The following is a 115,343-nucleotide window of genomic DNA, read 5'->3' as shown; positions in this document are numbered from 1 at the left end:
TTACGGGAAGTGTGTTTTTTACATTCTTTCTGCAAAAATGGATTTGTCCAAATAATTAAATGCTTGATATTCATTAGAGGATATCAGTCAATTTATAATGACTACCAAAAGAGGATTATATGAATATTGCACTTGAAGAAACGAGATACCCAATACCTAACTTTACTGAAGAAGAAGCGATTGAGAAGGTACGTAAAGCAGAAAATGCATGGAATACCAAGGATCCAGAAGTGGTTGCTACAGCTTATACACTAAATAGTAAGTGGCGTAATCGAAATGAATTTATAACGGGAAGACAAGAAATTATTACGCTTTTAACCCAAAAATGGGAAAAAGAGCAACACTATAAATTAATTAAAGAATTATGGGCTGTAAAAAACAACAGAATTGCCGTTAGATTTGCATATGAATGGCAAGATAAATCAGGGCAATGGTTTAGGTCGTATGGCAACGAGAATTGGCAATTTAGTGAGAAAGGACTAATGGAAGAACGTTATGCCAGCATTAACGACCTTAAAATAGACGAGTCTGAACGAAAACTATTATGGAAAGATGGAGTGCGTCCTTTAGATTACCCAAGCTTATCGGATTTAGGCTTGTAAAACCTATAAACTTCCATTGATTAGACGACTCTTAGTGACATAAATTAAGAGTCGATGTGATTCGGTAAGAACAATGCGCAACAATTAATTTAATTAATTGAGAAAGGTGAGAGTAGCTAAGTATGACGTATCTTTTGACCTTTCTCAGATAAAGATTTTTTATTACAGTCTCCATTAGAATTAAGTAAGAGTTAAGTAAGCATTGGTCATCTTATTTATCTTATTTATCACATTTAGAGTTTCAACACTTTTAAATTAACAAAGCTAGTCCTCAACGATCTTTCTGCTTAATTAACACAGTATTCTTGCGAAGAAGTTAGTGTTGCGGAGTAAAAATATATCAGCTAACAACAAAGCCAATTAATAAATATAAAGCTTTAACTAGTGATAAATTGAAACTATTTTCAGCTTTTGAATATTACAAAGCGTCCTCCCAAACAAGGCTTTGCCTTTTGAGATCGTTATCAAGTTGTTGTGGTTCGGGCATTTTGGCCATAAATTCATAGCTTCTAAGTCGGAAAGGGGCACAAAGCGATAGAATTTATGTGCGCTTTTGAAATATCTAATGTCAGCTGCTTCGACATAGAAGACATTAGAATTAATAATTTTTTGGTCTATTTACAGCGTTTCAGAAGATACAGATCTTCTTTATCCTGAGAGACAACTAAGCCACACAGGTGACCTTATTAATTTTTAGTTCTATCTTGGAAAGGGGCATAGCGAGTTAGTTATATTATTAAGTTTCTTATTTCTAAGGTTCTAATGCCTTTAAATAATATTGTTAACATAGCAATTACTCTCCACTTACTTTATTTTCTATCAATCATTAAATCTGATAGCGGACTTCTTACACAATTTGCACCCGCATGTAATACATGAGTGTAGATTTGTGTGGTACGGATATCTGTATGGCCTAATTGCTCTTGTACAGTTCGAATGTCTGCTCCCCTTTGTAATAAATGAGTTGCAAATGAATGGCGTAATGTATGAGGGGTAACTTGCTTACTAAAGTTCAATTTTTGTGCCGTCTTTTTTATTGTTTTTTGAATATTTGTTTCATGTATATGGTGACGTCTTAGGTTTTTAGTTCCTGGTTCAATCGATAGCAGGGACGAAGGAAATAGGTAATGCCACTTGAATTCTTTAGCCGCATTCGGGTATTTACCTGCTAATGCATAAGGTAAATAAACTCCTTTATAATCAGCCCGTTGTATATCTTCCTGATAATACAAATGAACTTTAGCTATTTGATCTTGTAAAACACCCTTAAGTTCAGGAGCAAGTGTTACTCTGCGATGTTTACCTCCTTTAGCATGCCAAATATTAATTGAGAGGTAATCAAAGTCAATATCTTGTATTCGTAATTTAACAGCCTCCATTAGCCTCAACCCACTCCCGTATAATAAATAACAAGGGAGTGAGATTGATACCGGAATCTCTGCTAGCAAAACCGAAACTTCTTCGGGTGTCAGCACAATCGGTAGTTTGGGTTGTGTATTCGTTTTTTTAAACTTAAGCGTCAAAGTTAATGGTTTATCTAAAAAATCTCGATATAAATAAACTAATGCATTAAGTGCCAATGCTTGAGTTTTTGGGGCTACTTTCTTGATATTAGCGAGGTAAGAAAGGAAAGACTCTACTTCTTTATCATGGCAATCAAATGGGTGTTTTTTATTATTAAAGTAAATATAAGACTTTATCCAATATACATAAGCTTTAATTGTTTTTTCTGCATAAAACTTCATGCGCATATTTTCAGTAACTGCTGACAAAAATGGAGATTTCATATTTGCTCCTTACTTAATTCATATGTTCTTATATACAGTATAGGCGTTGTTCCGTATTTTTGTTGTTAATACGGACTTTTTCTATCTATCCACATGATTAAGGTTTTATTTTTGTTTTTAACACATTGTTTAATTGATATAATTTGTTACTCTTGTATCAAATTTAAATAAAATATACTGTTCTATCTATCCACGGAAAATGCGGATAAGTTCCGTATAATAAGCTGTTATACCTAAGGAGTCAGAGTGAGCGAGTATTTTGAAATTGCATATGCCGCTGTATCAAATAGATTATGTTTATTTACTGGTACTGGTTTTTCTAAAGCAGTTAGCTTGAATGAAGCTCCAAGTTGGCAAGGATTACTCGAAGAAATCTGTTTGTTAACACCTAGAGGTAAAGACTTAAAATTAGCTCTATTTCCCGAAAATGGAAAAAACCCACTGAGTTTAGAGGAAGTTGCACAAGTTTTATCTATAGAACTGTTAAGCAATCATAAAAATCTTCACGATGAAGTGTCTAAGATAATTTCAAAAGTTGAAATTAAAGGGAATAATTCTGCAATTTCTCAATTTTTGTCTACAAAATCTGTCCGTGTTGTTACTACAAATTATGATAAATTAGCTGAAAAATTGGCTGGGTCAGAGAGGTGTCAGTCTATAACTCCTGGGTTGCCAATTCCACGCTCTTCAACACAAGTGAAAGTCTACCATGTACATGGATCTATAGAGTCTCCTGAAAACATGGTCGTAACTTCAGACGATTATTTTAAATTTATGAATACAAACTCTTATTTTTCAAAGAAACTTAGTACTGTATTACATGAAAATACGGTTGTAATTCTTGGGTATTCATTAGGTGATGCCAATCTAAAATCAATTATTAACGACTATAAAGGTTTTTCTAGAGACCATGTAATTGGTGCAAATATTTTCTTAGTTTCGAGAAATGCTGTCGATCAATCAGTAAAAGACTATTATGCGCATTGTTACGGTATTCGCGTTATGGATTCGCTGGAAGTAAATGATTTTTTTGTTAATTTGAATATGTACCTTCCTGAGGCTGAAAAATGCACTGAATCCTCAATCGAAAATATTAGAAAAGTAGTTTTCCAAAGCGCTTATTTCACTCCATCGTTTCTAAAAATGGAAAATGCATTTTACGAAATTATATCTTCTATCGGAGCTATTGGTAAAAGCATAGAGCATCCTGAAGTCGTTCGGGCATTGGGGCAAATTATCGAATCTAAACGTAAACTAACTAGTGAAAATAATGCTTGGGAACAATATGAGCACCTTGCTAGGTGGTTGATATATTTATCTAGTATTTTAGAAATTAAGGGGACATCGATTGAGAAAGTATATTTAGATGCAACATTAAGATCTATGACCTCGATGTGTCGAGAACATCGTGTTGGCTATTCATGGCACGCTTACAACTCATGGAACATCCGTTGGTCAAGTATAATTTCTAAGAATAGGGTAATGATAAAAGAGTTTATTAAAGAAAAAACATACAATATAGATGCCCTCGCAGTGGTGAACCAAATTTAGGTATAACAAATAAGGATAGGTGTCGCGCAGCCGACACCTTATCTGAGTGTTGGACAAGCCCGTATGAGACTCTTTGCTTTATATAGTAAATAGTGGAATGGGTTTTGGGCTGGCTCAATAATTCAACTTTCTTTAAGGCGAGTCTCGCTAATATAAAATTGATACCTCAATTATATCAGTATGTTATATTTTATATGTTGAATGCCATATCACCTCTCTGGCTTGTTAATCTTTTATTTGTGTCAATGATCTGTTTAAGACCGTACGTTTTCACGCATTAGTTTCTCAGTCGACTTAAGCCCATAAAATGCATTTCATGGTGACAGCATGGGCAAATACAGATAGCACGCTTGCGTTTTACTGGTGTCGCCATTGTGCTTATGTCGCTCCCCAATATCAGCAATATTTGTAGTCGCAGTTGTTTGGCATTACCTCTTAAAAACCCATAATCCCTCACCCGCTGCAGACCTTTTGGTAACACGTGTTGTAAGATTAACCATAAGAATTCGAGCACAGGTAAAGTACGTTCTTTAGTCATATTAGTGCTGCTTTCTTTATACTTAAATGTGACCATTTCCTCGGAGAGGTTAATAATGTCTTTATCGGGTAACACGCCACGATACAGATAACGTGATAAGTATTTAAAAGCAGAGGCACCAAATCCGACCTTACGGCAATCGACCATCCATTTTTTAGGCGTGTCAGTGGGCATGGTTAACTCAGCGCTGTGATTAATCGCATCAATGACTCTTGCCCGCCATACTTTAGCGAGTGCAAATTCATTAAACAGATATTTTGCATCACTTTTGTGCCATTGTTTCTTTGTCGTATCGTAACGTCCGCAGGGCACAATGATATGCACATGAGGATGACATTCACGTCGCCGATTATGCGTGTGTAATACGCTAGTAAACCCTAAACTGCCTTTATTCTCTCGCTTGGCAAAGTCTTTTAATATGCCCGCCGTCACTTGTAACATCAATTGATACAGTGCTTTGGGGTGTTGACGAGCCAGTACTCTCAATTGATAGGGTAGCGTAAAGGTGACCATAAAATAGTGTACGGGTAATAGTTTATCGGTCTGTTTAGCTAACCAATTTGAAGTTGTTTGATGCAAACATTGTGGACAACTTCGATTCCCACAAGATGCTGGGAGTTGTTGGTCATGCTGACAATGGCCACAATGCCATTGGGTCGTTCGATTTACATCGTTTTTACAGTGCAGCATATCAGTGATAGCGCGACGAATATCTTGATTCAACAATCCACCATATTGTTGCTCCAGTTGTGCTTGATAGCGCTCAAGTAGTGCAATAAATTGGCTCATGATGCCTCCCATTGAATTGATAACCTTTCGGTTAACTGGTTCAAGGCGGTGACATTATCTTTTTGTTTGAGTGGAGTGAGTTGTGTGTATTTCGCTGTCGTATTCAGGCTGTGATGTCCCAATAGTATTTGCAGGGAGCGTAGGTCAATACCTTGCTCTAAGAGATGAGTTGCAAAGCAATGTCGTAATGAATGTGGACTGATAGATTTATTAATACCCAATTCAGTCATCACTTTTTTCAACGCTTTCTGCACACTGCCTTTATCCATCGGCACTTGTGTGTTTTTACCAATACTTGGAAATAACAACTGCGGATGACGATGCGTTGACCAATAGCAACGTAATGCAGAAAGTGTTCGTTTGGGTAAAGGGAGTAAACGGTCTTTACCTCCTTTACCTTCGCGAATATGCACTTGCATGGTATGGCTATCAATGTCGTTCACCGTCAAATCAAGGGCCTCACTTAAGCGTAATCCCATGCTGTACAAAACAAGAAAAAACACCTGATAACGCAATGCACGAGTGTGGCTAATTATCAGTCCAATTTGTTGTGGCGTGAGGATGTCGGGAATGCGTTTTACTTGTGGTGGTTTGACAATATTGAGCCATTCCCACTGTCTATCGAGAGTATGTTTATAAAAAAACTGTAATCCATTTCGGTCTAATTTAATGGTACTCCACGAGTGAGTTTGAATGAGTTGTGCAAAGTAACACTTTAAATCTGCTTTGGTTAATGTGTCAGGTGTGCGGTCAAAAAAGGTAGTTATCCTACGTACTGCACGAGAGTAGGCATCAATCGTGGCAGGTCTCATGCCTTGCAGTGTTAGGTTGGTCAAATGCTGTTGATATAAAAGATTAAAGTGTTGTTGCTCTGAGGTGTTCATCGCTTATACTCCTATTAGATATCACCGAAAAGTGATATAAATATAAGTATGAACGTTATTGGTATTTTGTTTTTCTGCCGCACAGCGGCTTCGTTCAACAAGACACTTAAACGGAACTAAAACAGTGGGTTACGTTTCGCTTCGCTACACATTTTAACCCACTATTTTAGTCCGCTTAGTGCGGCGTTAGGTTTTCAATGAAGTATCGAGTCACCATCATAGCTTTAAATTCCTGCGGGTGTGACGCCGAAGGTGAAGTTGTTGCTGAGTTAGAAGATAAGACTATTATTCACTTTTACTATCAAGGTTCAGACTCTCAGGCTAAACAAATATTTGTGGTTGGTAAATCCATTGAGGTAGAGTTAAAAGGTGAAAACTGTAAAGTTGAAATGCCTCATGGAAACAACACATCACAGATTACTTTTCCAAATAAAAATTGCTACTTCATTGCCACTGGAGAATTGCTGTCAATTGATGTACTAGATGATGAAGTGCTATTTCTACTTAAATCTTCTTTTCAGCTGCAATTTGATAATGAGTTTGATAACTCTGAAATACCTTTATGCTCTAACATTAAGGTTACTGGTGAGTTATGGGCTGACAATTGGTGGCCGTGAAAACCTAACAAGAAATTAAACAAGGACAAAAAACAGTTGGTTTTTGCTCCTTCGTCGCTAATTGTAACCAACTATTTTTTGCCTGTTAATTAGGCGTTAGCAATATAATATGAAATCACCAGATCGCGATAAAATTTCGAAAATGTCAGATTTACCAAATATCGGTAAAGCAATATCGGCTGATTTAGAAAAAATTGGATTAACTCATCCAAAGCAACTCATTGGCAAAAATGCATATGAATTGTATGGACTACATTGTTCAAGACTTGGTTGCAAACAAGATCACTGTATTATAGATGTTTTCTTATCGGCAATATCTTATATGGAAGGTGGTGATTCGCTTCCTTGGTGGCACTTCACGAAAGAAAGAAAACTTAGCATGGAGTAGTATATTGCTAACAAATAAGGATAGGTGTCGCGCAGCCGACACCTTATCTGAGTGTTGGACAAGCCCGTATGAGACTCTTTGCTTTATATAGTAAATAGTGGAATGGGTTTTGGGCTGGCTCAATAATTCAACTTTCTTTAAGGCGAGTCTCGCTAATATAAAATTGATACCTCAATTATATCAGTATGTTATATTTTATATGTTGAATGCCATATCACCTCTCTGGCTTGTTAATCTTTTATTTGTGTCAATGATCTGTTTAAGACCGTACGTTTTCACGCATTAGTTTCTCAGTCGACTTAAGCCCATAAAATGCATTTCATGGTGACAGCATGGGCAAATACAGATAGCACGCTTGCGTTTTACTGGTGTCGCCATTGTGCTTATGTCGCTCCCCAATATCAGCAATATTTGTAGTCGCAGTTGTTTGGCATTACCTCTTAAAAACCCATAATCCCTCACCCGCTGCAGACCTTTTGGTAACACGTGTTGTAAGATTAACCATAAGAATTCGAGCACAGGTAAAGTACGTTCTTTAGTCATATTAGTGCTGCTTTCTTTATACTTAAATGTGACCATTTCCTCGGAGAGGTTAATAATGTCTTTATCGGGTAACACGCCACGATACAGATAACGTGATAAGTATTTAAAAGCAGAGGCACCAAATCCGACCTTACGGCAATCGACCATCCATTTTTTAGGCGTGTCAGTGGGCATGGTTAACTCAGCGCTGTGATTAATCGCATCAATGACTCTTGCCCGCCATACTTTAGCGAGTGCAAATTCATTAAACAGATATTTTGCATCACTTTTGTGCCATTGTTTCTTTGTCGTATCGTAACGTCCGCAGGGCACAATGATATGCACATGAGGATGACATTCACGTCGCCGATTATGCGTGTGTAATACGCTAGTAAACCCTAAACTGCCTTTATTCTCTCGCTTGGCAAAGTCTTTTAATATGCCCGCCGTCACTTGTAACATCAATTGATACAGTGCTTTGGGGTGTTGACGAGCCAGTACTCTCAATTGATAGGGTAGCGTAAAGGTGACCATAAAATAGTGTACGGGTAATAGTTTATCGGTCTGTTTAGCTAACCAATTTGAAGTTGTTTGATGCAAACATTGTGGACAACTTCGATTCCCACAAGATGCTGGGAGTTGTTGGTCATGCTGACAATGGCCACAATGCCATTGGGTCGTTCGATTTACATCGTTTTTACAGTGCAGCATATCAGTGATAGCGCGACGAATATCTTGATTCAACAATCCACCATATTGTTGCTCCAGTTGTGCTTGATAGCGCTCAAGTAGTGCAATAAATTGGCTCATGATGCCTCCCATTGAATTGATAACCTTTCGGTTAACTGGTTCAAGGCGGTGACATTATCTTTTTGTTTGAGTGGAGTGAGTTGTGTGTATTTCGCTGTCGTATTCAGGCTGTGATGTCCCAATAGTATTTGCAGGGAGCGTAGGTCAATACCTTGCTCTAAGAGATGAGTTGCAAAGCAATGTCGTAATGAATGTGGACTGATAGATTTATTAATACCCAATTCAGTCATCACTTTTTTCAACGCTTTCTGCACACTGCCTTTATCCATCGGCACTTGTGTGTTTTTACCAATACTTGGAAATAACAACTGCGGATGACGATGCGTTGACCAATAGCAACGTAATGCAGAAAGTGTTCGTTTGGGTAAAGGGAGTAAACGGTCTTTACCTCCTTTACCTTCGCGAATATGCACTTGCATGGTATGGCTATCAATGTCGTTCACCGTCAAATCAAGGGCCTCACTTAAGCGTAATCCCATGCTGTACAAAACAAGAAAAAACACCTGATAACGCAATGCACGAGTGTGGCTAATTATCAGTCCAATTTGTTGTGGCGTGAGGATGTCGGGAATGCGTTTTACTTGTGGTGGTTTGACAATATTGAGCCATTCCCACTGTCTATCGAGAGTATGTTTATAAAAAAACTGTAATCCATTTCGGTCTAATTTAATGGTACTCCACGAGTGAGTTTGAATGAGTTGTGCAAAGTAACACTTTAAATCTGCTTTGGTTAATGTGTCAGGTGTGCGGTCAAAAAAGGTAGTTATCCTACGTACTGCACGAGAGTAGGCATCAATCGTGGCAGGTCTCATGCCTTGCAGTGTTAGGTTGGTCAAATGCTGTTGATATAAAAGATTAAAGTGTTGTTGCTCTGAGGTGTTCATCGCTTATACTCCTATTAGATATCACCGAAAAGTGATATAAATATAAGTATGAACGTTATTGGTATTTTGTTTTTCTGCCGCACAGCGGCTTCGTTCAACAAGGCGTTTAAACGGAACTAAAACAGTGGGTTACGTTCCGCTTCGCTCCACAGTATAACCCACAATTTTAGTCCGCTTAACGCGGCGTTAAATGCCACTAGAAAGTTGAGCACATATTTTGAATACTGAGTTAAATTCTAAATCCATTCCTAAGATCAAAAAATCAGCTACCTTAATCGCTAAAAAGCAAATTAGCGGCTATGAAGACGATTTGATTTCTGCTCTTGAATTTTTGATGAAAACGTATAAATTGTGGACACCCAAACGTTGAACTCAGTAATATCAATTAGTTAATGATCAAATCAAAACTCAGCGCGGCTGCAAAAATACCACCGTTGAGCTTTCCCAATCAATGAACTCATTTTAGTAAAGCCAAACAGGATGTTTGTATTAGTTTCGGCTAGTGCATGGATGCACGTCCGAAACGGTACGTTTAAAATGGCGGAATTGGTTGGTTCAGAAAGCGACTCGGTGCCAGTCTCTTTGCTTACTTTCTCTGCTGGCAGAGAGAAAGTAAAGTCGTCGAAAGGGCGAAATTCAAAGCTAAAAACATCAGCCCACCTCGACGAGCGAAGACGAGATGATTCTGTCCGATTAAAACGAGAATTAGATGAGCTAAGGTGCTTCGGGGGCGATTGCGCCTTCTCTTTCTAGGGCGCAAAGGAGCACAAACCGACTTAGTGAATACCACTCATTATTATATAAATGTATGCTAGGTTTAACGAGTGACTATACTTGAAAATAAAGGGTAATATAATTATTAACCCTCTCTTAATCATTAGTGATGATGTTGTATTTAATAGTACTCCCTTGAAAGCCTACTGTTTATTATCAGATTTTATTTATTTACTTATTTAAAATACCGCTGACATGCCAACTGGTTGAGATTTTAATAATATACCCCCCATTAATACTAATAAAATGCCACCCGTTAATTTAATTAAAGTATTGATAGTTTTTCTTCTTTTACTTTTAAAGTGAATATTGTTTTTATCCCCGTTGCTTAAGTAACCTTGTACTAGCTTTGTTCCTATTGTTGTCATAATAGCAATGCTAGAGGTTGTTAATGCGGTACCAACCGACATAAACAATGCACTAATAATTCCTAGCCAATACAGCCCCAAGGTATTAGAAAAGAGTAATACCATGATTGCACCTGTACAAGGGCGGGAGTAAAATTCTTTGAAAAGTGTCTTCATATTACGCCAGATGACGATTGAGCCTAATATCACAACGGAATAAAAACTTAAACTGATGAAGTGGTTTGCTTCATTATTGACTTCGCGCATGGTTGAATTAAATAGCAGCAATAATATTGAGACAACAACAATGGCCACTATTGCTTGTAGCAAAGCAGACAAAACGGTGAGTATTAAACTTATTTTGACCTTAGTCGGGTGAGTTGAAAGATACGTTGTAACAATTAACTTACCATGGTCTGGGCCAAGGGAATGCAATACACCATATATAAAAGCCGCAGAGATAAGTGAAAAACCAGAGGCCAAGAGTTGAGTTTGAGTTGAATATAATAACTCAATTATTTGTTCATTTATTTCTTTTTGCCAGTGCATACTGGCCATCATTAATGAAGGTCAGTTGGCCAGATAGCATATCCAACACTTAAAAAGATAACGTTTGTAAAATATAACCTGGTTTTATTAAACGTTGTTGTGTTGAAAATTATTTTATTTTTCATGCTAACTCCTTATTTAATATGTTAAAAACAGTATTGGGCAATCATCATACTAAGATAAAATAGTTGCTACTAATACCAAAAGAATTAATAAGGTGATCATTCTTGCTGGTTAAACTCCCCCCTAACTGCGTTGTGAGTTTTGAAGTGAAAACAACTATCTCCTACAACTCACGCCTTATTAATTAGTGTTAATTTTTCCTGCGCAATCTCTGATCACTTATTTAATTCCATTGGTATAAATTGAAATTAGCTCAAAAGAAAGCTGTCGAAAGTCAAAAATAAGTTCTGAGGAATAATAATTGAAGTTCATTTTTAAAATGTAATTCATCACGTCTAAAGCAGTCAATTTGAAGATATTTTAAACGTGCATTAACACCTTGTAAAAATGATTTTTACTTGTCGGTTGTAATGTTAACTGGATCTTTTTCTAAGGCGGATATGAAGACGAAAACGATTTAGAGTATTTTAACGCTTAGGGTAAGTGGTAGTAAAAAGTGTGAGTTACCTGTGTTGAAAACATACATACTGAATCATTTAGAATTACAATTCTTGCGCTTGTAATTATCAGTGTTTTTATAACTCGAATGTTCAATTTAAGAAAATTAATTTGTCATAAAGACGGCTTTATAAATGATACGCCCATTTTTATGATAGAAGGGTAGGTTGTGGGTACCGAAGCGTTAAAATAAGTAATATCAAGTTATTGAGCAAGTCGATCTGTAACGGGACTAGAACAACACCACTCTTTGAGCTTTGCAAGTTATGCGAGAGTATCGTTTTACGAGCGAATTTAGCTCTGTGTATCCTGTTTATTTTTTGCGTGTTGTGATTAGGTATTTTTCTGATAATAACAAGGAGAGTCGCCGATAGAGTGAAGGCTGTAAAATTAATCCCCCTAATGACGTGACGAGTGCAGTTGAGCTGATTCTGATTTTCTATTCGATGACAATGCGTGACTGAGTTATTTGAATAAGTAAATAACTCAGTTGTTTCGATTTACTGTAATAATAGTCAATCAATTAAAACGCATGTTCACCCATCATTGGGGTCGTTTGGTTACTGCTAAATAAACTCGCGTGCAATCTCAACGCATGATTGTCGGTTAAGCTTGAAATGTAATCTGCAATGACTCTTTGTTCGCGTGATTCATCGCCATTTTGTGCTTTCCATAACTGTTTCGCACTCTCAGGCAAAAAGCGTAAGGGTCCCGCTTTAAAGGTTTCAAACAACTCCATGACAATTTGTTGTCCTCGGTATTCTAAAATTTGTAAATCAGGGCTTTTGATAACATAGTTTAAAACAAAGCTTTTTAGAATTTCTAAAGCTTGGTACATAGCGGGATCTAAGTATGCGTTATAAGCCAATAATGGCTCTATAAACTGTTTATTAACACGTTGAATGCTGATAGATGTAATTAATGCATTCACTAATGAGCCAATCGCATCTTTACGCTTAAAGTGTTGCAATGAAAATAAATTGTCTGTTATTTCTTGTAGCTGGTCATGTAAACAAAAGTCTTTAATGTCATATAACTGCGTCAGTACTTTTTCTTGCCATAAGGCTTTATTAATAATGCCCATCGCGATCGCATCTTCAAGGTCATGCACGCCATAGGCAATGTCATCCGCGATTTCCATCACCGAACAATCAAAAGATTTATATTTAGATTTTAAATGTTGTTTCGAGTCGTTTATCGGTGTTCTTTTACTGCCGAATAAACGTCGATCACTTTCACACAACGGCGCTAAAACAGAATCTAATAATGCTTTGTCATGATCATAAATACCTTTTGCAGGCATCCATTCTTCAGTTTTTAATTGACGAAAATTACGACTGTTATCAATAGGGTAGGAATTACTGAGTTCACTCAAACAGATTGGGTATTTTAATAGCCCCAATAAACTACGGCGGGTTAAGTTCATGCCGTTATGTTCTGTATATTGCTCAAGCTGCGTTAGAATTCGAAAGGTTTGTCCATTACCTTCAAAGCCACCGTGTTCTATCATCATATAATTAAGAGCCGTTTCACCACCGTGACCAAAAGGAGGGTGGCCAATATCATGGCTTAAGCAAATTGTCTCAATTAAATTGTTACCGGGTAACAAAGCATGAAATTCTGGCTGAATCATTTGTAAGTTAGCAATAATACCCGTACCGATTTGTGCCACTTCTAAAGAATGTGTTAAGCGAGTACGGTAAAAATCACTGAGGCCATTATTATGAATTTGAGTCTTAGATTGTAAACGTCGAAATGCTGCCGAGTGTAATACACGTGCTTTATCACGTTGAAAGGGGGTACGTTGGTCTAATCGTCTTTTTTTATTAGGCTCTTCTATCAGACGTTCTAGCCAAGCATTGTTAATAGAAAGATCGACGTCATTTGTTTTTATTGTTGCACCAAGTTGAATACTTTTATTATGTTCTTCAACCGTTGTCGTGTTCTTTTCTAAACGCATATTTTCACCGTTGTTTGCTAAGTACATAAAAAGTGTAACGTGTTTTTAGGCTGAAAAATACAGTTAAGTTGTTGTCATTACTGTTTATTAGAGTAATAACCGAATTGGATTATTAGGAGAACGGATTTGGTAACGAGTTATTAGCGTAGCGAAGTTAGGGTAAATTAAATAAGCGTTTTGTCGTAATAAGGTTGCTCTAAAAAAGCAGCAACAGAAAAACTCACTGTTGCTGTCATCATTATATCGTTGAATCTATTTTAGATTACTGACGAATACCTTCTAATACGATATCCAAATCAACGTAAGTTGATGCACCTTTAACATTCATGCCAAATTCAGCTAATTCTAATCGTGCTGTAGCCTCTAAACCTGTACGGTAATTGCCCCATGGATCATCACCTTGACCAATGATTTTAGCATCAACAACAAGTGGTTTAGTGACACCATGGAAGGTCATATCACCTGTAATAGCTAAACCGCCATCGGCTTTTTCTGCAACACTCGTACTAACAAATTTGGCTGTAGAAAATTTACCTGCATTAATGTAATCATCGCTTTTAAGATGCTTATCTCGCTCTGCATGGTTTGAATCTAAGCTGGTTGTGTTAACGTTTATTGTCACTTTAGACGCCGCTACATTTTTTTCATCATAGCTAAACTGTCCTTCAAATTTATTAAAACGCCCTTGAATAAAGCTGTAACCTAAGTGACTAACTTTAAAGTTAACAAAAGCATGCGTTGTATCTATCTTATAATCTGCTGCGATTGCGCTCATTGGTAAAGCCATTATTGCGCTTAAAGCTGACGCGATTAGTACTTTTTTCATGGTATTTTCCTTAGTTGAGTAAATATAACGTAGAACATGGTTTAAAATAGTTTAAAGCATTTTTTTAAGCGTATTATCTTTATTCATAAAATGATGTTTCAAAGCGGCAAGGGCATGTAAGCTTGATAAGCCGATTAAAATATAAGCTGCATATTCATGTACTTGTCCTGCGAGATCTTCTTGATTTTCAATAAAGGACCCTAAACCAGGTACTTCAAACCAATTAAAAACGTCAATACCGCGACCATCTGCCGTTGATATTAAGTAACCGGATAAAAACATGGTAAATAGCAAAATATAGATAAGGTAATGTGCAAAAGTAGCCGCTTTCTTTTCGAAAGCTGAGCCTTCTATCGTTGGTGCGGTTGATACAAGTTTCCAGATCAATCTCGCTATCGTGATCGCGACAAAACATAGACCAACAGACTTATGCCAGTAAGGGGCTGTTTGATACCATTCACTATAATAGCTAAGGTCAACCATCCAATATCCAGCTGCAAATAAACCAATAACTAAAATGGCTGATAACCAATGAAACGATTTTGCTAACTTATTGTATTTTGTCATTGCTTCTTCCATGCTTCAAATCTTAATAAGAATAATTGTTTTTTACTATCATTAAATGACTATAAATAAATAATAGTTAATGAAAGGTTAAGGAAATGAAATTTCTTCACCTGATTCTAACCAGGTAGGATATTTTTTCATACAAGATATAAATAAGTCGCTGTTAATTAATTTAATTAACCATTGTTGGACTAATAAATAGGGACTTTGTTCAAACCAGTTTTTATCTACACTAGCAAATTGTCGAATGAAAGGGAAAATCGCCATATCCGCTAAGGTGATATGGTCGGCAAATAAATAGGTTTGTTTATGTAAACGAGACTCTAATTCCATTAAAAAATCTTCTGCTTGGTCCCGGTAATATACTTGCTCATATTCAGGAAAACGATCTGCATACTTATATTTATCTAACCAAGATTTAAATTCATAATCGTTGTTGTCGATCAGTGACAACATCTCTTGTAACGAATCATTTATCCATTGTTGTGGATCGTTTTTGCTTAAGGCCCATACCATTATTTCTAAACTTTCGTCTAATACTTCTTGTTCATTTATCTTTAATACAGGAATGGTTTTATTTGGCGATATAGCCAATAACTCTGTTGGCTTGTGCTTTAATACTATTTCTCTTAATCGTACATCTTGTTCGCTAATCGCAATGGCTAAGCGAGCTCGCATTGCATAAGGACAACGTCGAAATGAATATAAAATAGGTGACATATATAAGCCTTTCAAAAGAAGATAATTGATTGTGGCAAATTAAGATAATAAGTGCATGTTAATTCTTTGTAAACTTATGTTTTAATTACCTGTTTCAATTAAGTGATCCAGGCATAAGTTCATATATAAAGAGGGGGCTCTATTCAAAAGACAGTCGCTGAATAGAGCATTGAACTAAGGTGTTTTTATGAAAGAAAGCTTAATAACTTAGTAACTTAGTAAAAAACATACTTAGAGTTAATAAGCTTAACTAGAGTTGAACTAATGTTTATGTTCATGTTGATGGTTATGTGTCTGGTCTTCTGCCTTTAGACTACAATGGTCATTAGATTGCTTCTGTTCATGCTCATTAGTACTTAATCGTTGTAATCTTTTTTCTTGGTTTGCTTGTTGAATGATCTGTTTTGCAGAGCTTAAGAAAAGAGTTGCTAAAAAGGCCGCTACAATTAAATCAGGTAAAGCACTGTCGGTAACCCATACACCTGAAGCGGCAATTAAAACTACTAAGTTTCCGATTGCATCATTACGGCTACATAACCAAACTGAGCGCACATTGGCATCGCCATCTTTATATTTCATTAGTAGTAATACACTGACTACATTGGCTACAAAGGCAAGTATCGCAATACTCCCCATAATGCCTGCATCAGGCGTTTGTATAAACCAGAATTTATATAAGGTCGAAGATAATACATAAATGGCCATTAACAATAAGCTAACACCCTTTAATAGGGCGATATTACTGCGCAATGACAAGGATTTTCCGATAACCCATAAGCTGATACCGTAAGTTAGCGTATCGCCTAAAAAGTCTAAAGCATCGGCTTGTAGCGATTGTGAGTTTGATTGTACGCCGGCGAACATTTCAACAAAAAACATAATGCCGTTGATTAAAATGATGGCGATTAATATACGCTTATAAACAGGATCAATACCGGTGAAATCTGCTTGGTGGTTACAACATCCAGCCATAAAATACCTCTTTTTGTGTTGTTGGATTGCTTTATAATGAAACTATACAAGCTCTAGTAACTAGAGGTTCAAGTCTTTTTTGAAAATAATTAAGGATAAATAAGAAATGGTTTATTCGATTGGTCAACTTAGTAAAGAAACACAATGTAAGGTACCTACGATTCGTTATTACGAAGAAATTGGTTTGCTGGATAAAGCACAACGTAGTGCAGGTAATCAACGTCGTTATACCAGCCAACAATGCCAACGTTTACACTTTATACGTCATAGCCGCGCATTAGGGTTTAGTCTTGATGAAATTAAGCAGTTGATTCATTTACAAGACTGTCAACATCACGATGCACATCAAGCACACGATGTAGCTCAACATCATTTAGCCGATGTTAGAAGTAAAATTGAACAGCTAAAGAAGCTAGAACAACAATTATTAACAATGATAGATAATTGTGATGTTGATGGATCTGATGATTGCTTGGTATTAAAAAGTTTGAATGAAGTAAGTGAAAAAGATAATTAACATTAAATCAATAAAAGGCGTATTTCTAAATTTTAAGACGCCTAGTTTTGAATGAACTCTTTTATAAATTAAGCTTAAATAACCTCAGCTCTGAATAAGCAAAGCGATACAACACCTCTATTTCCGCGGATTTATGCGTTAAATTATTTCTCAATAACCCGTTATTGTTTCAATAATTCGCTTTGAACTACGTAAAACTAACGGCACTGACTAGTAAAAAAATTTAACCTTATGATTTTAAATATAATTCCGCTTTCATTAATCAGAATTGAGGTTAAACCCCTTTTAAATCGCTCTCAATCCACATTACTAAATTATCCATTATTAAATAATGCATATGATTGCTTGGTCAATTATTAACCTGTAGACTACCACTTTATGGTTGCTTTTGAGGTTTGTGTCTCAACGCTACCACTCAAAAATGTGCAAAATAGATTTTGTTTAAAGGATAAAACTTAATCTATTAAAGAAGTATTTAGTGAATCTGTCATCAGACTCACACTACCGATTTTACTTATCTCTATACCGCTCTATATTTTAAGTCTTATATTAAGAATTATTCATCATAAGGAAGTGCATGAATTACTACCAATGGTTAGTTATATCGTTAACTTGGATCTCATTTTATGGCCATGCTCATACTAGCGAACAAGATCTTACAGATATTGAATTTGATGAGCTAATGAAAATTGAAGTTACTTCAGTCAGTAAAAAAAATGAAAAACTGTCAGAAGCGGCAGCTGCAATTTATGTGGTAACGGAAGAAGAAATTCGTCGTACTGGTGCTACTAGCATCCCTGAAGCATTATTTTTAGTGCCTGGTGTTGATGCTGCAAAAATAGATTCAAATAAGTGGGCGGTGAGTATTAGGGGATTTAATGGACGATTTTCTAATAAACTTTTGGTGATGGTCGATGGCCGTAGTATTTATACGCCTACTTCGTCAGGTGTTTATTGGGAGAGTTTGAACTATTTAATGTCTGATATTAAACGCATTGAAGTCATTCGCGGACCTGGTGCTACTTTATGGGGAACCAATGCCGTTAATGGTGTTATTAATATCATTACTAAAGAAGCCACTGGAAAAGAAGGTGGCGCTCTTTCACTCACTATGGGAACCGAGTCTCAGGGAGTAGGTGCCAGTCAAGGGGCTGAAATTAATGAAAATACTAAATTCCGAGCATATGTGAATGGCAGAAAGTTGGAAGAATCAAAAGATCTTTCTGGCCATGATCAAGGTAATGAAGGGCAATATCTACAAACGGGATTACGGTTTGATTTAGAACTAGATGATGATCAATGGTTAACCTTACAAGGCGATATCTATAAACACGATCTGCGACAACAATTCTCTTTATCCAATTTTGAAGACCCTTATATAGCAGAAATTCAGAGTGGAGACGTCGATCTTATAGGCGGTAATATCGGTGCTCGTTGGGGAATGAAAACCAGTATTGATTCAGAGTTAAATATTCGTACCAGTTATGATGTCTATGAGCACAATGATCTTCAATTTAAAGAAACGCGCAATACTTTAAATATTGAAATAGAACACCAATTTACTCCCTTTAAAAATCATCAGTTAATTTGGGGTGGAGGGTATCGTTGGAGTCAGAGTGATATAGAAAGTTCTGCTTATTTCTCAACCTCATCTTCTGTAGAGAATCTTGATATATGGAATTTGTTTATTCAAGATACTATGGAGTTACCTGAGCAAAATCTATCACTAACATTTGGTACTAAAATCGAAGGTAATACAAATAGCAGTACAGAAATTCAACCTAACATTAGGTTAAGCTGGTTACCATCGGATAGAGTTACGTTGTGGGGAGCTATTTCACGTGCCGTTAGAATACCTTCTCAAGTAGAAAGTGATTCAACAATCAACATACAAGTTCTTCAACCTAGCCAATTTGATCCCACTGCGACACCTGGTTTGTTACAGATTGTTGGTAATAATGGTTTTCAATCTGAAGAATTAAATGCCTATGAACTTGGATTTCGTTGGCTTCCTACCTCTACTTTATCCTTTGATGTAGCTACTTTTTACAACGTTTATAATGACTTACTAAGTTATGATATTGGCGATGCAGAAATAAAAAATGTTAATGGTAGTACCTTTTATGTGATTCCAATTAATCTTGATAATAATTTAGAAGGTTATAGCTACGGCACTGAATGGCTAGCCACTTGGCAAGTAACTCGTCAATCTCGTTTACGTTTTTCATATAGTTTTATAGACATTAAATTAAAAGATAAAGCTGAAAATTCATTTAGTAGTGAAGTTATCTCTTTGGTCGCAGATCGCTCTATTGAACACCAGGCTTCTTTTTGGGGAAGTTTTGATTTAAGTGATTCAGTAGAATTAGATTTACGCCTTTATTATGCATCTGAGCGTAAATGGGATAGTTCTGGTGGTGATTACTCAATTTCCGATGGTTTTGATAGTGATTTGCGCATTGGGTGGCAGGCAACTAAAGCATTAAACTTCTCTATTATTGGCCGTAATCTATTACATGCAGAAAAACAGCAGTTTATTACGGAATCATCAAGTACTGACTCTCTTATTGAACGCAGTATTGCGATTAATGCTCTTTACCATTGGTAATCGCCTTTAGAAGTATTTGAATATGATAAATAATTTGTCTATTAAATATTACTCGATCTTTGCTCTTCTTATGATGAATATCATAAGGCCAGTGTTTTCTGAAGAGAATAGTCCTAGTGCAGTAAAGGTGGCTTATATTTACAATATAGCTAAATTTACACGTTGGCCTGCAACGACTTGGAAAGATGCCAACGCCCCATTTATCTTATGTTCTTATGGTGAAGACATCGTTAGTAAAGAGCTAATAATATTAGAAAATAAAAAGATTGATGAGCATTCAATTAAGGTTGTTAACGTCAAAAAAGATCAAGATTTTCAATACTGCCATGCTCTGTATATTAGTACCGATGATAGTCGACTGTATCGTTATTTGCTCTCTCAAATAGACCAACAAAAAGTACTCACTATTACAGATGAAAGTCCATTTTTTGATTCAGGCGGATTGGTTAACTTAGTACGAAAAAATAAACGTTTACGCTTCCAAATATCTAATCAACAACTTTCTGACACTAAATTAATACTAAGTTCAAAATTACTTAAACTTTCAATCTTAGTCGACTAACTTAAGGTAAATTTGTGAATAAAATTAAACATTTTTCTTTACGCACTCAATTAATCGCAATTGGCTTTTTACCTGGTGTATTAGCCTCTATTGTTATTATTGTTTTTATGAGCTTTGTACAGCATCACTATAGTCACCTTGATTCTGAAAATGAACTTAAAACCTTAGCGGTATTAATGGCATCTTTAAATACAGCAACAGCCTTATTCAAAGACCAAGAAGCTGCTAAAGAGAGTCTAGATAGCCTTAATGCAAAAAAACAAATTGTATTGGCGAGAATTTATGATCAAGACAAACAAATTTTGGCTGAATATATTCAACCTTCTTTTCAACAATCAGCATCAACCTCCTCTTTGAAAATGACCTTAACGGAATTACAAAAAGAGGGCATGGATGGCCTGCTCCTTCAGCTTGAACCTATAAACTATGAGGGTAAAACATTAGGTTATGTACTTTTGGTTGATGATAGTAGTTTACTAAAACAACGTTTATTGCATACATTGGCTATTGCTCCTTTCATTTTTGCTTTAGGGACTCTTTTAGCTTTAATCATCGCAATTCGTATGCAAAGAATTATTTCTCGTCCGCTATTAGAAATAACAAAAGTGATTGATGCGGTTTCTGAACATAAAAATTACCAATTACGCATACTTGGTGAACGTACGGATGAAATTGGTGCGTTAATGAGTGGTTTTAACTTAATGCTTGAGCAAGTTGAAAAAAGAGATAAATCACTTCAAGAGCATCAAGATACATTAGAAGATAAAATTACGTCACGAACCATTGAGCTTGTTGCTGCTAAGGAAAATGCAGAAGCGGCGAGTAAAGCGAAAAGTGAATTTTTAGCTACAATGAGCCATGAAATTCGAACGCCGATGAATGGTATATTGGGCATGACTGAATTATTGCAGACAACGAACCTTGATGACCGACAGAAACGTTTCACGGAAACTGCTCATCAATCTGGCATTAATTTACTTGCCATTATTAATGATATTTTAGACTTTTCTAAAATTGAATCAGGGAAAATGCAGCTTGAACTTATAGAATTTAATTTACGTTCTCTTATTGAAGAGTTTGGAACTTTGTACGGAGAAACAGCATACAAAAAAAATATTGAATTAATACTTTCTATCCCAGCAAATTTTAATAATTTTTATATTGGCGATCCGCTTAAAATTCGACAAATATTGGCTAATTTATTAAGTAACGCTTTAAAATTTACTGAGCATGGACAAGTTATCTTACGTGTTATCGACAAAGATAGTGGCCAATTAAACTTTACTGTGACAGATACGGGTATTGGTATTGAACACAATAAAATGGACTATATTTTCGAATCATTTTCACAGGAAGATAGTTCAACAACAAGAAAATATGGTGGCTCAGGTTTAGGTTTACCCATTGCCAAACAGTTAGTTAACTTAATGGACGGTAAGTTATCGGTTAAATCTGAAAAATCACGGGGTAGTATTTTTTCTTTTGATATTACATTGAAGCCTGTGATCAATAATGCAATCGGATTAAACACAATGTCCGTAACAACGCATCCAGAATTTTCAGTTTTACAAAATAAACGTCTAATGGTTGTTGATGATAACCCGACTAATAGAGTCATTATTAAAGAACAATTAAATGAAATTAATGTTGACTGTGATTTAGCTGATGGTGGGCATGTTGCACTCCATTTATTGCAGGCCGCTCACGAAAATAACCATCCTTATGACTTATTAATTTTAGATATGCATATGCCTGAAATGGATGGTATTGAATTAGCAAAAAAAATCCGTCAAAACACGGACTGGCAACAACCCGTTATTATCATGCTTAGTTCTGTGACTGCAGATAGTGAATTATTAAAAGAAAACCAAATTACTTGTTTCCTTAACAAACCTGTTTTACAAAAAGAACTTTATCAATCTCTGACAAAAGCGATAACGGGTTCAACGGTTAATGCACAACGCTCAGTGAATAATACACAAAGTAATACACAAAATTACCAGTTTAATTATCCATATCGCATTCTTGTTGCGGAAGATAATCCTGTCAATCAAGAGGTGGCTGTTATTATTCTGGAGTCATTTGGTTTACATGTTGATATTGCTGATAACGGCTTAATCGCGGTCGAAGCGATCAAAAAAAATAATTATGATGTGGTGCTAATGGACATGCAAATGCCTGAAATGGATGGTTTAGAAGCGACACGGACTATTCGTAGTTTGGAATTGAAAAACGTTATTCCTAAAGGCAATACTATTATTGCTTTAACAGCTAATGCCATCGATGGTGATATGCAACGTTGTTTGCAGTCAGGCATGGATGGTTATTTAAGCAAACCTTTCTCAATGACTCAACTTTATGACCAATTATCCCCTTGGTTGAGTATTCCTCGTCACAACGAGACCAACAGTAAAAATGACGTTATTAATACGATGACAGCTCAGATGAATGAAAAATTAGCTTCCGTCGACCCTGATGCATTAAATAAAATTGCCTCATTGCAACCAGGTCATTCTGATGCACTAGTTAATAAAGTCGTCTCGCTTTATATCAACACGTTAACCGAAAGTTTATCTACTTTTAAAGAAGCAACGTTAAATGATGAAAGTATTAGAAAAGCAGCACATACCTTAAAATCTAGCAGTGCAAATGTCGGGGCTTTTCAATTAGCTAAATTATCAAATAATTTAGAGCAAGCGATTATTGCTCAAGCCGATTCATCAATAGCCACGCTGATTGATGAGATTGAAATTGAATCTCAACGTGTCATTTCATATTTTAACGAAAAAAATAATGAGTCATAATTTAATGGTTGATAGCGGTATATTACTCTCGATATTGAGGTCTTTATGAATAAGAAATTAATATTAGTGATAGATGACGATGAAATGACTCGACTATTAATTAATCAAGTCTTATCACCGGACCTTTTTGATGTCGTTGAGGCTAAAGATGGGGCTGAAGGTATTATTTTATTTAATCAGCATACGCCAGACTTGGTTTTATTAGATGTTGATCTACCTAAATTAAATGGCTTTGAAGTATGCCAGTTAATTCGTGAATCAGAAGAGGGGCAAAGAGTGCCAATCATTATGATTACTGGTATGGATGATACAAAATCTATCGAATATGCTTATCGTTTAGGGGCTACTGACTTCATTATTAAACCCATTAATTGGTCTTTGTTTGGACACCACTTGCGTTATATTTTACGTAATAGTCATTATTTTAAATCATTAAAGAAAAGTGAATCTCGACTTGAGCATGCTCAAAAGATTGCACGATTAGGCTACTGGGAACTAGAAGGTAATAAAGGGCATTTATTGTTGTCTAAACAGCTTTCTAAAATGCTTTCTTTATCATCTTATAAGTTTGAGAACGGCAAAGAGTTTTTACTTGATTTGATTCATCCTTCTGAAAAGTTTCATATCAAAAATGTATTATTACAGGCCTTTAATGATGGTTTAGCATTTAATTTAGATATAAGAATTAAGTTGCCAACGGATGCGTATTTACATTTAAAACTGCAAGGTAAGTTGTTAGAAGATAATAAAGCTGCAATACCGATTATTTCAGGCATTATGCAAGACATTAGTGAACTTAAAGAATCCCAGAAAAAGCTGGTACATATTGCCCATCACGATGCGTTAACTAACCTTCCTAATAGGGTGTTATTTAATAAAAGATTAGAGGGTGCAATACAAAGAGCTGATCGACTCAAGCGTAAAGTCGCACTATTGTTTATTGATTTAAACCGTTTTAAACAGGTCAATGACTCGCTTGGTCATGAAGTTGGGGACCTATTATTACAAGAAGTGGCATTACGTTTCAGTACCGTTATACGTAAATTCGATATCGTGGCGCGTTTTGGTGGAGATGAGTTTGCGATACTGCTCGACTCAATCGATGATTTAGAACAAATACCGCCATTTATTAAACGTTTTCAAAAACTATTTGAAGATCCATTTTTCATTAATGATGAATATCTTCATATTGGTTCGAGTGTTGGGATCAGTATTTATCCTGATAATGGCAGAGAAATAAGTGAATTATTAAGAAATGCTGATGCAGCAATGTACCAGGCTAAAAAACTAGAACAAGATAATGTCTATTTTTACTCTAATGATTTAACAGAAAGTACTGCTAAACGTTGGTCTATAGAAAATCAATTACGAGAGGCTATTGAGAAGGATGATTTCATTCTTTTATATCAACCAAAGGTATGCAGTAATACTGAGTTAATATCAGGTGTAGAAGCTCTTATTCGTTTACCAGTAAAAAACGATTCGCCAGTTTATCCTTCTGAATTTATACCCATTGCAGAAGAATCTGGCCTTATTATTGCGTTAGGGAAATGGGTCATTGAAGAAGCTATTCGTCAATTAAAAGCATGGCAGAATACGGCTTGTGGGCATTTATCCATTGCGGTTAACGTCTCTAGCCGACAGCTATACAGCAAAGGGTTTACCAAGTTCGTTGTCGAAGCTTTACAAAATGCTGATGTGGACGCTAGTCAATTAGAAATGGAAATTACTGAAGAACATTTAATACCAACAAACCAAGAAAATACAATTAAAGAAACCCTGACAGATTTAACTGATATCGGCATCAGATTATCGATTGATGATTTTGGTACTGGTTATTCTTCATTATCACAATTAAAAAGTATGCCAATATCAATATTAAAGATTGATAAATCTTTCATTGATCATATTCCAAATAACAAACAAGATACCGCAATGATTAAATCCATTATCAGTTTAGCTAAAAATCTTGAATTACAAGTGGTTGCTGAAGGGGTTGAAACCATTGAGCAGCTGATTTATTTGCGTGATAATGATTGTGACATTATACAAGGATATTATTATTCTAAACCAGTGACATATACTGAAATAGAACATTTAATAGAAAATAAAAAGTGGTAGTTTAAGCGGAAATAGACGGTTGTAGATATATTTTTATTGAATATCTATATGATAAACCCATTGATTAATATCGGATTTTTAAACAAGTCTAATCGTAAATTGTTTTATTATTGTTTGTTTTCTATCCATTATTAACTGTTAAATTTGTTTAGATTACTCTACCTATGAGCTTAGTGATTGCTTTTGACTCTATTAACTTGAGCTTATAATTCGACATTATCTGTTGTCATATATTACTAATTCCCCTTTAACGAAATAAATAATTATTTGCTAACTCACTGTTAAGCAGATAAATTTACTAACCATACTGAATTTAGAGAACTAATATGAAAAAACCGCAACGTGATATAACCCTGAGATTTTTAGCTGAAACTCAAGATGTAAATTTTGGCGGGAAAGTTCACGGCGGCGCTGTGATGAAATGGATAGATCTTGCAGCCTATGCTTGTGCAGCTGGTTGGAGTGGTCGTTATTGTGTAACCGCTTATGCTGGTGGTATACGTTTTGTTGCACCTATTCATGTGGGCAGCTTGGTAGAAGTACTCGCAAAAGTTATTTATACCGGAAAATCATCAATGCATATTGCTTTAGAGGTAAATGCTTGTGACCCTAAGTCGCTTAATAAACGCACCACAACACATTGTATCGTTATCATGGTTGCAGTCGATCAAAATGGTCAATCAGAGTTAGTGCCACAATGGATCCCTGAATCAGAAGCTGATATTAAACAACATGATACAGCAATGAAACTAATGGAAATGCGTAAGAAAATTGGTGAAGAAATGGAAATCTTTGTAGATTAACTTTTTCTTAAACTTACTTTTTCACCATTAGTTTTTGAAGATTAAGAGCAATTAATAACTTGATGGTTTATACATCATCAAGTTAAGCATTTCTTTATCGTTAAAAGTTAACACTGAGATATTAAATTTTTGTTCATTTTTAAAGCATCATTTTTATTAATGTCACCTTATTATCTGAATCGAAGCCAAAAACCGAAATTAAAAAAATAGTTAGAAAGTAGTTAGAACATAGTTAAAACATAGTTCAGAGTATCGCCTAAATAATATGTGCAGATATAAAGTGTTGGGCTGTTATACCGATTACATTAAATATGTTATCTACATTTTGCGCTGGAAAAATAGTTCAACTCAAGGCGAAAATTGAGCCTTTCGAAGATTAACTTCGTTAATCATCTATCGGAGAATTCACCAAAAAATGTTAATGCTTTAATGGCTACTCCCTTTACGAAATTTACAACGAAGAAGAGGGCTGTTTTAACCAGTAAAATAGATATGCTATTTATTGTGATTGGTATTAATCAATAAATAATCGGAAGGTAATGATGAAACTAGTTTATACACATGAAAATCATTTTATTGTCGGGAACATAAAGAATCTAATTGAAGCACAAAACATCAAAGTGTTTATTAAAAATGAGTTTTCGCAAGGTGCGATGGGTGAAATGTCTGCTTTTGATTGTTGGCCTGAGGTTTGGGTTTTTGATGATAATGATTTAGAAGCGGCTACTGCCATTGTAAAACAATCTCAACAATCAAAAAATATAGCTGATTGGGTTTGTGCTAACTGCAATGAGAAAAATGATCCTGCTTTTGAAGTCTGCTGGAATTGTAATAATGAAGCGCCGTAATTTCTTAATCTAGTCGTTGTAATGAATGCTAAATAATCAGAAACATTATACTAAAATAGCAGAATAGGTTTATTTTGAAAGTAGTAGCAATTAAATGGCAAGACACCATCTCGGTTCGTCATCAAGTGTTATGGCCACATAAGCCCCCTGAATTCTGTAGGGTGGAAGGCGACGAACAAGCTTTACATTTTGCAGTGATGGGTAGTCAACAGATAGTTTGTGTTGCCTCTCTTTATATTGACAATAATACTGCAAGATTAAGAAAATTCGCGACTCTTAGTGCATTTCAAAGCAAAGGAGTTGGATCTTTTATGATTAATTATCTTATTGATAACTTAAAGCAGCAGGGCATTAACTACTTATGGTTTGATGCAAGAGAATCAGCTTTAGGTTTCTATCAACGCTTTGGTTTTGATAAAATGGGGGAGTTATTTTATAAAAGTGATATTGCCTATTATAGAATGTCTAAAAGCTTATAAACCTTCCATGGCTTTGTATTTAACGCTTGTAGCTTATTCACATAACTAAATAACTATAATGAGTATAAAACAACTGACTATATAGTAACTGACTATATAACAACTTATTATATAAATGGTTATGTGATAATTATCGATACTTTAATATGGTTTAATCACTAAAGCTTTTGTGGATAAATTGATGTCTTAATTGTACAAAGTCTTCTTCTGTACAGGCCAAAAACTTCATCGCAAACTCGTAACCTTCTTCTTTAAACTTATCTAGTTTAGCTAACTCATATTCATTCATAATAATATGCATTGCTTCTTGGACGAGCTCTTCTTCATCTTCTCCAATTAATGTTTCAGGTGGATCAAAGTGTGTCACCATCCAATCTTGTAATTGTGCGTTATCAATTTTCTTTTGATGCCAAAGTGTCAGGGTATCAACAACTTGTTTTTTAGTGATAATAGGTTGAGTCATGGTTTCTCTCATTTAGTTACTTTAATTAGGATCATAACTGATCGAGATATCTATAACTACCCGAAGATCTTACTAATTAGATTGTGAGCAAACTACCATTATGTGTTGCTTATTTTTTAGCTGCATTTCGATAATCAAATGACTGATTTGTTTGAAATCATAAAATGGTTATGGTTAGTTTGAAAGAGCCACTATATTGGGGATTGGGGTTATTGAAAAGTATTCACTCTAATGGGGATTAGATCAACGTTATTCAACTGTTTAATCAAGTAATCGATGCAAATAGTTGTATCGTACCGGCATTTTATTCTGTGTTAATCTTAATAACCTTTTCCTGTAATGAAATAATCATAAATACAATCTCCACTTTTTATACTATATTAAGAGCTTATTAAATGTTTAGTTATGCTGTATTAAGTAATTGCCTATCTATTCACTAGGTTATTTAGTTTCAAGTACATATGTGTATTTTATAACGGTTAAATTATTAGAACTTATCTTATTTAAGCCATATCATTTTATTAATAAGTCATCGTATATCACTGGCGTATAAAGAGAAGTTGGAGAGATGGAAGTGTCAAAGATAGATAATCGAGAGCTTACTCGTTTAAATCAAGTCAATTGCGGTGAAATCATACATTTACAAATTATTACCGCGACTAAGCCAATTCGTCTGAAAACACGTTTAATTGGTGTTGATCCTAATATGTCAGTGATTTTAGCTTTTGGAAATGATGCAAATTGGATCAAAGCATTACCGCATATTAAAGAAACTAATGATGTCATTGTGCGTTTTATGAATAATGATCAACAACAAGCAAGCGTTGTTGCTTTTCGATCTTCAATACAAAAAATTATGACGATCATGGGACGTTGGTTAGTTTTAGATTATCCGAAAACGATTGAATCAGCTGCATTACGACAACATCGACGAGTTGATGTGAGTGTTGAAGCTTCAATGGTTGATTCAGAAACGAAGGCTGTTCTAGCGCATGGTGTGCTGATTGATTTATCTATTCAAGGGTGTGCTTTTGTCAGTAAAAAAGAAAAGAGTTTAAGCGTAGGCACTATCTATGAACTGTGTATTGATCTTGAAGAAGAAAATAAAAAGATTTGTCTTTCAGTGGCGTTGAAAAATATAAATAACTTAGGCGTTAATGATGAAGTGCAATGTGGTCTTGTGTTTATGACCCCTGAAACGGAAGCTAAAGCGAGTATTCAAGAGTTGTTGTTACATCATTTACAAAAATAAGGTTTACCTGTCGCTTAAGAAAGCATTAATCAACAGGTAACCTTATTTCATTAATATACTCATTTAAAAGCTGTTTAATGCTCTTTCGTTAATGTTCCTAGTAACCAGCACTTAATGAAGATGGAGTACGTGGATCAGAGGCGCCATATAAGCCAACATCGGACTTCATAATCGTTTGTGTGCTACCCATCGTTGACTGTACTTTTAATTGGTGCCCTTTTTCTTCCAATAGTTTGATCGTATCTGCACTTAAACCAGATTCAATACGAATATAGTCAGGTAACCACTGATGATGAATACGTGGTGCTGATGTTGCTTCAGCAATATTCATATCATAATCAATCACATTAGAAATCACTTGCAGCGTTGTCGTGATAATACGAGAGCCTCCAGGAGTCCCTGTCACCATAAACAATGCATTGTCTTTTAAGATAACAGTTGGGCTCATCGAACTAAGAGGGCGTTTACCTGGTGCAATTGAATTAGCTTCTCCACCAATTAATCCGTAACCGTTTGCATGGCCAGGCTTAGATGAAAAGTCATCCATTTCATTGTTTAGCAGAACACCCGTTCCTTTCGCAACAATCCCTGAGCCATAACTGTAATTCAATGTATAAGTGTTGGTTGCGGCATTGCCCCATTTATCAACGACACTAAAGTGTGTTGTTTGGTCACTTTCATAAGGCAAGTCAGCATCAGGTTGAATATCTTTACTTGAAGTCGCTTTATTAGGGTCAATGGTTGCCACTAGTTGCTTTGCATATTTTTTACTGGTGAGTGTTTTTACAGGGACGCTTACAAAGTCACTATCACCTAAATGTAAGCTACGATCTGCATAAGCTCGGCGCATACTCTCAACCATAGTATGGATATGTTGTGCGCTATTATGACCCATTGCAGCTAAATCATAGTTTTCAAGCATATTCAGTATTTGCACTATGTGTACACCTCCTGAAGACGGTGGTGGCATAGAAAATACTTCATAACCTCGGTAAGTTCCTTGAATCGCTTCACGTTCAACTACGTTATAATTTTCAAGGTCTTTTTCAGAAACCACACCATTTGCTTCTTGGATACTAGTTGCAATTGCTTTGGCAATCTCACCTTGGTAAAAGCCTTTTTCACCTTCTTTACTGATGATTGATAATGTCTTCGCCAAATCCTTTTGTTTAAGAATATCGCCAGGTTGATAGTTGGAACCATCTTCTTTATAGAAAATTTCACGTGTATTAGGCCACTTACTTAAACGCTCTTTTAGCGCATTTAGTGAGTTAGATAAATCCGCTGTGACCACAATACCTTCTTTTGCTAATTTAATAGAAGGCGCTATTAACTGTTCTCTAGACATCGTACCGAATGTTTTTCGTGCATGTTCTAGACCCATTACCGTGCCGGGGGTACCGATAGCTAAACCATGAAAAGTTGATAAATTAGGAACTACTTCGCCGTTTTCATCAAGGTACATATCACGAGAAGCTTGAGCAGGTGCTTTTTCTCTATAATCAATGGCAACTACTTGTTTTTTGTCTGCAAGGTACACCAACATAAAACCACCACCACCTAGATTACCGGCTCTTGGCAGTGTTACGGCTAATGCATATCCAACGGCTACTGCTGCATCAATAGCATTACCGCCTTGCTTTAAAATATCTAACCCAATTTTAGTTGCAATAGCTTCCTGTGAAGCAACCATGCCACTTTTCGCCCATACAGGATGATGTATCGCCATTTGACTATAGATTGCTGTCTGTGGTGCTGTTGGGGTGGTTGCCGCAAATGTAGTTGGGGTAATGGATAATAGCGAAAAGGATAAAACAGCGAGCTTGAGTGGATGAGACATTCGATTTTTAATGAGAGCTAACATAGTGATGTTCCTTATTTAAAAGTAAAGTTTCCATTTATTGTTATTCTTATGATGATTATTATCATTTTTAAGTCAGGTATAACAGTGTTGTTCCTTTATGTAAGTGCAAACAGATTGCGGGGTTAAAAAGTTAATACTTCGCTTTGCTGCTAATAAATCGCGAATGTGGGAAGATGAAATAGCTAATTGACTGGTACTTTGAAAATAGATATGCCCTGCTAAAGCGCTATGTAATAGCGCAGGGTTTTGTATTTGATGTTTAGTTAAAAGCGCACTCACAACTTCATTAAACGTTGGATCCCAACCAGGTCTGTGGCTAACGACTATATGACAATAATCTAATATCTCTTGATATTGATACCAACTATCAAAATTAATTAATGAATCCATGCCCATAATAAAGCAGATTGGCGTCTCTGGATATTGCTGTCGTAATAACTTTAATGTATCAATAGTATAACTGGGAGTAGATCGGAGTAATTCTTGAGTATTGAGTTGTAACTCTGGTGTTTCTTGAATAGCGAGCTTAACCATATCAATGCGTTGCTGCGTATTAGCTAAGCTTTTTTCTTTATGCGGCGCGATATAATTTGGCAGTAAATATAATGACTGTAAATTCAGTGCTTGTTGAATCTCTAATGCAGGGCGTAAGTGGCCAAAATGGATCGGATCAAATGTCCCACCTAAAAAACCTATTGCAGTACAGTCATTAATTTTCATCTACTTCCTTTATTTTAAAAATTGATAACAAATAGCATTTAATTGTAGCCAAGTATCTGTTTTATTTTCAACTTTAACCGACACCTCTAATTGAGCGCATTCAATAAGCATTTTCTCTAATTGTAACGTGCTTAAACGGTTTAATGCCTTAGTTAATAAAGCTTGTTTAGCTGGCCATAACTTAGGTTTCTGTTGTGCAAATAACGATGGTAATGATTGTGTTTTCATCTGATACGAATATGAAAGCAGTTTTTGAATCTCACTGGCTAATGTTGCGCTCATTAACAATAACTCTGTACCTTCAGCTTGTAATTGCTTAATAATACGTGCATTTCGTATTTTTTCACCACCTAACAAACTATCTACCCATTGGAACAAACTAAAATGATTATGTGTCGTAATACTTTGTTCTACTTGGGGTAAATGTAAATGTTGTTTTGGAAAAAGGATAGATAATTTTTCAATTTCTTGTTTGGCTGCCAACAAGTTACCTTCAAAATGCAACGTTAAAAAGTCAATAACTTCATTGTCAGCCGTTAAACCGACAACACGAAGACGTTGAAATAACCATTGAGGGAAACGTTGCGGCATTAGCGCATTAGTGGCAACAAACAATCCCTGCTGCTCTAGCTTATTGAACCAAACACTTTTTAATTGCTGAGCATTGAGTTTTGGCCCTTTAATGACCAATAAAATATCTGGATTTAAAAGGGGAGTGATTTCTCTAATGAAGTCAGTATTTTCTTTGGTGGTTTTACTGAGTGTTAATTCAATAATTTGTCTTTCAGAGAACAATGATAGGGTATTGAATTGACTAAATATTTGGTCTTTATCAAAGCTACCATCCAAGCTATAACTAAAACGTTCTAAAAAACCTAATGCTTTAGCCTTAACTTGAATTTGTTCAAAGGCTTCAATGCTTAATAGTGCTTCATCACCAAATATCAAGCAGCAGCTAGGCAGTTTTTGTTGGATCTGTTGTGCTAGCTGTTCAGGATAAATTCGCATAAAAGGTTACTCTGCCGCTTGGTTTTCTATGCTCAGCATAGTGGCAATAATATGATCGGCTGCAACTACTCTTAACTCTTTGATTAGTAGCTCTTGTTCACGAGATTTTGCTAATGCTTGCGAAGAGTCGTAAAGGAAATCTCGGTATAAATTAACGTCAAAATCTTTAGTCGTATAATTAGGCATTTTTAAAGAGTATTTCATCACATAACCAATCTCTTTTTCTGCATTTTGTGCGGTTGCATATAACGAGATAGTACGTTCACTTTGACTTTCTGATTTCAGCCTTAATACAGCTGCATCAGGGTTAGGTTCAGTTAATATTTTAATATTAGCACCACGTAAACGCAGTTTAACAAGACGTGTTAAATCACCTTTAGGGTTATTAGTTTGTAGATATATTTCAGGGAATTTTTCCACCAAACCATTATTATGTTTAAGGTGAAAACCACAGCCACTTAATAATAATGTCATTGCGATAGTCATTAATAGCAATGTCTGACGATAAAAAGCTCGAGGGTGAATTGAATACATAAAAAGCCTTTTGTAGTGTTTAATAGAATGAATAAATTAAGCCAGTTATTTAATTATCTAAAATAAGTGATAGATTTTTGCTTTGAGTTTATATCTTGTGTATTCATTATGGTACGAGATATATCAGAAAACAGAAATAAAAATATACTGTAATAAGTCTAATGATTAAGTCTGATTAACAATAAACCTCTTACTCGCTAAGAATAAGAGGTTTATTAAATTAATCAAAAACTAAAACAGTAAATTGAACACGTTAATTAATAAATTAATTAGCGACAATATTCAATAATTTACCTGGTACATAAATCACTTTACGAACTGTTTTATCCGTCGTGAATTTACTCACATTGTCATCTGCATGAGCCTGTGCTTCAACTTCTTCTTGTGTCGCATTAGCAGCCACTGTTAGTTTTGCACGTAACTTACCATTCACTTGTACGATAATTAGTTTTGAATCTTCAACTAAAGCAGACTCATCAACCGTTGGCCAAGGCGCAGATAAAATATCATCTTCTGAACCTAATAAAGTAAATAGTTCAGCACAGATATGCGGCGTAATAGGTGACAACATTTTAGTGACAGCAACTAATGCTTCCTGCAAAATAGCACGATCTTGTGCGTCTTCTGTTGGTGCTTTAGTCAGCTTGTTCATTAATTCCATTACCGCAGCAATCGCAGTATTAAAGGTTTGACGACGACCAACATCATCACTTACTTTCGCAATAGTTTTGTGTAACTCACGACGTAATGTTTTTTGGTTATTGTTAAATGCTTTAATATCTAATGTCGCGACTTCACCTAATGAAACATGATCAAATGCCAATCTCCATAAACGCTTAAGGAAACGTAATGAACCTTCTAACGCAGAGTCAGACCACTCTAACGTTTGCTCAGCAGGTGCTGCAAACATCATAAATAAACGCACACTGTCTGCACCATATTTATCAATCATCACTTGTGGGTCGATACCGTTATTTTTTGATTTAGACATTTTGCTCATACCGTCATAAACCAATACTTGTCCGTCAGCTGTTTTCGCTGAAATAACTTTACCTTTAACATCTGTTTCTGTAATTGCTTCCGTTGGAGATACCCAAACTTTACCGCCTTTCGCATCTTCATAGTAATAAGCGTCTGCCAATACCATACCTTGCGTTAACAGTTTCTTATAAGGTTCATCACTGTTTACTAATCCAAAATCACGTAATAATTTATGGAAGAAGCGAGAATATAAAAGATGTAAAATAGCGTGCTCGATACCACCAATGTATTGATCAACTGGTAACCAATAGTTAGCTTTAGCAGGATCTAACATTTTATCGTCACTTTGCGGTGAACAATAACGTGCGTAATACCAGCTTGATTCCATGAATGTATCAAACGTATCCGTTTCATGTGTAGCAGGTTGGCCGTTATAAGTGGTTTTAGCCCACTCAAGGTCAGCTTTAATCGGTGAAACAATACCATTCATTGTGACATCTTCAGGCAAGATAACCGGTAATTGATCTTCAGGTACAGGTACTACTGTGCCATCTTCTAGTGTTAACGTTGGGATTGGTGCGCCCCAGTAACGTTGACGAGAAACACCCCAATCACGAAGACGGAAGTTAACTTGGCGTTTACCTTTATTTTCAGCTACTAATCGTGCTTCTACTGCGTCGAATGCCGCATCAAACGCTAAACCTTCTAGTGCAGTGAAGTCACCAGAGTTAAAGCAAACGCCTTTATCAGTAAACGCTTCAGTTGAAACATCAACGTCAGCATCAGCAGGTTTAATCACAGCTTTAATATTTAAACCGTATTCTTTAGCAAATTCATAATCACGTTGGTCATGTGCTGGTACAGACATCACTGCGCCAGAACCGTATCCCATCAATACAAAGTTAGCCGTCCAGATTGGTACTTCTAAACCAGTAATAGGGTGGATAGCTTTAAGACCAGTATCAACACCTACTTTAGCCATTGTTGCTAATTCAGCTTCCGCTAATTTAACATTTTTACAGCTTTCACAGAATGCCGCTAACGTTGGGTTAGATTTTGCAGCTTCTAACGCTAAAGGATGTTGTGCTGCAACAGCAACATAAGTCACACCCATTACCGTATCAGGACGAGTCGTGTAAACAGAGAACATTTCATCACTGTTTGCCACTTTGAAGTCCATCTCAATGCCTTCTGAGCGACCAATCCAGTTACGTTGCATGGTACGAACTTGTTCAGGCCATTCGTCTAACTGGTCTAAATCATCTAATAACTCTTGTGCATAAGCGGTAATTTTAATAAACCACTGTGGAATTTCTTTTTGTTCAACGATTGCACCTGAACGCCAGCCGCGACCATCGATAACTTGCTCATTAGCTAACACAGTTTGATCCACTGGATCCCAGTTTACCGTCGCCATTTTTTTGTAAACTAAATCTTTTTCTAATAGCTTAGTGAAAAACCATTGTTCCCAACGGTAGTACTCAGGCTGACAAGTCGCTAACTCGCGGCTCCAGTCATAACCAAAACCTAACTGCTTAAGCTGTGTTTTCATGTAAGCAATGTTTTCATAAGTCCAACCTGCTGGAGCAGTATTGTTCTTGATAGCTGCATTTTCAGCTGGTAAGCCAAACGCATCCCAACCCATAGGTTGCATTACATTTTTACCCTGCATACGTTGGAAACGAGACACAACATCGCCGATAGTATAATTACGCACATGTCCCATGTGTAATTTTCCACTTGGGTAAGGGAACATTGAGAGGCAGTAATATTTTTCTTTTGATGGGTCTTCAGTCGCTTTAAATGATTGATTGTCATCCCAATGTTTTTGGAATTTAGCTTCAATCTCTTTAGGGTTGTATAACTCTTGCATATTAAGTCTGCCTGCAATGAAAAAAAATTAATAAGGGCTGTAGGATACAGGAGCAGTTGCTTTGCAACAATATTTATGAAGAATGAAGCCTCATTTTTTAAAAAAGTTGGACTATTGCGAAAGGAAACAGATTAAAAAGTAATTATTTAGACATAAATATGTGGAATTGTCGTAAAATAAAAGAATAAGGACTTTCTAAAATCATAAGGCGGAGACCAATGGCTAAATCAGATAAAGAATTATTAATCAATGATCAGGAATTTGAGCTACTGTCTGAAATGTTATTGGATACAGAAATTAGTGAAAATAAAGAACTCAATTATGATATTTCATCGAAGTCAGGAAAAGACGCATTACTCTTTCAACTTGGGTTAGCAGACGATTTGCAATTAGTTGCGAATTACGGAAGCCATCATCTAATTTTTCCAGTGCAAATGAAAATGGGCGACTTCACTAATTTTAGTATGACGCTAAAATCACCTAAAATTTATGAAACGGGCGATAAGTTACGCTCTTGGCGTTTATCGGCAGATAAAACCATGAGGATCGTTAATGAAGAAGGGGAAGTTTTACCTTACCGCGTTAAAGATCTTTCAGCATCAGGTATCTCTTTATTAATTGATGATCCTGAACATGAATCGTTACCAGAAATATTAAGTAATATTTACCTGCAATTACCTGACCGAGCACGATTACCTATCTCAGGTTCTCAAATACGCCGTATTGATAAATACACAGTGGCTTATTCATTAGGTAAAGAAGGCGACGATGACATGCTTTCTGCTTTAACTGAATACTTATTTGAGTGTCATGCAGAACAACACCCAGATGCACATACTAATCGATTCAAGTGAGTCGATTTAAATCATAAGCTGGTAGAAACTGGCTTAACTAAAAGTGATTAAGCAAATAGCGCAAGTAAACAATTTAAATTAGTAAAGTAAGTCGATTGAAGTATATTGTTGAATAGCTGAATAAAATGTAGCCTCAATGTCGTTTATTTGAACTTTATGTTTAATTATTCGGCAAACAAATTTGTTTTGCCAAATTAAACTTTACAAACAAGGCTTAAAGTCTGTATTATTCGTCTCGTTCTGCGGAGGGGTGGCAGAGCGGCTGAATGCACTGGTCTTGAAAACCAGCGAGGGTTAATAGCTCTCCGAGAGTTCAAATCTCTCCTCCTCCGCCACATTTGAAAAGGCTCATTACTGAAAAGTGATGAGCCTTTTTGCTTTCTGCTGTATTAATAACAATCACATTAATTACACTAATCACAATAAATAGCTTATCTACTTTACTTGTTAAAACACCCACTTCCTCGTTGTAAATTTCGTGAAGGGAACAGCCATTAAAGCATTAACCTCTTTTGGTTAATTTCCCGACAGACGATTAATTCTAAAGGCTCAATTTACGCTTTGAATTAAACTATTTTTCCAGCGCAAAATTTGATCACTTAATTGGTATTGGTATTGATATTGATATTGATATTATCAATGATATCAATGTGGCTTTCATATAGTTCTAAAAATGCTTTAAGGTATTAGGTGGTAAGATTAGGTTATCGCTTTAAGTCAGTCTCTCCCATATGCCAATATTGTTTTTGCTCACTTTAAACTTAGACCAAGCAATAAACTCCTTTACCGAACAAGATTCTAAGAGATTTATGTTTTCACCTGCGAGTACAAAGTATTTTACGGTCTTTTTATTACTTATCGTTAATACTTCTCTAATCTCCCATTCTTTTCCTATTTTTCCGTTGCTATAGGTTTGACCTGATTCAATATTGTGTGGGTGTATGTTGTCGTATTCAGCATGTTGCTTGGCTTTTTCAAATATCTCATTCCAACCTTCATCGGTCATATCGATAAATGAACCATGTTCGGTCACTGCCTTCATGAAGTCCTCAACAGTCACTTCATTGGCTCTTGCACCAGGTGAAATAGTGTTGGTTAGGTTATTTTTGTAATATAAATGAGACGGATATCGTCGCCAACTAAATGGATAATTTAAAGCGATTGCAACTGAAATAATGATTAAGCAGTTTAATAATGTCGGGATCAGTAAATAGCTATAACCTAATTGGTGGATAGTATCTCCCCCTAAAACGGCGCCTAATGCCGTTGCTCCACCTGGCGGGTGTACACACCTTAACAGTGACATCGTCATTATCGAGATTGATACAGACAACGCTGCGGCGGTTGCCAGATCATTGCCGAAATATTGATAACAAGTCACCCCTATAAACGCGCTAACGAGATTACCTACAATCACTTGCCACGGCTGAGACAACGCACCATGAGGAACAACAAATACAAGAACTGAAGTCGCTGCAATAGGAATTAAAATATAAATATTGGCGTGCACATTAAAATAGCTTAATAGATCTTTGGAGATGTAAATGACACACAGTGTCGCTAATAAAGCGGTGAATGATGAAACAATTATTTCCTTAAAAGTGGGCCCTATTGTCGGGATACCTAAAAATAATTTAATCTCTTTGGTTAATGCATTATTGATCATTCAGCGATATCCAACTCTTTTAAACTTACTAATTTAAATGCATACAACGATTGATATAAGACAGCTACAGCATTGGCTAGAGCAAAAATAAAAACAGGCCAAACCGCCATAAAGTAAGCCATCAGATCATTAATAATTAGTTGGATTATTGTTTTCTTAGTATCCATTAAATGAACTGAAAGTATTGTTATACCAATGGAATTAAATAAGTGATCAGAGATTGCGCAGGAAAAATTAACACTAATAAGGCGTGAGTTGTAGGAGATAGTTGTTCTCACTTCAAAACTCACAACGCAGTTAGGGGGGATTTTAACCAGCAAGAATGAGCACCTTATTAATTCTTTTGGTATTAGTAAGGCTATAAAGAGGGCGTTCAACATTAAGATATTACTACGATTAATAAGTTTAAAAATATTCAAAGATTTAATACTTGTCTCCAACAATAAATAGCCATAATTAATGCGCGCACCATTATTGGTCGTTGGCACTGATTTGGTGCGAAAGAATATAATAAATCAATGAGTAATGTATAATGAATAATATATCGATTTATTATTGATTATTTGAATGTAAAGGTGAGTAAGTGGATTATATTTTAGCTAAAACATTTCTAACTATTTGCGACTTGAACACTTTTGGTGCAGCCGCAGATGAACTTAACGTGACTCAAACTACCGTCACCGCTCGCATAAAGTCTTTAGAAAAGGTGTTGGAGTGCGCCTTATTTATTCGTAATAAAAGTGGTGCGTCATTAACAAAAAATGGAGAGCATTTTAAATCTTATGCGACACAAATAGTGCAAACATGGGATGCTGCTAAAAGAGATTTGCCGTTACCTGAAACAGTGAAAGGTAGTTTAGCTATCGGTGTTGATTTGACGTTATGGAATCCTATTGCAGCAACGTTAATAACGCATCTGAATGAAACTGCCTCAGAGTTAGCGATAACCATTGAGGTAGGCGACAATAAACAAATGTGTGAGAAAGTGCGCTCTGGTGGATTAGATATTGCGCTTGTCCATCAACCTGAATACAGCTCTCGAATTGTGGTTGAACATTTATTAGATGAAAAACTGGTAAGAGTTCAATCAGTTAATAAGCCTACTCCGTACCTTTATGTCGACTGGGGTGAGAAATTCAAAAGATTGCACGACTCTGCTTTACCAGAATTAGCGCGAAGTAATATATCGATCAGCTTAGGGCCTGTTGCTTTACAAGTAATGCTTAAAAGTGGTGGTAGCGGTTATTTTAGAACAAGAGTTATTAATCGATATTTACAACAAGGATTACTCGAATTAACCCCTGATTCTCCACAATTTTCGTATCCTGTGTACTTAATTCGATACGCTAAAAAAGAGTTAAACATTAATAATTTAAAGCAACATCTTATCAAAGTGTTAGAAAGTGAAGATGATTGGTTTTAACTATTTGATAGCCGTGATGATTTAATAAAATATGACACATCAGATAAAGTATATGAATACAATACAACACTCTTTATGGTTAATTTTAGGATTTTGTTAATCGGTTAGTTAATTGTTAATCGGTGAGCTAATTGAACTGTATTTTAATTGAGCTGTATTTTAATTGTTCAGTGCTTTAATTTATTTTTTGGTGTAAAACTAGATTGTATGGCTTCTTTTACTAAATCAGCACTGATCTTTTCTGGTAGGATTTTGGAGGTAGTTCATGAATATAGATACGTTAATAATATATGTCTTTGTCGCATTTTTTTATATCATCAGTCCCGGTCCTGCTATTTTACTCGCTATCTATAATGGCGCAGTTAATGGCAGTAAAGTCGTTATGGTGTCTGCTCTTGGCAATATTATTGGTCTAATGATGTTATCAATATTGTCGATCAGTGGTCTTAGTGCGATCCTTTTAGCATCTTCGACTGTATTTCTTATGGTTAAAATAGTCGGTGCTGTTTACCTTATTTATTTAGGGTTTAGACAATTATTTTCAAGTAAGAAAGGCGCAAAAGAAATATTAGGCATCAACAATAACCGATCTTTAAGTTCTTACTTCAAAGAAGGCTTCTTAGTCGCGGCGACCAACCCTAAACCAATATTATTCTTTGTTGCATTATTCCCTCAATTCTTAGATACAACTTATGAAATTATCCCCCAATTTATCATTATGACGGCTATATTCATGGCCTTTTCATTTCTATCATTATCTTGTTATGGCTATTTAGCACAAAAAGCAAAGGGAGTGCTATCAAATATAAATAACATGAAATGGTTCCATAGAATCAGTGGTGGTTTATTTGTTGGTATGGGGACGAGTGTTTTATTTATTAAAAACTAAAATACCTGAACATGTGTGCTTTATGGTTGGGCTATACCTTCAAATAATGTTGAAATAAGCTTCAAGTTACGTTTTTTAAAGGTTGTAGAGCATTTTATATATTCCAATCTTGCCAGCGAGTAGTACCATTTTAAGATGCTTTTCACTAATGTTGTATGACTAGTAGTGCTATTTGATTATAAAAGGAACCATTTCATTATCTTGCACTATAGCGTCCTGGTTTATGATTTATAACCAGTATCAAGTTATAGGAAATCGCACCAACGATTGATAAAATGATAGCATTCCAATCAACAATAAAAACGGCAAGAATGAGGACGACACAATCCACGGCCATTTGAAACTTTCCAATAGATATTCCGTATTTTTGTGCTAAAAATTGCGCGAGAATAGTCAGGCCACCTAAGCTTGCTTGGTGTCTAAATAAACCAAGTAAACCTGAACCAACCAATAGTCCACCGATCAACGCTGCATAGATGGGATCTAAAAATTTAAATTGCATAAAAGCAGGTGCATATTCGACAAAAATAGACAGTAGAAAAACAGAAATAAAAGTTTTTAATGTGAAAGCTAAACCAAGTTGTCGGTATGACAAATAATAAAAGGGTAAGTTGATAATAAAGAATACATCGCTGAATGAATATGAAGAGGCATATTGTCCTAAAAATGCTAAACCTGCCGTACCACCAATAAGCAATCCTGTTGATTTGAAAAACGTAATACCAAGTGCGGCGAGAAGTGTGCCGATCAGTATGCCTTGAGCATCTTCAAAGAATGAGTGTTGAGCTGATTTTGTAGACATAGCAAGCCTAATTGTTTGTTCAGTAATAAAAAATAAAGATAAATTAATGTACTTTGAACGTTTGAAAGTATCTGGAAACTTAATATCCATCTTCAGTACTTTTTAAACAAACAAACAATAAATACTTAATAATTAAAGATTAAATAGCAATAATTAGACCAATAATGAATATTTGTAATCCCACTACCAACGCCGCTAATTTAGTTCTGTTTAGGTTATATAACAACCTCATTAATAAATTAAATTGCATTAACATGGTGCAGTAATCACAAATATTTGCATTGAGAACGAACACTTTTCCTTTTTACGTAATAGCTTTTAAAGTACATTAAAATTAATGACCTGCGCTTTTGTGTAATGCGATAAATAGCGGGTTGTTTAATCGGCTATAAACTCATAATTGTTTGATTAAAGATAGGAGTTAGCTATCTGAAAGTAAGGACTGGAAGCTTCATGAATTAGTAAGATATTATCGGTCAAGTATGAGAGGCATTTGGGGTAGTTTTTTTGTGCCATGAAGGATTAAACTAATGCATGACAAATTATATGATCATGACACCAGTTATTTAGAATGTTCGTTTTTATCGAACTCTTATCAATAAAAGTCTTAATAGAAAAGCAGATGCTATTTCAGCATCTGCTTTTTTACTCGTTACCATTCAAGATGCAACATTCAGAATGCGTTGAAACGGGTATATATTTACACTCACTCATCGTTAAAAAAACAGCCCATTTAAGAGGCTGCTAATAGGCTGCATTTTTATAATAAACTAACTTTGCGGTGTTATTAGGTATTTTTCACCCGTTGCTTGTTTAGAATAAGCCGCTATTGATGATAATTGTAATGCCTCTGACAATGAAACTTGATGTGTATAGTGACTAGCAAAGGTAGTGGTAATTTCATCAGCAATGCGTTTACGCATTGTTGCCACGGTTTCAGCACCTAATTTACCAAGTATATTAAATAGTAAGAACCCATTTACAGCCCAAGCGAAACCAAAGTTACGATTTAAGGTAATAGGCCCACGATTTAGTGCACCATAAATGTAAACCTGTTTGAATGTGTCAGAACCATAAATCGTGTGTTCTTTCATATCACGGGCTGCAGCCACTTCCATACAGTTAAGAATGTCACTGGTTAGTTGACCACCACCAATTGGATCAAATGCAATCGTTGCACCTGTTTCAACAATCGCTGCTGTTAAGTCTGCAAGGAAAGATTCACTGCTCGAGTTAACAACGAATTTTGCACCCATATCGCGTAATAATGTTTCTTGCTCTGGTTTTCGTACAATGTTAATTAAATCGATGCCATCAGCAATACAAATACGATTTAACATTTGCCCAAGATTTGAGGCTGCGGCAGCATGAATAATGGCTTTATGACCTTCCTTACGCATCGTTTCGACCATCGCTAATGCAGTAAGTGGGTTAACAAATGACGAGGCGCCTTGCTTAGCTGTTGTGCCTTCTTTTAATACAAGGCAGCTTTGTATATTGGCACAATGATACTGGCGATAACTACCACCACCAATCACAGCAACCATTTTACCCATTAATGCTTGCGCTGCAGGTGATGACCCAGCTGCGACTACTGTGCCAGCGCCTTCATTGCCCACAGGGGTTGCTTTACCAATACGTGTTTTAAGTGAAGGCATAAATTGAGCTGGTACATCTGCGGTAACTACTGGATTTTGTTTTGTACCAGACTGGGCTGCCGTTGACAGGTCTGCAGCACTAAATAGAACACCTAAGTCAGATGGATTTAATGGTGCTGCTTCAATGCGAATAACCACTTCATCGTTACCTGGCTGTGGCATGTCGATGTCTTGTAAGGCAAGTGTTAGTTTATTGTCTTCGCTGATAGTTGAAGTCAGTTGAATATTGGTATTTTTCATTTCGATTTTCTCCTACAAATAAGTAAGTTATTAACCAATAAAAATTTGTATTGGTTATGCTTTTTATTGGGCTAATTCAGTAATTTTTTTTAGCTTGAACAAACTATTACTGTTTAGCCTTTGATGCTTTAATTTGAGCCGTTACTTTTTTAATAAATTCAGGCATGTTTGTTAAACGATCTGCTTCAATTTTTTGAGCTATCGTAGATTCACTCATAGACTCATTCCACTCAGTCATTCCTGGAATTTCTGCTAATACATCCCATCCAAGTTGGCTAGATGCAAACTTACTGACAATGCTATTAACGTAATAAACGTAAATATCAGCCATCGTAAGTTGGTCACCTGCAATCCAAGGTGAAAATTGAGATAAATGGCTCAAGGCGGTAATACCGCGTTTTAATACTTGGCGTACTTCTACTTTAACTAGTTCAGGCGCTTCAGTACCGGAAAAGGCATAAGGTATAAATCGTCTACTTGGCAATTCAAAGTAAAGCTCTGCTATTTTCATTATTTGACGTACAACGGCACGTTCGCCACTGTTTTCAGGGTAGAGCTGAATATCAGGGTAAGTCTCTTCGAGAAAATCACAAATCACGCTCGACTCTGAAATATTCAGATCATCGGGGGTTGTGATAGCGGGGACTTTACCTACTGGACTTATGGCTAATAGCTCCTTGCTGCCTGCGTAAAGGAGGTTTTCTTGGAATGGTAATTGTTTATAGAGAAGTACATGTTTCACTAGGTTGTAATAGTTACTAGCGGCAAAACCGTGCAAAATTATCATAATTCACTCTTCTATTCTTAAGGTAAAACATTAGCTTAAAACATCAATCTAAAGCATTAATGTAAAGTTGTTTTTAATTGCTTAATAAAACATCCATATATAAGACGTTAAAACGGTAACAAGGTGCAATATTTAACTTAAAAACATTATTACACCTTTTAATGTAGTTATATATGCGAGTTAATATGAATCACTATTGCTTTTAAGACAACAATAATCAAAGAATCTCAAAAAATATTATTCTCTGATTTTGCAGGTGATGAGTATATTTGGGATTCTTATGATGTCATTAAATCATTGTCGATTTGGGCGCTAATGAAGGTTGTTCAATGACAACTAAGTGAAAATAAGTAAAGGTTCTATCCCCTTCACCATTCAAGGTACAAAATTCAGCAAGACGAAAGGTAAACAGATTCTAGGCATGAAGGTAAAGAACGAATAGGTTAAATAGAGATTTTATTTCCTTGCTGTGACAGGAGCTAAGATGGTTGCATCACGACTTGTCCTGCGGGTCGTTAACTCGAACACTAATACTTAGTGTAATATTTTATAAGGACTCGCCATTGTCATCATGTTACGCCTTGTTTTGATGTCCGAGTTAACGACTTAATAATGTATTTTGATTGGTAACCAGTATGTGATCTGCATGCCGCTAATGGTGGTGAGAGTTACATATAATACAAACTATAAAAGAATATGGTAGGTGAAAAAAATTAATGAATAGACTTAATAATGAAGTAGATAAAATAAGCACTTTTAATCGTTAGCTTTTATTTGAAATTATAGAGAAAATTAAATATTAGGAGTAACAATGAACTATAATCATTTACGTCCTTATGCTGCTGTAACCATGGCTGTTTTTTTGGTTTTACTTGTTTTTACTGGTTGGGTTTTATACTTTGCCCCTCATGGGGTAGCAGTAAGAAATTGGTTATTTTTAGGGGTTAGTAAGCATCAATATAAAGATATACATCTTTGTTTAAGTGTTGTTGCTACTTTTTTAGTCTTAATGCACAGTGCTTTGAATTTTAAATCGTTAAGTCATTATTTAAAATTGCATTCAAAGGTTGGTGTTCCACCGTTACTATGTGCGTTAGTGATTGTGACTTTAACGGTGTTCGCTGCTTTTTTGCTTTAAAAAAATTACAAAATGGATGAATATAAAAATATAGTTAATTGTTTTCTTTTGAATTAACTATATTTTAACTATCCTAAATTCGCATAATAAATGATATTTAACGAGCTATTATTTACTGCGGACGTTTATCTATTACTATTATTTTCTACTATAAACTGGTTTCTAATGAATAAATTTATTTTCTTGATATTCGCCATCTACTCAAGCTTTTCGGTGAGCGATGAAATTAATTGTAATAACATAATCAGCACGCTGGATATTAATTATTGTGCTGGAGTCGAGTTGAAAAAGGCAGAACTCGAAATGACGACCTATTTGGCTAAAAGTAAAGAAAAAAACAGTGACGATAAAGAGCTAATCACTGCTATTGATAAAGCTCAAAAAGCATGGGAAGTCTATGCTGAAGCGCATTGCGATTCTATTTATACTATGTGGCGAGAGGGCAGTATTAGAGGTGTTATGTCTTTGAGTTGTAAAACTAAATTAACTAAGCAACGAACATATGAAATCTGGTCAAATTTCCTAACTTATATGGATAGTACGCCACCAGTATTGCCTGAACCAAAAGTTTAAAGGCGATAAATGGTTACTCTTTGTAAATCAAGTTTAAATTGATTTTTATCTACTATTTCATTTGTTCATGCAGTAGCAGGCGATAACTTAAAAGATCATACCGATATGACATATTGGCTAGGTAAGCCAGAAAAACTCAATTAAGCTATATTTAAAACCGATGTATAGAACGAAGATTTGATAGTATAAGTTCAATGGTAATATTTTGTTCATAAATGCAAAATACAGCGCTTAATACTCTAGTAATATTTAGTGTATTAATGCATGCCATAACTAACCAAAAAACAATTATAATGGGCACTATCAATATATAGCGTGTTTAGTTTATTTGATAATCTCTATGCTTTATTGCCGACTCTTTCTTATGTTTTTTCAATTCTGAATATGCTCTTATTTATTTCAATCACTCAACCTTATTGGCCCAATTACTTAATTATACCAATGGCATTAAATAAGTGATCAGAGATTGCGCAGGAAAAATTAACACTAATAAGGCGTGAGTTGTAGGAGATAGTTGTTCTCACTTCAAAACTCACAACGCAGTTAGGGGGGATTTTAACCAGCAAGAATGATCACCTTATTAATTCTTTTGGTATTAGAGGCAAATAATTAATTGAACACCAAGTAATTATCAAATAATGTGCCTTTCGTTTTAATAACTATTCTCGGCATAATTCAGCTATTGGCTGTTATGGCGGTGAATAATTAAGTTAATATTAAGGTCATTTATAATGGATATTGTCATTGTTAGTGATAAGTTAGTTGCTCTCACCTCAAAACTCACAACGCAGTTAGGGGTGATTTTAACCAGCAAGAATGATCATCTTATTAATTCTTTTGGTATTAGCATTATTTCTCGCTTTATTAATATTTAAACCTTATTGGAATATCGATGTATGAGATTAGAAGCAATAAAAGAACTGATCATTACTCAGCTTGAGCAACAAACAGAATCTATTTTGAAACAATGGTCGACGCATCAAGGTACCTCAACGAATTATTTTTATATTGATAATTTATTGCCTGTCGAATTAGTTGATGAAATTTATGCGGCTTTTCCAAAAGAAGGTGATGGCTTTCATAAACGTAAAAGTTTCCGTGAACAAAAGAGTACCTTTGCTGCTTTAGCGAATAGCTCTGTTATATTGAGTGATATTACTAAAGCGTTTCAATTACCTGAGGTGGTTGAGAAAATATCATCGTTAGTGGGTATGAAAGCATTAGAAGGGGATCCTACATTATATGCTGGTGGGCTTTCAATGATGTTTAAAAATGACTTTTTAAATCCGCATATTGATAATAGCCATGATGGAAACAGAAAGCGTTATCGTAGATTAAATTTACTGTATTACGTGACGCCAGAGTGGACACTCGAGAATGGCGGTAACTTTGAGTTATGGGATGCGAAAGTGACCGTTCCTGAAACAGTCATTGCTCAGTTTAATCGACTCGTGGTGATGGAAACGAATGATAAATCATGGCACTCAGTGAACCCTGTTGTTGCTGATCGTGCAAGATGTTGTGTTTCAAATTATTATTTTTCTGAAATATCACCTAACGGTTTGGAGTACTTTCACGTCACCTCTTTTACAGGTCGACCTGAGGAAACGTGGAAAAGAACTGTGGGTGTTGTTGATAATTTTCTACGTAATCATGTTTCGAAGGCATTGAAAACAGGCCGCGGAAAAAAGCTTATTAATAAAGAATAAGTCCTTTTGTATTTCATTTTTAATTTCATTATTATGCTGTGCTACTTAGTCAAAAGTGATGTCGTCTTAATGAGTTAAATCTGTGTTACTTAATTGAACCAATATTACTTAGTTAACATTGAGTATCTAGTTGACATTGAGTATCTAGTTGACATTGAGTACCTAGTTAAAGTTGACTGTTTATTTAAAATAGGTTTGCTTAGTTAAAAATAGTAAGACAGAGAATAGTCTCGAAATCACGTTAATGTTAAAAAGGTAGTTATGATTCAGTTGTTTATTGGTGGTGTACGGAGCGGTAAAAGCGCGGCAGCAGAAGCATTATTAATTAAGCGCGTAAATAGCCATTCTTTAAAACCAGCCTACATTGCTACCAGTGTTGCTTTTGGTGATGAAACCATTGAACGTATTGAGAAACATAAACAAAGTCGTCAGGCACAGTTTGAGTTACCCATTTCTACTCATGAACTAGATTACCAACAGGTTGATTTGTTATCTGTTTTACAATCACTGAACTCAGCAGAAAATATCGTGTTGATTGAATGTCTTTCTACTTGGGTAGGGTGGTATTTATGTTTAGACAATTCATTACAGCAGAACTTAACCATACTTGAACAACAACAAGCTTCTTTATTATCTTTTTTAGCAACGGCTAAATGCGATGTCATTATTGTGACCGGGGAAGTCGGGTGTGGCTTGATTGGTGAAACACCTTTGCAAAGACGTTATGCTGATAAACTAGGTGAATTAAATCAAAAAGTAGCGGCATTGTCTGAACATGCTTTTTTGTTGACAGCAGGTATTCAACAAGTACTTAAATAACCTGAAATCGTGTTAATGCATTGCCATTAGGTTAAAATTTAACAATAAATAGGCTGTTGAACTTCATCAAATAAACTTTCTTTCAAAGAAAATTTAACTTTTTATCCTTTTTCCCTTTAAATCTTATTTTTGCTCCCCATATTATTAATTAACCTAGATGGGGAAACCCAATAATTCATAAAAAAAGAGAAAATATATGTCTGATTATACTACTCAAGAGCAACAAGCAAGTTACGGTATCGGTTTACAAATGGGTGAGCAACTTGCTTCTAATCCTTTTGATGGTCTAGAAATCTCAGCTGTTTCTGCTGGTATTGCTGATGCTTTTGCTGGCGCAGAAAGTAAAGTTTCTCAACAAGATCTACAAGCTGCATTCCAAGTGATTTCTGAGCGCATGCAAGCAGCTGCTGCAGAGCAAGCTAAAGTATTAGGCGCGGCTGGTGAAGCATTCCTAGCTGAAAATGCTAAGAAAGAAGGCGTTACTGTTACTGCATCTGGTCTTCAATATGAAGTTGTTGCAGAAGGCGAAGGCGAAAAACCAACTGCTGAATCTACAGTAAGCGTTCATTACCACGGTTCTTTAATCGACGGTACTGTATTTGATAGTTCTGTTGAACGTGGTCAACCTGCTGAATTCCCAGTTGGTGGCGTTATTGCTGGTTGGACTGAAGCATTACAATTAATGTCTCCAGGTGGAAAAATGAAATTAGCTATCCCTGCAGATCTTGCATACGGAGAGCGTGGCGCAGGTGCTGCAATCGGCCCACACGCTACATTAGTATTTGAAGTTGAATTATTAGCAATTAAATAATTTAAGCTTAACTACTTTAAGTTTTATTACTTAATGAGTTAAAAAGCCCTTATCTGGTAACAGATAAGGGCTTTTTTATTGCCATCTTTTAGGCTATTGGTAAATCATACTATTATACCAATGGAATTAAATAAGTGATCAGAGATTGCGCAGGAAAAATTAACACTAATAAGGCGTGAGTTGTAGGAGATAGTTGTTCTCACTTCAAAAATCACAACGCAGTTAGGGCTGATTTTAACCAGCAAGAATGATCACCTTATTAATTCTTTTGGTATTACTATCTGACTCTTAATGCTTGGATTCAGAATATAAGTTTATTAATGGCAGCCATTCATCTTTATCAATGAAAATTGATTCGTTATTTTTTAATAAGACTCACTTCGACATTTGAGAATGACCTGCCTATCAGAACAATTTTAAAGTGCTTTTCTCTGCAAGATAAGGACTTAATAACTGCCATTAAAATAAGCAACAATCTGCGGGAAAAATTCGTAAAGACTAATACAAATTAACCAAAACCAGGCGCTTAACCCTAGGCGTTGAATTGCTAGGGTGACTTTATCTACCGTTGGTTGATTATTAATACCGATGTTGGCATAAGTCACTTTTTCTGATTCATATAAGCGAACACCACCAAGTTGTGTTTGAATGCTTAATGCAAAACTACTTAGTAATAAGCCCGAAGAAAAGTGATGCCAATCAACGCTTTGCTTGAATTTTTTAAAGAGGTGCTTGATCGGTTTATCGTACAAAGAAAATGTAAAGCTAACGAGTATATGTACGGGCAATTGAAGTAGTCTGGTAATGAAAGAGGGTAGTTGACCAAAAACCTTATACAGCGGTAATTTACAGTTCCATTGTTGGGTACAAATATGCATTAGTTGATAAAACAAAGCACCGTAAAGGCCACTGACTAGATACCAAAAAATGACTGCAAACCATCCATTTGTTAAATGTAATACTAGAGATTCAATGGTCGCTTTGTTGGTGCCTAATAAAGACAGCGGTTTTGTTTCACGTAATGTGAGTGGAGATAAGAATAATTTTGCTGTGGCCAAGCTATTATGCCGTAGGTCGCTGTTGATCTGTTTATAAACGTGTACTTTATCGTGCCAAGACAACAAACTATAGACCACCACAATATCAATCACAAAAGGTTTAAACGCCACTACATATAATTGGCTGATGATTAAGGCGATGGGAAAATATATTAATGAAAAGGCGAGTAAACTAGCTAATCGCTTATATCCATCACTGCGTTCTGGCAGGTTAACTTTAACTGCTATTTGTTTGAAAATAAGTGAAAAAGCGGAAAGAGGGTTAAGATCTTTAGGTAATGAGAAACAAAACGAACACAGTGCAGCAAACATAAAGCTGAAATAAACACTGTGTTGTTCCATTAATGCTAATGTGTCCTGCATTAATTAATTCTATCTACAATTGCTTCCACTAAGGTAGAGGCATTTTTAGCGGCAACAGGTAAGAACTCTTCAAAAGAAAGCTCTGATTTTTTACCTGCAATGTCAGACAATGAACGAATAATTACAAACGGGATTGAAAATTGGAAACAGACCTGTGCAATCGCAGCAGCTTCCATTTCACAAGCTGCCATGGTTGGGAAGTTAGTACGCGCTACTTCTGCTTTTACTGGATCGGCCATGAAGATATCACCAGTACAAATAAGGCCTTTGATGATGTTCAAGCCTGGTAATGTTTGTGCAGCCTGTTCAGCAATATCGATTAATGAAGGCGTTGCTGCAAAAGCGGGTGGTAATTGTGCCATTTGACCAATTTCATAACCAAAAGCCGTTAAATCTACATCGTGAAATCTTACTTCTGTTGAAATAACAATGTCTCCAACGTTTAAGTTTTTATCATAACCACCGGCTGAACCGGTATTAATAACAGTGTCAGGTGAGAACTTTTCTAACAATAAAGTCGTTGCAACGGCTGCTGCCACTTTACCAATACCTGATTTTGTTAAAATAACTTGTTTGCCGTTAAGGTCACCTTGGTAAAACTCACAACCTGCAATGCTAGTTGTTGTTACGTTGTTCATTGCCGATTTTAGGATGCTAACTTCTTCATCCATTGCTCCAATAATGCCTATTTTCATGTGATTTTCTCTTTGTTATATCAATAAAGATGTAATGCTACCATATTGTTTGCTATATCTTCACTCTAAGGTTTTTTTGTGACAAGTAACTGTGTAAAATCCTGTGTAATTAATATTGCTAGCAAACTAGGAAAAAGTAAATGAATGCCTTACTCGAAGATTTAAAAGCGCGTGGTCTAATTGCCCAAACAACCGCAGATGAAGAACTACACGAACATCTATCTAGCGCGAGTCGTACCTTATATTGTGGTTTTGACCCAACGGCTGATAGTTTACACATCGGTAGTTTAGTGCCTTTATTGATTCTTAAGCGTTTTCAAGAAGCTGGCCATAAGCCGTTGGCTTTAGTGGGTGGCGCAACTGGTTTGATTGGTGACCCAAGTTTTAAAGCGGCAGAACGTAAATTAAACAGTGATGAGATTGTCGGAAACTGGGTAGATTCAATTAAAAAGCAAGTGAGTGCATTTATTGAGTTTGGTGAAAAAGACAATGCTGCCGAAGTCGTTAATAATTTAGATTGGATTAGCAAAATGGATAGCATCTCGTTTTTACGTGATGTAGGTAAACATTTTAGTGTCAATGCCATGATCCAAAAAGAATCAGTTAAACAACGTATCGACCGTGAAGGGGCTGGTATTTCGTTTACTGAGTTCAGTTACATGTTATTACAATCTTATGATTTTGCAGCGTTAAATAAAGAGAAAGGGTGTACGTTACAAATTGGTGGTTCTGACCAATGGGGTAACATTACCGGTGGTATCGATTTAACGCGCCGTATGAACCAAGAAAAAGTATTTGGTATTACTATGCCGTTGGTAACTAAAGCTGACGGGACTAAGTTTGGTAAAACGGAATCAGGTACTATTTGGTTAGATCCGACCAAAACATCACCATATGCTTTCTTTCAGTTCTGGATAACGACGTTAGATGCTGATGTTTACAAATTCTTACGATACTTCACTTTCTTATCTGTTGAAGAAATTGCAGAAATTGAAGAGAAAGATAAAACCATTAAAGGGCGTCCACAGGGACAAGCTATTTTAGCCCGTGAAGTAACACGTTTAGTGCACGGTGAAGAAGGGTTAGCATCAGCAGAACGTATTACTGAAGCATTATTTTCTGGGAACTTAAGTAGTTTAAGCGAGTCTGATTTAGCACAATTAGCACAAGATGGACTGCCTGCTACCGATGTTGAAACTGAAAGCGCTTCTATTGTTGAATTATTAACAAGTTGCGAATTAGCTGCATCGAATAAAATGGCGCGAGAGTTTGTTAATAATGGTGCAGTGATGGTGAATGGAGACAAAGTCACTGATACTGAAGCAACTATTCAAAAAGTAGATGCATTATTCTCACGTTATACATTGGTTAAACGTGGTAAGCGTTTATTTAATCTATTTATCTGGAAATAAAAGAGAATCCATATGATCTTAAAAAACTATACCTTAAAAAATAGTGTCTTAAAAAGCTGCGCCTTAAAAGCGACGGTTGGCACATTGGTTGGTTTATCATCTTTTGCTGCATTAGCAGCCGATGAAACAGAACAACCATGGGTGGATATGAGCGATCCGACAGCGGTTTACTCAAGTGCAACTATTGGAGGTGGTACGGAAGGTATTGATTTATCTGCATCTTACGGTGGTTATTTAAGTGGTGTGTATAAACATCGTTTTACTGTCTCTGCAAAACATGACTTAGATTTTTACGAAGTAAATTATTTACTATTAAATGCAACGTCTAATTCAGGTGTTACTTTTGATAGTAGTTGGAGTGAAGATATCCGTGCTGATGGTAATGATTTCGATGATGTAAATGATACCTCTATTGGTTTCTTTGCCAAGCTTGCTTTTATGGATAATCATCTTAACTTTTACCCGAAAGTGAGTGTTGGTTATTTGTGGGATGGTGATATCGAAGACACTACCTATGTTAAATTTGATGCGACGACACGGTATACATTTAATCGTATGTATTGGGTTGGTATTACGCCAAGCTATGCACATGGTTTTAAAGGTGCCGACCTTAACGAATGGGAAGCAACGATAGACGCAGGTGTCCAATTATCTGATACGTTTGGTTTTAGTGTTAGCGCGAATGACGATGAAGAATTTACTGCAAATGTAACTTTTGCATTCTAGTCTTTCATATTGATGTGAAATGCTAGCTGAATCAATCGTTTTAAGCTAATAAAAAGCCTGATTAATATCAGGCTTTTTTGTGTTTATTTTTACTGTTAAGTCAGACTTTTAATTAAGAAAGGGCTTACCATTACTTATTAAAAAGCTTATTAAAAAGTTTATTAAAAACCTATTAAAAAGCTTATTTTCTTAAAGAAGATGACACGATTGATAAGAACTCATCTTTAGTCTTTTTATTCGATTTAAACAAACCTCTCAATGCCGAAGTCACGGTGGTTGAACAGATTTTTTGAACACCTCGCATCTCCATACACATGTGTCTAGCATCGATCATTACTGCAACGCCTTTCGGTTGAAGGTGCTCATTTAAGGCATCACAAATTTGTTCTGTTAATTGCTCTTGAATTTGTAGACGTCTTGCGAATACATCTATCACTCTAGGGATTTTAGATAAGCCAACAACCTTACCATTGGGAATATAAGCAACATGCACTTTACCAATAATTGGCAACATATGATGTTCACATTGTGAATAAAACTCGATGTCCTTTATAACAACCATTTCATCATTGGTAGAAGTGAAAAGGGCTTTTTGAAGAATCTCTTTTGGATCTTGAGTATAACCACCACACATAAATTCAAAGGCTTTTCTTACTCGAGAAGGGGTGTCTATTAGACCTTCTCTCGTTGGATCTTCACCTACATGTTCAAGCATTTTTTTAACCGAATTCTCGAACTCTATGTTTTTGTCCATGAAATATTTCCTTTAACTTTTATTATATTTTTTTATATTCGAATCTAAGATATGGCATTAATTACGCTACTCATTCACGCCGCGTTTCATTGCAACTTCAAAGTGGGACGTATCTGGCTCGTTAATAAATGCACTGTTTATGACGTTTAATGTATTTATTTTAAAAGAGCTTGATTATAGGGGTACCTATAAAATTTTTATTCATCTCTATAGCGATCACTATGTTACTTCGGACTTACCCACTGAATTAAGTTGCGTATGTTACCAGTATTCGTTATCAGCAAGAAATAAAAAAGCCTGAATAAAACGTAGAATTTTTAATATCGATACTCGATAAACTAATTAGTAGGGTAAGCGATCTTATAGTGAATTTATTTTAGGAACCGTTTAATTCTATTTTAAAAAGAGAATAATCAGGTAAATAAGCAAAAGCGTTAAATGATTATTTTGACAAAAAATGACGCCTTATTTAGACGATGGTGAAATAAATATAATTATTGCAAATAGTAATGATTGTTATTATTGCTTATGATCTTTTATTACTTTATGATCTGTAGTGTTAATAAAAATAACGAAGTTGAGGGGTGCGCCTCACTTTTATAAACAAATATTTGGATATTTTCAATGAAACTTTTTCGTCATGTATTGCTTTTTTCTTTTGTCGCTGTAATGGCGGTTAATTCTTTCGTTATAGCAAGCGAAACCCCGAATACTTCACAATTAGATGCTGATGGTTTTAGTGTCGAAATGAATGACCCCCGTTACACTAAATTAAAAACCTACCTTGTTGAAATGAAAGATGGTGTTTTAACGCCGACTGAATTAGTAGTACCAGAAAAAACTAAGTTCCGTCTAGTGGTACGTAATCTTGGTAATAAACCCGCTGAATTCGAAAGTAATCAGTTGCGTCAAGAAAAAGTGTTATTTATGAATGCTGAAACAACACTAGTGATTATTCCATTAGACGCTGGTACTTATGATTATTTTGATGACTTTGCGCCAACAACACACGGTAAAATAATAGTTAAAGCTAAGGATTAAAAGATGGGACAAACAATTTTTGTCGTCTGTAGAGAGAGCATTGAAGCACTCTTAGTGATCGGAATTCTTTATGCTTGGATGGATGGAAGAGCGGATGCAGCAACAGGTAAAAAATGGTTGTTTGCAGGAGTTGCAGCAGGATTTGGTTTAGCGGCGTTATTAACATTAACGTTAATTGGTGTTTCAGATTTATTAGGTGGTGACAGTCGAGCGTGGTTTGAAATCGGCATGTTAGCACTTGCAAGTGCTTTGATTGTACAAATGGTGCTATGGATGCGAGTCCATGGACGTACATTGAAGAATGATCTTGAAGCAGGGTTAGAAAAAAGTCTGCAGGGTAAAAAAAGCTGGTGGGGAGTGTTCTTCTTGTCAATGATTGCGGTGGGGCGTGAAGGCTCTGAAACGGTCATGTTCCTATACGGTTCACTTTTACAATTGGGGACATTGGCTTCTTATATAAGTTTCTTCAGCGCTGTTGCAATTGGTCTTGCACTAGCGATGGTAATGTTTTATGCCTTGCAGTTAGGTGGAAAATTTATTTCTTGGAAATGGTTCTTTAAAGTCACTGAGATTATGTTGCTTTTCCTTGGATCTGCATTGTTTTTAGCAGCATCAGAAAAATTATTAGGTGGCCCGTTAGCGGCGACAGATTTACCAAGTTGGTTATATAGCAACATTTGGGATATGAGTAATGTGCTAAGTGATAGCTCTATTTTTGGTAATTTATTAGCTTCACTCTTTGCTTATCGCTCACAACCGATTGGTTGGGATCTGATGATATTAAGTACTTTTTGGGTTGCAGTATTACTGTTGCTTAAATGGCAATCAAATAAGCAGTCTGAACCCATTGCGTATGTAACCGCTGAACAGGCTTAAAGGCTATATAAAAAGCGATATAAAAAGCGATATAGAAAGTTAAAGAAAGAAATTATATACACAAATTGCAGAACACAATTTACACAGTTGCAGGAAGCAATTAACACAATGAGTTTTATTGATAACGATAAAACTCACTAACGTTTTTAATGTACATCCAGGAGTATAAAAGTGAAAAAGACAATGTTAAGCACGATGATCGCGGGTGCCTTATTAGTTTCAGCTTGTAACGCAGAATCAGAAAAACCAGCAGTATCGCAAACTGAAGTGCCAGCAGTTGAAGCTGTCGCAACAGAAGTGGTAGCGAAGACTGAAGCAGTAACGGGTCTATCTCAGAGTGATAAGCTAGCGACATTATCAACTTACGCAAATATTGCCTCAGCTAACTACTCAGATGCTGTGAAAGATGCAAAAACATTACAAACAGCAATTAGTGCTTTTGTAAAAGCACCGACAGAGGCAACACTACAAGCAGCTAAAGATGCTTGGTTAGTGTCTCGTGAAAGTTACGGTACAACAGAAATTTTCCGTCTTTCAAATGGTCCTATCGACGCTGAAGATGGTTGGGTAGCTGAAACTTACGGTGGTGTAGAGGGTGAGCTTAACTCATGGCCTTTAGATGAAAACATGATCGATTACACTGTTGACGCTAACAATGAACGCACTAGCGGTAACATTATTGATACTGTTGGAATGTTTACACCAGGCGGTGAAGACGTAACAGCTGTTGACGTAACAACACTCTCAGCTGAAGTATTAGGTGAATTAAATACTAACGGTGGCGATGCAAACGTAGCAGCTGGTTACCATGCCATTGAATTCATGCTTTGGGGTCAAGATCAAGATTACAACAACATGATTGAAGATACTATCAGCAATGGTGCAATGACTGCCGGTCAACGCCCATTAACTGATTTCACAATAGATAAACTAGCTGAACGTCGCCTTGCTTACCTTGGTTCTGTTGCAGAAAAAATGGTTGATGATTTATCAGTTGTAGCAAGTGCTTGGGAAGATAAAGTAAGTGGTGATAAAGGTCTTTACCGTGCCGCTTTATTAGATCAATTAACAGGTGATCAAGCGTCTAAAAATATCGAACTATCTACTGCGTTAAAACAAATCTTTGCAGGTGTTGGTGTATTCTCTAAATCAGAACTAGCTAACGAACGTATTGCTGTTGCAGTATTAACGCCAAGCGAAGAAGATGAGCATTCATGTTTCTCTGATAATACGCATCGTGATATTGCATTGAACTATCAAGGCATTAAGAACGTATTACTAGGTGAATACAAAGGCAAAAAAGTAGGTCCAGCTTTCATTGATAACTTATCAACTGAAGAGCAAGCAGAAATTGCTACATTAATGGCTGATATTGAAACGCGTATTGCTACCATCAACACATTAGCAACAACATCAATGCATTTTGATTACCAGATTCGTCCAGAAAACGAAGAAAGTGTACAAAACATTGTAACGCTTAAAAACCAATTACGTCGCCTAGGTGACCAAATGGTGACTGTGTCTAAAGCGTACGGAATTTCATTAACCACTAATGATGTTACTGACGCTGAAGAAACACAACTTTAAAACGATCTAACTGATGATACTGTCCTCAATGTTATTGCAATAAATAACATACAGTAAAGTTATTAGTTTAAACGCCACTACCCGGAATCGGTTGGTGGCGTTTCTCGTTACCTGTAGGTGTAATTTATTTTGAAAGTGAAGTATGAAAATCAATTTTAATAAGACAGTAAAAAATACACTCAAAGGCATTTTTTTGTTTCTTGTATCGAGTCACATTGTTCATAGTGAAACGAACGTCAGTACAAATAATACGACAAGCAAGACTGCTAGCAATATTAATGCGGATGAATTTATTAATGCAGGCGTCAGTAAGCCATTTTCTCATCAGATCAAGATGAACGATACAGAATTTGATCAGTATATTCTTGGCCGTTCTTTTTTTACTATCCCATGGGTAGAAGCACCCAGTGCAACAACTGCACGTGATGGGCTAGGTCCACATTTCAGTTCGAATACCTGTGTGAGTTGCCATGTCAATAACGGCAGTGCGCCAACCATTAGTGATGAAAATCAACCATTACGCAGTTTAGTATTTAAGTTAACACAGCCGAGCAAACACGCATCCCGTTGGTTAGTGAATAACCTTGATACGCCAATGAACGATAGTGTGCCTGATCCCGTTTACGGTGCTCAAGTGTCAATCAGAGGCAACGGTAAGGTAAAACCAGAAGCGCAAGCAAGATTAAAGACTGAATCTCATCCTTTTAGCTACCCTGACGGTCAAGCATTGACATTAACTTCTTTCATTCCGTATTTAGATAAATTAGCCTACGGACCGCTAGCAAAAGAAACGGTGATTGCACTAAGACAACCACCGACATTAGCAGGTTTAAGATTAATAGAACAAGTTTCAAATGAACAAATACTTGCATGGGAAGACCCACTTGATGCGAACAAAGATGGCATTAGTGGCCGTGCAAATTGGTTAAACGCACCAGGAGCTGAAAAAATATTAGGGCGTATGAATTGGAAAGCCAGTGCACCGAATATTGTAGGGCAAACGGCCAATGCCGCTGCGCATGATTTGGGTCTAACCAATCCTTTTTTCCCTGAAGAACTTTGCCAACCAGCACAAGCAGATTGTTTGGTTGCACCTCGAGGCGATGAAACAAGATTGGGTAGTTTAGATTTACCTATGTTGCGTTTACAAGCCATTGCTTCTTTTATTCGCGATCATAAAGCACCTCAATCTGTTGCGTTAGATACCACTGCGCGTCAAGGGAAAGCATTATTTGAAGAAGTTGGTTGTGGCGGTTGTCATCGCTCAACATTAACGACGACTAAAGGAGTTGAATTCCACCCTTATTCTGATTTATTGTTGCACGATATGGGGGAAGCACTACAAGACGGACGTCCAGAGTTTCTCGCAACTGAACGAGAATTTCGTACTGCGCCTTTATGGGGTGTAGGAGCACGTGTTCGTGCACAACATCGTTTCTTACATGATGCGAGAGCTAAAACACCGGAAGAAGCGATTCTTTGGCACGGTGGAGAAGCTGAAACAGCTAAATCAAAATTTATTAAACTAAACCAAACTGAGCGTTTGGCCTTGTTACACTTTCTGGAGCAATTATGAAAATTTTTACCCCCCTGTCTGCTATTTGTTTACTTAGCGTACCTTTGGTTAGTCATGCACAGCTGAGTAATGCACAGGAAAAAGACCCTTATGCTTCTATCTATGACCATGTGATTCAACATAATGCAGATAACGCAGTGCAATATTGTACAGATTTGCAAACGTCTTTAGATAGCAAATCAAGTGATGTGCGTCACCGAGCATTTGTACAACTTGCTGAAGGCTGGGGACGAGTCCAAGCAAGTTACATTCTTGGTGATTATGATATGAATGCGATGGACTATCCATTAATGGTCGATTACTTCCATAGTGGCAATGAAGATATTCATGAAAGCATTGAGCGCTTAGTCGCTCGTGATTCAAAACCATCAACCGCATTGTATAAAAATTCTTATAAAACCATGGGGGCGATTGACTCTGTAATGTTTAGCGGAGAATGGTCTGAACGTAGAAAAGAGTTTGCAGAAGTGATGGTTGCAAACGTTTGTAAACGATTTACACAGATTAGTGATGGTTATAAAGCCAATCGTGATGCGTTTCTTTTCGATGTGGACAGAGGGCTGTCATTAGTCGTGAATGCTGAGATTGAACATATTTATAAAACACGAGATTGGCGTATTGCACAAGTGAGTGGATTAACAAAAGCAAATCTTGGTGAGACTAAACCTGAGCATCAACAATACCCATACAGTGAAGCATCTTGGGCATTTATCGGTGGTGTTTTAGAAACCAATAAACAACTTTTAGGTGAAGATCAACAACCGAATGTAGCAACTATTGCTTATGAAAAGCACGGTAAAGAAGGTATTCATGCAGTGCAAGTGGCATTAGCGTCTTCATTGGAAGCTTATAAAAATACACCTGTTGATCATAACTTTAATTTAAATGACATGATCCCAATATTTCAAGGATTGTTAGATGTTCAAAAAGCCTTTTACAGACACTTAGTGAGTCAAATTGGCGTATCGGCGAATTTAATTGATGCAGATGGCGATTGATACACCCTTAGCGTTATTAATGAATGGCAGTAACCGCATATTCTGGGGTTACCTGATTGTTAGCGCTGTCATTGCGATAATATGGTACGTCTTTAAAGTGGGAGCTATTTCAGCACCCACGTTAAAGGCTTATTGGTTTAATGCTGACTCAAAATTAGATTACCGTTATTTTGTATTCAACTGGGTATTCAAAGCATTATTTATTGTGCCTGTTCTCTTGTCAGCGAACACCGTTGCCCTATGGATATTGAATTGGTTGAATTCAATATCGGAACCTTTATTTTTGTCTTGGTATTATCGCGATATTATTGTGGCGTATACCTTAAGTTTATTTGTACTCGGAGATTTTAGCCGCTATTGGTTACATCGTTGGCTGCATACTAATCGTTGGTTATGGAAGTTTCATCAGGTGCATCATAGTGCTGAATCATTGAACCCATTGACCTTTTATCGTTTGCATCCCGTAGAAATTATGCTGTTTGCATTACGTAATGCATTGGTTGCTGGTGTGGTAACGGGGATCTTTGTTTTTTGTTTTGGCGCGCGACTTAATCTTTATTCGGTATTAGGTGGGAATGCCTTTGTTGTCATTCTATTTTCTTTTACTGGTAACTTGAGACACAGCCATATTCGCTTAAGTTATGGGCGTTGGTTAGAGCGTTTATTAATATCGCCAGCACAACATCAAGTTCATCATCAACAGAAAAATATTCACAAAAACTTAGGTAGTGTATTAGCCCTATGGGACTGGGTATTTGGAACATTAAGGTTATCAAAAGACGTGCCTTTAGATCAAAAGTTTGGTTTAGGGCGAGGTAAAAGGGAAAAATTTGATGGCATTGTAAAAATTATTATTCAGCCATTTTTTGATATTTATAGAAGTATTAGACGGAATTAAAATGAAAAAACTATTTTATTGTTTATTAGTATTAGTCACTTGTAGCAACGCAGCGAATGCTGCCAATCAACTCACTGAAGCAGAATTAGGACAGATATTGTTTTTAGATACGGCCTTTTCTACTAACCGAACGATGTCTTGCGCTACGTGCCATGAACCAGCAAAAGGATTTACTGATCATCGTGAAAATGCATCAAAAAGCATCGTGTCACTAGGCGATGATAACGCATCACTAGGCTCGCGTAATACGCCGATGGCAGCCTATTCAAATACCTCACCGTCGTTTCATTTTGATGAGGTTTTAAAAGAATATGTGGGAGGACAATTCTGGGATGGTCGTGCCAATACATTAGCAGATCAAGCCATGGGACCACCATTAAACCCAGTAGAAATGGGATTGCCTAATGCTGAAACATTAGTTGAACGTATTAAAGAAAACCCTTTTTACGTGTCTACATTCAAACGTTTATATGGTGATAACGTTTTTGAACCATCATCTAAAGGTGTAATATTACCGGCTTTTCAAGGATTTGCTAATGCATTACAAGCATTTGAAAATACTGATCAGTTTGCGACTTACGATAGTAAATATGATCGTTTTTTAAAAGGAGAATATGATCTAACGGTATTAGAAGATCTAGGCCGTACCTTATTTTTCTCAAATAACAATGTGAATTGTAATAGTTGCCATTTATTGAAAACAGAAGACAGTAAAAAAGAACCTTTTACTAACCATCAATATCGTAATATTGGAGTACCTGCTAGCATCGATTTAATAAGTTTAGGGCATTTAAAAGCTGATTTTATTGACCATGGTTTATTAGAAAATCCAGCAGTAGACGACCCAAAATATGATGGTAAATTTAAGAACCCATCATTACGTAACGTCGCGGTTACTGGACCTTATATGCATAATGGTGTGTTTAAAGAATTGCGTACCGTGATGGAATTCTATGACCATTATAATAATGTTGAACGCTCTATTAACCCTGAAACAGGTAAACCTTGGCGAGCGCCAGAAGTGCCTACTACAGTAGACAAAGAAGATCTTACCGCACATGCATTATCCGATCGTAAAATCGACGCCTTAGTTGCTTTCATGAAAATCTTGACAGATAAACGTTATGAGCCGTTATTAGAAGCACAAGAAAAATTCGAAAAAGACAAGCTTGAAAATAAGAAGAAGGCGATTCACTAATTATCCAGCCCTCTTTACTGGTTAATCTCAGTCGCTTTCTGTTGTAAACCCAACAGAGCAGCTATTATAAAATCACTATATGTATAGTAGTTGCTCTCTATTTTCTTGAACTGTCGGTTTATTTAACATTTTTCCTTTTTTACTTTTAAAAATTTAATTAATCTCTTTAATTTCAATTTATTATGATTTTGGCTTTTTATTTCTTTGTGGGTAGTTTTTGCCCAGTTAAATATTAAAGGAATAAAGTTAATGAGAAAAATCATCTCAATTATAATGCCATTGTTATTTTCAATGGCTACACAAGCAACTGTCATTAGTCATAATACAATTGGGCAGCAAGTATCTAGCTCTTATGCCATTGGTACTGTTACACAATATAACGATAGTTTATTTATATATTCAAATGGCGGTAAAAGTGATAGCAAAGTTGCCGCTTTTACTGGTACAGATAAGAGTGCTTTTGATAACATTTCAACGGGTAACGTAAACTCTGGATCTGCTTATCAAAATACCGTTACCGTGGATACTGGCTCAGTTTTTTCATTTGATTGGCTGTGGTATAGCGATGAAAATTCAAATTCAATTTTTAATGATTTTGCCTTTGTTAACTTGAACTTAGGTGATCTAAATTGGCTTGCTGATACGTCGACAGCAGATTGGACAACAGGCAACTTTTCTTGGACTGCAACAGAGTCTGGTTTGTTAACTTATACCCTAGGGGTATTCAATGTTAATGACAATACTGTCAAATCAAAATTGGTAGTTAATAATATTTCTGTTTCAAATCCAATCTCAGTTCCAGCGCCTGCATCATTGGGGATATTTGCAGTAGCGATCCTTGGATTATTTGCTATTAATCGCCGTAAAAGAAACTTATCTAACAGCTAGATTAGAAAGTCAGAACATAAAAAAACCATTCAATTTGAATGGTTTTTTGTTTTCTGCTTTATTAATCTATTAATCTATTATTCTATTAACTAATACGTTTGTATTTAATACGTGTTGGCTCAACAGCAGCTGCACCGTATGTTTTCTTCATCCATGCTTCATAATCACTGTAGTTACCTTCATAAAAGTTAACCTTACCTTCATCGCGGTAATCAATGATGTGCGTTGCAATACGGTCTAAGAACCAACGGTCATGCGAAATAACCATGGCGCAACCAGCAAAACCAAGCAGGGCATCTTCAAGTGCACGTAATGTTTCGATATCTAAATCATTGGTTGGCTCATCGAGTAACAATAAGTTGCCACCAGATTTAAGCAGTTTAGCCAAATGTAAACGTCCGCGCTCACCACCTGATAAATCACCTACGATTTTAGATTGGTCAGAACCTTTAAAGTTAAAACGACCTAAATAAGCACGGCTTGGTATTTCAATATTACCCACTTGAATAATATCGCTGCCGCCAGAGACTTCTTCAAAAACACTTAATTTATCATTCATGTGATCACGGAACTGATCAACACTCGCCATTTGTACTGATTCACCCACAATGATTTCACCAGAGTCAGGTTTTTCAGTGCCGTCTAACATTTTAAATAACGTAGATTTACCCGCACCATTGGCACCAATAATACCAACGATCGCACCTTTAGGAATACTGAAACTTAAGTCATCAATTAACACGCGGCCATCAAATGATTTAGTTAAGTTATTAACATCGATAACTTGATCACCTAAACGTTGGCCTGTTGGAATAAATAGCTCATTGGTTTCATTACGTTTTTGGAAATCTTGATTATTAAGCTCTTCAAAACGAGATAAACGAGCTTTGCTTTTAGACTGACGTCCTTTCGCGTTTGAACGAACCCATTCAAGTTCTTGTTCAATTTGGCGTTGACGTGCTTTCTCTTGTCCTGCTTCTTGTTTTAAACGCTCATCTTTTTGCTCTAACCAAGACGAGTAGTTACCTTCCCATGGAATGCCGTAACCACGGTCTAACTCTAAAATCCAACCTGCTACATTATCAAGGAAGTAACGGTCATGGGTAATGGCCACAACAGTTCCTTCATAATCATGTAAGAAACGTTCTAACCAAGCAACAGATTCCGCATCCAAGTGATTGGTTGGTTCGTCTAGTAATAACATGTCTGGTTTTTCAAGTAATAAACGACATAACGCAACACGTCGACGTTCACCACCAGACAGTACTTTAATCGGTTGATCCCAAGCTGGTAAACGTAGTGCATCGGCAGCACGTTCTAATTGATTATCAAGATTATGTCCGTCATGTGCTTGAATAATATCTTCAAGTTGTCCTTGGCGTTTTGCTAAGGCATCAAAGTCTGCATCTTCCTCAGCATAAGCTGCGTAAACGGCATCGAGTTCTGTTAGTGCAGATTTAACTTCAAATACTGCTTCTTCAACCACTTCACGTACATTTTTTTCAAGATCTAATACAGGTTCTTGTGCAAGGTAACCGATTTTAGTGCCGTTTAATGCGCGAGCTTCACCTTCAAACTCTTGATCGATGCCAGCCATAATACGTAATAAAGTTGATTTACCTGAACCATTTAAACCTAATACGCCGATTTTAGCGCCAGGGAAAAAACTTAATGAAATATCTTTTAAAATCGTACGTTTAGGTGGAACGACCTTAGAAACGCGTGACATAGAATAAATGAACTTATCAGGCAATGCTTGAGCCATGGGGAATCCTTTATAATGAATAAAATAATTGTTAGCTATTGTAGAGTATCTACCAATCAACAAGCAACAGACGGGAATAGCTTAGGTAATCAAAAGTTATAAAAGTAGATTAATGATCAAGCAATCATTTTATTACAGCTCCTTCAATGACGATTTTAAATAATTTATAAACATATTAACTCGTCGAGGTCGATCTTTCTCTGAATCATTTAGGAGAGCAACAACATCAGCGTCTGGCAGTTTATAATCAGTAAGAATCTCTTGTAACCTGCCACTTTCAATCTCTTGTCTTACATCCCACTCAGAACGGTGAATAATACCTAAATCTTTCAATGCCCAAAGTTTAACTGCATCAGCAACGTTGCATACTAAACTTGGTTTTATACGAATATTAGAAATGTTACCGCTGGTTTTATGTTTGAATGACCATTGCATGGTGTCTTCGTTATTTTCTACTAATGCGATGCATTTATGGTTACTTAATAATTCAGGGCTTTCAATTTTATTAGTGCTTTCTAAATAAGATGGGGAGGCACATACAAGACGCCGATTCTTCGCTAACACAACTCTTCTCATAGATGAGTCTTTCAACTCTCCAATATAAATAATAATATCCGCTTCCGGTGACGATGCTTTATCTGGATGATCAGACAGTAGTAACTTTATTTTAAGGTTAGGGTATTTAATAGAAAAGTCACCAATGATCGATGCAATATACTTTTCACCAAAACCAAGAGGTGCAAGTACCGTTAGCTTACCTGCAAGGGATGTTTGGTCTTCCTTTAATTCGTCTGTTAATAAGTCAATTTCATCCAGTATTAACTTACATCGACTCGCCAACTTTTTACCACTTGTTGTTAATTTTGAACGTCGAAAGTCTCTCTCGACGAGTTTTAATGAAAGTTTTGCCTCTAAGGTTTGCAGTCTTTGAGTCACGGTCGGCGGTGTCACGTTTAATTTCTTAGCAGCAGCTGACAAACTATTGCTTGTGGCAACAGCATAAAAAAAATGTAAATCCAATGAAGAAAGCATTAAGTTTTTCCTTATTGCCAATTTAGCAATGATGAATACTCAAAACATACCACATAGTGATATTAATAGTTAAACATCAAAACGTTACTAATAGTGCTAATTAAGGATATAAGAACAATGCAGCGAGACAAACGTGTCATAGAAAGAGCCAAATTAGATAAAAATATAAACATTCTTTGAGGAGAAAATTATGGACTTTATAGGATTCATTGTTGCTTGCATTTTCTTTAGTATTTCTCCTGGGAGTGGTGCCGTAGTGTCTATCAATAATGTCATAGTGAACGGGTTGAAAGGTGCAAGTTTTGGTGTTTTAGGATTACAGGCGGCTCTAGTCGTGCACTTGTTTTTTATTTATCTTGGTATTGGAATGTTGGTTTCACAATCACCACTACTTTACAGTGCTATTAAATATCTAGGCATTGCTTATCTCGCCTATCTTGGAGTCGATAAAATAATGGGTAGTCTTAAATCTAAGGATTTTTTTATTGTTGATGAAGCTAAAAAAAGTAAGCAGGTGTTGATGCGTCAAGGGTTTATAGTCAATTTAACAAATCCTAAATCAATCATTTTTTTGACTGCATTTCTACCACAATTCGTTAATGAAAATTCACAAGCTGCTACTCAATATTTGTTACTGGGCAGTATAGTCGTCCTGATCGATACAATCGTTATGTTCCTTTATAGTCTTGGGGCTAGCTCTTTTAAAAGCTTTTTTTCAGAGGTGCAGACGATGCGCAATATAAACTTTATGTTTGGTATCATTTTTATTGGTATTGCTATCTCAATTGCGATGTAAATTTTCTATCGATTAATGGGAAAGGATATTTATTGATCAAGGTTTGTGTCTTTAAACTAAATCATTAGTCATGTGATTTGATTATTGATTTAGGTTGCAAATAAATACGCCAATGAAATGATTTTTATATATTGAAATAGACGAGTTTATGAATAAATGCAGAGTGGGGTGATGATGTATTTATGAATTATTCTGGTGAGCATTCAGACTTCGATAAGTGAATTCATTCGCCAAAAAAGCTAATGAATTGGCTAACAAGATGAGGCGGAAAATTAAAGAAGACAAAAAATTGACCATAATCCTAAGACATTTATCTAAAATTATTGTGATAAATGTGATATAAAGCTGATCTCCGCTAAGTGATCCGTTATTCATTAATAGAAAACAGTTAAGACTTCTTAATTTGAATATCAGCCTGAGTCATTTGTTTAAAAGAATAACCTTACGTAGGGTGGTTAATGAGTTCAAAATCATATCAGTATGTTAATCGTCAACGCTATCGATTAACGCCGGAAGGGACTGTTGATGTGCGGTTGAGTGAAGACATAGTTATCAGTGAAGAACCTCTCAATATTGTATTACATTGGACTTGCCAAAAAACCGGAGAAGTCCTTGAAAAACCTTTAATGGTTACCATGAGAACACCAGGTGAAGATGCTTTATTAGTGACTGGTTTATTACTTTCTCATGCCGTTATTGAGCGTATCGAACAAATCCAATCCATCGAGACTATTGAGCATAATCAGTGTGATGTCTTTTTAGCTGATAATGTGACTGTTGACTGGAAAACATTGACCCGTCATTTTATTAGTCATTCTGGCTGTGGTATCTGCGGCACCAGTAATGTTAAAAAGTTAGCTCATACTTTTAATATTGCTATCGACGAAACTCAACACTGGTTGCCTCTTTCCACTTTATTGACTTTTTCATCGCAGTTAAGAGATCAACAATCTTTATTTACAGTGACGGGTGGCGTGCATAGTGCAGGTATATTCACACTAAATACCTGCTTATCAACTAAAGAGGATGTGGGGCGACATAACGCTGTCGATAAAGTTATTGGGGATTTACTGACTCGTGGGGAACTCTCCGCTCAATCCATTTTAGTGTTAAGTGGGCGGATCAGTTTTGAGTTAATGCAAAAGGCCGTTGCTGCGAAAATTCCGGTGGTCGTTGCGATAGGGGCTCCGTCTAGTTTAGCAATTGCTGTCGCAAAACAGTTCAACATCACTTTAATTGGCTTTGTCAGCGAACATGCTTGCAATGTTTATCACGGTGATTTTCGTTTAAAAAAACAATAATAAAACGGATGAAGTCAATAGAATTGTAACGTCAACGACAGTCTTAAAAGGAATAAAAGCATCAACAGCCTTAATCATTTTAAGAGAAGTGGTCGTGTTAATAACAAGAGTAAATACGAATTTAGCAATAAAAATTCAGCAATAAAAAAAATAGAACAATAAAAAGTACAACAAGAAAAGTTTAACAATTAGCATCATTACAACTCATAGGTAGGCATTATGACGGTTAAAAAATATACTGCAGCAGCTGGTGGATGGGGTTCACTCGCAAGTACAGCTAAACATTTGCTACACAGCGAAAACGTAGCTAAAAACATATTAAATCTAATGAAAACCAATCAAGACCATGGTTTTGATTGCCCGGGTTGTGCTTGGGGTGAAGACAGCAAAAAAGATCGTTTCAAATTTTGTGAAAACGGTGCAAAAGCAGTGAACTGGGAAGCAACATCACGTCGTTTAACACCTGAATTCTTTGCTGAGTATTCAGTGTCCGCATTACGTAAACAAAGTGACTATTATTTAGAGGATCAAGGTCGCCTATCTGATCCTATGGTTTATCAAGCTGAGACAGACAAATATGTCGCTATCAGTTGGGATGATGCTTTTGCATTAATTGCCAAGCATTTAAATGGTTTAACCGATCCTAACCAAGCTGAATTTTACACCTCTGGCCGTGCTAGCAATGAAGCTGCTTTTTTATATCAATTAATGATTAGGAAATTTGGTACTAACAATTTTCCAGATTGTTCTAATATGTGCCATGAAGCCAGTGGTTATGCTATGAAACAAGCGATTGGTGTCGGTAAAGGAACAGTAACACTGGAAGATTTCGACCATGCCGATGCCATTTTTGTGTTTGGTCAAAACCCAGGGACTAACCATCCGCGTATGTTGCATACATTAAGTCATGCTGCACAACGTGGTGCGAATATTGTCACCTTTAATACCTTAAAAGAGCGAGGTTTAGAGCGCTTTGCCAATCCACAATCGCCAGCTCACATGGTGCTAGGTGGAGAAACTAAATTAACTAGTCAATATTTCACGCCCAATCTAGGTGGCGATATGGCTGCCGTACGTGGCATGGTTAAAGTTTTATTAAAACGACATAACCAAGCACTTGAAAATGGTGACCGTGTCTTTAATGTTAAATTTATTGAGCAGCATACGAGTGGATTAAAAGCTTATTTAGCACAAGTGGATGCCACACCTTGGTCTGACATTACTGCGCAGTCAGGTTTGTCAAAAAAACAGATAAAATCTGCGGCTGATGTTTATCAACAATCAAAACGCGTTATTTTCACTTGGGCAATGGGGATTACTCAACACAAACATTCTGTTCCAACCATTAATGAAATGGCTAACTTACAATTACTGTTTGGTAATATAGGTAAAAAGGGCGCTGGTTTATGCCCTGTTCGAGGACACTCAAATGTGCAGGGTGACCGCACGATGGGAATTGATGAACAACCCAATAGTGTATTGTTGGATAACATAGAGAAAACCTTTAACTTTACGCCGCCAGCAGAACACGGACATAATGCCGTTCAAGCTGTGGAGGCAATGCTAAGAGGTGACAGTAAAGTGTTTATTGGTTTAGGCGGAAATTTTGTGGCTGCAATGCCTGATACAGAGATCACGCGTCAAGCTATGAGCCGCTGTGATTTAACGGTTAATATCGCCACTAAACTAAACCGAACGCATTTATACCCAGGTAAAACAGCATTAATTTTACCTTGTTTAGGGCGTACGGATATCGATTTGCAACAAGGGAAGTCTCAAAAAATCACCGTAGAAGACTCATTCTCTATGGTGCATAGTTCTCAAGGTGTCATTAAAAGTGATATTCGCCAAATGCGTTCAGAGCCCGTGATTATAGCTGGTATTGCGCAAGCAACCTTAGGAAGTTCACCTATTAATTGGTTAGACACGGTTAAAGATTATGATTTGATTCGTGATTATATTAGTCAAACTATCCCAGGTTTTTCTGATATGAACCAACGCTTGCAAGCACCTGGAGGCTTTTATTTAGGTAATGCTGCAGGGCAACGAGTATGGAATACAAATGATCAAAAAGCACAATTCCATAGTTCACCTTTACCCGATTCAATTGTGTCAGCGTCACAACGAGCCTTAACTAAAAATCGTATCTTTGTGTTACAAACACTGCGCTCTCATGATCAGTACAATACAACGATTTATGGATTTAAAGATAGATATCGCGGCTTAAGCGGTGACCGTAATATTATACTATTGAATGAAAGTGATATTACGGCGCTAGGTTTGAGCTCTGGTGATAAAGTCGATATCGAAGCATTATGGGGCGATGAAGTGGTCAGAGAAGTCACTAATTTTACAATGCTTGCTTATGATATTCCTAGTGGTAATGCCGCTGCTTATTATCCTGAAGCAAACCCATTAGTGGCACTGGCTAATTATGGTGATTTTACCTTTACACCTAATTCAAAATCGATTGCTATTGTTATCTGTGCAGCAAAAAATCCTTTACCAGAACGTATTGTATAAGGGCTTTTTAAAGCTTAAATTTAAGTCGTATTTCAATTAAAAAGGCAATGGATGATTGATTCTTATATAGACGAATCATTCATCTGTTTCTTTTATTGCCCCACATTATTATTCTTCACGTTCATCTCAGATATATTTCACATCATTTGCTCTATGCAATAGCACAAAGATTGCGTAAAATGCGCTACATCAAATTGACTTATACTTACAATTCCTAGCAGGAGATGCACATGTTTAACCGAGATATGAATATTGCTGATTACGATCCAGAATTATGGCAATCAATGACTGATGAAGTACAACGCCAAGAAGATCACATCGAGCTTATTGCGTCAGAAAACTACACTAGTCCACGTGTTATGGAAGCACAAGGTAGTCAATTAACAAACAAATACGCTGAAGGTTACCCTGGCAAGCGTTACTACGGTGGTTGTGAATATGTTGACGTTGCAGAGTCTCTAGCAATTGAACGTGCTAAATCTTTATTTGGTGCAGACTACGCAAACGTACAACCACATGCAGGTTCTCAAGCAAACAGTGCTGTTTACGCTGCATTATGTGCACCTGGCGATACTGTTTTAGGTATGAGCCTTGCTCACGGCGGTCACTTAACGCACGGCGCATCAGTTAGCTTCTCTGGCAAAATGTACAATGCTGTTCAATACGGTATCAACCCAGATACAGGTGTTTTAGATTACGCTGAAGTTGAGCGTCTAGCCGTTGAACATAAACCAACAATGATTGTTGCAGGTTTCTCTGCATACTCAGGTATTGTTGATTGGGCTAAATTCCGTGAAATTGCTGACAAAGTAGGTGCTTACCTGTTTGTTGACATGGCACACGTTGCTGGTCTTGTGGCTGCGGGTCTTTACCCTAACCCTGTACCATTTGCTGACGTTGTAACAACAACTACGCATAAAACATTAGGCGGCCCACGTGGTGGTCTTATCCTTGCTAAAGCGAATCCAGCACTTGAGAAAAAATTAAACTCAGCTGTATTCCCAGGCGGTCAAGGTGGTCCATTAATGCACGTTATCGCTGCTAAAGCGGTAGCATTTAAAGAATGTGCTGAACCTGCGTTTAAAGTGTATCAACAAAACGTGTTAGACAACGCTAAATCAATGGTTAAAGTATTCCAAGATCGCGGTTACAAAATCGTATCTAACGGGACTGAAAACCACCTTTTCCTAGTTGACTTGATTGCTCAAGACATCACAGGTAAAGAAGCTGATGCTGCACTAGGTCTTGCTCACATCACTGTAAACATGAATTCTGTACCAAACGATCCACGTTCTCCATTTGTTACATCTGGTTTACGTATCGGTACACCAGCATTCACTCGTCGTGGTGCAAACACTGCCGATGCTGCTGAATTAGCTGTTTGGATTTGTGACGTGCTTGATGCGATTAAAGATGAAGAAAAACTAGCTGCAACAATTGAAGCCGTTAAAGTTAAAGTTGCTAAATTCTGTGGTGAACACCCAGTTTACGCTTAAGTCTTAAATGACTCTCAATAGTCGGATAAGTTAAGCTTGTTATAAAAACTTATTCACTATTTTAAATCCGTGCTTGTTTAACAAGTGCGGATTTTTTTTGCCTACAATTTACATTCTATTTTACTTACATTTAACTGTGTTTAGGATTGAATGCATTTCTATTTCTGTATGAGTGTATTTAAGAATGTCGTTAACACTGTCCTTGGTTAATAAATACGTACTTGATAATAAACATATAGTCGCTAATAAATAATTGTTGTTATTTTTTATCTCTGCACATTATTTGCACAATCTTATTATATGTTAAGCAATAGCATTAAATTTATTGGAGTACTTCATGAGAAAGTCGATGCAAAAAGGTATGAAAAAACTAACATTATTGATGGCAACCATCGTTCTTTTAGTCACAACAGGATGTGCTCCTTTTTTTCATGGCGGTCGACATGGTGGGCATAATGTACCGAAATTTGCTGAACAGCAGTCATACCTTTATGAAGGTAAAAATGAAGATGTACACCAAGTTATAAACGAAATGATCAGTCAGCATAAAGTGAATCAAGAAAAAGAAACTCAACTTGTTACGTCGTTAAACTAGGGGCTGTTGATCTTTGCCGTTCGAATTTTGTTCAATCTAGCACGTTTTGATCAGGGCTAGTAAGGTGTACTTAGTGATTCTAAGCAAATCTTGCCTAACGAAGAGCATAACAATCCTGAGAACAGTATTTGTTGACAATTTATAGTGCGTTTCGCTTATTTATGTGGGACAACCACATTACATAAGCTCAGCTCTGTATAAATAGCCAACAAATTGCTGTAAAAACGAACTCGAAAGATCAACAGACCCTAGTCAAATTTTTCAATACCTCTTATTTATAAACATTGGTTAAGAGGCATTACGTAGTCAATGTGATGCGTTATTGGAATAAGTCGTTCTGTGTGTAACAACGGTAGCCAAATTATATAAGCCACATGTATTAGACTTTGAGTTGTTTAGGTCGCTTGCACTTGAATTATTTATTGTGATGTAAGCCATTGCTGACTCTTCTTTTTCTTAATCACTTCCTTGATAAAAATCTCCATAAAAACGCTCTTCAATTAGCCTTTATTCTCTTCATTGATGCAAGTCAATAGACCTTCTATTGTTCATAAATTAAGCTTGCTTGTTTAAATAATTAAGCGCCAAATGATATAGGCTTGATGTGATAAAAATATCAATGAAAATCTTTAAATTAGCTGGAGGACATATGTTAAATAACGATGATCGATATATCAGTAGTTTAAGTAAAGACACCTATGCAATCATTTTAGCCGGAGGTCGTGGGAGTCGTTTATTTGAGTTGACTGACCGCCGCGCTAAACCAGCGGTCTACTTTGGCGGCACATTTCGTATTATCGACTTTCCTCTTTCTAATTGTTTAAACTCAGGTATCGGTCGTGTTGGCGTCGCAACACAATATAAATCACATTCTTTAATTAGTCATATTCACCGCGGGTGGGGGACTTTTAAAGCTGATTTGTCAGAATTTGTGGAAGTACTTCCTGCATCCCCCCATAAATTAAACGATTGGTATACAGGTACCGCTGATGCGGTTTATCAAAATATAGATATTATTCGCAGCCATAAACCAAAATACATATTAATTTTATCGGGTGACCATGTTTACCGTATGGATTATGGTAAGTTGCTGATACAACATGTTGAGAATAAAGCGGATATGACAGTATGTTGTATTGAGGCAAGTGTCGAAGAGGCCGCGGGAAGTTTTGGTGTGATGTCGGTAGATGAAAAAAATAAAGTGATCGCATTTAATGAAAAACCAGCCAACCCTAAAGAAACACCCTGTAAACCAGGTGTATGTTTGGCATCGATGGGGAATTATGTTTTTAATACAGAGTTTCTATTTGAACAGTTAAATAAAGATGCACTCAATCCTACTTCAAAGCATGACTTTGGCTTAGATATTATTCCTTCAATTATTAAACAGCATGATATCTTTGCTTATCCGATCGAAGATCCAGATGCAAGTAAACCACCTTATTGGCGTGATGTAGGAACTATTGATGCATTGTGGGAGGCTAATATGGAATTAATAGAGCCCAAGCCTCAATTTGATCTTTACGATCAATCATGGCCAATCTTTACTTACCAAAGTCAGCTACCGCCCGCTAAGTTTATATTTGATAATGCCACTCGCAGAGGGACTGCATTGGACTCAACGGTTGCTAGTGGGTGTATTGTTTCAGGTTCCACTATTCGTAAGTCGATATTATATTCGAGCGTACATACTCATTCTCATAGTGTCATTGAACAATCAGTATTAATGCCTGAGTGTGATATCGGTAAAAACTGTAAATTATTTAAAGTTATTGTAGATGCTAATTGTCACATTCCTGCCGAATTAACGATTGGTTTCGATAGAGAAAAAGACGTTGCGAGAGGATTTCGAGTGTCTGAAAAAGGTATTACCTTGGTCACTAGCGCCATGATTGAGGCACTAAAAAAATAGGAATACTATATTCTATAATACTTTTCATACCTGTTAATGGTTCACTCCTTCCATCGTTTAGTAAAGCTCAATGGTGAAAGGTGAGCCGCGTTGAACAGTGTTTTATAGTCTTCTCTTCTATTGTTTTTATATCGATGCTTATTTATATCGGTGCTTTTTATGTAGCTACTTTTTATTCCGATGCTTTTTTGACGTTAATGCGTATAGCGAGTTAGGCAAGTTTAGTGTCATAAGAGGAGGAGAGCTGCGACTGTTACTGTTAGCTTACTTATTTTCTGATATTTCATCTGCTGAAACAACTGATTATTAAGAAAGCTGGTTATTAAGAAAGATGATGATTAAGAAACTCATTATTAAGAAAGCTGATTAATAATATAAGAAGGAACGAGGAGCTAAAAGCTCCTCGTTTATTATTCTCGTATTATTAATACTCAGTAAAACGGCTCAACTGTTGTTTAAAAAATGCATTTTCTTTTTGTAATGCATCTCTTTGTTGAATTAAATCGATAAGCAAGGCCACCGCAAGCCAGTCAATTTCTAAATCTTGGTGTAGCCGTACTGCTTTTTTTATCCAATAAACACTGGCCGTTTCAAACTCCCAATCAGATTTTTTGTTGTTATCGGTAGCATCCGCACTGTTTGTATTAACAATGGGGTTAACAATGCCGTTCTCAACGATTTCAATAATATGATGATTTTCAATTCTTTCTAATTGACATAATTCACTGAGTGAAATGACCGTTAATCTGCGCATCATAAATATTCTCCCCATGAAACCCTAGGGTCAAAAGCTGAATTTTTTGCAAGCTCTTGCCATAACTGGTTTGCTTTATCATTGCTGACAGGCGGTATAATCACATTAATGATGACATAGAGATCGCCCAACTTATCTTTTCTTTTTAAGCCTTTACCTTTAACACGCAATTTTTTACCTGATTGAGTATTCGCGGCTATCGTCAACGTTACTTTGCCATCGAGTGTCGGTACGGTAACCTTAGTTCCCAATGCCGCCTCCCAAGGTGCAAGTGGCAAGGTTAATATTAAATCATGTTTTTTAACATCAAAAAGGGGATGATTGTTTACATGAATATGTAGATAAAGGTCACCCGGTTCACCTCCGCCATAACCCGGCTTTCCTTGGCCTTTAAGACGAATACGCTCACCATTAATAACACCTTGCGGTATTTTTATATTTAATTGTTTTTTAATCTGGCGTACTTTTCCACCTTCGGAAACAGGCAATTGATAGTGAACCATTTTAATTTGTTGATGTAGTGTTTCTTGTAATGAAATAGCCAATTCTGTTTCAACATCTTGGCCTCTAGCGTGATGTGGTTGAGCTCTACCATTAAATTGGGATTGATCAAATCCACCATTAAAGATGGAATTGAAAAAGTCTGAGAAGTCCTGATCAGCAGCAGGATCTCCTTTAGAAGTCTGATGGTTTTGTTGCCATCCAGGTGGAGGCTGAAATCCTTGACTTGATTGATCTCCATATTCAAGCAGCTCATCAAATTTTTCTCTTCTGCCTGCATCCTTTAATACTTCATAAGCTTCAGTGATTTCTTTAAATTTGTCACCTCCACCTTCTTCTGGATGTAAGTCAGGGTGATATTGTCGGGCAAGTTTTCGATAAGCTGTTTTAATATCTTTAACATCAGCATTTTTGCTGACACCGAGTATTTTATAATAATTTTTGAATTCCATAAAATAACCTAAAAATAAAATCACAAATGTGTGAAACATATTTAAGTTTACGCCTTAATTGAATTTTGACTATCGGTTTATTGAAAAAATAGCACGCCATACACAGATTTATATCGGCTGAAACAGTAGGAATGATGCTTAAATTAAACACCTTATTTGGATTTGCTAAAAGTAGTGAATGGCTTGGGAAAGTTTAGCTTTAGCCCTAGTGGAGTTACAGTTATATTGAGTAAGATTTTATTGTTAAATTAAAGGCAAAACGTGACCTTATTTTTAATCTTAAAGAAAAATAAAAATAGTAGCTATAGCTCTAATAATAGGGCCTATGATAAAGGTTTATATCGATATAAATCTTTATCAATTATATCCAAATAGCTTGATTGAACACGCCACTTTAACCAATTTCAACTCTGTTTCTACCATTTTTCTTTGCTTTGTATAATGCTTCATCCACTCTTTTTATTAATTTATTGATATTTTCATTTTTTTCATAAATAGAGACTCCAAAAGAAGCTGTTTTATATTCATTATTTACAAATTTATAACTACAAATTTCTTTACGTAGTTTATTGGCCAAGGATAATAAATCAGTTAAGTTTATTTCTGGCGAAATAATGAGAAACTCTTCTCCCCCCCAACGGCCAACAACATCTGTCTTTCTTGAGTGTGATTCAATAATACGACTAAATTCTTGTAGTACAGTGTCGCCAGTTTGATGACCGAATTCATCATTCACTTTCTTAAAATAGTCAATATCAATTAGAATAACTCCAAAACCATGAGAAAATCGATTAGCCCGATCACTTTCTGAAATTAATGCTTCATCCAATTTAACGCGATTATAAAGTGCTGTTAATTTGTCAGTTCTTGCTAACTGTTCAAGTGCTATATTTTTTTCTTTTATTTCTTTATTTAATAATGCTAATTGCGCATTTGTTTGTTTTATTGATCGACTTCTATGTAAGAGGAGTAAAAATACAACAGTAAAAGCCGCTGAGATATAAAAAAGTTTTTCATAGTTAATAGATTGCTCTACTTTTATTTTAATCCATTCTCCTACTATGGCTCTAAGCTTATTTTCACCTATGCTATTTAATGATTTTTGCATTATTGAATTTAAAAGGTGTTCATCATTTCGTGATGCAATACTCAAATCAACATTGTGTTCTAATCTTCCCGCTATTTTTAAATCAACAAAAGAATATTTTTGGATGTTATATCCGACAGCTGGCATAATATCGATGTACCCAAAAAGCTCACCACTCTGAACTTTAGATAAACCTTCTTTAGCACTTTTAACATCAATAATATTAAGTAGCGGATTATTATTTTTTAATACTTCAGAGAATGCATAACTCTCTACAATGCCAATCTTACGACTTCCTATACTCGCAATGTCTTTAATAAATAACTCTTCGGATTTTGTGGCTATAACAAAAGGCTCCGATATAAAAGGAATTGTAAAATTCATTGAATTTTTTCTAGAGGGAACATCCATAGCAACAGGTAAAATATCACACTTTCGATTTCTTATATTTTGTAGTGACTCAGACCATTTTTTAGTTGGTACTAAAATAAAAGGTGTATTAATTTTTTCTGATATTATTTTAGTAATATCTGCACCAACACCTTTATAGCTTCCTTCTTTATCGATTCGTTCAAAAGGAAGCCAATCTGGAGAGACACATATAGTAATTACTTGTTTATTTTTAAGAAAATTTGTTTCTTCTTCGGTTAATACCAAACCTGTATCAGTTAATGTTACTGTTTCTTTAGCTGCAAACCATTTATCAATTAACGACTCATATTCTTCTCTTGAAATTGAATTTATGGATTTTGTTATTATTGAAAATAACATATTATCTTCTTTTTTCACGCCCAATCTTAGGTCTTCTTTTTTTACTAGATGGCTATCAAGTTCAGCAAGGATTTTTATGTTAGAAAACCCAAAATTTTTAATAAGCCTTTGACCTGTAATGAGGTTATTAAATACTGCATCTACTTGTCCATAGGCTAATGCTTTCAATTTTTCTTTTGAATTTTCAAAGATGACAATATCAAAAAGATTCAAAGATTTAATCTCATCGTAATAATAAAGATCTTTAGTGATACCAACTTTTTTACCTTTTAAAGATTCAAATCCGAGGTAATTATTGAACTCACCTTTTCTACCAAAAACAACGCTTGGTATTTCAAAGTAAGGCTTTGTAAAATTTGTAAATATTTCTCTGCTTTTTTTGTAAGAGATAAGATCAATCAAATCAATTTTTTTAGCTTTAAATTTGCCAAGCGTCTCAGTCCAGCTTGCCACCTCAATTTTTATCTTTAATCCGCTTTTTTTCTTTATTAAATTTATATAATCATATGAAAAACCAGATAATTTCCCTTTATCTTCAAAGTTAAACGGGTAATTATCGGAGATAGTGCCTAACGTAAATACATGTGATGCAATATAGGCTTTTTCTGAAGCAGTAAAAAGGTTAGTTTCTTCTGCTGCAAACGCCGATGTATTAAATATTATTGTCATTAATATTATTATTTTATTCATTACTTTCTACTTGTCAGATGTAGATTATTAATATTTTTTAAAAGGAAAAGTTTAAAAATATTTAATAGCGTGCTGAGGATATGAAGTCCAAAAACGTTAATGTTTTGTTAAGTTAATGGATATTTTTAAAAATACGATTCAAATCAATGCAGTAAGACTATAGCACTACAGAAATATAACGCTTTAAATTTGCATTATTAATTTTTGTTAAATCTTTCGATGATGTCAAACTGCAGTATGAGAAAGGGATATTTTGGTTATCAAAGTTAATGAGAGACAGTTGTGGCTGTTTGTTGTTACTGAAAGGTTTTAATTGGTTAGGAAAGTTCAACGGTGGGGGAGTTGTAGCCATATTGAGTAAGGTTTTATTGTAACTTATTGATATTTATTACTTAAATTAGTGACTATCCAATGCCTTTTTTATTAAAGTCGAAAATTTCATTTACTTCTTTCCTAGAAAGTTAGTCATTCATTATTGATAAGCTCATTAAGCTTCAAACTAATTATTTAGTGCTTAATAAAAGTTGTTAGGTATTTCATTTTTTAAAAAATACTATTTTTTAGGTCAACCATGAGCAAGATAAGTTAAAATTCATCTATAGACGTTTATTGATAAAAGTCGTCGAGATATTTCATCAATATGAAACATCTGAGCCAGTTGATTTTTTCATGGGGTGAATAGACGTAGTCAAATTTGCTAAGGTCTTATGGTTAACTTAAAATAAAAAGGCAATACTTGTCCGCAAGATCTTCGCAGTACTTTTACCAGTATCCTAACACTTTCCACCAAAGTCCACCCACAATACCCCAGACAGATAAGTTAACGATGCTCATTATAAAGCCCATTAACCACCAATCCTTCATGGAAACATAACTTGAACCAAAAATGATGGGGGAGGTGCCTGTTGCATAATGTGTTAACGACATCATCAACGAAGATGCTCCCGCGAGTAATAAACCAAGATATAAAGGTGGTGCGCCTAATGCTAAACCTGCGCCATAAAAAGCAGCAAACATGGCAGTAATATGTGCGGTCGTACTAGCAAAAAAATAATGTGCGTAAAAATACACAGCAACTAAAATAACAATAGAAGTAATCCAACCAAAGCCAAGTCGATCAATATTGCTGCCCATTATGTGTGAGAACCATTCCACCAAACCGAGTTTATTTAAGTAGGTTGCCATCATCACTAATGCCGAGAACCAAATAACGGTATCCCAAGCTGACTTTTCTTTCAGTACATCGTCCCAACTCAACACACCGCTTATCAATAAAATAGACAACCCTAAGAAAGCAACGGCCGTTGTATTGACTGCATAATCTGGACCAAACAACATCGCTGGTACACCAGCCCACAAAGTGAGTAGTAAAGTAAAAACGCCAATCATGATTTTTTCGTTATAGGACATCTTACCCATGTCTTTAAGTTTGGCTTGAGAATACCTTTTTGCATCAGGTGTGCTTTTAATTTCTGGTGGGTAAATGAGATAAACGACCAAAGGCACTAAGGCAATACAGACTAAACCAGGTAAAAGCGCAGCCAATGCCCAAGTTCCCCAAGTAATATTAATGCTTGAACCTGTCGCGTCTGAAATCAGTTTTACAATTAACGGGTTTGGCGCGGTTGCTGTAATAAACATAGCGGAAGTAATGGGGTTAATATGATAGTTAACCAGAGCAAGATAATGGCCAATTTTACGAGATGTTCCTTGCTCAGGTGAAGAATTAAAGCTGGTCGCAATTGATTTCATAATTGTATGGATAATGCCACCACCACGAGCAGTATTACTGGGTGTTACTGGCGCAATCACTAATTCAGAAAGCGCTAATGCATAACCAATACCGATGGTTTTTTTACCAAATACAGAAATAAAATAATAACCAATACGATTGCCTAAACCTGATTTAACCAATCCCCTGGAAATAATAATGGCAATACCAATTAACCAAATAAGCGAGTTTGAGAAACCACTCAATGCATCTTTAATTGCGATGGAAGGGTTATCACTGGTGACGCCAGTAAGTGCCACTGATGTGATGGCCAGAATACCTACGGCACCAATGGGCATTGCCTTACCAATAATTGCGACTACTGTCCCCACAAACAAAGCCAGTAAGTGCCATGCATTATCGGAAACACCATCGGGTACGGGTATAAAAAACCAAAGTAATAAAATAACCGCTATGGAGATTAACCCTGGAAAAATACGAACATCAGTGACTTTCATATAATATCCTAAACTTTTTACCTCTTACCCGTCAGTAAGAAAGTTTAATATGATAGTAACTTGCTTACTTTCACAGGGAATGATCCACATCATGAAATAAGGCGTTATCGAGTTCAGGTTTTGTATTTTTAGGAGGAGGTGTCATTTACTGTGATTGATTTTAATTTACTGAAAATCTTAAAAAGAAAAAATAGGCATAGCCGTATTGGTTTCTTGATTCCTTTCATGATTGGAGGATAAGTTTTTCGTCTGCGCTCATCCAGTCATTTCGATATTTATTGACTGTGTTTTCGCCCTGTCGGTGACTTTACTTTCTCTTTGCCAGCAGAGAAGCTATACCTACAAATAACTCAAAGAAACTGACTACCGAATCACTTTCTGATCCAAATAATCCATTGCTTTACTAACTAGCCTAAGCCAAATATCCTATTTGGCTTTGTTAAAAGCAATGGGGTATTTGGGAAAGTTGAAGAGTGAGAGTGTTGTAGCCACATTGGGCAAGGTCTTATTGTATCTAATTGATATTCATTGCTTAAGTTAGTTACTGTCCAGTACTTTTATTCTGATCAAGCTATAATATCAAGGCCTTTTTTTTCAGCGAGTGATAGCATTTTTAAGGCCGCACCTCTTGGTTTACTGTCTCCTTGTTCCCATTTCTTTACTAACTTGTCACTCACATTAAAATAACGAGCAAATACGGGTTGAGAAAGTTTATTTTTAAGTCTGAGTGCTCGAACCTGATCTGGTGTAAACTCATGCACACTAGTTAAACAAAGTGCATCAAACTTGCGCATAGTGGTTTTATCTATCGAACCAGATTTCTGTAAGCCTTTAGCTGTTTTATGTACTGCTTTTAAAATATCACTCATCGTTTTCTACCTTAATAAGTTCGCCATCATTTACAAGTTTGTTTAGTGCATTCTTATCAAATCCCAAAAATTCTTTAGCTAACTCTTTTAGTGCTAATTTCTCTTTAGAATTAATATTCGCTTTATCACTCTTGGCAAAGACGTATAAGAAAAAATATTTATCGTTGATAACAGCCCCGATAATGGTTCGATAGCCGGCACTTTTCCCTTTATTTCCAGCAGCAATACGTTTTTTATAAACACTACCACCTAAGTCTGCATCAAAAAGCCCTTGGCTCATTTCTTTACAGGCATTAATAAGATCGTTATCAGATAAAGCTTCTTTTTTTGTTAAAGAAGCAAAAACCTTGGTTTTATAGATCAAAGTATACTCCAGCAGGGTATGTTTTCAATATAAATAAACTTATATAAAAATTGAATTTAATAAGAGTAAAAATAAGGTGGTAACAGAGTTGATTAAAGACTTATCTCCACTTATTACCGCTCTTGAATTCTTGAATTTAAGTAATATGTGCATTGCGATATAAATAATACTAGTTGAAATATATTTTATTGTTTTTGATAACTTAATTATATCCCTTCGTAGAGTGACCATTTCAACCTTAATAAAGTAGACCAATATGTATGATAAAGTTGTGTTTTCTAGCTATCAAAATTAATGGGAGCCTTGCACTTTTTCTGGCCAGAACGAGCCTAAGCCAAACATCCTGTTTGGCATTTTCTAAAAGTAATGAATTATTTGGAAAAGTTCAGCGGTGGGGGAGTTGCAGGCACTTTTTTTTAGCTCGTCTGTGCTCGTCCAGTCTGCTTGATGTTTATTGTCAGTTTTTTCGCCCTAGCGGCGACCAAACTTTCTTTTATCAGAAAAGACCTATACCTACAAAGAACTCAAAGAAACTGACCACCGAATCACTTTCTGATCCAAATCCTTCATTGCTTTTATAACGCACCGGCTCTTGCTGGGCATCCATGGCCAGAACGAGCCTAAGCCAAACATCCTGTTTGGCATTTGCTAAAATCAATGAATGATTTGGGAAAGTTCAACGGTGTGGGAGTTGCAGCCACATTGGGCAAGGTTTTATTGTAACTATTTGATATTGCTTACTTCAATAAGTGGATGCTGAGATGGTCACTCCACGAAGGCATCACAATGTGCCAAGATTGGATAAGTGTTCAGCAAATCAATCTAACCATGGAGTGACCAAAATGAAATGTAGCGTAATTAGTATCGACCTAGCAAAGAATATTTTTCAAATATGTGTATTAGATGAAAATAGAAAAGTGCTGTTTAACAAAAAAGTAAAACGCTCTGAACTGTTACACGAACTAAGGCAGTTTGAACCTACGTTAGTCGTGATGGAAGCTTGTTATAGCTCAAATCCATGGGGAAGAAGAATTGAAAAGCTAGGGCATACTGTCAGATTAATTCCGCCTTTTGTCGTTAAACCTTTTGTGATTGGCAATAAAAATGATGCCAATGATGCTCTCGCTATTGCTGAAGCCTCATTAAGACCAACAGTTCGTTTTGTTGCGGTTAAATCGACAGAGCAACAAGACATTCAATCACTACAACGGATTGCTGAACGATTGGTAAAAACAAGAACGGGTGACGTGAATCAGTTAAGAGGTTTATTATCTGAATACGGTGTAGTGGTTGGAACGGGTATCACGACTTTGATGAACGCAGTACCTGATATCGTTGAAGATGCGAATAATGAATTAACGTCGATAGCACGCAGTTTTATCCTACGTATTTATCGTAATATACAACGAATAAGTGTTCAAATTGAAGCAGTAAAACAGAGTTGTCGACCTAATTAAAGACAAAGATGAATATGCATTGTTACAAAGCATACCAGGTATCGGGCCATTATTTCAGCCGCTTTAATGGCATCAGTCGGTGATGCGGGGGCCTTTAAAAATGGCAGGCAGCTAGCCGCTTGGATTGGCCTAACACCGACACAATATGCTAGTGGTGAAACAAATCGAATGGGTAAAATAAGTAAGCGGGGCAATAGTTCGCTTAGAAAGTATCTAATTCATGGTGCGCGCACGGTACTGAACTGGTGTGAGAAAAAAGACGATGTATTGAGTTGTTGGCTGAAAACTCTAAAAGAGCAAATGCATGGGTGTAAAGCAGTGGTTGCTTTGGCGAATAAGCTAGCCAGAATAATTTGGTCGGTATTAACGACTAAACAGCCCTTTGATGTGACTAAAGCTTGTGCATGATAAAGCACAATGAACAGATAGAATATGAAAAACGATTTAATTAATCCACCACCCTAAACGGTAATAAGCATTGATGATTTAAAGCGGTTTGTCTTACTCGGAACCTCAGCTGGACTTCTGCCTTTTAAGGCATAATGGGTGCAAAGGCGAGTAAGACTTCTTCTGGAATTCAGGAGGGCGCGGCTTCCCATAAAGTAGCCATTAAGACGCCGGATATATGTCAAGAAACCGTTATCTCTATGATGTAAAGAGCAGTTTAGACAAAGGTGATTTATCGACTAAAACGATCCTGTACAAAAGACAAGTTTAACCAGGAAAACACCCCTTTATTAATAAGTGGGACGAGTCTTCTGTACATAATCGATTATTAAGCAGCAAATAAAAATCAATCTAATCTTGATTTACAAAGAGTGACCATATATGTCCAGTGATTTTTATATGCGCAAGAATGGTGTTAAATATTTTTTACTTTTATAGGTACATCTAGCACCATTTTTTTAGTTAAAATGTTGAACAGAGACAGAAAATCTAATATGTAAATGTTAATTCTTGATCATCTTATTTGATGTTAGTTGAAACTAAACATGTATCATCACTCTTTGAAAGAATGCCTGAAATTTTATAAGTGGCATTTGGTTTTATATTAATATCCAGGTTACCAGGAGACAATACTTTACCCCATGAGTGTGAGAATTCAGATATTATTGAAACTGTATGAGTGCCTATTTCGATAGACGCTGTAGTACCTAATTGATAATTCTTAGTTCATAATATTTCGCCTTTATCTATTTGTCGAATTAGGACTTTTACATTTGAAGAATCCTCTCCAATTAATAAATCTTTTTCTGACTCGACCTTTTGGGGAGTAAATTGACAGCTACTCATTAAACTTAATAATATGATTGCTAAAAATTTAAATTGCATGATAATTTCTTTGAAACACCTACACCTACACCTACACCGACTCTAAAGCTTTATCTGTTCTTTCGACCAGATCTGATATAAATCTTACACATTTGTCTAATTCATTTCTTTTAATCAAATCAGGTTTAGTAATATCGACTTGAGAACGATGAACTGCCTCGCCTCTACGCCTTAACCAAGCATCAAGAGTTTGCTTAACTTGTTTTGGTGTTTGGTAGCTATTCCAAACCCAGCTTTCAGTAACATTAACTCCAAAAAACTCTTCAAAGATCTCTTTGGTCTTCTGTGAGCCTGGATTGTGAAATGTTTTCAATTTTAATGTGAATTGACGATCAAGATAATTACCGATATGACAACCTTGTAGGACACCAAATTTATTAGTAAATAGCTCAGTTGCAATATCTTCTACATAGGTTTCCCAAGCGGTCATCGTCATTATTAATGCTGCACGTTTTAATGCTTCAGGTGGCGATATATTATCTTTAGTATTCAATAAGTCGTAACACTCAGCTAGCTCTTTTGCATCTGATATTGCAAGTTTAAAATTATTTAATGAAATAGACATTTATCTGGGTATCTCCTTGGTATTTAACAAAGCTGTAGGATTTCTTTATGTTAAGAAAAACTAGTTATTCTAGGAGCTTAACGCCCTCGTAAACTACAGAACATGTTAGAAGCTTTTTTGCGTAATTTTTTATTTTAAGAACAAAATAGAACAATATTCTATATTAGATTTAATAAGTTTATTTACTTGATAATGGTAATTTCACAGGTACTTTGCAGTATGCTCTGCCACATTTGAGCTATCACCTTTTACATGTCCTCCAATAACGGCTGCTACAACATTTAATTTAGCTTCACTACCTTCTTTTTCGACAGCATTAACAGATACTTCGAATTCAATTGCTTGGAAACTAGTTAATCCTGTTTCTAAGCCTTTCCAATCGGTTTCATTTATTAAAGGAACAACTTCTCCGTGTTCAATTTCAGTTTGAGCATCATGGATACCGCCAAGAACATCTTTTAGTGTTTCTTTTACAAAAGTACGTAATTTCATTGAAGCTCCATTGACTTGTAATAGCATAACTAACCAAAATTATTTCGTATTTCCAGTGGCTATGTAGAATGCTATTAATTATTTGAATTTGATATTGAAGGTTAAATTTAACAGACTAATCAAACGATTAACATAAAAACTAAAAAAGTTATCATGTGGAACGATAGTAAAGATCCGTATTAACATCGGAAATACTGAACATTATGATTTGTATTTATGTTCTATTTTTTGACTTATTTCGTGCGCTATTTTTTATTGGCTTATAAAACAATATTCAATTTTTAAAAGGAGTCGGCTTTATTTATTGTTACAGAAAGCAGGGGTAAAGCAGCTAGTTATTTTTAACTTCCCAACCCAATGATTAAATTTACTTTTTTCATCACTCTGTTGATTACTCTTATGATAGTTATGGTATTTTAGAGCTACTATAATAAACAGCTAAAAAACAACTTTCTCAAAAGGTGGCGCGTGTGTTTAAAGTCTATCATTCCAATCAAATAAGCTTGCTTAAAGACCTGCTGCTAGCGCTCATGAAACAATCTCCCTTGAGCCATCCTTTTGAAAATGAAACCGTATTAGTGCAAAGCCCGGGTATGGCGCAATGGTTGCAATTGGAGATTGCACAATCTACTGGTATCGCAGCGAATATTGATTTCCCGTTACCGGCGAGTTTTATTTGGCAGCAGTTTAAACATGTTTTAGACGATGTGCCTGATAACAGTCCATTCAATAAACAATCGATGACGTGGCAAATAATGAAGTTATTGCCTGATTGTTTAGAAGACGAAGACTTTAGTGCGTTAAAAGAGTATTTAGAAGACGATCAACACCTGCGCAAACGTTTCCAGTTAAGTGGGAAAGTCGCCGATATATTTGACCAATATTTAGTATATCGCCCAGAGTGGATTGATAATTGGGAAACATTGGAAGACAGCCAAGTCAGCTTAGATCATTTACAACCAGAGTGGCTAGACACACATCTTTGGCAGGCTAAGTTATGGCGTTTATTAGTAAACAGCATTAAAGAAGGGTTCCAATCTCAAGGTAAAGCTTATCATCGTGCAGGTTTGTACCAAGACTTTTTAAGTACGTTGGCGACTAAAACTACCGAGCAGTTAACGCATTTGCCAAAACGTATTTTTGTTTTTGGTATCTCTTCTTTGCCTGAATCTTACCTGCAAGCGTTATTAGGGTTAGCTGAACATTGTGATGTGCATTTTCTATTAACGAATCCTTGTCGTTATTATTGGGGAGACATTGTTGACCCTAAACTACTAGCGAAACGTTTTGCTCAGTCTCGTCCTAAAGTGAGTGTGAAAGCGGGCGAAGTTGAACAGTTAAAAGCAAGTAGTTGGCAAAAAGATGAAGCGCATTTAGCCTGGGCGAGCAGTGGCGATATTGAAAGTGAAGTGGGTAACCCATTATTGGCTTCAATGGGTAAAATGGGACGTGATTTTTTATATCAACTGTATAGCCTTGAGCAACAAGAAATTGATGCCTTTGTTGATATTGACCGTGACAGCTTATTACATAATTTACAGGCTGATATTTTAGATTTAACCGATAGCTCAACGCAGACATTAAAAGATCCCTCACTGCGTATTGAAATTGATGACCATGATAATTCGCTGAGCTTACATGCTTGCCATAGTGTGATGCGAGAAGTCGAAGTATTACACGACAACTTATTAACCATGTTTGAGCAAGATCCTAAGCTGACCCCTAAAGATATTATTGTGATGGTGCCTAATATCGATGCTTATGCGCCTTATGTAGAAGCGGTATTTAGCCGTTCTGGCACGGGCATTACCATTCCATTCTCTATTTCTGATGTCAGTGCGCAACAGGAAAATCCGATTTTAGCGAGCTTTTTACAATTGTTGAATTTACAACAAAGCCGTTATACGCGAGAAGATATTTTAGCATTATTAGAAGTACCTGCGATTTTAAATCGATTCTCTATCAAGCAATCTGAATTTGATTTATTACAACATTGGATCACCGAAAGCGGTATTCGATGGGGGCTTAATGATCAATCCGCGACACAGTGGGAACTCCCTGCGTTAACACAAAATAATTGGCTGTTTGGTTTAAAACGTATGTTGTTGGGTTATGCCATGAGTGACAATCTTTTTGAAGGCATTGCCCCTTACGATGAAGTACAAGGTTTACAAGGCGATTTACTCGGTCGGTTTATTGAATTTATTGATACCTTGATTGATTTAGAAGCGAATTTAAATAAAGAAGTGAGTTGTGCTGAGTGGCAACTGTTCATTAATCACTTAATCGACGATTTCTACCTTGAAGATGAAGATAATAGTGTGTTGTTCAGCCAAATACGACAACAAATGCAAATGTTGTCGGAGCAAACTGCACAGGCTAAGTTCGATCAGCCTTTATCGTTAATGGTATTGGTTGAATATTTACAAGAGCATTTGTCTAGCCAATCGAATAGCCAACGTTTCTTAGCAGGGCAGGTGAACTTTTGTACGTTAATGCCAATGCGCTCGATTCCTTTTAAAGTGGTCTGCCTGTTAGGCATGAATGATGGTTTATATCCTCGTTCGTTGTTACCAATGGGATTCGATTTGATGGTCGGCCATAGAAAACGTGGTGACCGTTCACGCAGAGATGAAGATCGTTATCTATTTTTAGAGGCGCTGTTATCGGCACAATCAAATTTTTACGTTAGTTACATCGGTAAAGATATCAGTGATAACAGTGAAAAAATGCCGAGCGTGTTAGTCAGCGAGCTGCTTAACTATATTCAACAGAGCTTTATATTAACCAGCCAGCATGAAAGTTTGCTTGAGAGCGAATCATTGGATAATGGCCAATTGGAAAAACAGTTATTGGCTTCGTTAATACATCATTACCCAATGCAAAGTTTTAGTGAACAGTATTTTCAAGGTAAGCAAATTACCTATCAACAATCTTGGTGGAATGCCGCTACTCAATTATCGGCGGATCAAGCTGAGATTAATCAACCTTTGCCTTTATTACAAAGTGAGTTGATAGAGTTAACGTCGCTGATTCGATTTTTACAAAATCCTTGTAAGGCGTTTTTTAATCAAGGTTTAAATGTGTATTTTGAGATTGATGACATTGACCAAGAAAATGATGAACCCTTTGCTTTGGATAATTTGCAGCAATACATGCTCAAAAAACAACAATTTGAAAATGGACTCGATGACCAAGCTTTAACGGATTTATACGTGGGTTTACAAGCACAAGGTAAATTACCCGTGGGTGAGTTTGCGACATTGATTTTTAATAAAGACTTACAAGTCATGGTCGATTTAGCAGGCGTTTACAGCGGTTACTTTATTGGTGATATTGAACAGATAAATGTTGATATTCCGTTTGACCAAAAACGTTTAGTGGGCGCGCTTGATGACCATTGTGAAAATGGATTAGTGCGTATTAAACCGGGCAATATTAAAGGAAAAGATCTGCTTAATTTATGGGTGGAGCATTTAAGTTATTGCATCGTGCATGGTCAACACCTTAACGCGACCTTGTTTGGTCAAACAAAAGGGCATTATTTTGAGGAAATTCCCGCTGATTATGCTCATCAGCGTTTAGCTGAATTATTAGCTTTATATCAACAGGGGTTACAGCAAGCGTTACCTTTCTTTGTGGAAAGTGCTTACCAGTGGTGTGAAGCGGTTTGTAAATTACAAGCAAATGTCTTTGTGCTAGATGAGTTAAGTTTTGATACGCGCGCTGCTGGCCAACAAGCGGCGTTAAAAGTCTTTAATAATAGCCGTGGTTATGCGGAAGCAAATGACCCTTACATTAATCGTGTTTTTGAAAATATTGAAGATCATTGGCAACAATTTGAGTCGATAGCACTACAGGTATTTATGCCATTATTATGTAATTTGAATGATTTAATTTATGAGCAATGGGGCGGAGAATAATCATGAGTGAATATAATCTAAACCTCGATCTTAGCCTTGATGCTAATAGTGAAAGTGGAAACACTGGTATAGATGTTAGCGGTAATTTAACTGAGAGCTGCAGCCATATTTCAGTTACGCCTTTAGAAGCGTTGACCTTCCCCTTATTTGGGCGTCGTTTAATTGAAGCTTCTGCAGGCACAGGGAAAACCTATACTATTGCCAGCTTGTTTATTCGTCTTTTATTAGGGCATGGTAAGCAAGAGTTAGGACACGGTAAACAAGAGTTAGGGCATGGTAAGCAAGAGTTAGAGCATGATCAATCTGATGAAAACAAAGAAAAGCAAACAGCGCATCATTGCCCCTTAACCGTTGATAAAATATTAGTGGTGACCTTTACCGAAGCGGCAACAGCGGAATTAAGAAGTCGTATACGCGAACGCATTCGTGAAACCCGTTTAGCTTTTATTGCTGGTTCAAGTAAAGATGATTACTGCCAGCAATTAATTGAAGACAGCATCAGTATTGAGCATGATATTCGTTTGTTACGTTTTGCAGAGTTGCAAATGGACGAAGCGTCTATTTTTACGATTCATGGTTTTTGTCAACGTATGTTGCAACAAAATGCCTTTGAATCGGGCAGTTTATTTCAACAAACATTATTAGAAGATGACTCTGATATTTTAAGCCAAGCGTGCAATGATTTTTGGCGAGCACATTTTTACCAACTCTCTACGCCGTTAACTGAAGTTATTTATAGTTATTGGGCGCATCCTGAAGCACTTAAATCTGAGTTACAGCAATGGTTGTCACGTAATGATTTAACCTTTATTCCTGCGATTACTGATTTTGATTTTAAAAGTAAATATGAAAAAAGCTTAAATGTAATTGCCGAGGTGAAACAAGCTTGGAATGCTGATAAAGATGATTACCAAGATATCATTACGCATTCTGGTGTTGATAAACGCAGTTACAGCAAAAAGAATTTACCTAATTGGTTTGATCAAGTGAGTGCTTGGGCTGCGTCAGATAGTTTAGAGTTAACTTTGCCTAAAAACTTAGTTAAATTTTCACAGGAGGAGTTACACACTAAAACTAAAAAAGGTGAAGCACCCACACATGCAACCTTTGTGTTAATTGAAGACTTGCTTAAGCAAGATATCTCAATCAAAAATACCTTATTGATTAAAGCAACGCATTGGATAAAAGATAACTTACAAACCACTAAACAGCAGCACATGCTATTAGGGTTTGATGATTTATTAACGCGTTTAGATCATGCCTTACAAGTGTCTCCAGAAGGACATCTAGGCAAACAAATAAAACAACAATATCCGATTGCTTTGATAGATGAATTCCAAGATACCGACCCAGTACAATACCGTATTTTTGATACGATTTATGCTGATGCCAGCTATGTTGAAGGCAGCTATGTTGAAGACAGTGATACAGGCCTTGGTGAAGATGCTAGTTCAAATGAGCATGTTAACGGCGAACTGCCGTTGTTTAATCAATCTGGTTTGTTCATGATTGGCGACCCTAAGCAGGCGATTTATAGTTTCCGTGGTGCAGATATCTTCACTTATATGAAAGCGCGTAATGCTGTGACTGCGCATTACAGTTTAGATAATAACTATCGCTCTAGTGCTGAAATGATTGATGCGGTGAATGGATTCTTTAATCATAAAACGGCGCCATTTATTTACGATCAAGATATTCCTTTTTTCCCTGTAAAAGCACCACCGATAAAACGTAAAAAGCTGGTGGTTAATAATCCCGACGATGATCAACAAACTGCGTTACAGTTTTTGCATATTAATGGCGGTTTAAGCAGTGATGCATTTAGATATGCTAGCGCACAAGCAGCAGTCAATGAGATTAAAGCGTTATTGTTGTTAGCACAGCAAGGCCAAGCTTATTTAGAAGATAGTGACGGTCATAAATTACCTATTTTAGCGAACAATATTTCGGTGTTAGTACGTACGGGTAATGAAGCGAATATTATTCGTAAAGCCTTGTTAGAAGAAAATATTAACAGTGTGTATTTGTCACTAAAAGAAAGTGTATTTGCCAGTACCTTAGCCCAAGATTTATTACGCTTATTAAGCGCTTGTTTGCATCCAAGCAATGAACGTTATTTGCGTTCAGCCATTGCTTGTAAGTTGTTTTCGCTTACGCCTTATCAAATTCATCGTACTTTTTCTGATACCGCTAGTTGGGAAGCGAAAATTGCTGATTTTGCACGTTATAAAACCGTGTGGGAAGACAGCGGTATATTATTGATGTTGCAGCAGTGTTTTCATGAGCAAGGTATTAGCGCTAAATTATTATCACAAAACCAAGGTGAGCGTGCTTTAACAGATTTATTACACCTTGCTGAGTTATTACAAAAAAATAGCATGGTCTATGAAGGTTCATTTGCTTTATTACGTTGGTTCAGTGAACAAATTAGTAATGCTAAAAACGAGCAAGGCGAACAGAAACAACGTTTAGAAAGTGAAAAAGAATTAGTACAGGTGAGTACGTTACATAAATCCAAAGGGTTAGAGTACGATATTGTATTTATTCCATTCAGTGGTTTATATCGTGAACCTAAAGAATGTTTATTCCATGATAATCAACAACGTTTGGTATTTGATTTAGAAGCGGACGATGCGAATAAAGAGCTGACGGCTAAAGAACTTTTAGCGGAAGATATTCGTCTGTTATACGTTGGTTTAACACGCAGTGTGTATCGTTGTTACTTAGGGATTGGGCCGTATAAGAAAGGGCGCTCTAAAGCGACGCCACTCACTAAAAGTGCATTGGGTTATTTATCTATTAAAGCCGGTGAAGAACTACAAGCGGGTGATGACCAAAACTTAAAACGTTTATTACAAAGTGTATGCGATATGTCAGAAAATATCGGGTTACGTAATGCGCCAGCGTTAATGACTGAAACCTATCAAGCCTTGAGTCAGTCTCCTGAACAATTAATTGCTCCTAGGCTGTTTACGGGGGCGATTGAGAAAAACTGGTGGGTAACAAGTTACTCAGCTTTATCTCGATTCCACAGCGCGCCTACTATTGAAGATAAAAACACTAAGAAAATCCCACAGGAAAGTGTCAAAGCAACAGGTGATATTTTATCTCAGCCATCTTTAGCAAGCTCATTACCTTTAGTTGCTTCGCCATCGGGCTTGCCTCAAGACCCACAAACAGAAGTCTCAGCTTATAATGTGTTTAACTTTCCGAGAGGCGCTAAACACGGGACATTCTTACATGAACTATTTGAAGAAATCGATTTTCAAGATAGCCCGTCAGATAAATTAATTCCATGGTTAACAGAGCGCTTAACCATTAATAATTATGAACCTGTAGAAGAGTGGGCGCCGATTGTTAGCCAATGGATCACGCATATTTTAGAACATCGTTTAGTGGCGAGTGAGTATCCTGAATTAACGTTATCGTCATTAACAGAGCAGCAAAAGAAAGTAGAGATGCAGTTCTTTATTCCGATGCAACCGATTGAAGCGTCCTCTATTAATAAGCTGATCATGCATTATGACCCATTATCTGCGCGTGCCGGGTTATTGCAGTTCAATCAAGTGCAGGGAATGTTAAAAGGCTTTATCGATTTAACGTTTGAATACGAAGGGCAATATTTTGTATTGGATTATAAATCAAATTACTTAGGCGATAGCTTGCAAGATTACAATGATGACGCGATGGCAGAGGCGATCATTGAACATCGTTATGATTTCCAATATCAGTTGTACACATTGGCATTGCATCGTTTATTAAAATCACGTTTAGATAATTACAATTATGAAACACATATCGGTGGCGTGTTCTATACCTTCTTACGTGGCATGCAAGGTGAAGAAAATGCAGGGTCTTATTTTATTAAGCCCGCTTTCGAGTTAATTGAACAATTAGATAAGTTATTAAGTGGCGAATTAAGTGCGCAACAATTGTTAGAGGATTTGTCATGAGTGATACTAAAAATAGTCTTGATTCGGTAATAAGCAGTCATGGGCTTGATGCTGCAAAAACAGATGGCATGCTCACTCTGTTAAAACAATGGCAGTTAAATCAACAAATTCGTCCTATTGATTTTCACTTTGCTAAATTTATGGCGCAATTAGGCGCGGATAACTTAATGCAATTAGCATCGGCATTAGTCAGTCAACAGCTTGGTGGTGGGCATATTTGTTTACCCATCGATAAAATAGGTAATTTATTCCATCAGCATTGTTTGCAGTTGGGGTTGGATTCACAAGCAGAAAGTGAACGTTTGCAAATATCTTGTATTTTTCATGATCTTCAACAAACACATGCTTTATTAAATGAAAGTCTCTGTTGCGGTGACGATGCACCTTTGCGTTTGCAATATAATGCTTTATTTATGGCGCGTTATGCTGAATTTGAACAACTCATTTCAGATAAGTTATTACAACCTATCGCAGTGCAAGTAAGTGATGAAAGTAAAGAATACTTAGAGCTACTATTCAAACCACAATATCAGTATTTATGGCAAGCATGGCAAAACGAGTCCACTCAATCTGTTCAAGCTTTATGTGAAAAGTATTTAGACGTTATTAATAATGCGGTGGTGGATTGGCCATCGGTACAAACTGTTTTTAACAATGCAACATCAGCGGATGACTTAGCACCCTTAGCGTCTTTGATTACTAACCATGTTCGTTGTGATTGGCAAAAAATAAGTGCGGCACTAGCGCTAACTTCTGCTCGCTGTGTTATTTCTGGTGGCCCTGGTACTGGTAAAACCACAACTGTTGTGAAGTTATTAGCGCTCTTATTACATTCACAGCCTGACTTGATTATTAAAATGGTTGCCCCGACGGGTAAAGCTGCGGCACGTTTAACGGAATCGATTACCAATGCGTTATCTGATTTGTCTTTAGATAAAGTAGTCGCACAACATATTCCTACTGATGCGAGCACCATTCATCGATTATTAGGTGTACGAAATAACAGTGCGCATTTCCGTCACAATGAATATAACAAGTTAGTGTTAGATCTCCTGCTGGTGGATGAAGCCTCCATGGTTGATTTACCATTAATGGCCAAACTATTAAGCGCGTTGCCTGATCATGCGCGTTTAATATTGCTAGGAGATAAAGATCAATTAGCCTCTGTTGAAGCCGGTGCGGTATTGGGTGATATCTGTTCGTTTATTGAATCTGGTTATAGTCAGCAAAAAGCGCAGCAATTAGTCGACTTAACAGGGTTTGATTGTTTACTAGATCAAGCAAAGCATACGCAAGTGAGCATGTCTGATAATTTATGTTTATTACAAAAAAGTTATCGTTTTGATCAGTTTTCAGGTATTGGTTATTTAGCTTCTGCTATTAATAAAGGTGGCGTAACCGCTGCTAAATTAGCTGCTTTGTGTGCTAAATATGATGATTTAAACCATTATTTAAATGACGCAGAAAGTGAAACTATCTTTGAGCAATTAGTCATTGACGGTTATGGACCTTATTTATCAGATTTACCTGTGATTAATGAAGATAACCGAGAACGTGCCAAACAATTGCTACAACAATTTAATGATTTTAAAATATTATGTGCCACTCGAGAGCAAGAGTGGGGCGTTGATAATTTAAATCATCGTTGTGAAAAGATATTACAAAAAGCAGGTTTGCTAGCGCGACGATTTGACCAAACACAAACTTGGTATATCGGACGCCCAGTGATGGTCACTGAAAATAGTTATCACCTTGGATTATTTAATGGTGATATTGGCTTGTGCTTACAAGATCTAACTGGCCAATTAAGAGTGTATTTTGTGATGCCTGATGGCTCAGTCGCTGATTTTCAACCGAGTCGATTACCAGCGAATCAAACCGTATTTGCGATGACCGTACATAAAAGCCAAGGATCTGAGTTTAAACATACGTTATTAGCATTACCAGATTACGCTTTACCAGTGATGAATAGAGAGTTAATTTATACTGGTATTACACGTGCTAAAAAGCAGTTAACATTAATCGCTGACTTATCATTGGTTGCTAGTTCGGTTAGAAACAGAGCAAGTCGAAATAGTCGTTTAACAGAGCGTCTGACTTTACAGTAAGTTAGTAAACGATTTAAAACCCAAATTAAAATGACACTCGTTTTTTGAAAAGTATTAAACAGTCGTTGATTAGATATGCATTAAGCGATAGTAAAATTAGATTTACAATAAAGGCAAATAAAGATTATGACACCTGCGATTAAAGTAGCTGAAAAACATAAAATCACATTTAAGGTTCATCAATATAAACATGATAAAAAGCATGCATCTTATGGTTTAGAAGCCGCTGAGAAAATGAATGTCGATGCACAACAAGTGTTTAAAACTTTAGTGGTTGAAGTTGATAAGCAGTTAGTCGTGGCGGTTTTACCTGTTACGGAGCAGTTAAATTTGAAAGCTGTCGCATCGGCTTTGAAAGGCAAAAAAGCACAAATGGCTGATAAAAATGATGTGTTACGCTCTTCAGGTTATGTTTTAGGTGGCGTGAGTCCGTTAGGGCAAAAGAAGCGCTTAACAACCTTGATTGATAGTACGGCAACGGACCATCCAGACATTTATGTCAGCGCGGGTAAAAGAGGTTTAGAAATACAATTAAAAGCACAAGATCTTGCTGATATGTTATCTGCTGAGTTTGTGGCTTTAACATAGTAATAAGAGATAGTAATAAACTTCAGTTAACCTTTATGTGGCTTTTACAATTGAAAGACTGACATTTAGTTATTTAGTTATTTAGTTATTTAGTTATTTAGCTATTTTAAGTTATGTACTTATTATCTGAATCAAAGTGTTTTAATGGTGATTGCTATATCGAAATAAAAGATTTTAAATTTTATTTATTAAAGCCCCTCTCTATTTCCTTCTCTATTTATTTTATATCAGTTGTTTAAATACCAAAGTAGTGGTTTTTTTATGATTTTAATCATAAACCGATCATCGAAAATTAGTTTTTTGTAAAATAGTTCAGATCTTATAAATCACTCTGTGTTAGCATCGCGCTGAAAATTCCTAGTCGTGAATTTAAGCCACTTTTATACTGTTAATGAGATTGCAAATGGAACACTTTTTTACCCTATATTTAAAACTATTTTTTATGATGACACCCTTTTTTGTGTTGTCTGTTTTCCTGATTTTAGGCAAAAAATTAAGTTCATCTGAAAAGAAGAAGGTGATTTTAAAATTGAGCGTGACGGTGGTGATTATTAGCTTAGTTTTCCTTGTTTTTGGACAGTATATTTTCAGCTTATTTGGCATTACTTTAGATGCCTTTAAAATCGGCGCCGGTACTGTATTATTTTTAAGTGCATTGGAAATGATTAAAGGCGGAACTGAAGTGCCAGAAGGCCCTGAAAATACCATTAAGCGTAGCGCTGACTTTGCGATAGTGCCGTTGGCCATTCCCGTCACTGTTGGCCCAGGTCTGATTGGTATTTTAATGGTAATGGGAGCAGAATTAAACGGCGTGATGGATACGGTGATTGTTTGTTTATCATTGTTTGCTGCTGTTGCCTCATTAGCTATTGTTTTACTCTTTTCAAGTAAAATACAGCGTTTACTTGGGCAACAAGGTTTAGAAGTGTTACCAAAAATAACGGGTTTATTCGTATCGGCTATTGGTGCACAAATTGTATTCTCAGGCATTCAAGGCTTTTTTGTTGAGTCGTTATTACTTCACTAAATGACCATTAATGACATCACTGGTGTTTATAAAGCGACACTAGTGATTATTTTCCATAATATTCCCGTTAGCGTTCAAGGTGCTTTGTTCAGTCGTTAACTTGCACTCCAAATCAAGGCGTAACTTGATGATAATGGCTAGTCCTTATTGAAGGTTGCACCGCAGCGTTGGTTTTTAAGCTAACGGCTCAGAGGAGAAGCAGTGAAATAAACATCTTCATTGTTAGAAAGTGTCTATTTAAGCCGTTATAACTTTCACTTTCTGCCTAGCTTCTGTTCACTTTACTGATTACTGATTACTGATTACTGATTACTGATTACTGATTACTGATTACTGATTACTGATTACTGAATGGTAATGGGTATGTAAATGCACCTATATAAAGTATCCAATTTGCAATAACCTTATCAAAGCAAATAATCTGCCATTAACGTTATGTCATTGTTTATTGCTATCTTTTAGCATGAACATTTTGATATTTACTTATCTACTAAAACTGAAGCCATTTTGTGTGCTTTATAGTCATTTTTGTTTAATACTTTATCACTTCTTTTTACTTTAGCATTTCATTCTTAAATAAAAATCGTTTGATTATCAACCAATGTGATTATGGTTAATGAAATAATCAGGTTTATTTTTGTTAAAAATTAAACGTTAATTGTACGAAATAGAGACGGATCTACAAAAATAGAGCTTGCATGTCGTTTTTCCTATGGACTGCCTATCGACTAACGCTATAACAGTGTCTATAATGGCGCGTCTTAAATTTCACCATAGAAATTACAAACTAATTTTTAATTAAGGTGTCATTTTTATAATGCGGTAGTCCAAGCAAATACACCTTAGTGATGAAAGTGAACGAAAAAACAACACTTTTTATCAGTAAAAACAATTTTTAACGTAAAAGATAAAGGAAATAAAATGCAAGTTTCTGTTGAATCTACACAAGGTCTAGAGCGCGTATTAACAATTACTGTTGCCGCTGAAGCATTCGATAAAGAATTTGATGCTCGTCTACGTCATCTATCTAAAACACAACGTGTTGATGGCTTCCGTCCTGGTAAAGTACCTGCATCAGTTATAGCTAAGCGTTTTGGTGCTGCTGTTGAACAAGAAGTTGGCGGCGAAATCATGCAACGCAACTTTTACGAAGCAATCGTAGCTGAAAAATTAAACCCAGCTGGTGCGCCTGCTGTTGCTCCTCTTGCTCGCAAGAAAGGTGAAGATTTCGTTTTCACTGCAACATTTGAAGTTTACCCAGAAGTAGCATTAACAGCATTAGACTCTTTAGCTGTAGATACTGTTGCAACAACAATTGAAGATGCTGACTTAGATAACATGTTAGTAACACTACAAAAGCAACACGCTGAATGGAAAGACGTAGCACGTGACTCAAAAAATGATGACCAAGTAACGGTTGATTTTGAAGGTTCTATCGACGGTGAAGTTTTCGAAGGCGGTAAAGCTGAAGGTTTCCAAATCGTACTAGGTAGTGAGCGTATGATTCCTGGTTTTGAAACAGGCATCGTTGGTAAAAAAGCAGGTGAAGAGTTCAACATCGATGTTACTTTCCCTGAAGATTACCATGCAGAAGAATTGAAAGGTAAAGTTGCACAGTTTAAAATCAACTTAACGAAAGTTGAAGAGCAAATCTTACCTGAGTTAACTGAAGAATTTGTTAAAAAATTCGGCGTTGAAAGCGGTGATTTAGAAGCACTTAAAGAAGACGTTAAGAAAAACATGCAACGTGAACTTGACCAAGTATTGAAAAATACTGCGAAAGACAACGTATTAACTGCATTAGTTGAAAATAACGAAATCGAAGTGCCTAAAGCATTAGTCGATGGTGAAGTTAACGTTTTACGTAAACAAGCTATGGAACGTTACGGTAAGCAAATGGATCCAAATAACTTACCAGAATTACCTGCTGAATTATTTACTGAACAAGCTGAAAAGCGCGTTAAAGTAGGTCTTTTACTAGGTGAAGTAATTAAAGTTAACGAATTAAAAGTTGACCAAGATAAAGTGGCTTCTCTAATTGAAAATGCGGCTTCTGCTTACGAAAATCCTGCTGAAGTTGTTGAGTACTACAAAAACAACAAAGAGCTAATGCAAAACATGGAAAATGTTGCATTAGAAGAGCAAGCAGTTGATTTTATCATTGAAAAAGCTAAAGTAACTGAAGTGAAGAAATCTTTCGACGAAGTGATGAATAAACCTGCTGCTTAATAGTTTATTAAACTATTAATTCAATTGGTTATGCATTTTGATGGCTCGAGTGATTTCACTCGGGCCATTTTCATTTTTAGTATATATAATAAAAACAAATAATTAGGATGGAATATGACCAACCCATTTGCTGGAAATACGGAACAAATCAGTAACGCGCTTATCCCTATGGTTGTTGAACAAACAGCAAAAGGTGAGCGTTCATATGATATCTATTCTCGACTATTAAAAGAGCGAGTTATCTTTTTAACAGGCCCTGTTGAAGATCACATGGCGAATCTGATTACTGCACAATTATTGTTCTTAGAATCAGAAAGCACAGAAAAAGATATTTACATTTATATTAATTCTCCAGGTGGTTCAATTAGCGCTGGTATGGCCATTTACGATACTATGCAGTTTATTAAACCTGATGTAAGTACTATTTGTATGGGAATGGCTGCGAGTATGGGCGCATTCTTATTAGCAAGTGGTGCGGAAGGTAAGCGTCACGTTTTACCTAATGCTAAGGTTATGATTCACCAACCATTAGGTGGTTTCCAAGGTCAGGCATCTGATTTTGAAATCCATGCTAAAGAAATTATTGCAACAAAACAGCGTATGAATGAGTTATTAGCATTCCATACGGGTAAAGATATTGAAGTTATTGCTCGTGATACTGACCGCGATAACTTTATGCGAGCTCAAGAAGCAGTTGATTATGGTATTGTCGATTCAGTCTTAACTCGTAGAATATAATTAAGGATATCTATAATTATGTCGGATAAAAACAACAATGATGCTGATAACAGCAGTTTATTGTATTGTTCGTTCTGTGGTAAAAGTCAGCATGAAGTTAAAAAATTAATTGCTGGACCTTCTGTCTATATTTGTAACGAGTGTGTTGATCTTTGTGATGACATCATTAAAGAAGAAATAGCAGAACTTACAAGTACTGTTGAAACGAATAATAGTAAGAAAAAATTACCAACACCACATGAGATTCGTGCTTCATTAGATGATTATGTTATTGGTCAAGATTTAGCAAAAAAAGTGCTATCTGTTGCTGTTTATAATCATTATAAACGCTTGAAGTACGGTGATATGGCTGACGGTGTAGAGTTAAGTAAATCTAACATTTTGTTAATTGGCCCAACAGGTAGTGGTAAAACATTACTCGCTGAAACAATGGCAAGGTTATTAGACGTACCTTTTACTATGGCAGATGCAACAACATTAACTGAAGCTGGTTATGTTGGTGAGGATGTTGAAAATATCATTCAGAAACTATTACAGAAATGTGATTACGATCCTGAGAAAGCGCAACGCGGTATCATCTATATTGATGAAATCGATAAAATTACGCGTAAATCTGAGAATCCATCAATCACACGTGATGTATCTGGTGAAGGTGTTCAACAAGCTCTATTAAAACTCATTGAAGGTACTGTTGCTTCTATTCCGCCACAAGGTGGACGTAAGCATCCAAATCAAGAGTTTATTCAAGTTGATACGTCTAAGATATTATTTATCTGTGGTGGTGCATTCTCTGGTTTAGATAGCATTATTGAACAACGTATTGATACGGGTGCTGGTATTGGTTTTGGCGCAACGGTTAAAGACAAAGACAACAAAGATTCGTTGAGCGATACGTTCAAGAAAGTTGAACCTCAAGATTTAGCAAAGTATGGTTTAATTCCTGAATTTATCGGTCGTTTGCCTGTTGTTGCAACATTAACTGAATTAGATGAAGAAGCATTAGTTGAAATTTTAACTGCACCTAAAAATGCAATTACTAAACAATATGCTGCTTTATTTGGCTTAGAAGATGTAGAACTTGAGTTCCGCCCAGAAGCATTAACGGCGATGGCTAAGAAAGCAATGAGCCGTAAAACCGGTGCTCGTGGTTTGCGTTCTATCGTTGAAGCGGTATTACTCGATACTATGTATGACTTACCTTCTGTTGAAAATGTAAGCAAAGTAGTGGTTGATGAGAATGTTATTTTAGGTGACGCATCGCCATTATTAATTTACTCAGAAGAAGAAAATAAGCTCGTATCGTCTGATAAATAAGCAATTAATCGCTGTATCATAAAAAAAGAGAGCTTTATGCTCTCTTTTTTTGTTTAAATGCTTGAAAAAAAACAAACCATCCCCAGTATTAAACTAACTTAAAATATTTTTATCATCAGTTAAATAATAAACTTTATAGACTGGTGATTATTGATGAATTAATTTTCAATTCTTTTCCGGAGACAATATGAAATTAGAAACAGATCAGCTGTTGACGTTACCTGTCTTACCACTTCGTGATGTTGTCGTTTATCCGCATATGGTTATTCCATTATTTGTTGGCAGAAAAAAATCAATTAGCTGCCTAGAAGCTGCGATGGAGCAGGGTAAAAAAGTATTATTAGTTGCACAAACTGAAGCTTCTTTAGACGATCCTAAAATAGAAGATTTATACACGGTTGGTACGGTTGCTAATATTTTACAACTATTAAAACTACCTGACGGTACTGTGAAAGTATTAGTAGAAGGTGTGCAACGTGCGAATATTCTTCGCAATATCGAAAACGAAGAGTATTTCTTTTCAGAGATTGAGCTGTTAGAAAGTGAAGGCGTTGATGATAAAGAAGAAGAAGCACTTATTCGAAGTGTATTAGGGCAGTTTGAATCTTATATTAAACTTAATAAAAAGATTCCACCTGAAGTACTTGCATCGGTTAATGGTATCGATGAACCAGAACGTCTTGCGGATACGATTGCTGCACATATGCCATTAAGTTTAGAAGATAAACAAACGGCACTAGAACTTACGAATGTTACAGAACGTTTTGAATACCTGATGGGTATGATGGAAAATGAAGAAGATATTCTAAAAGTTGAAAAGCGCATTCGTAGCCGTGTTAAAAAGCAGATGGAACGTAGCCAACGTGAGTATTACCTTAACGAGCAAATGAAAGCGATTCAAAAAGAGTTAGGTGATAGCGAAGAAGGGCAAAGCGATCTTGATCAATTAGCCGATAAGATCGAAGCTGCTGGCATGTCTGAAGAAGCGAAAGAAAAAGCAATATCTGAGCTTAAAAAGTTAAAAATGATGTCGCCAATGTCATCAGAAGCAAGCGTTATTCGTACTTATATTGAAAGCTTAGTCAATGTACCTTGGAAGAAGCGTAGTCCTGTTAAAAAGAACTTAGCAAAAGCACAAGAAATATTAGACGAAGATCATTACGGTCTTGAAAAAGTGAAAGAACGTATCTTAGAGTATTTAGCCGTTCAAACACGTATTAATAAACTAAAAGGTCCTATCTTATGTTTAGTGGGTCCTCCTGGTGTTGGTAAAACGTCTTTAGGTCAATCTATCGCGCGTTCTACAGGTCGTAAATATGTTCGTATGGCATTGGGTGGCGTTCGTGATGAAGCTGAGATCCGTGGACATCGTCGTACTTACATTGGTTCATTGCCTGGTAAGTTAATTCAGAAGATGACTAAAGTTGGCGTTAAAAACCCATTATTCTTATTAGATGAAATTGATAAAATGGCATCTGATATGCGTGGTGATCCCGCTTCTGCTTTATTAGAAGTATTAGATCCAGAACAAAATAACAGTTTTAATGACCATTATCTTGAAGTTGATTATGACTTGTCTGACGTCATGTTTGTTGCAACGTCAAACTCAATGAATATTCCTGGTCCATTATTAGACCGTATGGAAGTGATTCATTTATCGGGTTATACAGAAGATGAAAAACTTAACATTGCTAATGGACATTTATTAAGCAAACAAATTAAGCGTAATGGGTTAAAAGAATCTGAAATATCAATTGATGATAGCGCTATTATCGGTATTGTTCGTTACTACACGCGTGAAGCTGGCGTTCGTGCTTTAGAGCGTGAGATTTCTAAGATTTGTCGTAAAGTAGTGAAAGATATTTTATTAGATAAAAAGCTGAAAAAAATAGATGTCACTATTGATAATTTGAAAGATTATTTAGGTGTTCGTCGCTATGACTTTGGTAAAGCTGATTCTGCAAATCAAGTGGGTCAAGTGACAGGACTTGCATGGACATCAGTTGGTGGTGATTTATTAACTATCGAAGCTACCTCTGTACCGGGTAAAGGTAAGTTAACTTACACTGGTTCATTAGGCGATGTAATGAAAGAGTCTATTCAAGCTGCAATGACAGTTGTACGTGCAAAAGCAGAAGAATGGCGTATTAATAGCGACTTCCATGAAAAACGTGATATTCATGTGCACGTTCCTGAGGGCGCTACGCCTAAAGATGGACCGAGCGCCGGTGCGGCAATGTGTACCGTGCTAATATCAAGCTTAACGGGCATTCCTGTACGTGCTGATGTCGCCATGACAGGTGAAATTACGCTACGTGGTGAAGTACTCCCTATTGGTGGTTTGAAAGAGAAATTACTGGCTGCGCGACGCGGTGGTATCAAAACTGTATTGATTCCATTTGAAAATACGCGTGACTTAGAGGAAATCCCTGATAATATTAAGGACCAACTCGAAATTAAGCCAGTACGTTGGATAGATGAAGTACTAGAAATCGCCTTACAAGATAGTATTAAAGGTTTTTCTGTTGGAAAAACCGACAAATAGGTGATTAATCGCATACAATCTGGGCTAGCTACCTAATTTTATTGAAATTTACTTGCTTGAATTTGAATACCGCAGTAGCCTAGCTCAAGTTTTTTACTATGTGCCATTCAAAATTAAAATAGCACCAATTTATTATAGACAGGGGATTTACAAATGAATAAAGGACAATTAATCGATAACATCGCAGAAAGCGCAGATATCTCTAAAGCTGCTGCTGGTCGTGCATTAGATGCATTCATCGATAGTGTAACTACTGCTTTAGTTGAAGGCGACAGCGTATCTCTAATCGGTTTTGGTGCTTTCTCAGTTAAAGAACGTGCTGCTCGTACAGGTCGTAACCCACAAACTAATGAACCAATTCAAATCGCAGCTGCTAAAGTACCTGCATTTAAAGCTGGTAAATCATTAAAAGATGCTATCAACGTTTAATCGTTTCTGTAGCACCGTTATGCATTAAGCGCGTCCTATGATGCGCTTTTTTGTTTTTAGTCTTAAAGAGTAAATATTATGTTAGAAAGATTACGCGAAGGCTCTCAAGGAGTCGTTGCTAAAAGTATTTTGATTGTCATCATACTTTCTTTTGCGTTAGCAGGGGTGAGTGGTTATTTAGGGACTACATCTGAAAATGCTGCGGTTACTGTTAACGGTGAAGCTATTTCGCAACAAAGTGTTGAACAAGCTTATCAAAATGAAAGAGCACGCTTACAACAGCAATATGGCGAACAATTTGATTTAATTGCTTCAAGTCCAAATTTTGCACAACAGGTTCGTTTTCAAGCAACACAAACATTAATTACTGAACGTTTGATTGCACAAGCTGTTGCAGAAATGGGATTACGTGTTGGCGATGAACAAGTAAAAGAAGCGATTCGTAACACACCAGATTTCCAAGTTGATGGTAAATTTGATAACAACTTATACTTATCATTGTTACGTAACAATAATTTATCTCCATCTCAGTTTAGTGAAAATTTCAAAACTGATTTAGTGCGTATTCAGTTACTAGAAACACTCGTTGGTAGTGAGTTTGTTTTGCCATCTGAAGTCGATCAAGCAAGCCAATTGCAGGGCCAAAAACGTGTTGCACGTATCTTAAACATAAAAAGCGATGACTTCCTTGCTACTGAAGAAGTTACACCTGAAGAAGTTGAAGCTTTCTATGCGGATAACAGTGAGTTATACCAAGATGAAGAACAAGTTAATGTTGAGTATGTTTTACTTGATTCTGCATCATTAACTTCAGAAGTAACAGTAAGCGATGCCGATATTCAAGCTTATTACGAACAACATGAAGGTGAATATCAACGCCAAGAGCGTCGTAAAGTTGCTCATATCTTTATTCAAGGTGATTCAGCTGCTTCAAAAGAAAAAGCAGAAGCTATTTTAGCTGAAGTTAAAGCTGGTGCTGATTTTGCTGAGCTAGCGAAAACTAAATCAGAAGATGTTTACTCTGCTAAAAACAACGGCGAATTAGATTGGTTTGAACGCGGAGTGATGGATCCTGCATTTGATAAAAGTGCGTTCACATTAACTTCTGCAGATCCTGTTTCTGATATTGTTAAATCAGAATTTGGTTTTCACATCATCAAATTAATTGAAGCGCAAGAAACTGAAACATTGCCTTTAAGCGAAGTTAAGTCGCAAATTGAAGTTGCGTTAAAAGCTGAAAAAACTAAAGAGCTATACGACAACTTATATCAACGTCTCAGTGAAGTTGCATTTGAATCTCCAGATAGCTTAGAAGAAGCTTCTGCTGAGGTTGCTGTTGATATACAAACAAGTGGTTTATTTTCAGTTAACGATGCACCAGAGGCATTGAATGATAGTAAAGTGCTTAATCAAGTATTTGATGAAAACTTCCGTAGTGAAGGTTTGAACTCTGAAGTTATTGAATTGAGTGATGCTCAAGCTATTGTTGTTCATATTAAAGATCATAAAGATGCAGCAACTAAACCGTTAGCTGAAGTTTCTGAACAAATTACATTACAGCTTGAAGAACAAAAATCAGCTGAAGCTGCAAAACAGTTTGTTGATTCTTTAATGGCTAAATTAGCTGCTGGTGAGTCAATTGATAGTGAGTTAGCTGAGAAAGGTATTTCTTTCACCTCTCCGCTGACACTTGCTCGTTATAGTCGTGATTACGATACACAAGTGATTCAACGTTTATTCCAATTAGCAAAACCTGAAGCTGATAAAGTAACACGTGATTACGTTGTGACTGCACAAAATGATTTTGCATTGATTGAGCTGTCTGAGGTTATTGAGCTTGATGTGAGCACTGCGAATGAACAAACTAAAACGCAATTAACTACGATGTTAGAGCGCAGTACTTCTGAAGCAACTTATCAAGCATTGGTTACTAACCTATTAGCAAATGCAGACATTGAATATAATGTTGGTAATTAGTTAAAGTAGGTAAGAAGTGTAAACTTATTAAGCGGCTCATTGAGCCGCTTTTTTTATGCTTATTTTTTATGATTTTTAAACTGAGTTGTTTTATACCAATCACACTAATTAAGTTATCTATTTTACTTGTTAAAATAACTTATTTCTTCGTTGTAAATTTCGTAAAGGGAACAACCATTTAGCTCAATTTTCGCCTTGAACTAACTCATTTTTCCTGCGCAAAATTTAGATCACATTATTTAATGTAATCGGTATTAGCTGGATAGTTGTAATAGAAAAAGTCATAAAGGTTGATTAGCGTGTTTTATCGGAGTTCTTATTCACTATCCCAGAAGACTTTACGGAAGTGTTTACGACAGACAGAAACATAGGTTTCATTACCACCAATCTCAACTTGTGCTCCTTCCTGTATCGCTTGACCATTTTCATCCATACGCAATATCATATTTGCTTTACGCCCACAGTGACAAATTGTTTTTAACTCTACTAATTTATCAGCCCAAGCAAGTAAATATTGGCTACCAGGGAAAAGTTCACCTTGGAAATCAGTTTTAATACCGTAACATAAGACTGGAATACCGAGTATATCAACCACGTAAGTTAACTGCCTAACTTGCTGCTTACTTAAAAATTGTGATTCATCAATTAGGATACAGTGTTGTTTTTGTTGTTGATGAATGTTGCCAATCATTTCTGCTAGATCGTCTGTGTCTGAAAAAATATGTGCATCACTTTCAATACCAATACGTGATGACACTTTACCTACACCTGATCGATTATCTATTGCAGCGGTGAGCACAAATGTGTTCATTCCGCGTTCACGATAGTTATAAGATGATTGTAAAAGAGAGGTTGATTTACCTGCATTCATTGCAGAGTAATAAAAATAGAGTTGTGCCAAAATGTGATCCTATAATCAATATCATTAATAACCCTATGTATTCATTGAAAAATAACTTTTATGGATAGTAGGGCGTATAGCTTATAATAGCATTACCAAATAGAATTTTATGTTAATCCTTGCCCATAGATAGTTTTTATATCAATTTAATTTAATGGGAAGGTCTTGTTTTAAACATAAGATTAATACTTAAGGAATAAATGATGAGTAAACCTATATTATATTACGTATATGATCCTATGTGCAGCTGGTGTTGGGGATACCGAGATAGTTGGCTGAAGTTATCAGCTAAATTAGCTGAGCTAGAACCAGAACACCCATTGGAAATTCGCTATCAATTAGGTGGATTAGCTCCTGACTCTGATGTTGTGATGCCTGTGGATTTACAGCAAACATTACAGAATATCTGGCGAAATATTCATGCAAAATTAGGTACTCAATTTAACTTTGATTTCTGGACTGAATGTAAACCACAGCGTTCAACGTATCCAGCTTGTCGTGCTTGTTTGGTTGCAAGAACGGAGAATAAAGAAAAAGAGATGTTGTTTGCTATTCAGCAAGGGTATTACTTACAGGCAAAAAACCCTTCTTTAACGGATGAGTTAGCTGAGTTAGCTGAGGGCATTGGGTTTGATAAAGCATGGTTTAAACAGCAATTACATGATGATGCTGTTAATAAACAGTTATTTGAAGAAATTAATACAAGCCGTCAATTGCCTATTCAAGGCTTTCCTTCATTAGTTTTGTCAATTGAGGGGAAAAATATACCATTAGCATTAGAGTATTTAGATTGGCAAAAAACCTATTCTAAAATTACTGAAATACTTCAGTTTGCATCAAAGTAATATTGAATAGATTAGAGATACAATCTATAACTCGGCTTTGATAAGCCTGTGCATCAATAATGTAAATATAAAAAAGCCCAGTATGAGTCGAATCTACATTCTTTTCATACTGGGCTTTTTAGCTAGTATCATTTGATAGGATCACTAAATAATAGTAGGACCATTAAATCATCTTACCTATGCTGCATTTTCACGTGCTTCGATAAATTCAATTGCACGTGAGATGCGTTGTACGCTACGTTCTTTACCAATTAATGCAAGTGTTACGTCAAGTGAAGGAGACTGTCCTGCCCCTGTAATAGCGACACGTAACGGCATACCAACTTTGCCCATGCCTACTTCTAGCTCAGTTGCTGTATCTTCAATTACTTGATGTAAGTTTTCAATTGACCAATCATCAGTTGCTTGCAGTTTACTTTGTACTAATACTAATGCTTCTTTCGCTACTGGGCGTAAATGTTTTTTCGCAGCTGTTGCATCAAATTCTTTATATTCTTCATAGAAGTAACGACTAGAACTTGCTAACTCGACTAATGTTTTAGCACGTTCAGCTAAAGCAGTAATGACGTCAGTTAAAGCTGGACCAGTAGAAGTGTCGATATTTTGTTGGTCCATATGCCATTGTAAATAGCCTGCAACGTATTCTGGTTCAGATGTTTTGATGTAATGGTTATTTAACCATAATAGTTTTTCGGTATTAAATGCAGAAGCTGATTTGCTAACATTCTCTAATTTGAATAGGTCAATCATTTCTTGTTCTGAAAATATTTCTTGGTCGCCATGTGACCAACCTAAACGTACTAAATAGTTATTTAATGCATTTGGTAAATAACCTTCATCGCGATATTGCATTACTGATACTGCACCGTGACGTTTAGATAGTTTTGCACCATCATCACCTAAGATCATTGAACAATGTGCAAAAGAAGGGACTGGTGCACCTAATGCTTCATAGATATTGATTTGACGTGGAGTATTGTTGATGTGATCTTCACCACGAACAACATTTGTAATACCCATATCCCAGTCATCAACAACAACACAGAAATTATAAGTAGGGGAGCCGTCACTGCGACGAATGATAAGGTCATCTAATTGTTCGTTAGCTATTTCGATTTTACCGCGGATTTCATCGATAAAAACTACGCTTCCTTGTTTTGGATTACGGAAACGAATAACACAAGGTTGATCTTCTGTTGCAGCTTCATTAACAGCAATAATTTTAGGATGGCTTGCATCGTATCGTGCCATCTCTTTATTTGCTTCTTGTTCAGCACGAATTTCATCAAGTAGTGTTTTTGGTGCATAGCACTTATAAGCTTTATCTTCTGCTAATAATTTATCAACCATTTCATTATAACGATCGAAACGCTTAGTTTGGTAATATGGACCTTCATCCCAATCTAATCCTAACCATTCCATACCTTCTAATATTGCATCAACCGCTTCTTGAGTAGAACGTTCGATATCGGTATCTTCAATACGTAAAACGAATTGACCACCTTTACTTTTAGCATGTAACCATGAATATAGTGCAGTACGCGCACCACCAACGTGTAAATAGCCAGTTGGGCTAGGGGCAAAACGTGTTTTAACTGTCATTAAATAGCTTCCTTATAATACGGCTTGAAGAATAGTGTCCGTATTTTAACGAAACCCCATCTAATTACATTAACTATTTATCGAGAAGCCATATTTGCTTCAGAAAAGGCATCAAATCTTAAATAATAAGCATTTATTGTTTACCCTTTGAGCAGTTAAACAAAAAACAACAATTTTATTCAAAAATGGCTTGACTGAAAAAAGGCGATCCCTATAATACGCCCCACAAACAACGGCATTCGATTTAATGCTTTTGTTAGTAAAGAGTAATATGGGCGATTAGCTCAGTTGGGAGAGCATCGCCCTTACAAGGCGAGGGTCACTGGTTCGAACCCAGTATCGCCCACCATATTGCTGATTCTTTTCAAAAGAATTAAAACTTTGAAATTTGAAAGTGGGCGATTAGCTCAGTTGGGAGAGCATCGCCCTTACAAGGCGAGGGTCACTGGTTCGAACCCAGTATCGCCCACCACTTTCAAATGTTATAAGAATAAAGTTTAAAGATGGGCGATTAGCTCAGTTGGGAGAGCATCGCCCTTACAAGGCGAGGGTCACTGGTTCGAACCCAGTATCGCCCACCATCTTTAATTTATTATTATAACAATATATCTATCATGGGCGATTAGCTCAGTTGGGAGAGCATCGCCCTTACAAGGCGAGGGTCACTGGTTCGAACCCAGTATCGCCCACCATGATATTTATATACAGATTTAAAGATGGGCGATTAGCTCAGTTGGGAGAGCATCGCCCTTACAAGGCGAGGGTCACTGGTTCGAACCCAGTATCGCCCACCATCTTTAATCTAAATTACTGCAATTACTTATCTATTCAATTTCATATACATATTTGACATTTATTCAATAGAATGTCGTTTATCTTCTATATTTTCTCTGTTAATTATTCTTACTTTTATCCTTTTAAATTTAATTTTTCATTTTTTAGATGTTTTTATACTTTGTCAAATCACTTCTAGTTACCTATTTTTTATTATCAAACTAATTGATTACTCATGCTATTTTAAAAGAACTTTTAGAGTTGGTGATTATTATAAAAAATTTAAAATATCGTTTTTTATTCATTTCTACATGCATAATTATTTCGATAAAAGACTAATTAAGATCTTTTGTGTATTTTATAATCTTTATAAAAGTCAATAATGAGCAATTTAAAGTCAATTTTTATATTTTAATGTGAACTTATGTGCTCTATAATTCGTAATAGTTAATAATGAGTAAATTTTAGTTATATTTTTCTTTTAGTTTGTATCCCAAAAGTTAGTCTATCTAGGTTTTATAAAACATAATAAATTTCTAACTCATTGATATATTTTGTTTTCTAGCTATTTTTTCAATTGTTTAAATGTTAATTAATAACCAAATTTACTATTACAAAAGATTTGTCTATAGTTATTACTTTAGGAGTGCTTTACTTTTTTATTAAAAAATAAGTAAATCATATTAAAAAGGACAGCATAAATAGTTAATTTTAATGCTGACTCTATTGTCAATTATGTCGTACATAATTATTAGAAGTTTTAAAAGTCACGTGGGGAATAATCATGGCCGAACAGAATAATCCAGTTAATGAAAGTAAAGATACTGATGTTGAATTAACGACAGAGCAGTTAAATCAAGCTAAAGAGCAATTAAATCAGTCTGGAGAAGCATTAACCTCAGCCGAACCACAATTCCCCCCACTAGTCGATGACGAAACTGTCAATTCTGATGCTGCGAAACCTAATGTGCCTGAATCTGCTGCTCCAGGTGACATAAACCCTGACATTGATGTGAATGATCTCGAAGCGATACTTGCACTTGGTGAAGAAGTTTTTGATTTAGATATCGAAACCGCGGCTGGTGAAGAATCAGGCGGTGGTTTTACAATTGTTGATTTCGAGCGAGATGCACAAGAAACAATCGCAACCACTAATTTTCAAACTACAGGCTTAGATGATGACGCTTCCCCAATCGTCACATTTACAGATGATAGTTTAAACAATATCAATGCTACTGCTGATGGTGTAATTGATAATTCAGTACCTACTCTAACCATCACGAGTTCAAACGACTTTACTGAAGATGATGGCAGTACCGTAGAAGGCGCAGTGGTATCAACGTTTGAAACGACCGATGAAGATGGCGACGACGTCACGGTTGCCTTAAGCGACACGATTAATTATGAAATTGTGGGTAATACGGTTGTCTTAACCGAAGCTGGCGCAGCATTAGTTAATAGCGGTGAAGAGTTACCTGCTTATACCTTAACCGCGAATGACGGTACAGCCGATGGCGACACCGTCAGTGATGATCCAAGTGTCACGACAGTAAACGATATCCCAACGATCACCATTACCAGCTCAAATGACTTTACTGAAGATGATGGCAGTGCAGTAGAAGGCGCAGTGGTATCAACGTTTGAAACGACTGATGAAGATGGCGACGACGTTACAGTTACCTTAAGCGATACGATTAATTACGAAATTGTGGGTAACACCGTTGTCTTAACCGAAGCTGGCGCAGCATTAGTTAATAATGGTGAAGAGTTACCTGTTTATACCTTAACCGTGAACGATGGCACAACGGATGGCGAGACGGTCAGTGACGACCCAGGTGTCACGACAGTAAACGATATCCCAACGATCACTATTATCAGCTCAAATGACTTTACTGAAGATGATGGCAGTGCCGTAGAAGGCGCAGTGGTATCAACGTTTGAAACAACCGATGAAGATGGCGATGACGTCACGGTTACCTTAAGCGATACGATTAATTACGAAATTGTGGGTAATACGGTTGTCTTAACCGAAGCTGGCGCAGCATTAGTTAATAGTGGTGAAGAGCTACCTACTTATACCTTAACCGTGAACGACGGCACCGCTGATGGTGACACGGTCAGTGATGATCCAAGTGTCACGACAGTAAACGATATCCCAACGATCACCATTACCAGCTCAAATGACTTTACTGAAGATGATGGCAGTGCCGTTGAAGGCGCAGTGGTATCAACGTTTGAAACGACCGATGAAGATGGCGACGACGTTACAGTTACCCTAAGCGATACGATTAATTATGAAATTGTGGGTAACACCGTTGTCTTAACCGAAGCTGGCGTTGCACTTGTTAATAGCGGTGAAGAGTTACCTGCTTATACCTTAACCGTGAACGACGGCACCGCTGATGGCGACACAGTCAGTGATGATCCAAGTGTCACGACAGTAAACGATATCCCAACGATCACTATTACCAGCTCAAATGACTTTACTGAAGATGATGGCAGTGCCGTAGAAGGCGCAGTGGTATCAACGTTTGAAACAACCGATGAAGATGGCGATGACGTCACGGTTACCTTAAGCGATACGATTAATTACGAAATTGTGGGTAATACAGTTGTCTTAACCGAAGCTGGCGCAGCATTAGTTAATAGTGGTGAAGAGCTACCTGCTTATACCTTAACCGTGAACGACGGCACCGCCGATGGTGACACCGTCAGTGATGATCCAAGTGTGACCACGGTAGATGATCCAACTATTGTAACGTCTGATACTGCTACAACGAGTGAAGATACCTCGGTTACGATTGATGTATTAGCGAACGATACCGATGTTGATGGCGTGGTCTCGCCTGTTGCTTCTGTGACCGATGGCGATAACGGTACGGTAACGATCAACGACGATGGCACCGTGACTTACACACCGAATGCCGATTACAACGGCACTGATACGTTTACTTATACTAATGAAGATGGCACCACTGAAACAGTGACTGTCACCGTTGACGCGGTAGCCGATGACACGGTTGTGGCTGCGGATAACGCAACCACTGATGAAGACACGCCAATCACGATTGATGTGTTAGCGAACGATACTGATGTTGATGGCGTGGTCTCGCCTGTTGCTTCTGTGACCGATGGCGATAACGGTACGGTAACGATCAACGACGATGGCACCGTGACTTACACACCGAATGCCGATTACAACGGCACGGATACGTTTACTTATACCAATGAAGACGGCACTACTGAAACAGTGACTGTCACCGTTGACGCGGTAGCCGATGACACGGTTGTGGCTGCGGATAACGCAACCACTGATGAAGACACGCCAATCACGATTGATGTGTTAGCGAACGATACTGATGTTGATGGCGTGGTTTCACCCGTCGCTTCTGTGACCGATGGCGAGAACGGTACGGTAACGATCAACGACGATGGCACCGTGACTTACACACCGAATGTCGATTACAACGGCACTGATACGTTTACTTATACCAATGAAGATGGCACTACTGAAACAGTGACTGTCACCATTGGCGCGATAGCCGATGATACGGTTGTGGCTGCGGATAACGCTACGACTAATGAAGACACGCCAATCACGATTGATGTGTTAGCCAACGATACCGATGCTGATGGTGTGGTTTCACCCGTCGCTTCTGTGACCGATGGCGAGAACGGTACGGTGACGATCAACGACGATGGCACCGTGACTTACACACCGAATACCGATTACAACGGCACTGATACGTTTACTTATACCAATGAAGATGGCACCACTGAAACAGTGACTGTCACCGTTGACGCGGTAACCGATGACACGGTT

89 protein-coding genes, 6 tRNA genes and 1 pseudogene are annotated in these 115,343 nt (G+C 36.4%); 59 read left to right on the top strand and 37 right to left on the bottom strand.

What is annotated here, in order from left to right; translation table 11 throughout:
- The first annotated feature begins 119 nt into the window (after positions 1-119).
- Entirely contained in the window at positions 120-602 is a 483-nt protein-coding gene (locus GQR59_RS10985) for a nuclear transport factor 2 family protein (RefSeq protein ID WP_160062713.1), read from the top strand.
- Positions 603-1,411: 809 nt separating this feature from the next.
- Here GQR59_RS10985 and GQR59_RS10980 read toward each other — a convergent pair.
- Entirely contained in the window at positions 1,412-2,389 is a 978-nt protein-coding gene (locus GQR59_RS10980) for an integron integrase (RefSeq protein WP_160062711.1), read from the bottom strand.
- A 246-nt stretch (positions 2,390-2,635) separates the two neighbouring features.
- Here GQR59_RS10980 and GQR59_RS10975 point away from each other — a divergent pair, with 246 nt between their 5' ends.
- Positions 2,636-3,940, top strand: coding sequence for an SIR2 family NAD-dependent protein deacylase (locus tag GQR59_RS10975; RefSeq protein ID WP_160062111.1), 1,305 nt, complete (start codon positions 2,636-2,638; stop codon positions 3,938-3,940).
- Between the two features lie 277 nt (positions 3,941-4,217).
- Here GQR59_RS10975 and GQR59_RS10970 read toward each other — a convergent pair whose 3' ends face one another.
- Positions 4,218-5,267: an IS91 family transposase gene (locus GQR59_RS10970; RefSeq protein WP_160062109.1), complete on the bottom strand. Its 1,050-nt coding sequence runs from the start codon at positions 5,265-5,267 to the stop codon at positions 4,218-4,220.
- A complete protein-coding gene (locus GQR59_RS10965; protein ID WP_160062107.1) occupies positions 5,264-6,151 on the bottom strand; it encodes a site-specific integrase in 888 nt (295 codons plus the stop codon). Before GQR59_RS10965 ends, GQR59_RS10970 begins: the two co-directional genes overlap by 4 nt.
- 197 nt (positions 6,152-6,348) lie before the next feature.
- Between GQR59_RS10965 and GQR59_RS10960 the strand changes: the two genes are divergently transcribed.
- Positions 6,349-6,768 (top strand): glycerate kinase, encoded by a 420-nt coding sequence (locus GQR59_RS10960; RefSeq protein ID WP_160062709.1) that lies wholly within the window; start codon positions 6,349-6,351, stop codon positions 6,766-6,768.
- 109 nt (positions 6,769-6,877) lie between these two features.
- Positions 6,878-7,156, top strand: a complete 279-nt coding sequence (locus tag GQR59_RS10955) for a helix-hairpin-helix domain-containing protein (protein ID WP_160062707.1) — start codon at positions 6,878-6,880, stop codon at positions 7,154-7,156.
- A 282-nt stretch (positions 7,157-7,438) separates the two neighbouring features.
- Here the strand turns inward: GQR59_RS10955 and GQR59_RS10950 are convergent, their stop codons facing one another.
- The 8 genes from GQR59_RS10950 to GQR59_RS10915 form a co-directional block, all read right to left on the bottom strand.
- Entirely contained in the window at positions 7,439-8,488 is a 1,050-nt protein-coding gene (locus GQR59_RS10950) for an IS91 family transposase (RefSeq protein WP_160062109.1), read from the bottom strand.
- Positions 8,485-9,372 (bottom strand): site-specific integrase, encoded by an 888-nt coding sequence (locus tag GQR59_RS10945; RefSeq protein WP_160062107.1) that lies wholly within the window; start codon positions 9,370-9,372, stop codon positions 8,485-8,487. The genes GQR59_RS10950 and GQR59_RS10945 overlap by 4 nt, the downstream gene beginning before the upstream one ends.
- 953 nt (positions 9,373-10,325) lie before the next feature.
- Positions 10,326-11,042 carry a nickel/cobalt transporter gene (locus tag GQR59_RS10940; RefSeq protein ID WP_201288092.1) on the bottom strand — a complete coding sequence of 239 codons (717 nt, stop codon included), beginning with the start codon at positions 11,040-11,042 and terminating at the stop codon, positions 10,326-10,328.
- A 1,144-nt stretch (positions 11,043-12,186) separates the two neighbouring features.
- Entirely contained in the window at positions 12,187-13,623 is a 1,437-nt protein-coding gene (locus GQR59_RS10935) for an anti-phage deoxyguanosine triphosphatase (protein ID WP_160065129.1), read from the bottom strand.
- Between the two features lie 262 nt (positions 13,624-13,885).
- A complete protein-coding gene (locus GQR59_RS10930; RefSeq protein WP_160062705.1) occupies positions 13,886-14,449 on the bottom strand; it encodes a YceI family protein in 564 nt (187 codons plus the stop codon).
- Between the two features lie 51 nt (positions 14,450-14,500).
- Positions 14,501-15,016, bottom strand: a complete 516-nt coding sequence (locus GQR59_RS10925) for a cytochrome b (RefSeq protein ID WP_236546740.1) — start codon at positions 15,014-15,016, stop codon at positions 14,501-14,503.
- An 87-nt stretch (positions 15,017-15,103) separates the two neighbouring features.
- Positions 15,104-15,736 (bottom strand): glutathione S-transferase, encoded by a 633-nt coding sequence (locus GQR59_RS10920; RefSeq protein WP_160062701.1) that lies wholly within the window; start codon positions 15,734-15,736, stop codon positions 15,104-15,106.
- 261 nt (positions 15,737-15,997) lie between these two features.
- Positions 15,998-16,708: a cation transporter gene (locus GQR59_RS10915; RefSeq protein WP_160062699.1), complete on the bottom strand. Its 711-nt coding sequence runs from the start codon at positions 16,706-16,708 to the stop codon at positions 15,998-16,000.
- 106 nt (positions 16,709-16,814) lie between these two features.
- Here GQR59_RS10915 and GQR59_RS10910 point away from each other — a divergent pair, with 106 nt between their 5' ends.
- From GQR59_RS10910 to GQR59_RS10875, 8 genes are all read left to right on the top strand, one after another.
- The gene (locus tag GQR59_RS10910; RefSeq protein WP_160062697.1) at positions 16,815-17,225 is read left to right on the top strand and encodes a MerR family transcriptional regulator; all 411 of its coding nucleotides are present in this window, start codon (positions 16,815-16,817) and stop codon (positions 17,223-17,225) included.
- A gap of 577 nt (positions 17,226-17,802) precedes the next feature.
- Complete coding sequence (locus tag GQR59_RS10905) at positions 17,803-19,833, top strand: TonB-dependent receptor plug domain-containing protein (protein ID WP_160062695.1); 2,031 nt, start codon at positions 17,803-17,805, stop codon at positions 19,831-19,833.
- Positions 19,834-19,903: 70 nt separating this feature from the next.
- Entirely contained in the window at positions 19,904-20,395 is a 492-nt protein-coding gene (locus GQR59_RS10900) for a YfiR family protein (protein WP_160062693.1), read from the top strand.
- A 14-nt stretch (positions 20,396-20,409) separates the two neighbouring features.
- Positions 20,410-23,199, top strand: coding sequence for a response regulator (locus GQR59_RS10895; RefSeq protein ID WP_160062691.1), 2,790 nt, complete (start codon positions 20,410-20,412; stop codon positions 23,197-23,199).
- 45 nt (positions 23,200-23,244) lie between these two features.
- A complete protein-coding gene (locus GQR59_RS18935) occupies positions 23,245-25,320 on the top strand; it encodes an EAL domain-containing protein (protein ID WP_160062689.1) in 2,076 nt (691 codons plus the stop codon).
- A 326-nt stretch (positions 25,321-25,646) separates the two neighbouring features.
- On the top strand, positions 25,647-26,123 hold the full coding sequence (locus GQR59_RS10885) for an acyl-CoA thioesterase (RefSeq protein WP_160062687.1): 477 nt from the start codon (positions 25,647-25,649) through the stop codon (positions 26,121-26,123).
- A gap of 539 nt (positions 26,124-26,662) precedes the next feature.
- On the top strand, positions 26,663-26,971 hold the full coding sequence (locus GQR59_RS10880) for a putative signal transducing protein (RefSeq protein WP_328600621.1): 309 nt from the start codon (positions 26,663-26,665) through the stop codon (positions 26,969-26,971).
- A gap of 74 nt (positions 26,972-27,045) precedes the next feature.
- Positions 27,046-27,450, top strand: a complete 405-nt coding sequence (locus tag GQR59_RS10875; RefSeq protein WP_160062685.1) for a GNAT family N-acetyltransferase — start codon at positions 27,046-27,048, stop codon at positions 27,448-27,450.
- Positions 27,451-27,601: 151 nt separating this feature from the next.
- Here GQR59_RS10875 and GQR59_RS10870 read toward each other — a convergent pair whose 3' ends face one another.
- Positions 27,602-27,913, bottom strand: coding sequence for a hypothetical protein (locus GQR59_RS10870; protein ID WP_160062683.1), 312 nt, complete (start codon positions 27,911-27,913; stop codon positions 27,602-27,604).
- Positions 27,914-28,487: 574 nt separating this feature from the next.
- On the opposite strand from GQR59_RS10870, the gene GQR59_RS10865 reads away from it, so the two are divergent.
- Positions 28,488-29,165 (top strand): PilZ domain-containing protein, encoded by a 678-nt coding sequence (locus GQR59_RS10865; protein WP_160062681.1) that lies wholly within the window; start codon positions 28,488-28,490, stop codon positions 29,163-29,165.
- Between the two features lie 97 nt (positions 29,166-29,262).
- Here GQR59_RS10865 and ggt read toward each other — a convergent pair whose 3' ends face one another.
- The 5 genes from ggt to leuS all read right to left on the bottom strand — a co-directional run bounded on the left by ggt (position 29,263) and on the right by leuS (position 36,145).
- Complete coding sequence (ggt, locus tag GQR59_RS10860; RefSeq protein ID WP_160062679.1) at positions 29,263-31,029, bottom strand: gamma-glutamyltransferase; 1,767 nt, start codon at positions 31,027-31,029, stop codon at positions 29,263-29,265.
- A 72-nt stretch (positions 31,030-31,101) separates the two neighbouring features.
- The gene (gene nadD / locus GQR59_RS10855; protein ID WP_160062677.1) at positions 31,102-31,749 is read right to left on the bottom strand and encodes a nicotinate-nucleotide adenylyltransferase; all 648 of its coding nucleotides are present in this window, start codon (positions 31,747-31,749) and stop codon (positions 31,102-31,104) included.
- Positions 31,750-31,758: 9 nt separating this feature from the next.
- A complete protein-coding gene (gene holA, locus GQR59_RS10850) occupies positions 31,759-32,757 on the bottom strand; it encodes a DNA polymerase III subunit delta (protein WP_160062675.1) in 999 nt (332 codons plus the stop codon).
- Between the two features lie 6 nt (positions 32,758-32,763).
- Positions 32,764-33,291 carry an LPS-assembly lipoprotein LptE gene (locus GQR59_RS10845; RefSeq protein ID WP_160062673.1) on the bottom strand — a complete coding sequence of 176 codons (528 nt, stop codon included), beginning with the start codon at positions 33,289-33,291 and terminating at the stop codon, positions 32,764-32,766.
- Positions 33,292-33,556: 265 nt separating this feature from the next.
- Entirely contained in the window at positions 33,557-36,145 is a 2,589-nt protein-coding gene (gene leuS, locus GQR59_RS10840) for a leucine--tRNA ligase (RefSeq protein ID WP_160062671.1), read from the bottom strand.
- 218 nt (positions 36,146-36,363) lie between these two features.
- On the opposite strand from leuS, the gene GQR59_RS10835 reads away from it, so the two are divergent.
- Together GQR59_RS10835 and GQR59_RS10830 are read left to right on the top strand one after the other, a co-directional pair.
- Positions 36,364-36,999 carry a PilZ domain-containing protein gene (locus GQR59_RS10835; protein ID WP_160062669.1) on the top strand — a complete coding sequence of 212 codons (636 nt, stop codon included), beginning with the start codon at positions 36,364-36,366 and terminating at the stop codon, positions 36,997-36,999.
- A gap of 244 nt (positions 37,000-37,243) precedes the next feature.
- Positions 37,244-37,334 (top strand) — tRNA-Ser (locus tag GQR59_RS10830).
- Positions 37,335-37,711: 377 nt separating this feature from the next.
- On the opposite strand, the gene GQR59_RS10825 is transcribed toward GQR59_RS10830, so the two are convergent.
- Positions 37,712-38,665: an HPP family protein gene (locus GQR59_RS10825; protein ID WP_160062667.1), complete on the bottom strand. Its 954-nt coding sequence runs from the start codon at positions 38,663-38,665 to the stop codon at positions 37,712-37,714.
- Positions 38,662-38,985, bottom strand: coding sequence for a hypothetical protein (locus GQR59_RS18660; RefSeq protein ID WP_236546739.1), 324 nt, complete (start codon positions 38,983-38,985; stop codon positions 38,662-38,664). Before GQR59_RS18660 ends, GQR59_RS10825 begins: the two co-directional genes overlap by 4 nt.
- Positions 38,986-39,248: 263 nt before the next feature.
- Here GQR59_RS18660 and GQR59_RS10815 point away from each other — a divergent pair, with 263 nt between their 5' ends.
- Both GQR59_RS10815 and GQR59_RS10810 read left to right on the top strand, forming a co-directional pair.
- Entirely contained in the window at positions 39,249-40,088 is an 840-nt protein-coding gene (locus GQR59_RS10815; RefSeq protein ID WP_160062663.1) for a LysR family transcriptional regulator, read from the top strand.
- A 265-nt stretch (positions 40,089-40,353) separates the two neighbouring features.
- Complete coding sequence (locus GQR59_RS10810) at positions 40,354-40,977, top strand: LysE family translocator (protein ID WP_160062661.1); 624 nt, start codon at positions 40,354-40,356, stop codon at positions 40,975-40,977.
- A gap of 196 nt (positions 40,978-41,173) precedes the next feature.
- On the opposite strand, the gene GQR59_RS10805 is transcribed toward GQR59_RS10810, so the two are convergent.
- From GQR59_RS10805 to GQR59_RS10795, 3 genes are all read right to left on the bottom strand, one after another.
- Complete coding sequence (locus GQR59_RS10805) at positions 41,174-41,869, bottom strand: YitT family protein (protein WP_201288091.1); 696 nt, start codon at positions 41,867-41,869, stop codon at positions 41,174-41,176.
- Positions 41,870-42,549: 680 nt separating this feature from the next.
- Positions 42,550-43,677, bottom strand: a complete 1,128-nt coding sequence (locus GQR59_RS10800; RefSeq protein WP_160062659.1) for a zinc-binding dehydrogenase — start codon at positions 43,675-43,677, stop codon at positions 42,550-42,552.
- Between the two features lie 106 nt (positions 43,678-43,783).
- Positions 43,784-44,464: a glutathione S-transferase family protein gene (locus tag GQR59_RS10795; protein ID WP_160062658.1), complete on the bottom strand. Its 681-nt coding sequence runs from the start codon at positions 44,462-44,464 to the stop codon at positions 43,784-43,786.
- Positions 44,465-45,275: 811 nt separating this feature from the next.
- On the opposite strand from GQR59_RS10795, the gene GQR59_RS10790 reads away from it, so the two are divergent.
- The 7 genes from GQR59_RS10790 to GQR59_RS10760 all read left to right on the top strand — a co-directional run bounded on the left by GQR59_RS10790 (position 45,276) and on the right by GQR59_RS10760 (position 49,514).
- A complete protein-coding gene (locus GQR59_RS10790; RefSeq protein WP_160062656.1) occupies positions 45,276-45,602 on the top strand; it encodes a DUF4405 domain-containing protein in 327 nt (108 codons plus the stop codon).
- Between the two features lie 90 nt (positions 45,603-45,692).
- Positions 45,693-46,175, top strand: a complete 483-nt coding sequence (locus tag GQR59_RS10785) for a lysozyme inhibitor LprI family protein (RefSeq protein WP_328600620.1) — start codon at positions 45,693-45,695, stop codon at positions 46,173-46,175.
- 54 nt (positions 46,176-46,229) lie between these two features.
- Complete coding sequence (locus GQR59_RS19010) at positions 46,230-46,319, top strand: DOPA 4,5-dioxygenase family protein (protein WP_160065123.1); 90 nt, start codon at positions 46,230-46,232, stop codon at positions 46,317-46,319.
- A 587-nt stretch (positions 46,320-46,906) separates the two neighbouring features.
- On the top strand, positions 46,907-47,050 hold the full coding sequence (locus tag GQR59_RS10775) for a hypothetical protein (RefSeq protein ID WP_160062652.1): 144 nt from the start codon (positions 46,907-46,909) through the stop codon (positions 47,048-47,050).
- A 21-nt stretch (positions 47,051-47,071) separates the two neighbouring features.
- Complete coding sequence (locus GQR59_RS10770) at positions 47,072-47,884, top strand: 2OG-Fe(II) oxygenase (RefSeq protein WP_160062650.1); 813 nt, start codon at positions 47,072-47,074, stop codon at positions 47,882-47,884.
- A 261-nt stretch (positions 47,885-48,145) separates the two neighbouring features.
- Positions 48,146-48,703 carry a bifunctional adenosylcobinamide kinase/adenosylcobinamide-phosphate guanylyltransferase gene (locus GQR59_RS10765; protein WP_160062648.1) on the top strand — a complete coding sequence of 186 codons (558 nt, stop codon included), beginning with the start codon at positions 48,146-48,148 and terminating at the stop codon, positions 48,701-48,703.
- A gap of 196 nt (positions 48,704-48,899) precedes the next feature.
- A complete protein-coding gene (locus GQR59_RS10760; protein WP_137297819.1) occupies positions 48,900-49,514 on the top strand; it encodes an FKBP-type peptidyl-prolyl cis-trans isomerase in 615 nt (204 codons plus the stop codon).
- Positions 49,515-49,960: 446 nt separating this feature from the next.
- Here GQR59_RS10760 and GQR59_RS10755 read toward each other — a convergent pair whose 3' ends face one another.
- Positions 49,961-50,935, bottom strand: a complete 975-nt coding sequence (locus GQR59_RS10755; protein ID WP_160062646.1) for a cobalamin biosynthesis protein — start codon at positions 50,933-50,935, stop codon at positions 49,961-49,963.
- Positions 50,935-51,630: a 5'-methylthioadenosine/S-adenosylhomocysteine nucleosidase gene (gene mtnN, locus GQR59_RS10750; protein ID WP_160062644.1), complete on the bottom strand. Its 696-nt coding sequence runs from the start codon at positions 51,628-51,630 to the stop codon at positions 50,935-50,937. The genes GQR59_RS10755 and mtnN overlap by 1 nt, the downstream gene beginning before the upstream one ends.
- Before the next feature lie 140 nt (positions 51,631-51,770).
- Here mtnN and tyrS point away from each other — a divergent pair, with 140 nt between their 5' ends.
- Positions 51,771-53,042: a tyrosine--tRNA ligase gene (tyrS, locus tag GQR59_RS10745; RefSeq protein WP_160062642.1), complete on the top strand. Its 1,272-nt coding sequence runs from the start codon at positions 51,771-51,773 to the stop codon at positions 53,040-53,042.
- A 12-nt stretch (positions 53,043-53,054) separates the two neighbouring features.
- Positions 53,055-53,768 carry a hypothetical protein gene (locus GQR59_RS10740; protein WP_160062640.1) on the top strand — a complete coding sequence of 238 codons (714 nt, stop codon included), beginning with the start codon at positions 53,055-53,057 and terminating at the stop codon, positions 53,766-53,768.
- A gap of 181 nt (positions 53,769-53,949) precedes the next feature.
- Here the strand turns inward: GQR59_RS10740 and folE are convergent, their stop codons facing one another.
- Positions 53,950-54,522 carry a GTP cyclohydrolase I FolE gene (folE, locus tag GQR59_RS10735; protein WP_025563056.1) on the bottom strand — a complete coding sequence of 191 codons (573 nt, stop codon included), beginning with the start codon at positions 54,520-54,522 and terminating at the stop codon, positions 53,950-53,952.
- Positions 54,523-55,146: 624 nt separating this feature from the next.
- Here folE and GQR59_RS10730 point away from each other — a divergent pair.
- The 8 genes from GQR59_RS10730 to GQR59_RS10695 all read left to right on the top strand — a co-directional run bounded on the left by GQR59_RS10730 (position 55,147) and on the right by GQR59_RS10695 (position 63,584).
- Entirely contained in the window at positions 55,147-55,563 is a 417-nt protein-coding gene (locus GQR59_RS10730) for a cupredoxin domain-containing protein (protein ID WP_160062638.1), read from the top strand.
- A 3-nt stretch (positions 55,564-55,566) separates the two neighbouring features.
- Positions 55,567-56,439: an FTR1 family iron permease gene (locus tag GQR59_RS10725; RefSeq protein ID WP_160062636.1), complete on the top strand. Its 873-nt coding sequence runs from the start codon at positions 55,567-55,569 to the stop codon at positions 56,437-56,439.
- A 171-nt stretch (positions 56,440-56,610) separates the two neighbouring features.
- Positions 56,611-58,026, top strand: coding sequence for an imelysin family protein (locus GQR59_RS10720; RefSeq protein WP_201288090.1), 1,416 nt, complete (start codon positions 56,611-56,613; stop codon positions 58,024-58,026).
- 142 nt (positions 58,027-58,168) lie between these two features.
- On the top strand, positions 58,169-59,602 hold the full coding sequence (locus GQR59_RS10715) for a di-heme oxidoredictase family protein (protein WP_236546737.1): 1,434 nt from the start codon (positions 58,169-58,171) through the stop codon (positions 59,600-59,602).
- The gene (locus tag GQR59_RS10710) at positions 59,599-60,600 is read left to right on the top strand and encodes a hypothetical protein (protein ID WP_160062632.1); all 1,002 of its coding nucleotides are present in this window, start codon (positions 59,599-59,601) and stop codon (positions 60,598-60,600) included. Before GQR59_RS10715 ends, GQR59_RS10710 begins: the two co-directional genes overlap by 4 nt.
- Positions 60,590-61,498 carry a sterol desaturase family protein gene (locus GQR59_RS10705; protein ID WP_236546736.1) on the top strand — a complete coding sequence of 303 codons (909 nt, stop codon included), beginning with the start codon at positions 60,590-60,592 and terminating at the stop codon, positions 61,496-61,498. The genes GQR59_RS10710 and GQR59_RS10705 overlap by 11 nt, the downstream gene beginning before the upstream one ends.
- A gap of 1 nt (position 61,499) precedes the next feature.
- Positions 61,500-62,696: a cytochrome-c peroxidase gene (locus GQR59_RS10700; RefSeq protein ID WP_160062628.1), complete on the top strand. Its 1,197-nt coding sequence runs from the start codon at positions 61,500-61,502 to the stop codon at positions 62,694-62,696.
- A 249-nt stretch (positions 62,697-62,945) separates the two neighbouring features.
- Positions 62,946-63,584 carry a hypothetical protein gene (locus tag GQR59_RS10695; RefSeq protein ID WP_160062626.1) on the top strand — a complete coding sequence of 213 codons (639 nt, stop codon included), beginning with the start codon at positions 62,946-62,948 and terminating at the stop codon, positions 63,582-63,584.
- An 85-nt stretch (positions 63,585-63,669) separates the two neighbouring features.
- Here GQR59_RS10695 and ettA read toward each other — a convergent pair whose 3' ends face one another.
- Together ettA and GQR59_RS10685 are read right to left on the bottom strand one after the other, a co-directional pair.
- A complete protein-coding gene (gene ettA, locus GQR59_RS10690) occupies positions 63,670-65,349 on the bottom strand; it encodes an energy-dependent translational throttle protein EttA (RefSeq protein WP_025563045.1) in 1,680 nt (559 codons plus the stop codon).
- Between the two features lie 132 nt (positions 65,350-65,481).
- A complete protein-coding gene (locus GQR59_RS10685) occupies positions 65,482-66,381 on the bottom strand; it encodes a LysR family transcriptional regulator (protein WP_160062624.1) in 900 nt (299 codons plus the stop codon).
- 190 nt (positions 66,382-66,571) lie between these two features.
- Here GQR59_RS10685 and GQR59_RS10680 point away from each other — a divergent pair, with 190 nt between their 5' ends.
- The 6 genes from GQR59_RS10680 (at position 66,572) to glgC (ending at position 75,004) form a co-directional block, all read left to right on the top strand.
- Positions 66,572-67,177, top strand: coding sequence for a LysE family transporter (locus GQR59_RS10680; RefSeq protein ID WP_160062622.1), 606 nt, complete (start codon positions 66,572-66,574; stop codon positions 67,175-67,177).
- Positions 67,178-67,635: 458 nt separating this feature from the next.
- Positions 67,636-68,478 (top strand): formate dehydrogenase accessory sulfurtransferase FdhD, encoded by an 843-nt coding sequence (gene fdhD / locus GQR59_RS10675; protein WP_160062620.1) that lies wholly within the window; start codon positions 67,636-67,638, stop codon positions 68,476-68,478.
- A gap of 219 nt (positions 68,479-68,697) precedes the next feature.
- Complete coding sequence (locus GQR59_RS10670; RefSeq protein ID WP_160062618.1) at positions 68,698-71,001, top strand: FdhF/YdeP family oxidoreductase; 2,304 nt, start codon at positions 68,698-68,700, stop codon at positions 70,999-71,001.
- Between the two features lie 230 nt (positions 71,002-71,231).
- Entirely contained in the window at positions 71,232-72,497 is a 1,266-nt protein-coding gene (gene glyA, locus GQR59_RS10665; protein ID WP_160062616.1) for a serine hydroxymethyltransferase, read from the top strand.
- A 337-nt stretch (positions 72,498-72,834) separates the two neighbouring features.
- Positions 72,835-73,092, top strand: a complete 258-nt coding sequence (locus GQR59_RS10660; RefSeq protein WP_160062614.1) for a hypothetical protein — start codon at positions 72,835-72,837, stop codon at positions 73,090-73,092.
- Between the two features lie 649 nt (positions 73,093-73,741).
- Complete coding sequence (glgC, locus tag GQR59_RS10655) at positions 73,742-75,004, top strand: glucose-1-phosphate adenylyltransferase (protein ID WP_160062612.1); 1,263 nt, start codon at positions 73,742-73,744, stop codon at positions 75,002-75,004.
- A gap of 424 nt (positions 75,005-75,428) precedes the next feature.
- Here glgC and GQR59_RS10650 read toward each other — a convergent pair whose 3' ends face one another.
- From GQR59_RS10650 to GQR59_RS10625, 6 genes are all read right to left on the bottom strand, one after another.
- Complete coding sequence (locus GQR59_RS10650; RefSeq protein ID WP_201288089.1) at positions 75,429-75,761, bottom strand: chaperone modulator CbpM; 333 nt, start codon at positions 75,759-75,761, stop codon at positions 75,429-75,431.
- Positions 75,758-76,711 carry a DnaJ C-terminal domain-containing protein gene (locus GQR59_RS10645; protein ID WP_160062610.1) on the bottom strand — a complete coding sequence of 318 codons (954 nt, stop codon included), beginning with the start codon at positions 76,709-76,711 and terminating at the stop codon, positions 75,758-75,760. The genes GQR59_RS10650 and GQR59_RS10645 overlap by 4 nt, the downstream gene beginning before the upstream one ends.
- 394 nt (positions 76,712-77,105) lie before the next feature.
- Positions 77,106-79,259 carry a transporter substrate-binding domain-containing diguanylate cyclase gene (locus tag GQR59_RS10640; RefSeq protein WP_160062608.1) on the bottom strand — a complete coding sequence of 718 codons (2,154 nt, stop codon included), beginning with the start codon at positions 79,257-79,259 and terminating at the stop codon, positions 77,106-77,108.
- 762 nt (positions 79,260-80,021) lie between these two features.
- Positions 80,022-81,488, bottom strand: a complete 1,467-nt coding sequence (locus tag GQR59_RS10635; RefSeq protein WP_160062606.1) for an anion permease — start codon at positions 81,486-81,488, stop codon at positions 80,022-80,024.
- A 566-nt stretch (positions 81,489-82,054) separates the two neighbouring features.
- Positions 82,055-82,357 carry a helix-turn-helix domain-containing protein gene (locus GQR59_RS10630; RefSeq protein ID WP_160062604.1) on the bottom strand — a complete coding sequence of 101 codons (303 nt, stop codon included), beginning with the start codon at positions 82,355-82,357 and terminating at the stop codon, positions 82,055-82,057.
- On the bottom strand, positions 82,350-82,721 hold the full coding sequence (locus GQR59_RS10625) for a type II toxin-antitoxin system RelE/ParE family toxin (RefSeq protein ID WP_236546735.1): 372 nt from the start codon (positions 82,719-82,721) through the stop codon (positions 82,350-82,352). The genes GQR59_RS10630 and GQR59_RS10625 overlap by 8 nt, the downstream gene beginning before the upstream one ends.
- 842 nt (positions 82,722-83,563) lie before the next feature.
- Between GQR59_RS10625 and GQR59_RS10620 the strand changes: the two are divergent.
- A pseudogene (locus GQR59_RS10620) lies at positions 83,564-84,586 on the top strand (IS110 family transposase).
- A gap of 955 nt (positions 84,587-85,541) precedes the next feature.
- On the opposite strand, the gene GQR59_RS10615 reads toward GQR59_RS10620, so the two are convergent.
- Positions 85,542-86,075 (bottom strand): HEPN domain-containing protein, encoded by a 534-nt coding sequence (locus tag GQR59_RS10615; protein ID WP_160062602.1) that lies wholly within the window; start codon positions 86,073-86,075, stop codon positions 85,542-85,544.
- Between the two features lie 201 nt (positions 86,076-86,276).
- Positions 86,277-86,567, bottom strand: coding sequence for a hypothetical protein (locus GQR59_RS10610; RefSeq protein ID WP_160062600.1), 291 nt, complete (start codon positions 86,565-86,567; stop codon positions 86,277-86,279).
- Between the two features lie 470 nt (positions 86,568-87,037).
- Here GQR59_RS10610 and recC point away from each other — a divergent pair, with 470 nt between their 5' ends.
- The 11 genes from recC (at position 87,038) to GQR59_RS10555 (ending at position 107,398) form a co-directional block, all read left to right on the top strand.
- On the top strand, positions 87,038-90,490 hold the full coding sequence (recC, locus tag GQR59_RS10605) for an exodeoxyribonuclease V subunit gamma (RefSeq protein ID WP_160062598.1): 3,453 nt from the start codon (positions 87,038-87,040) through the stop codon (positions 90,488-90,490).
- Positions 90,491-90,492: 2 nt separating this feature from the next.
- Positions 90,493-94,443: an exodeoxyribonuclease V subunit beta gene (recB, locus tag GQR59_RS10600; RefSeq protein ID WP_160062596.1), complete on the top strand. Its 3,951-nt coding sequence runs from the start codon at positions 90,493-90,495 to the stop codon at positions 94,441-94,443.
- Entirely contained in the window at positions 94,440-96,551 is a 2,112-nt protein-coding gene (gene recD / locus GQR59_RS10595; RefSeq protein ID WP_236546734.1) for an exodeoxyribonuclease V subunit alpha, read from the top strand. Before recB ends, recD begins: the two co-directional genes overlap by 4 nt.
- A gap of 126 nt (positions 96,552-96,677) precedes the next feature.
- On the top strand, positions 96,678-97,139 hold the full coding sequence (gene ybaK / locus GQR59_RS10590; RefSeq protein ID WP_160062594.1) for a Cys-tRNA(Pro) deacylase: 462 nt from the start codon (positions 96,678-96,680) through the stop codon (positions 97,137-97,139).
- Positions 97,140-97,542: 403 nt separating this feature from the next.
- On the top strand, positions 97,543-98,166 hold the full coding sequence (locus tag GQR59_RS10585; protein ID WP_160062592.1) for a MarC family protein: 624 nt from the start codon (positions 97,543-97,545) through the stop codon (positions 98,164-98,166).
- Positions 98,167-99,087: 921 nt separating this feature from the next.
- A complete protein-coding gene (gene tig, locus GQR59_RS10580; protein ID WP_160062590.1) occupies positions 99,088-100,395 on the top strand; it encodes a trigger factor in 1,308 nt (435 codons plus the stop codon).
- A gap of 114 nt (positions 100,396-100,509) precedes the next feature.
- Positions 100,510-101,133, top strand: a complete 624-nt coding sequence (gene clpP, locus GQR59_RS10575; protein ID WP_025565239.1) for an ATP-dependent Clp endopeptidase proteolytic subunit ClpP — start codon at positions 100,510-100,512, stop codon at positions 101,131-101,133.
- An 18-nt stretch (positions 101,134-101,151) separates the two neighbouring features.
- Positions 101,152-102,447 carry an ATP-dependent protease ATP-binding subunit ClpX gene (clpX, locus tag GQR59_RS10570; protein ID WP_160062588.1) on the top strand — a complete coding sequence of 432 codons (1,296 nt, stop codon included), beginning with the start codon at positions 101,152-101,154 and terminating at the stop codon, positions 102,445-102,447.
- A gap of 187 nt (positions 102,448-102,634) precedes the next feature.
- Positions 102,635-104,992, top strand: a complete 2,358-nt coding sequence (gene lon / locus GQR59_RS10565) for an endopeptidase La (RefSeq protein WP_160062586.1) — start codon at positions 102,635-102,637, stop codon at positions 104,990-104,992.
- 153 nt (positions 104,993-105,145) lie between these two features.
- The gene (locus tag GQR59_RS10560; protein WP_025565236.1) at positions 105,146-105,421 is read left to right on the top strand and encodes an HU family DNA-binding protein; all 276 of its coding nucleotides are present in this window, start codon (positions 105,146-105,148) and stop codon (positions 105,419-105,421) included.
- Positions 105,422-105,499: 78 nt separating this feature from the next.
- A complete protein-coding gene (locus GQR59_RS10555; protein WP_160062584.1) occupies positions 105,500-107,398 on the top strand; it encodes a SurA N-terminal domain-containing protein in 1,899 nt (632 codons plus the stop codon).
- Between the two features lie 316 nt (positions 107,399-107,714).
- Here the strand turns inward: GQR59_RS10555 and GQR59_RS10550 are convergent, their stop codons facing one another.
- Complete coding sequence (locus GQR59_RS10550) at positions 107,715-108,299, bottom strand: thymidine kinase (protein WP_160062582.1); 585 nt, start codon at positions 108,297-108,299, stop codon at positions 107,715-107,717.
- Between the two features lie 203 nt (positions 108,300-108,502).
- Here GQR59_RS10550 and GQR59_RS10545 point away from each other — a divergent pair, with 203 nt between their 5' ends.
- Entirely contained in the window at positions 108,503-109,144 is a 642-nt protein-coding gene (locus GQR59_RS10545) for a DsbA family protein (protein WP_160062580.1), read from the top strand.
- Positions 109,145-109,321: 177 nt separating this feature from the next.
- Here GQR59_RS10545 and gltX read toward each other — a convergent pair whose 3' ends face one another.
- The gene (gene gltX / locus GQR59_RS10540; RefSeq protein ID WP_160062578.1) at positions 109,322-110,746 is read right to left on the bottom strand and encodes a glutamate--tRNA ligase; all 1,425 of its coding nucleotides are present in this window, start codon (positions 110,744-110,746) and stop codon (positions 109,322-109,324) included.
- 273 nt (positions 110,747-111,019) lie between these two features.
- Here gltX and GQR59_RS10535 point away from each other — a divergent pair.
- The 6 genes from GQR59_RS10535 to GQR59_RS10510 all read left to right on the top strand — a co-directional run.
- A tRNA-Val gene (locus GQR59_RS10535) sits at positions 111,020-111,095 on the top strand.
- Positions 111,096-111,142: 47 nt separating this feature from the next.
- Positions 111,143-111,218, top strand: a tRNA-Val gene (locus GQR59_RS10530).
- Between the two features lie 33 nt (positions 111,219-111,251).
- Positions 111,252-111,327, top strand: a tRNA-Val gene (locus tag GQR59_RS10525).
- Between the two features lie 35 nt (positions 111,328-111,362).
- A tRNA-Val gene (locus GQR59_RS10520) sits at positions 111,363-111,438 on the top strand.
- 26 nt (positions 111,439-111,464) lie between these two features.
- A tRNA-Val gene (locus tag GQR59_RS10515) sits at positions 111,465-111,540 on the top strand.
- A gap of 764 nt (positions 111,541-112,304) precedes the next feature.
- A partial coding sequence (locus tag GQR59_RS10510) for a beta strand repeat-containing protein (RefSeq protein WP_160062576.1) occupies positions 112,305-115,343 on the top strand: 3,039 nt, incomplete at its 3' end.

The sequence above is a fragment of the Psychromonas sp. L1A2 genome (assembly GCF_009828855.1).
In the GTDB taxonomy this organism is placed as follows: Bacteria; Pseudomonadota; Gammaproteobacteria; order Enterobacterales; family Psychromonadaceae; genus Psychromonas.
The sequence above is the reverse complement of the archived record's forward strand: the minus strand, read 5'-3'. Positions and strand labels throughout refer to the sequence as shown.

Bases quoted from the DNA above. Each gene is read 5' to 3' on its own strand.
- GQR59_RS10880 (WP_328600621.1), top strand. From the start codon at position 26,663: ATGATGAAACTAGTTTATACACATGAAAATCATTTTATTGTCGGGAAC.
- GQR59_RS10940 (WP_201288092.1), bottom strand. From the start codon at position 11,042: ATGCACTGGCAAAAAGAAATAAATGAACAAATAATTGAGTTATTATAT.
- GQR59_RS10555 (WP_160062584.1), top strand. From the start codon at position 105,500: ATGTTAGAAAGATTACGCGAAGGCTCTCAAGGAGTCGTTGCTAAAAGT.
- GQR59_RS10805 (WP_201288091.1), bottom strand. From the start codon at position 41,869: ATGGATATTAAGTTTCCAGATACTTTCAAACGTTCAAAGTACATTAAT.
- GQR59_RS10945 (WP_160062107.1), bottom strand. From the start codon at position 9,372: ATGAACACCTCAGAGCAACAACACTTTAATCTTTTATATCAACAGCAT.
- GQR59_RS10705 (WP_236546736.1), top strand. From the start codon at position 60,590: ATGGCGATTGATACACCCTTAGCGTTATTAATGAATGGCAGTAACCGC.
- recB (WP_160062596.1), top strand. From the start codon at position 90,493: ATGAGTGAATATAATCTAAACCTCGATCTTAGCCTTGATGCTAATAGT.
- GQR59_RS10870 (WP_160062683.1), bottom strand. From the start codon at position 27,913: ATGACTCAACCTATTATCACTAAAAAACAAGTTGTTGATACCCTGACA.
- GQR59_RS10925 (WP_236546740.1), bottom strand. From the start codon at position 15,016: ATGACAAAATACAATAAGTTAGCAAAATCGTTTCATTGGTTATCAGCC.
- nadD (WP_160062677.1), bottom strand. From the start codon at position 31,749: ATGAAAATTAATGACTGTACTGCAATAGGTTTTTTAGGTGGGACATTT.
- GQR59_RS10970 (WP_160062109.1), bottom strand. From the start codon at position 5,267: ATGAGCCAATTTATTGCACTACTTGAGCGCTATCAAGCACAACTGGAG.
- GQR59_RS10920 (WP_160062701.1), bottom strand. From the start codon at position 15,736: ATGTCACCTATTTTATATTCATTTCGACGTTGTCCTTATGCAATGCGA.
- GQR59_RS18935 (WP_160062689.1), top strand. From the start codon at position 23,245: ATGAATAAGAAATTAATATTAGTGATAGATGACGATGAAATGACTCGA.
- GQR59_RS10905 (WP_160062695.1), top strand. From the start codon at position 17,803: ATGAATTACTACCAATGGTTAGTTATATCGTTAACTTGGATCTCATTT.
- GQR59_RS10965 (WP_160062107.1), bottom strand. From the start codon at position 6,151: ATGAACACCTCAGAGCAACAACACTTTAATCTTTTATATCAACAGCAT.
- GQR59_RS10985 (WP_160062713.1), top strand. From the start codon at position 120: ATGAATATTGCACTTGAAGAAACGAGATACCCAATACCTAACTTTACT.
- GQR59_RS10725 (WP_160062636.1), top strand. From the start codon at position 55,567: ATGGGACAAACAATTTTTGTCGTCTGTAGAGAGAGCATTGAAGCACTC.
- holA (WP_160062675.1), bottom strand. From the start codon at position 32,757: ATGCGAATTTATCCTGAACAGCTAGCACAACAGATCCAACAAAAACTG.
- GQR59_RS10765 (WP_160062648.1), top strand. From the start codon at position 48,146: ATGATTCAGTTGTTTATTGGTGGTGTACGGAGCGGTAAAAGCGCGGCA.
- ggt (WP_160062679.1), bottom strand. From the start codon at position 31,029: ATGTTAGCTCTCATTAAAAATCGAATGTCTCATCCACTCAAGCTCGCT.
- GQR59_RS10660 (WP_160062614.1), top strand. From the start codon at position 72,835: ATGAGAAAGTCGATGCAAAAAGGTATGAAAAAACTAACATTATTGATG.
- GQR59_RS10960 (WP_160062709.1), top strand. From the start codon at position 6,349: ATGAAGTATCGAGTCACCATCATAGCTTTAAATTCCTGCGGGTGTGAC.
- GQR59_RS10935 (WP_160065129.1), bottom strand. From the start codon at position 13,623: ATGCGTTTAGAAAAGAACACGACAACGGTTGAAGAACATAATAAAAGT.
- folE (WP_025563056.1), bottom strand. From the start codon at position 54,522: ATGGACAAAAACATAGAGTTCGAGAATTCGGTTAAAAAAATGCTTGAA.
- GQR59_RS10715 (WP_236546737.1), top strand. From the start codon at position 58,169: ATGAAAATCAATTTTAATAAGACAGTAAAAAATACACTCAAAGGCATT.
- GQR59_RS10810 (WP_160062661.1), top strand. From the start codon at position 40,354: ATGAATATAGATACGTTAATAATATATGTCTTTGTCGCATTTTTTTAT.
- GQR59_RS10545 (WP_160062580.1), top strand. From the start codon at position 108,503: ATGAGTAAACCTATATTATATTACGTATATGATCCTATGTGCAGCTGG.
- GQR59_RS10950 (WP_160062109.1), bottom strand. From the start codon at position 8,488: ATGAGCCAATTTATTGCACTACTTGAGCGCTATCAAGCACAACTGGAG.
- tig (WP_160062590.1), top strand. From the start codon at position 99,088: ATGCAAGTTTCTGTTGAATCTACACAAGGTCTAGAGCGCGTATTAACA.
- GQR59_RS10930 (WP_160062705.1), bottom strand. From the start codon at position 14,449: ATGAAAAAAGTACTAATCGCGTCAGCTTTAAGCGCAATAATGGCTTTA.
- GQR59_RS10775 (WP_160062652.1), top strand. From the start codon at position 46,907: ATGGATATTGTCATTGTTAGTGATAAGTTAGTTGCTCTCACCTCAAAA.
- GQR59_RS10760 (WP_137297819.1), top strand. From the start codon at position 48,900: ATGTCTGATTATACTACTCAAGAGCAACAAGCAAGTTACGGTATCGGT.
- GQR59_RS10900 (WP_160062693.1), top strand. From the start codon at position 19,904: ATGATGAATATCATAAGGCCAGTGTTTTCTGAAGAGAATAGTCCTAGT.
- GQR59_RS10630 (WP_160062604.1), bottom strand. From the start codon at position 82,357: ATGAGTGATATTTTAAAAGCAGTACATAAAACAGCTAAAGGCTTACAG.
- GQR59_RS10695 (WP_160062626.1), top strand. From the start codon at position 62,946: ATGAGAAAAATCATCTCAATTATAATGCCATTGTTATTTTCAATGGCT.
- GQR59_RS10835 (WP_160062669.1), top strand. From the start codon at position 36,364: ATGGCTAAATCAGATAAAGAATTATTAATCAATGATCAGGAATTTGAG.
- GQR59_RS10560 (WP_025565236.1), top strand. From the start codon at position 105,146: ATGAATAAAGGACAATTAATCGATAACATCGCAGAAAGCGCAGATATC.
- GQR59_RS10955 (WP_160062707.1), top strand. From the start codon at position 6,878: ATGAAATCACCAGATCGCGATAAAATTTCGAAAATGTCAGATTTACCA.
- GQR59_RS10845 (WP_160062673.1), bottom strand. From the start codon at position 33,291: ATGTATTCAATTCACCCTCGAGCTTTTTATCGTCAGACATTGCTATTA.
- GQR59_RS10885 (WP_160062687.1), top strand. From the start codon at position 25,647: ATGAAAAAACCGCAACGTGATATAACCCTGAGATTTTTAGCTGAAACT.
- GQR59_RS10740 (WP_160062640.1), top strand. From the start codon at position 53,055: ATGATCTTAAAAAACTATACCTTAAAAAATAGTGTCTTAAAAAGCTGC.
- GQR59_RS10800 (WP_160062659.1), bottom strand. From the start codon at position 43,677: ATGAAAAATACCAATATTCAACTGACTTCAACTATCAGCGAAGACAAT.
- GQR59_RS10915 (WP_160062699.1), bottom strand. From the start codon at position 16,708: ATGGCTGGATGTTGTAACCACCAAGCAGATTTCACCGGTATTGATCCT.
- GQR59_RS10650 (WP_201288089.1), bottom strand. From the start codon at position 75,761: ATGATGCGCAGATTAACGGTCATTTCACTCAGTGAATTATGTCAATTA.
- GQR59_RS10755 (WP_160062646.1), bottom strand. From the start codon at position 50,935: ATGCAGGACACATTAGCATTAATGGAACAACACAGTGTTTATTTCAGC.
- tyrS (WP_160062642.1), top strand. From the start codon at position 51,771: ATGAATGCCTTACTCGAAGATTTAAAAGCGCGTGGTCTAATTGCCCAA.
- GQR59_RS10790 (WP_160062656.1), top strand. From the start codon at position 45,276: ATGAACTATAATCATTTACGTCCTTATGCTGCTGTAACCATGGCTGTT.
- GQR59_RS10980 (WP_160062711.1), bottom strand. From the start codon at position 2,389: ATGAAATCTCCATTTTTGTCAGCAGTTACTGAAAATATGCGCATGAAG.
- GQR59_RS10640 (WP_160062608.1), bottom strand. From the start codon at position 79,259: ATGAATAAAATAATAATATTAATGACAATAATATTTAATACATCGGCG.
- GQR59_RS10645 (WP_160062610.1), bottom strand. From the start codon at position 76,711: ATGGAATTCAAAAATTATTATAAAATACTCGGTGTCAGCAAAAATGCT.
- ettA (WP_025563045.1), bottom strand. From the start codon at position 65,349: ATGGCTCAAGCATTGCCTGATAAGTTCATTTATTCTATGTCACGCGTT.
- GQR59_RS10785 (WP_328600620.1), top strand. From the start codon at position 45,693: ATGATATTTAACGAGCTATTATTTACTGCGGACGTTTATCTATTACTA.
- GQR59_RS10910 (WP_160062697.1), top strand. From the start codon at position 16,815: ATGGTTTATTCGATTGGTCAACTTAGTAAAGAAACACAATGTAAGGTA.
- recD (WP_236546734.1), top strand. From the start codon at position 94,440: ATGAGTGATACTAAAAATAGTCTTGATTCGGTAATAAGCAGTCATGGG.
- GQR59_RS10615 (WP_160062602.1), bottom strand. From the start codon at position 86,075: ATGTCTATTTCATTAAATAATTTTAAACTTGCAATATCAGATGCAAAA.
- leuS (WP_160062671.1), bottom strand. From the start codon at position 36,145: ATGCAAGAGTTATACAACCCTAAAGAGATTGAAGCTAAATTCCAAAAA.
- ybaK (WP_160062594.1), top strand. From the start codon at position 96,678: ATGACACCTGCGATTAAAGTAGCTGAAAAACATAAAATCACATTTAAG.
- clpP (WP_025565239.1), top strand. From the start codon at position 100,510: ATGACCAACCCATTTGCTGGAAATACGGAACAAATCAGTAACGCGCTT.
- glyA (WP_160062616.1), top strand. From the start codon at position 71,232: ATGTTTAACCGAGATATGAATATTGCTGATTACGATCCAGAATTATGG.
- glgC (WP_160062612.1), top strand. From the start codon at position 73,742: ATGTTAAATAACGATGATCGATATATCAGTAGTTTAAGTAAAGACACC.
- GQR59_RS10610 (WP_160062600.1), bottom strand. From the start codon at position 86,567: ATGAAATTACGTACTTTTGTAAAAGAAACACTAAAAGATGTTCTTGGC.
- GQR59_RS10700 (WP_160062628.1), top strand. From the start codon at position 61,500: ATGAAAAAACTATTTTATTGTTTATTAGTATTAGTCACTTGTAGCAAC.
- GQR59_RS10795 (WP_160062658.1), bottom strand. From the start codon at position 44,464: ATGATAATTTTGCACGGTTTTGCCGCTAGTAACTATTACAACCTAGTG.
- GQR59_RS10670 (WP_160062618.1), top strand. From the start codon at position 68,698: ATGACGGTTAAAAAATATACTGCAGCAGCTGGTGGATGGGGTTCACTC.
- fdhD (WP_160062620.1), top strand. From the start codon at position 67,636: ATGAGTTCAAAATCATATCAGTATGTTAATCGTCAACGCTATCGATTA.
- GQR59_RS10710 (WP_160062632.1), top strand. From the start codon at position 59,599: ATGAAAATTTTTACCCCCCTGTCTGCTATTTGTTTACTTAGCGTACCT.
- GQR59_RS10635 (WP_160062606.1), bottom strand. From the start codon at position 81,488: ATGAAAGTCACTGATGTTCGTATTTTTCCAGGGTTAATCTCCATAGCG.
- GQR59_RS10730 (WP_160062638.1), top strand. From the start codon at position 55,147: ATGAAACTTTTTCGTCATGTATTGCTTTTTTCTTTTGTCGCTGTAATG.
- GQR59_RS10825 (WP_160062667.1), bottom strand. From the start codon at position 38,665: ATGATCAATAATGCATTAACCAAAGAGATTAAATTATTTTTAGGTATC.
- GQR59_RS10770 (WP_160062650.1), top strand. From the start codon at position 47,072: ATGAGATTAGAAGCAATAAAAGAACTGATCATTACTCAGCTTGAGCAA.
- gltX (WP_160062578.1), bottom strand. From the start codon at position 110,746: ATGACAGTTAAAACACGTTTTGCCCCTAGCCCAACTGGCTATTTACAC.
- GQR59_RS10585 (WP_160062592.1), top strand. From the start codon at position 97,543: ATGGAACACTTTTTTACCCTATATTTAAAACTATTTTTTATGATGACA.
- GQR59_RS10685 (WP_160062624.1), bottom strand. From the start codon at position 66,381: ATGCTTTCTTCATTGGATTTACATTTTTTTTATGCTGTTGCCACAAGC.
- GQR59_RS10680 (WP_160062622.1), top strand. From the start codon at position 66,572: ATGGACTTTATAGGATTCATTGTTGCTTGCATTTTCTTTAGTATTTCT.
- mtnN (WP_160062644.1), bottom strand. From the start codon at position 51,630: ATGAAAATAGGCATTATTGGAGCAATGGATGAAGAAGTTAGCATCCTA.
- lon (WP_160062586.1), top strand. From the start codon at position 102,635: ATGAAATTAGAAACAGATCAGCTGTTGACGTTACCTGTCTTACCACTT.
- clpX (WP_160062588.1), top strand. From the start codon at position 101,152: ATGTCGGATAAAAACAACAATGATGCTGATAACAGCAGTTTATTGTAT.